The sequence below is a fragment of the Roseovarius arcticus genome, from assembly GCF_006125015.1.
Taxonomy (GTDB): domain Bacteria; phylum Pseudomonadota; class Alphaproteobacteria; order Rhodobacterales; family Rhodobacteraceae; genus Roseovarius; species Roseovarius arcticus.
In genome coordinates, this window is sequence record NZ_SZZN01000001.1 from 2,225,818 (window position 1) to 2,338,589 (window position 112,772).

Below are 112,772 nucleotides of genomic sequence, written 5' to 3' on the forward strand. Positions count from 1 at the left end.
AGCGTGGCCACGAGCAGCAGGCCAGTATGGAAAAATGCAGCGGGCGCGAAATTATAGCTTGCTGCCATCAGCAGCGTTTTGAACGTCTCAACCAATTTGGGCAGGTTTGCGATCATGCCTTTGATATCGGTAGCAGCCGTCGCTTGGCGCCAGTTGTCCAGCGGCACGCCGAACACGCCATGAACCTGCCAATTGAGCGTGTAAGTCAGCAGCACAGCGGCGGCAAAGCTGAACACAAAGAGCGTCATCAGGCCAAACAAATCCCGCAGCGAGCGATGCTCCGTGCGCATCAGACACACGGCAAGCAGTATCAAAGGATAGGTGGTATAGGCCCAGAAACTGACAACCACGAACGCAGGCAACAGCGCGCGGTGGGTGCGCTGAGACACCCGGCAGCCGAGCACCGCGTAAAGTGTAACAACAGCCAAGCCGGGGATCAGCGTGTTGAACCAAAGCGAAATCAGCGTTGCGGGCAATGAGACCAACATAAACAGCGCCAACACCGTGGTGAACCACGGACGCTCATAGCGGCGGCCCATCGCGGCCACGGCGAGAGCGACGGACAGGACGGCCCAAAGCGTCTGGTAGATTGCAAAGTTCAACCACGCGGGTGTTACGAACTCGCGCAGATGCCAGATATAACTGAGCCAGCGGCCTTCGTGCAAAGTCTTGGGCCAGAACCAATGCGCCTCGGCAAAAAGGGCCGGATAATCATCGTAGCGGATGAAGGGGTCGATGAGGTTGGGCAGGGAGATGGCGCAGACCGCCATTAGCGTGATCGCGACCACCTTCCAGAGCGGTTGCGCGGCATTACAAGCGGTCGCCTGAATCCCCCGCTCCGGGTTCTGATGTTCTGCAAACCCTGCGGCGAACGTCATGCGGCACCAATTTTTTTCCCTGCACGCGCAGCGATAATATGGGCGCGGGTTTGTGCGATACGGGTCACTGTGGCACGCGGCAGGTTTGACACCACAGAGCGGCGCAATTTCCACAGCGCATTACCGCCATTTTTGACACGTGAGCCAGTGGGAATTTCATGTGTGGTGATGGCGTGTGGCAGGCCCTTGCGGCCCGCCTCATTCACGTACAACACCGCGTTAAAGCGGTACCAAGGTTCGATCTCGCGGTTACTGGACAGATGCGGGCGGATGCAGTCGTAGGCGGTATAACCGCGCGCGGCGAACAGATCCTGCCAGAACGAAAGGGGCTGTTCGTTAATGTGAAATTCGCCCCCTTGGCCTGTGACAGCGGCGGAAAAAAGCACCCGGTCAGACGCACGCGTGAGGCTGGCGACAAGCGTATCAGACGCTGACGCAGGCAGGTGTTCACCGACCTCAAGGCTTTGTGCCAGATCAAAGCGGCGGTCCGTAAATACCGGTGCCGTCAGATCGGCGGCCATAAAATTCCCGCGTGGCACGGCAAGTTGATCGCGGTTCACATAATCGCCGTCGACGGCCAACACGTCACTCACACCAGTCATGCGCCATTCATCCAGCCACACACCGCGTCCGGAGCCCAGATCAAGCACAGAAGCAGGTTTCAGTAATGGCCCGAGCAGCCCCAGCAAATGCTGCGCAGAGCGGCGCGCACCTTGGTCGATGTAGTCAAAAAACGTATCGGAATAGATATGTGTCATGTGAAATATGCTTCTAGGTTGCGGGGTTTGAAAAGACCCACAGGGTCATGATAATGAAGTTCTGAACTGGCAGGATTAACGTCACCGCGATCGCAGCGATCCAGGGTTCCAGCAGATAGTGCGGCGCGACAACCCCGGTGATCAGTGCCGATGTGGCAAAGCCGCCTGCGATCATCATGCCAAAGCGCAGCATCTGGCGGGGATCATTCAACTGGCGGTGAAACGTGAACCGCGCCTGTGCAGCGTATTGCACTGCCACGGCAATTGCGAACGCCAGCGCATTTCCAGCCCCCTGCCCCAGACCTGCGCGAAGGAATATGAGATAGAGCGCCACATAAAGAGCCGCAATTCCCACGCCCACCAGCGCAAAGCGCGATATGCGGCTCATCCACAGCACGCCGCTTAGACTACCTTGCGCAGCGGTAGCATCTCAGCGCTGCGGGTATCTTCGGACACAAAGTAGAGCGGCCGGTTCTTGGCCTCGACATAAAGGCGTCCGATGTATTCGCCCAGAATGCCCAGCGTCAGCAATTGCACACCCGAGAATAGGCTGATCACCAGCACGACGGACGCCCAGCCTGGCGCAGTCTGATAGACGATCAGTGAATGGACCACGTAGATCATCATCAGCGCGGAAAAGCCCAGACTGGCAAATGACATGCGCGTTGCAAACTTCAGCGGCTTAGTGGAAAACGCGGTCATCGCGTCAACGGCAAATCGCATCATCTTGCGCAGGGGGTATTTGGTATCGCCCAACGTGCGCGGCGCGCGGGCATATTCGATCCCAATCTGTCGAAAGCCGGCCCAGGCGAACATGCCGCGCACAAATCGCGCGCGCTCGGGCATCGACAGGACGGCATCCAGCGTCTTACGGCTGACCAGACGAAAATCACCAGTATCGCGAGGAATGTCGATGTCAGACATCGCGTTAAGCGCGCGGTAGAATACCCAAGCGGTTGCGCGCTTGAACACTGTCTCGCCCTGCCGTTCGCTACGCCGTCCGTAGACTACGTCATAGCCCCGGTCCATCATTCCCATCATATCGCCCAACAATTCCGGCGGGTCCTGCAAATCGGCGTCGAGCATAAAGATACGCTCGCCCTGTGCAGCCTCGAGGCCGGCCGTCAGTGCGATTTGATGGCCACGGTTGGCCGACAATCTGATGCCGCGCAGATGCGAGCAGGTCGCGCGCGCCTTCTCGATTGCCGCCCACGTCGCGTCCGTTGAGCCATCATCGACCAATAAAATTTCTGCACGATCACCATAGGGTGCGACCACCTGCACCAGCCGATCCACCAGATGCGGAATCGAGGCTTCTTCGTTCATGCACGGCACAACCACGGAGATCAGCATAAAGGCCACCTTGCTATTCATTCACGTTCGCGTCGGTCTGAAGTTTTAACGATACAATGTGTCCGCATTGTGGGAACCATTAGGCGCTTTCGGGAAACACACGGTTTCCAAAGGGCAAACTGCGATTCAAGGAATAAGCTATAATATGGAATGCTCTGTCAAAGAGGGTCTGTTGCATTAATCCGCTAATGACGTACCGAAATGTGAGGGATCTGAGGGCGGAGCGTGGCGTCGAAGTGGATGCGTCCACGACGCTACCGCCCGCATCCGCGTCGCAGCCAATGTCTGTTTTCCAAATTGGGAGAACGATCTCTACTTCACATTCCAGATGGTCAAAAGAAGACTGGCAAATAAGAACAAAACATGAACAATAGTGAAGGTGCATGGAAAGCGATTCTTCATATGGGCGAGTTATACGCTTGCCAAAGCGAACGGTGCCTCCGGCGCCGCAGGTGAACTTGAGGCCTGCGCCACCGTCTTTGACGGACATGCTTATCACGCGGCCTGCCGACTCATCTGCTACAGGTTTTTTGCTGTCATCGCTCCCAGAGACTGGGGGGCCAATCCTTTGGTTGCAAGACCATGCTTCGCGCCGGGAAAACGGGTATCTTTATACGCCCAGCCTGACAGCCTTTGGGATCACCCATCCGATTTTGCAAGTCCATGTCAGCCAAGCGCGCGATGTGCTTTGGGCGATGGAAGAGGGCGCGGCCTGTGCAGGCCTATCTGCGGTCGTGGGCGAAATTTATGGCGCGCCTGCGGTTCTGGATTTTACGGCCACCAAACGCTTGGCTATGCGGGCCGAGGCGTCCGGCGTGCCGCTGTTTCTTCTACGCAGCGGCGATCCTGGCGTCCTAAGTGCAGCGCGGGCACGTTGGCGGGTCTCGTCGTTGCCGTCCAAGTTACACCCGCACGACAACAGGTCCCCTGGCGCGCCAAAATGGGACGTGGATTTATTCCGCACCCGTGGGCGCACACCGGGCAGATGGGTGGCGCAATATGACCCGGGCATTGCACGAGCCGCAGATCGTCTCAGTCTGGTTTCCCGCGTTGACGCTGGAACGTTGGACGCGGGTGATCAGCCAATACCGGAGCGTTCCGAACGATGATGTGCCCGTTGTTTTGTCGCGCGACGGAACCCATGGACCGGTAGTGCACTGCATCAACACGGCTGCCCAACGCCGCGGTATCACGGTTGGCGCGCGTGTCGTGGATGTGCAGGCGATCCATCCTGACCTGCATATAGAATCTGCGGATCTGAACGGCGACCACGCATTGCTGCAACGGCTTGTCCATTGGGCACGACGCTGGTGCCCATGGACAGCGCAGGACGGATCAGACGGGCTTTTTTTGGATATCACTGGGGCTGCGCATCTTTTTGGCGGTGAGGCCCGCATGTTGCGCGATATTGTCCAGCGGTTCGCGATGCAGGGTCTCACGGCGCAGGTCGCACTTGCCCCGACGCGCGGAGCGGCACAGGCATTGGCGCGATATGGCCCACAGCACACAATCTGTGACCATGCGGCCTTGGCGGCGCAATTGGCGGCTCTACCCGTTCAGGCATTGCGCGTTGACGCGGATACAAATCGCTTGCTGACACGGCTTGGCCTGAAAACCATTGGCGCCCTTGGCGATGTCCCGCGTGTTGCGTTGATGCGCCGTTTTGCAAATATGCCGCTGAATCGCAATCCGCTTATCTTACTGGATCGGGCCTTGGGCACTGTGCCTGATCCCTTGAATGCCCCACCTGATCATGTGCGTTTCATGGCCCGCGCGCGTCTGCCGGAACCTGTGATTGATCCGATTCCGCATCTAAAAAGCTTGGTAGATGATCTGTGCGTCAAACTTGCAAAGGCCGAACAGGGTTCGCGGCAACTGCATTTGACGATTTTTCGCATTGATAGCGAATATAGGTCGGTTTCATTGACGCTTGCCAAGGCCAGCCGTGACCCTGCCCATATTTTGCGCCTGTTTGACGGTAAACTGGACAGCATAGACCCCGGATTTGGTTTCGATCTCTTGACGCTTGAAGCAACACGCGTGGAGCCGGTTGTTTTGATCCAAGAGCGGCTTGATGGCACACGCGACGCACAGGCGGATGTTGCGGGCCTGTTGGACCGGCTGAGCGCACGATTAGGACAAGACAAGATAACGTGGTCCACCTGGACCGAAACACACAAGCCCGAGCGGGTTGAAGGGCGCGCGCCTGCCCTGAATGGCGCGCCGTGCGAAACTCTTGTTCTGACCCCCGACCGCCCCATCCGCATGTTGAAACCTGCCGAAGAAGTGCGCGTGATTTACGCGGTGCCCGAAGGCCCGCCTTCGCAGTTTCGCTGGCGGCGCGTGGTATATAAAACAGTGCGTCATGCAGGGCCGGAACGAATTGCGCCGGAATGGTGGCTTGACCGCCCCGGCACGCGGTTGCGCGATTATTACAAGATTGAGGTGGAAGATGGCCGCCGGTTCTGGCTGTACCGTGAAGGGCTGTTGAATGACGGGCGCGGCGATGATCCGCGTTGGTTTGTTCATGGGTTCTTTGCCTGATGCCGCAGCAAGAGGGACATAAGCGCCGCACACTGGAGAACGGCACTGGGTTTCAATGGCATTCTCCCAGTGCTTACGTGGAATTCGGGATGGCCAGCTGTTTCTCGTTTCTGAGGGCGGCGTCCGATGCTGTCGATTTGACCGCGACGGCCAATGACCTTGGCTATGACCGCATTGGCGTTGCTGATCGCAATACTCTGGCAGGGGTTGTGCGCATTCATACCGAAGCGAAAAAAGCCTGCGTGCATCCTTTGATTGGGGCGCGTCTGGTCCTGCTATGTGGCACGGAAATTCTGGCCTATCCACAAGATCGTGACGGATACGCACGCTTGTCGACCTTGTTGTCCAAAGGCAAAATGCAAACGATCAGTGGCGATTGGCAAGACAAAGGAGAGACCCATCTGACACTTGAAATGCTTTCGGCGTCTGCAAAAGGGCTGCATCTAATCGTGATGCCCCCCGAAAACCTTGATCTGTTCGCGGCCGGTATGCCGCGCCTGATCCAAGCCTTACCGGAGATGCGATATATCGGGGCGACGTTCCTGTATCGCGGTGATGATCGAGCGCGCATCAATCGGCTGGATGCCTTGGCACATAAACATAACCTGTCGATTTTCGCGACCAATGATGTGCTGTATCACACGCCCAGTCGCCGTCCGTTGCAGGATGTCATGGTCGCGATCCGTGAAGGTGTCATCGTTCCCAAAGCGGGTTTTCTGCTCGAGGCGAACGCCGAACGGCACCTGAAATCCCCCGCTGAAATGTGCCGCCTGTTTGCAGACTGGCCGCACGCCATCGTCGCCACGCGTGATCTGGCGGACCGGATTGTGTTCAAATTGACCGACCTGAAATACGAATACCCGCACGAGATCATACCCGACGGCACAACGGCCCAAGCCGAACTTGAACGCCTGACATGGGCGGGGGCCGCTACGCGATACCCGGGGGGCGTGCCGCGCCATGTCGTGAAAACGATCCAGAAGGAATTTAAGCTCATCACATCAAAGGATATCGCGCGTTACTTCCTGACGATCCATGACATCGTACGCTTTGCCCGAGAAGAAGCCGAACCACCGATCCTGTGTCAGGGTCGCGGGTCCGCAGCCAATTCCGCCGTCTGTTTCTGCCTTGGCATCACCTCTGTCGACCCTAATGAGACGAGTGTTTTGTTTGAGAGGTTCCTGAGCGAAGAACGTGAAGAGCCGCCCGATATCGACGTCGATTTTGAACACGAGCGGCGCGAAGAGGTTATCCAGTATATGTATCGCAAATACGGTCGCCACCGTGCGGGCCTCTGCGCGACCGTCATCCATTACCGTCCGAGATCGGCAATCCGCGAGGTGGGCAAGGCGATGGGGCTGTCCGAAGATGTGACCTCAAAACTTGCAGGCACCATCTGGGGCAGCTTTGAAGGGCAAATGGATGATAGCCGGGCCAAAGAAGCGGGGTTGGATTTATCTGATCCGTATCTCCGCCTGGTCCTGACACTTGCCAGGCAGATGATCGGGATGCCGCGCCATTTATCCCAACACGTGGGTGGTTTTATTCTGACCGAACGCCCCCTGACCCAAATTGTGCCAATTGGTAATGGCGCGATGCCAGAACGAAGTTTCATCGAATGGGACAAGGATGACATCGACGCCCTGCAAATCTTCAAGGTCGATATTCTGGCCTTGGGGATGTTGACCTGCATCGCCAAATGCTTTGACTTGATTGATGCGCATTACGACCGACGGCTGGAACTGGCGAATGTGCCTGTCGAGGATAGTATGCCCGACGATCAACGCCCGACCTATGATATGCTCTGTAAGGGCGACAGTCTGGGTGTGTTTCAGGTGGAAAGCCGCGCCCAAATGGCGATGCTGCCCAAACTGCGTCCGCGCAGATTCTATGACTTGGTGATAGAGGTCGCTATCGTGCGCCCCGGCCCGATTCAAGGCGATATGGTGCATCCATATTTGCGGCGGCGTCAGGGGCATGAACAGGTGGAATATCCCCGCCCTGGCCCCCAGCATCCCCAAGACGAGCTTGAAAGTATCCTGAGCCGTACCCTCGGTGTTCCGATTTTTCAGGAACAGGCCATGAAGATCGCAATGGATGCGGCCAAATTCACACCGGCGCAATCCAACGAATTGCGCAAAGCCATGGCCACGTTCCGATCGCGCGGCACCATCGAAAATCTGCAGGCTGAAATGGTCGGCAATATGATAGAGCGCGGTTATGATCCGGTGTTCGCACAGCGCTGTTTCGACCAGATTAAAGGCTTTGGCGAATACGGGTTCCCAGAAAGCCACGCCGCCAGTTTCGCCAAGCTGGTCTATGTTTCAAGCTGGATGAAATGCCATTATCCGGCGGCGTTTGCCTGTGCCCTGCTCAATTCCCAGCCGATGGGATTTTATGCGCCCGCCCAGATCGTGCGCGATGCCCGCGATCATGAGGTCGAGGTTCGCAGCGTTGATGTGAATTATTCCGATTGGAATTGCACGTTGGAACCCTGCGGCGGCGGATTTGCCCTGCGGTTGGGGCTGCGATTGGTGGATGGCTTGCAAGAAACCGCAGCACTGCGCGTGATGGAAAACCGCAGCGCGCCTTATGCAGATGTCGGCGCGCTCAAGTCCCGCGCGGCTTTGGACGTAAAGGCAATCCGCAATCTGGCAGCGGCGGATACCATGCGCAGTATGGGGATCGACCGGCGGCAGGCACTTTGGCAATCGCAAGCCCTGAAAGACGCGCCTGCTTTGCCAATTTTCGAACACGCACAGGCAGCGGCACACGGCGAAGAGCCAAAAGTGACTTTACCCAAAATGCCCAAAGCCGAACATGTCGTTGCCGATTATCAAACCTTGCGTCTATCCCTCAAAGCGCATCCGCTGTCGTTTTATCGCACAAGTTTGCGAGCGCAGGGGTATCGCGCAACATCGGAACTGCCACAGATGCGGCACGGGCAGATTGTGTCCCTCGCGGGACTGGTGTTGGTGCGTCAAAAACCGGGGAGCGCGAAAGGGGTCTGTTTCATCACGCTTGAGGATGAATCCGGCGTTGCGAACCTCGTGATCTGGCCCAAAATGTTCAAAGCGTATAGGGCCACAATCATGTCGGCACGCCTGATGGTTGTGCATGGGCAAGTGCAGACCGATGGGCGTGTGATCCATGTCGTTGCCAATGATCTTCAAGACCGCAGCGACAGGCTTTCGGGTCTGTCGGATGCTGCAATGCCAGCCATTACCACACGCGGTGATCATCCGACGCATCCGATTCCCGGTCAGGTCGGGATCAGAGGCCATCCGCGCAACGTCAGGGTCATTCCCAAATCACGGGATTTTCATTGAAATGTCTCTCTTATAATACTGATAGTGCTGGTTTTTAATGCAGCTGATCCAGTGACATCTGCCATTGGCAATTTGTACTTACTGTCAAATTTGTCTGCGCTACAATTCTTCGCTTTGTAGAAAAATAAAGAAACGAATACTCCGAAAGATCTGAAATAAAGGGCTAGAAATGTCGGTGTAAATCCGTAAGTCCGTTCCCTGCAGAGATGAGACCCCTACCTGTCCAATCCGGCACCACTATTCGATATTATTGGTTTCATACGGTCTCGCATGACGTCGTGATGGCGGGAGCGGTGGTCTTGATTGGCCCTGTGCGGACGGTCGCATTTATGCACCGAACGAGGGGGCCATCGGCTATAAAGGGCGGGGATAGTAGATCCGCTGCGATCCTTTTCGCCAATTGGTTTAAGTCTTACCTTAGACGGTGATGCCACCAATTTCTGATAGATGCGCAAGCACCTCTGCGATTCCGTTTCCAGATTTAAGTGAGCAAAACACGGTTGGCAGTGCAGGTCTCATTCTGGCGCTGTCGCGGACCATCACATCAAGCGATGCACCGACATGAGGCGCAAGATCGGTTTTGTTGATCACCAGAATATCGGACTTTGTGATCGCAGGACCGCCTTTGCGCGGTATCTCTTCGCCGGCTGCAACGTCAATTACATATAGGGTCACATCGGCCAGTTCGGGGCTGAAGGTCGCGGACAGATTGTCGCCGCCACTTTCGATAAACACGATCTCAACATCCGGATGGCGCGAAACGATTTCCGCCACCGCAGCCAGATTGATAGATGCGTCTTCGCGGATTGCGGTATGGGGGCACCCGCCAGTCTCTACGCCGATGATACGATCCTGAGGCAGCGCCTGCATGCGCATCAGGGCCTCTGCGTCTTCTTGCGTGTAGATGTCGTTGGTGATCACCGCCACAGAAAGCCTGTCGCGCAAGGCTTTGCACAGGGCGGCAGTCAGCGTCGTCTTGCCCGCACCGACCGGACCACCGATACCTACCCGAAGCGGGCCGTTTCTACCTGTCATGTGCGAAATATCCTGGAATACTGGGTTTCGTGTTTCATTGACGCTATGTCGCTCATGAAGGCAGTAGAGGAGAGGTCCTCTAAAGAGCCTTTCATGGCTGTATCAGCGATGTCGATGCATATCGCCGCAAGGTCTTTGATTACAATTTGCCCATCAGTTTGGCCCAATGGTATAAGCCGCATCCCAGCCGCCACCAGATTCGATGTGAAGGCGTGCAGAAAGACCTGCAGCGTTTGATCAAGGGGCAGGCTGTGCATCCGAGCAGCGCGTCCAACGGCGACCGGATAGGTCATCGCGGGCATGTCGACACCCCAAACATCACGCGTGGCGCGGCAGAAGGCCTCGCCTTGCAGGACCGTCTCCCTCAACCGTTCGGCGGAGGGCGCGAACGCACGGGCAAGCGCATCAACCTCGCTGGTATCCTCAGCCCCGTGCGCCGCGCAGAGGAACAAGGCGTCGGTCCTGCCTGCACCGTGCCGCAGAACGGTTTCGAGCCATGCCTTTAGCGTTTCCCGGTCCGTGACCTGCCGCGCATCAACAGCCCATTCCAATCCGTGACTATAGGCAAATGCCCCGACCGGATAAGACGGTGAGAACCATTGGACCAGTGTAAGCAACTGGTCAGTGTGCATGGTCGTGAACATGGCCATGGTCATGGGGCTGCGTGCGCCCATGACCATAGGCACCGCCCTCGGGTCGAAAGGGTTCCACGATCTCGCGCACCTCGGCACCGATCAGTTGTAGCATATTACGGATCACATGATCTCGCTGGATCAAAAGTCGTTCGGCCTCGATCTGGCAGGGGGTGTGGCGGTTGCCCACATGCCACGCGATCCGCGCCAGATCGACGCCCGTGACCTCCAGCAGGTTTTCGTTCGCTGCAACAACCTCGACAAGGCGACCGTCCTCCAGTTCAAAGGCATCTCCTTGATCCAGAGAGGTCGTATGCGCCAAATCAACTAGGAAGCGGGTTCCTCGCGTCGTCGTCAGCACTTTGCGCCGCAGGAAGCGGCCATCGTAGGTCAGATTGATCGTATCGAAGGCATCCGTCCACTCGGCGGCGCGGCGGATATATTGGCTTGGAATAGGGGGCATGGGATCTCTCAAAACAAGAAGTAACGTTGGGCCATGGGCAGGACCGATGCGGGCTCGCAGGTCAACAACTCGCCGTCGGCACGGACCTCATAGGTCTCTGGGTTCACGTCGATCTTCGGGGTGGCCGTGTTGAGCAACAGGTCCTTCTTGCCGATGTCGCGGGTGTTGCGCACGGCGATGGTTTGTTTGGCGAGCCCGAGGCTTTTACCAATCCCGTCGGCTTGGGCCGCTTGGCTGACAAAAACCACTGCCGAGTTCTCCACAGACCGCCCGAAAGCCCCGAACATCGGTCGGGAGTATACCGGCTGCGGTGTTGGGATCGACGCATTCGGGTCCCCCATCTGCGCCATGACGATGGTGCCGCCCAGCACGACCATCTCGGGTTTGACGCCAAAGAAGGCAGGGTTCCACAGCACCAGATCGGCGCGTTTGCCCTCTTCAATGCTGCCAATCTCGCGGGAGATCCCGTGCGCAATGGCAGGGTTGATCGTGTATTTCGCAATGTAACGCCGGACGCGGAAATTGTCGTTGTCGCCAGTTTCTTCGGCCAGTCGTCCGCGCTGTTTCTTCATTTTGTCGGCGGTTTGCCATGTCCGGATTAGCACCTCGCCCACGCGGCCCATGGCCTGACTGTCCGACGCGATAATGCTGAACGCGCCCATGTCGTGCAAAATATCCTCTGCGGCGATAGTTTCGCGCCGGATACGGCTTTCCGCAAAGGCAACATCTTCGGGAATGGATTTATCAAGGTGGTGGCAGACCATCAGCATATCGAGATGCTCTTCGAGGGTGTTGACGGTGAACGGGCGCGTCGGGTTGGTGGAAGAAGGCAGAACATGCTCTTCGCCGCAAATTTTGATGATGTCGGGCGCGTGCCCGCCGCCAGCGCCTTCGGTGTGAAACGCATGGATCGTGCGGCCTTTCAGCGCCGCGACCGTGTGTTCGACAAAGCCGGATTCATTGAGCGTATCGGTGTGGATCATCACCTGTACGTCCATCGCATCGGCCACTGACAGGCAACAGTCGATGGCTGCGGGGGTGGTGCCCCAGTCTTCGTGCAGCTTCAACGCGCAGGCCCCCGCCTTCACCTGTTCCTCAAGCGCCGCAGGCAACGAAGCGTTGCCTTTTCCTGCAAACGCGAGGTTCATCGGAAAGGCATCTGCGGCCTGAAGCATGCGCCCGATATGCCAGCCGCCGGGGGTGCAGGTCGTGGCCAATGTGCCATGGGCGGGGCCGGTCCCGCCGCCAAGCATGGTGGTCAGGCCGGAATGCAGAGCGTCCTCGATCTGCTGCGGACAAATGAAATGGATGTGGCTGTCAAATCCGCCTGCGGTGAGTATCCGTCCCTCTCCGGCGATGATCTCGGTTCCCGGACCGATGATGATGTCCACGCTCGGTTGGGTGTCGGGGTTGCCTGCCTTGCCGATCTTGGCAATCCGCCCGTCTTTCAGGCCGACATCGGCCTTGTAGATGCCCGAATGGTCCACAATCAGCGCATTGGTAATCACAGTATCGACCGCTCCGCCTGCGCGGGTCACCTGAGACTGCCCCATGCCATCGCGGATCACTTTGCCGCCGCCAAATTTAACCTCTTCGCCGTAGCTAAGCGTATTGCGGCCCGTCCGCTCTGCGGTCAGGTCCCGCTCGACCTCGATGATGAGCTCAGTATCAGCAAGGCGGACTCTGTCGCCTGTCGTGGGGCCGAACATGGCGGCATAGTCACTGCGTTTGATGGTTGCGGGCATCAAAGATCCCCCATCACGGTCTGATTGAAGCCGAAGATCCGGCGCGCACCTGCGATCGGGATCAGTTGAACTTCTCGACGCTGGCCGGGTTCGAACCGCACGGCAGTGCCGGCCGCAATGTCGAGACGGCAGCCACGGGCCGCGTCACGGTCAAACGCAAGTGCCGGATTGCTTTCGGCAAAATGGTAGTGGCTGCCAACTTGCACCGGACGGTCACCGGTGTTGGCCACCATCAGCGTGATCGCCTGTCGGTCAGGGTTCAGCGTCAGGGTGCCTTCGGCGGGAAACACCTCGCCCGGTATCATGGTCGGGACGCTGCTTTGCGGCGACGCAGGACGACAAGTAACAGCACGCCAGCAATAGCCAAAGACGCAACAAGCCAGTTGAAATCACCTGCATGGCTATGAGCCGTTTGCTCGACATGCGCCATTGCGGGCGCGGCCATGACGGCGGCAAAAATGGCGTAAACGAAAACCTGTGAACGGAGCATTGAGGGCAGTCCTTATCTGATAGGGTTGTGAACAGTTACGAGTTTGGTTCCGTCGGGGAATGTGGCTTCAACCTGCACTTCGGGGATCATCTCAGAGATGCCTTCCATACATTGCGCGCGCGTAATGACATGGGCACCTGCCTGCATCATGTCCGCAACGCTGCGGCCATCACGCGCACCTTCAACGACCGCATCGGTGATCAGCGCGATCGCTTCGGGGTGGTTCAGCTTCACCCCCCGCGCGAGGCGCTTGCGGGCCACTTCGGCCGCCATCGAAATCAGCAATTTGTCGCGTTCACGAGGGGTCAGTTGCATGTCAGGTCATCCATGATCGGGGAAGCGCGTCGGCGCTTAGTTGACGCAAGATCGGCATGAGCGACCGCCGCAATTCAAAGCTGTCTGGCGCAAGTATACGCGCCACTAAAAGGTCGGCGCCGAGCAGGCTCAACCCCGCCGAGGTGGGCAAGAGTGCGCGCAGTCTGGGCACATGCGCTTCGGCATCGGGTGATACATAGACGACCGTTGCCAATGCCCCGGCCCCCGCAGCTATGTTGACGGAGGCAAGATGCGCCGTCACATCGCCTTGCAAGGTGATAGCGTCGAGGTAGAGCGGCCGCCCCCTGCGCCGAACCTCGATGCGGTCGTTAAAGTTGATCTTGCGGAGTACCTCGCCCATTGCAGCACGGCCAAACACCAAAGGCTCGACCAGCAACAAGGACGCACCTTCGTCCAGATCGACCGACAATCGCCGCCGCAGCGCGCAGGCTTCATAGAGGATGGTCTCTTGCGGCAACCAATGGAGCGTAGCACCCCGTTTCACTATGACCCGGTTGCGAATATTGGCGACTTGGCCCGGTTGCGCGCGGTAGGCGCGTTCAGCGGCCTGCGTGGTGAGAGTAAGGAAGGCATCTTCTTCGGCGCAGGCTTTCAGGGCAAAATCATCGCCCCCTGTCACCCCGCCTGCCGTGTTGATCACGATAGCCTGCAACGCGGCGCTATCTGGCCTCGGGAACAATAGCTTCATCGCGCCGGACTGGCGCAGATCGGCGATCGCCGAGCGGTCAGCCAACCGCTTTGCCCGAACCATGACGGCACCGATGGCACGCGGTTGCGGTGCGGCGCAGGCAGCTGTGGATATGATCGCCTCGCGTGTAATCTGTCGCGTTCCACACATGGATTGGGTCTGCCCGTACCCACCACAGGCATGATGCCGTGTCATCGATAAGGAGCTTTTGCGCCGGTGTACCTCTTGCGATGCAAAATTTTTAAGCACGAATTTGGCAAGCAGGTCAAAATTTAGGCGCAGGGCGACTAAGTTCTCTGGAGGGGCGGGATGTGCCTTGCCAGCTTCGCTGCAACGCAGAAACGTTCACCCTGCCAATCCGGCCGCTCACTGTGCCGGAAAAGGTGTGTGGTAACCGGACGAAGTGAAGCCCGACCCGGCCACCACACGGATTGCAACAATTAAGTTGCGGGATTGACGTAGGACACTCAGCGCTGCTGCGCAAGATCGCCTACGCTCTTCCTGCGAGGAGAAACATCAATGAATACCCTTAAATCCGTACTGGCTGGTACGCTTGCCTTTTCCGGTTTGGCGGCGCCCGCATTCGCCACCGAATGCCCGATCAAAGTTGGCGTCTTGCACTCGCTGTCCGGCACAATGGCAATTTCGGAAACGACGCTGAAAGACACTATGTTAATGTTGATCGAACAGCAAAACGCCAAGGGTGGCCTGCTCGGTTGCGATCTTGAGGCAGTTGTGGTCGATCCGGCGTCGGACTGGCCGCTGTTTGCCGAGAAAGCACGCGAGCTGTTGTCAGTTCACGAAGTTGATGTGATTTTTGGCAACTGGACCTCTGTCAGCCGCAAATCCGTGCTGCCTGTGATCGAGGAGCTTAATGGCCTGCTGTTCTACCCCGTGCAATATGAGGGCGAAGAAAGCTCCAAAAACGTGTTCTACACGGGCGCGGCTCCGAACCAGCAGGCGATCCCCGCCACGGATTATTTTCTTGAAGAACTGGGGGTCGAGAAATTTGCCCTTCTGGGCACGGACTACGTGTATCCGCGGACGACAAACAACATCCTCGAGAGCTATCTGAAGTCCAAGGGCATCGCCGAAGACGACATCTTTCTGAATTACACGCCTTTCGGCCACTCAGATTGGTCCAAGATCGTGGCCGACGTCGTGGCTCTTGGCGCAGACGGCAAGAAGGTCGGCGTGATCTCGACCATCAACGGCGACGCGAATATCGGCTTTTACAAAGAACTGGCCGCAGCAGGCATTTCGGCTGACGACATCCCGGTCATCGCCTTTTCGGTGGGCGAGGAGGAACTCTCGGGCCTTGATACTACCAACCTCGTCGGCCACCTCGCCGCATGGAACTACTTCCAGTCTGCCGAAGCCGAAGCCAACACCAGCTTCATCAAAGCGTGGAAGGCCAAGATGGGTGAAGAGCGCGTGACCAACGATCCGATGGAGGCGCATTACATCGGCTTCAACATGTGGGTGAACGCGGCCACTGCGGCAGAATCTACAGAGGTCGATGCCGTTCGTGCCAAGATGTACGGGCAAGAGTTTCCCAACCTGACTGGCGGCACCGCCGTGATGTTGCCCAACCACCACCTCGCCAAGCCAGTGCTGATCGGGGAAATTCAGGCCGACGGGCAGTTCGATATTGTCAGCCAGACTTCCGAAGTACCTGGCGACGCATGGACCGATTTCCTGCCGGAAAGCGCGCTGCTTACCTCGGATTGGAAAGATCTGGACTGCGGGATGTACAACACAGAGACCAAGACCTGTGTCCAGACTTTGTCCAATTACTGATCACTGACACCAAGTAGCGGAAGGGGCGCGTCGTCCCTTCCGATCCTTGCGGGATTTTTACATGAAACACCTATTGATTGCGGCCCTCGCTCTGGCGATGACCTGCTCGCTTGCGCGCGCCCAAGACGCACCGATACAGGCGATCCTTCAGGCGCAATCTGCGTTGATCATCGAAAATTCGCGCAGGACCATTGCTCCGGCAATTGCCGCAGTGTCAGGCAGCGGCTTGCCTGAGGCGCAGGACGTATTGCAGGCATGGCAGGGCAAGAATCTTTGGCAGCGCACCACCGACGGGATGTTCTTTCGGGCCGAAAAGAGTGAGGGCAAGACCTATCAGCTCTATGATTTCGACACGGGCGAAATTGCCGGGTCAGCCCCTGCCTCTGATCTGGAACAGATCAAACCAAATAGCGGCATTCGCGCTTTGATCGGGTCAGCACTGGTGCAATTTCAGTTGCAAGATGCGGATCCCAAAAGGCGCCTTGCCGCACTTACGTCGGTGCAGCGCAACCCCAGTGCGGAGGTGCTGGAACCGCTCAGAGGGTCCATCGCAGCCGAGGACGATCCGACAATCCGTGCCATGAAGGTCAGGGCCGAGCGTTTGCTGACCATCGCCTATGATTCCGATGAGGCCGAGCGGATCAAGGCCATTTCCGAAATGTCCGGCGACCTTGGTGTTGATGTTCGGGCCACGCTCAACCCCTTGCTCGCGACCCGCAGAGCGATTTTTGCGGGCGCGCCGCCCGAGACACTCAACATTGCCGAGACGCTGGTGCCGGGAGCCTCGGTCGGGGTGATGTCGGCCTATGACATGCTGGTGGACGCCGACCTTGCCCCGCCACGGGTGACGGACGCGCAGGTGCGCAACGCACTGATAGAAAATGCCAAGGGCGGCAAGGTCGGGGGCATCCCGATCCACCAGTTGGATGATCCCGGCATACGGCGGCGCGCTTATGCCGCTCTGGCCGCTGCGGGCAGCGTGCCACCTGACCCTGATGCCGCGCAGATCGCACAGGCACTGGACGCGCACAGCATTGTCGAAGTCTATCTGGAACCCTCGCGGAAAGTGACAGATGCCGTTTCCGAGGCGCTGGAAACCATCGCGCTGACGGTTGGTGTAAACCAGACGGTCGACCTTATTCTTGACGGGCTGTCGCTCACGTCGATCTACTTTCTTGCGGCCATCGGGCTCGCCATCACCTTTGGCGTCATGGGTGTCATCAATATGGCGCATGGCGAATTCATCATGATGGGTGCCTATACCGGTTATGTGGTGCAGCAGATCATCCCGAACCATACCGCCAGTATTCTCGTGGCAATCCCGATGGCATTTGCAGTGACCTTCGCGGCGGGTGTGGTGATGGAGCGGCTGGTAATCCGGTGGCTCTACAATCGCCCATTAGAGACCCTGCTCGCGACTTTTGGCGTCTCCATCGCGCTTCAGCAATTAGCCAAAAACATCTTTGGGACGCAGGCACGCCCTCTGACCTCTCCGGCGTGGCTGGATGGCGCTTGGGTAATCAATGATGTGGTGGCAATCAGCTTTATCCGCATCGCAATCTTCGCGCTGGCTGCGTTTTTCCTCGGTGTTTACATATTTATCATGCGGTGCACGCGGCTGGGCTTGGAGACCCGCGCTGTGACGCAGAACCCCCGCATGGCGTCGTCGATGGGGATCAATCTCAATAAGGTCAACATGCTGACCTTTGGCCTTGGCTCCGGAATTGCGGGAGTCGCTGGGGTTGCCATCGGGCTCTTTGCCAAGGTCACCTCCGAGCTGGGCAGCGACTATATTGTGCAGAGCTTCATGACCGTGGTTGTCGGCGGCGTCGGAAACATCTGGGGCACGCTGGCGGGGGCCGCGATGATCGGTTTCATGCAAAAGGGCATCGAATGGTTCAACCCGTCAAACACGTTGGCGGCGCAGACCTTCATGATCGTGTTCATCATTATATTCATTCAATTCCGGCCAAGGGGCATCATCGCGCTCAAAGGCCGCGCGGCCGGGGATTAACGTCATGCAACACTCTGTTCACAGGCGCAGTGCCTCAACCATGATTTTCCTCGCGCTGCTGCTGGCCTTCACCATCATCGTGACGCTCTTGTCCGAAGGTATGGGGGTCGGGGTAATTTCCACCAGTTTCGTCAAGACGCTGGGGAAGACCCTCTGCCTCGCGCTGGTTGCGATCTCTATGGATCTGGTCTGGGGTTATGCGGGGATTCTGAGCCTTGGGCATTTCGCCTTTTTCGGGCTGGGCGGTTATATGATTGGCATGTGGCTGATGTACGAGCGCACCCGCGAGATCGTCGTCACCTCGCTGGCAGACGCGCCAATTCCACCAACGGCGCAAGAGGTATCAGACGCTATCGCCAATCAAATCTTTGGCGTGGTGGGAAGTGCCGAATTCCCGTTGATCTGGGCTTTTGCGGACAGTCTGTTGGCACAGCTTATGCTGGTGGTTCTGGTGCCGGGGGTACTGGCAGGGGTATTTGGCTGGCTGGCCTTTCGCAGCCGCGTGGCGGGGGTCTATCTGTCCATCCTAACGCAGGCGATGACACTGGCGCTGTCGCTTTACCTGTTCCAGAACGACAACGGGTTGCGCGGCAATAATGGTCTTTCCGGATTGCAGAACCTGCCGGGGCTGGCGGATGTGTCACAAGCCTTGGTGTCGGTCTGGTTTCTTTGGGGGGCAGCACTTGCGTTGGGGCTTGGCTATTTGCTGGCATTTTGGGTCGTGTCCGGCAAGTTCGGGTCGGTCTTGCGCGGCATCAGGGACGACGAGGCGCGAGTGCGCTTCCTCGGGTACCCGGTGGAGACCTACAAGCTGGTGCTTTTCACCGGTAGCGCCTGCATGGCCGGCATTGCAGGGGCGCTCTATTATCCCCAGGCTGGCATCATCAACCCAGCCGAGATGGCCCCCATCGCCTCGATTTATCTTGCAGTCTGGGTCGCCATTGGCGGACGGGGGCGTCTTTATGGCGCGGTGATCGGGGCAGCTTTCGTGAGCCTTGTGTCGTCGTGGTTCACGGGCGGGCAGGCACCTGACGTACCGCTGGGTTTCTACACGGTCAAATGGGTGGACTGGTGGTTGGTCGTGCTCGGATTGTCCTTCGTTCTGGTCACGCTTTATGCACCCAAGGGGATCGGCGGCCTGTTCGACCTGCTGGGACGGCGCGCCTCCCCTGATCGGCACGGCGCCGATCTAGGACCCGATCAGGGCGCGTTGCGCGAGAAGGAGGCGAGTGAATGACCGCATTGCTTGAGGTCTCCGATGTCTCGGTCAGCTTTGACGGGTTCCGTGCCATTAACAACCTGTCGTTCCACATTGGTCCAGCAGAAATGCGGGCGATCATCGGCCCGAACGGTGCTGGAAAAACCACGTTCATGGATATCGTGACCGGCAAGACCAAGCCGGACAAGGGACGGGTCATATGGGGGGCACGCCGTCTGTCATTGCTGGGGCTGTCCGAGGCCCGCATCGCCAGAGAGGGTATCGGGCGCAAGTTTCAAAAGCCGACCGTCTTTGAAGACCAGAGCGTCCAGGAAAATCTGCTCATGGCGCTGAAGAACCGGCGCGGGCCGCTGTCGGTGCTATTCTACCGCCCGCTGGATGCCCATCTGACACGGGTCGCGGCACTGGCCGAAGAAATCGGTCTGGCAGATCATCTTCAGCGCAAATCTGGCGAGTTGAGCCATGGCCAGAAGCAATGGCTGGAGATTGGTATGTTGCTTGCGCAAGAACCGAAGTTGCTCCTCGTGGATGAGCCCGCAGCTGGGATGACCCCAGCAGAGCGCGACCATACCACAACCATTTTGGTTGAAGCGGCCAAGACACGGGCCGTCGTCGTGGTCGAACACGATATGGAGTTTGTCCGCCGCCTTCGCTGCAAGGTCACCGTTCTGCACGAGGGCTCTGTGCTGGCAGAAGGCAGTCTCGATCACGTTACGGCCAATAAGGAGGTCATCGATGTCTATCTCGGACGCTAAATCATGTTGAGCGTGCAGGATCTGACCCTGCATTACGGTCATTCTCAGATCCTCAACGGTATCAGTCTTGAGGCGTCACGTGGCGAAGTCACCTGTGTGATGGGCACAAATGGCGTGGGCAAGACCAGCCTGATCAAGGCGATCTGCGGGACACATGCAAGATCCGGCGGCACGGTCTCGCTTGATGGTGAGGTGCTGCCTGTTTTGCCACCACACATACTTGCCCGGCGCGGTATTGCCTGCGTGCCGCAGGGCCGTGAGATCTTCCCTTTGCTGACTGTCAAAGAGAACCTTGAGACGGGCTTTGGGTGCCTGCCCTCTGCTGACCGACGGATACCTGAAGAGATATTTGATCTTTTCCCGGTGCTGAACGAGATGAAATCACGTCGGGGGGGCGACCTGTCCGGTGGCCAACAACAACAGTTGGCCATTGCCCGCGCCTTGATCACCCGCCCCAAGCTGTTGCTTCTGGATGAACCGACCGAGGGAATTCAACCGAACATTATTCAGCAGATTGGACGTGTAATCAGCCAGCTCCGCGAGGAAGGGCAGATGGCGATCGTGCTGGTCGAACAATACTTTGAGTTTGCGTACGAACTGGCCGATCGTTTCGTCGCTCTGCGGCGCGGAGAAGTGATCCTATCTGGCGGGAAAGGCGATTTTTCGAAAGACGATTTGCTATCGAAAGTCTCGATATAGCATCGGACGTATAGAAAGCGCTGTGACGCTATTTACCAAAAGTGCCGAAAGAACGATCAGCCATTTGCGGTAGTGGTGCCCCTTAGCGCGAGCCTTCACATCCACATCGAAGAAAAACAAAGAAAAATGTCGCCAAACCATGAGCTTGGCGACAATTCAAAGTTTTGATTAGCCCAGTTAAAACTGAACGCTCAAGATTGCTACTGACATTTAGAGTGACCGCAACTCGCGCAGGTCATGCAGCCCTCTACCATTCGCATAGAGTACTCGCCGCAGGCGGGGCACGCTGTGCCGCGGCCGCCGCCCAAGTTGACGACCTCGGCTGTTGGATCTGATTTCAGCCCCAACCCCTCGCCTGCCATGAACCCGGTGCGCACCATGTGTTGCTCTAGGATCCCGCCGATCGCGGCTAGGATTGACGGCACGTATCTGCCCTTCATCCATGCACCGCCGCGCGGGTCGAACACGGCCTTCAGCTCCTCCACGACGAACGACACGTCGCCGCCGCGCCGGAATACTGCGGAAATCATGCGTGTGAGGGCGACGGTCCAGGCGAAATGCTCCATGTTCTTGGAGTTGATGAACACCTCGAAGGGGCGCCGGCGCCCGCCCAGAATTACGTCGTTAACCGTGATGTAGATCGCGTGATTGCTATCGGGCCATTTCAGCTTGTAGGTCATCCCTTCCAGCTCGGTCCCGCGCTCTAGCGGCTCGGACATATAGACCACCTCGGCGCCATCGTTGCTTGCGGTCTGGGGTGCAGCGTTTGATGCCTCGCTGACGCTGAGAACGCTGCCAGTCACGTCATTGGGGCGGTACGTCGTGCAGCCTTTGCAGCCGCTGTTCCACGCTTGCATATAAACGTCTTTGAACGCGTCAAAGCTGATGTCCTCGGGGCAATTGATCGTCTTGGAGATGCTGCTGTCGACCCATTTCTGCGCCGCCGCCTGCATACGGACGTGATCGGCGGGGGCCAGCGTCTGAGCGTTGACGAAGTATTCGGGCAGTTCGGCATCGCCAAAACGGTCGCGCCACATTTGCACGGCGTAATCGACGACCTCTTCTTCGGTGCGGCTGCCGTCTTTTTGCAGGACCTTACGGGTATAGCTATAGGCGAATACCGGCTCGATCCCGCTGCTGACGTTTCCAGCATAAAGGCTGATCGTGCCCGTGGGTGCGATAGAGGTCAGCAGCGCGTTGCGAATGCCATACTTACCAACCGCCCGGCGCACCTCCTCGTCCATGCCTTGCATCGTGCCGCTGGCGAGGAAGGCCTCTGCATCAAACAGCGGAAACGCCCCCTTCTCCCGGGCCAGATCGACTGACGCAAGGTAGGCCGCGCGCGCGATTGCTTTCAGCCAAGCCGCTGTCTGCGCGGCGGCAGCGTCCGAGCCATAGCGCTCACCAACCATCAACAAGGCATCGGCTAGACCGGTGACGCCCAGACCGATCCGCCTCTTGGCCTTCGCCTCGGCCTCTTGCGCCTCCAGCGGGAATTGGCTGGTATCAACGACATTGTCCATCATACGCACGGCGACAGCGACCAGTTCTGCCAGTGCAGCCTCGTCCAGCGCAGCACCTTTGCCAAACGGATCACTCACCAGCCGGGCCAGGTTAATACTGCCCAAAAGGCACGCACCATAGGGCGGCAGAGGCTGCTCGCCGCAGGGGTTGGTCGCGGCAATCGTCTCGCAATAGGCAAGGTTATTGGCCTGATTGATCCGGTCGATAAAAATCACGCCCGGTTCGGCGTAATCATACGTGGCTTGCATGATCCTGTTCCAGAGATCGCGCGCCTGCATGGTGCGATACACCTTGCCCCCGAATTCCAGATCCCACGGGCCATCGGCCTCGACCGCGGCCATAAAGGGATCGCTGATCAGGACGCTGAGGTTGAAATTTCGCAGGCGGACGGCATCGCTCTTGGCGGCGATGAAATCCTCAATATCAGGGTGGTCGCAGCGCATGGTCGCCATCATCGCGCCGCGGCGCGCGCCCGCGCTCATAATAGTGCGGCACATCGCGTCCCACACATCCATGAAGCTGAGAGGGCCGCTCGCATCTGCGCCGACGCCTTTGACCACCGCGCCGCGCGGGCGGATGGTCGAGAAATCATAGCCGATGCCGCCGCCCTGCTGCATGGTCAGTGCGGCCTCGCGCAGCGCGTCGAATATGCCGCCCATGTCGTCGGGCACGGTGCCCATAACAAAGCAGTTGAACAGGGTGACCTTGCGGCCCGTCCCTGCCCCGGCCGCGATGCGCCCTGCAGGTAGGAATTTGAAATCCTCCAGCGCGCCGTAGAATCGCTCTTCCCATTCGGCCGGTTTTGCCTCGACCGAGGCCAGCGCGCGCGCGACGCGGCGCCAGCTGTCTTCGACGCTCTTGTCTCCCGCCCCGACGGCAGGGGTATACCGGTATTTCATGTTCCAAATCTGTTCGGAAATAGGGGCGGCGAAACGGCTCATGACGATGAACTCCGGCAGGTCTGAGGCATGGGGAATAACGCGAACACCAATGATAGGCCCGCGCCACCGCCCGGTCAACGCCGCGCGACCACCTTGGCCGCCCTGCCCCGGCGGCAGCCGCAAGAGCACACGCGCCATTGAACTCAGCGCTCAGCGGCATAAACTGTACATCATGTATCCTGCCCCCCTGAACCTTATCAAACTGAGCGTCGGTACCGATAGTGTCGAGGACCTGATCGCTTGGCAGGCAACGCGCCGTGCACAAGGCGCGGACAAGCAGCCGCGGCACGTTACCCGTATGTGGCCCAAGCGCGCGGCCGAGTTGCTAGATGGCGGCTCAATCTATTGGGTCATCCAAGGCGTGCTGCAATGCCGCCAACGCATCGTGCGGCTGGACGAAGTGATCGGGCAGGATGGCATCCGCCGCTGCGGAATCGTGCTTGAGTCGGAAATTGTCCGCACGGGAACTGTGCAGAAACGCCCATTTCAGGGGTGGCGATATCTGCCCGGCAGCGATGCACCCCCCGACCTCGCCCCCGCGCGCCGGGGTGAAGACGCCCTTCCACCAAGTCTAAGCGCCGCATTGTCTGACATTGGTGTGCTGTAAAAGTCACAGCAAGCGCGTTGCCGCCCGGCTGAATCGGAGCACAAAATCCAATTTTCGGCACGAATTCGCTTATATTAATGCTACCTCAAGTTGCTGAAAACCCTTTATCAATTGACCATTTCTCAAATGCCGCCGACCCGCAGAATTGCGTTGGGCCATTTGTTGCCGATTGAATTCACCATTTCGTGAAACCAAACGTTAAATCAAACCGTTGCAACAGGGAAGCCGATCCTAAATATGGGCTTATACGACGTTGCCTTAACTCAAGGGGCACGCCGAAACATCGAAAGGACACAAACATGAAATTCTTCCTCTCCGCCACAGCAGCAACCGCCCTGATGGCCGGTACAGCATTCGCAGGTAACATTGAGCCCGTCGCAATGGAGCCAGTGCTCGCGCCGGCACCTGCACCCGTCTACTCTTCACCTAACTGGACCGGCTTCTACGCTGGTGGCCAGCTGGGCTACGCAAACATCGACACCAACGTCTCCGGCGTTGACGGTGACGGCCTCATCGGTGGTCTCGTTGCTGGTTACGACTACGATCTGGGCAACTGGGTTGTCGGTGCTGGCTTTGACTACGACTGGACTGACGTAACGCTGAGCAACCCGCTGGGCGCGACTGCAGACGTTGACAGCATCTGGCGCGCCAAGCTGCGCGGCGGTTATAAGCTGGGCAATGGCCTGCTGTATGCAACTGCAGGCTATGCAAATGCTGACATCAGCGGTTCCGGTGATGACGACGGTTACTTCGTCGGCGGCGGTTACGAGCACATGGTTACACAGAACATCTCGCTCGGTGGCGAAGTTCTGTACCACGAGTTCGATAACTTCAACAGCTCGGGCACAGACGTCGAAGCAACGACTGCACAAGTTCGCGCAACATTCCGCTTCTAATTGGACAGTCGGGCCGCTTAGGCCCGGCAACCAAGCCAATGAAACGCGCGGCCTCAATGGGCCGCGCGTTTTTTTATGTCAGAGGCTTCATTTAAAAGTTTGCTAGACGCCAACCCTCTAGGTCAGCCGCCGATCCGTCTCAATCAACGCTCAGCTTGGCCATTAGGCCAGCCAGAGTGGTACGGTCAGCATCGCTCAGATCAATACGGCGCGCCCGAAACAGCGTTGCCTGACTGCGCAGGATCACACCGTCGTCCAGCAGCTTTAGATGATTGGCGCGCAAGGTATCGCCTGTAGATGTGATGTCGGCGATCGCCTCGGCGGTCTCGTTCTTGACCGTGCCTTCGGTTGCGCCTTGGCTATCGACGAGGCGATAATCAGCAACGCCGTGGACGCGCAGAAAATCGCGTACGAGTCTGTGATACTTGGTCGCGATCCGCAATCGGTGGCCATGCGCTGCACGAAATGCGGCTGCGACGGCATCCAGATCGTCCAGCGTTCCCACATCGACCCAAGCGTTCGGCACCGCCAGCACCAGATCGGCGTGGCCAAATCCCAGCTCAGCCAACGGCTCGACGCGGCCCTCCCATCCGGCCAGCGTTTCGCGCACCAGATCGGTGCCGGTTACGCCCAGATGGATGCGTCCGGCAGCCAATTCGCGGGGTATTTCCCCCGCCGACAGCAGAACCAGCTCGACGTCGCCCGCACCCTCGACGATGCCGGCATATTCGCGGTCCGATCCCGTCCGGCCCAGCGTAACACCGCGCGCGCCAAACCAATCAAACGTCTTTTCCATCAACCGCCCTTTGGACGGCACACCCAGACGTATGCTCATGCGGTATCCCCTAGCAAAGCCAGCAGACCGGGGCGGATCACGCCGCCCACGGCAGGTATCTCACGCCCCGCGCCCAGCTGCCGGGTCAGCGCGTCATAGCGCCCGCCCGATGCAACAGGCGGCAGATCGGGATGCGCATCGGAGGTAAAGCCAAAGACGAACCCATCATAATACTCCATCTGCGCGCGGCCATAGCTAGCCTCAAATGGCAAAGCCGCGACATCGACGCCGCGCGCATCCAGAGCGTCCAGCCGTGCGGCAAGCTGTGCGACCGCGCCCGCAATGGCAGGCATATCTACGGCGATATCGCGCAAATGCTCCAGCGCGTGGGGGCTGGTCTCGCGCACGGCGAGGATTGCGTCGATCAGCTCCACTTCGCCTTCACTGATGGGCGGGGTGGCGGCATCGTCGCGCAGCGCTGTGATACGCGCGGCTATCTCAGCCTGACTGCGCAGGCCTATCAGCGGGCCTGCGCCTGCGATCGGGTCCGGCGTTTGCAGCAACGCCGTACGGCTCGGCGGCACGTCTGCACGGCCCGCAAACCGTTCCATTAGTGTGCGAAATCGGCGGGGGCGCCAAATATGGCGGCGCAGCGCCGCCTTGCGCGCGTCCGTTGTGTCCAAGCCATCGACAGCCGCCATCAAAATACCGATATCGCCCGTCACTGCCTGAAGCCCCAGCGGCGCGACGATGCCCGCGATCAGCGCGAACACCTCCGCATCTGCCTCGGCGGGGGCGGCGCCGCCCATTACCTCGTAGCCAACTTGCATGTATTCGCTAGCCCGGCGCGGATCATCCTCCTGCCGGCGAAACACTTCGCCGGAATAGGTATACCGCGCGGGCTCGGCCCCGCTTTGCATATGCATTTGTACGACGGGTACGGTGAAATCGGGGCGCAGCATCTGCTCGCCCTTTAGCGGATCTGACGTGACGTAGGCGCGCGCGCGGATATCCTCGCCATATAGGTCTAGCAGCACCTCGGCAGGTTGCAGGATCGCCGTCTCGACAGGCTCCGCGCCCGCCGCCTCAAAGACGCCGCGCACACGCGCAGCCTCTGCGCGAATGGACGCGCGCGACGGCATAGGTCCCAGCTCGGCCATCAGCCCGCCCCGTTCAAAATGTCGCGCACTTTGGCAACCAACTGGCTGCGCGGCACTTCGAACTGGCTGGGGCGTTCCTTCCACTCCTCCAGCGTCGCGCCTTCGGCCATCTGCGCGCCCAGCACCAGATCCTTGATCTGGATGACCCCCTTCGCTTGCTCGTCCGCGCCTTCGATGATGGCGACGGGGCTGCCGCGTTTGTCCGCATATTTCAGCTGGTTACCGAAATTCTTGGGGTTGCCCAGATACACTTCGGCGCGGATGCCCGCCTGCCGCAGCTCGGCGACCATCGCCTGATAATCGGCCATGCGCGCACGGTCCATCACTGTCACCACGACCGGGCCGGGAGTTGGAGCGCCCCCCTGCCCCTTGGCGCGCAGCGCAGCAAGCAAGCGGTCCACACCAATGCTGACGCCGGTGGCAGGAACGGACTGCCCGGTGAACCGCTTGACCAGGTCATCATAGCGCCCGCCGCCCGCAACGCTGCCGAACTGCCGCTTGGCGCCCTTGTCGTCGAGGATGTCGAACGTCAGCTCGGCCTCGAACACAGGGCCGGTGTAATAACCAAGGCCGCGCACAACGCTGGGATCGATGACGATACGGTCTGGGCCGTAACCTTGTGCGCTAAGCAACGCTTCAATTTGGCGAAGTTCTTCGACACCTTCTGCGCCGACAGTTGAGCTGCCAATGATGACGCCGAGATGGTCCAACACTTCATGGTTCCAAGCCATACCGTATTTTTGTCGTGACGCTTCACGATAGTTATCCGCTACAATATTAATACCATCAAACTCTTTCGCTCTTCCTTCGAGCTTGGAAGCAACGACATCATTCGCGTTAACGAACATCATCACCACATCCGCCTGCGCATCATCCAGACCAGCACCTTTGGTGAAATCGCCGCTGTCGTCCTTGCGCCCTTCGCCCAAAAGCGCACGCACGCCTTCGGGGCCGAGCCTGTCCAGCTTGTCGATTGCGCGCAGAACGATGCCGCGCTCGGTTTTCTTGTCCTCACCCGACAAGCGCGCGACCTCAAGCACGCCGTTCAGCACCTTGCGATTGTTGACGCGCACCACATAGTCACCGCGCGCGATCCCGACCGTCTCAAGGCAGTCGGCCAGCATTGCACACATCTCGGCATCTGCCGCCACGCTGGGTGCGCCCACCGTATCCGCATCACACTGATAAAATTGGCGAAACCGCCCCGGTCCCGGCTTCTCATTGCGCCAGACGGGCCCCATCGCGTAGCGCCGGTAAGGCGTCGGGAGGTCGTCCTTGTGCTGGGCATAAACCCGCGCCAGCGGCGCGGTCAGATCGTAGCGCAGCGCCAGCCAGTCACCGGGTTTTTCGCCCTCGTCCTCCTGCCACGCAAAGACACCCGCATTGGGCCGCTCCACGTCCGGCAGAAACTTGCCCAGCGCCTCTACCGTCTCGACCGCCGCGCTGTCCAGCGCGTCAAAGCCGTAGTGGTGATAGACCCGCGCGATCGCCTCCAGCATCGCTGCACGCTCCACTACCTCGGCGCCAAAGTAGTCGCGAAAGCCCTTGGGCGTCTGCGCCTTGGGGCGCGGGGTTTTTTTCTGCTTGGCCATTATATCGCCTTTCAGACGCTGCCTCAGTTTCCCGGCGGTCTAGCCCAAGCACCGCCCCCCGGCAAGCAGGGCGCCGCCCTTGCGGATTATTCTTGGGGATAACATCCATTGCGAAGGCGGCGCACGCGCGCCCGCTTGACCCGATGCCCGGCCCGCGCCACAAGGGCGCTATGGAACGCCTCGAAGAACAGATCGCCCACCTCATCCGCACGCTTGACGACGTGTCCGACACCGTCGCGCGGCAGGACGCTGAAATTGCCGTGCTCACCCGCCGGGTCGAGATGCTGATGCGCCGCGAGGCGGAGCGTGATGAGGGCGCGGGCGGCTCTGTCGCTATGGGAAGCGAGCGGCCCCCTCACTACTAAAGCAATGGAGCGCCACTTTGATAAAGTACATATATCCTGATGGCAGCCACTGTTACCGCGCGCTGCACACCACTTATGCCGTTTTCCGTGATGACACTGGCAAATTGATCGCGCGCGCCCAGAAGGCGGACGGCGCGCTCTACGAATTCGAGATAGCCAGTTTCGAATTGCTAGAGGCCGGGCGCAATTACAGCTAGCCTAAATGTCCTGCACATCCATGACGCCGTCGAGGCTTTTGATCGCGCCCTTGATCTGCGGCGTCACCGGATAATCGCGCCCTGCTGACAGTTCGACCTCGCCGGGCAGGCCATCGCCGATGAGGCAAAACCGGATTGGGCCGGGCCGGGACGCGCGCGCGGCATCGGCCGCGCCTTCCAGAACACGTGCGACCGATGCCATCGCGGACGGCTCATCAACAAAAATCAACAGGCCAAGGCTGCCTGCATCCGCGACCACGCCGTCTATCGGCGCGACAGAGCGCGCCAGCAGCTTTAGCTGCTCGGACTCCATCGTCGCCTCGACGGTGATGACCACCTGAGCGCCGGTTTCCAGATGTTCGCGCGATTTCTCCAGCGTTTCCGAGAACATGACGACCTCGTAGCCACCCGTGGTATCGCTGAGTTGCACAAACGCAAAGCGATTGCCGCGCGCTGATTTCCGCTCCTGCCGGCCCGCGACGATGCCGGCCATTTTCACTACGCAAGGCGCGCGCGCGGCGTCCTGCATGACTTGGTCCAGCGTCTTGACACTCTTGCGCTTTAACGCGGCCATGTAGTCGTCCAGGGGATGGCCCGACAGATAGAACCCGACGGCTTTGAATTCCTCGTTGAGGCGCTCAGCCGGTTGCCAGTCATCGACGGGCGGCAGGCGCGGTTCGGGCAGATCCTCGCCGGCCTCGCCAAAGAGTGACACCTGCGCCGAATTCTTCTGATCGTGGATCGCGGCTGAGTAGCTCATCAGCGGCTCAAGGGCGTCGAATACGCGGCGGCGATTGCGATCAATCTCGTCAAACGCGCCGGAACGGGCCAGCATCTCCATCGGCCGCTTGCCGATGCGCTTGATATCGACGCGGCGGGCGAAGTCATAGAGCGTGGCAAACGGCTTGTCCTCACCGCTCGCGCCTTGCGCGCCGCCAGTGCGGCCCTCGACGATCAGCTTCATCGCCTCAACACCGACGTTTTTCAGCGCGCCCAAGGCGTAGTGTAGAACGCCATTACGCACCACGAACTGTGCGTCCGAGCGGTTGACGCAAGGCGGTGCCCAATTCAGCTTCAGCCCCTTTTTCACCTCTTCGAAATAGACCGAGAGTTTGTCGGTCAGGTGTATATCGCAGTTCATGACCCCTGCCATAAACTCGGTCGGATGGTTCGCCTTCAGCCATGCCGTTTGGTAGCTGACGACCGCATAGGCCGCCGCGTGGGATTTGTTAAATCCGTAATTCGCAAACTTATCCAGTAGGTTCCAAACCTCCAGCGCCTTGTCGTCATCAACGCCGTTTTCCTTGGCGCCCGCGATAAACTTGGGCCGTTCCGCATCCATCGCCGCTTGAATCTTCTTGCCCATGGCGCGGCGCAGCAGGTCCGCGCCGCCAAGGCTGTAGCCCGCCATTTCCTGCGCGATCTGCATCACTTGTTCTTGATAGACGATGATGCCCTGCGTCTCGTCCAGAAGATGGTCGATGGTGGGGTGCAGCAATTCGCGCTCGGATAGCTCGTTCTTCACCTCGCAGAATTTCGGAATATTCTCCATCGGGCCGGGACGATAGAGCGCGACCAGCGCGATGATATCCTCGATGCAGTCCGGCTTCATCCGCTTGAGCGCGTCCATCATGCCCGAGCTTTCAACCTGAAACACCGCGACAGTCTTGGCGCGCGCATAGAGCGCGTAGGTCTTGGCATCGTCCAGCGGGATCTGTCCGATATCGTTTTCGGCGCCCGCGTGCGGCTGGTAGATCGCGCTACCATCGGCGGCGGTGTGCAGATCGCGGCCCTCGCCGTGAATCTGCGCCATTGCGTTCTGGATCACGGTCAGGGTTTTCAGGCCCAGAAAGTCGAACTTGACCAGCCCCGCCTGCTCGACCCATTTCATGTTGAATTGGGTCGCGGGCATGTCACTGCGAGGGTCTTGATACAGGGGCACCAGCGCGTCCAGCGGGCGATCGCCGATTACGACACCAGCCGCGTGGGTCGACGCGTTGCGCAGCAGCCCCTCGACCTGCATGCCGTAATTCAGCAGGCGGTCGACGACCTCTTCATTGCGGGCCTCTTCGCGCAGGCGGTCCTCTTGGATCAATGCCTGCTGAATGCTGACGGGTTTGACGCCCTCGACGGGGATCATCTTGGACAGGCGATCCACCTGCCCGTATGGCATCTGGAGGACTCGGCCGATATCGCGCACGGCAGCCTTGGACAACAGCGCGCCAAAGGTGATGATTTGGCCCACGCGGTCGCGGCCATATTTTTCCTGCACGTATTGGATCACCTCTTCTCGGCGATCCATGCAAAAGTCGATGTCAAAGTCGGGCATCGACACACGTTCGGGGTTCAGGAACCGTTCGAACAGCAGCGAATAGCGCAGCGGATCAAGGTCCGTGATTGTCAGAGCATAAGCGACGAGCGACCCCGCGCCCGACCCGCGCCCCGGACCCACCGGAATATCGCGGTCCTTGGCCCATTTGATGAAATCGGCAACGATCAGGAAATAACCCGGGAAGCCCATGCCCTCGATGATGCCCAGCTCAAACTCCAGCCGCTTTTCGTACTCTTCCACGCTGACGGCGTGGGGGATGACGCTCAGACGCTCGACCAAACCCTCCTTGGCCTGGCGGCGCAGCTCGACCACCTCGTCATCAGCAAACTTTGGCAGGATCGGGTCGCGGCGATAGGCGCCAAAGGCGCAGCGCTTGGCGATTTCCACGGTATTTTCGATCGCTTCGGGCAAGTCGGCAAAGAGTGTCGCCATTTCCTTGGCCGTCTTGAAGTTATGTTGCGGTGTGAGGCGGCGGCGCGGTGCAGACTGATCAACGTACGTGCCCTCGGCCACGCACAACATGGCGTCATGCGCCTCGTACATCTTGGACTTGGGGAAATAGACATCGTTTGTCGCAACCAGCGGCAGATCCATCGCATAGGCCATTTCGATATGGCCGCGCTCACTGCTGCGCTCTGCCTCGGGCAGGCCGTCCTCGCCGGGGTGGCGCTGCAACTCGACGTAGAGGCGATCGCCATAAATCTCGGCCAGTTGCCGCATCAGCGCCTCCGCCGCGTCGCGCTGCCCAGCGCGCAAGAGCCGCCCAACCGGGCCGTCCGGCCCGCCAGTGAGGCAGATCAGGCCGCCCGAGTGTTCGGCCAGATCCATCCGCGTCACATGCGGCAGCGCGCCGTCGCCGCGCAAATAGAGGCAAGAGTTGAGCTTCATCAGATGCTCGTACCCCTGCTCATTCTGGGCCAGCAGGACAATGGGTGCGGGCGTGGCAGGACGCTCGCCCGGCGCGACATCGACATAGGCCAGATCAATCTGGCAGCCCATGATCGGCTGGACGCCCGCCTCTGCCGCCGAGACGGCAAACTCGAGGGCAGCGAACATATTGTTCGTATCGGTAACGGCGACGGCGGGCATCCCCGCATCGACGCACATAGCCGGAAGCTTTTTCAGCCGCACGGCCCCTTCCAGCAAAGAGTATTCGCTATGGACGCGCAGGTGGATGAATCGGCTATGGTTTTTCATAACCTCACTTTAGGCCAGCGGCAGGGATGCCGCCAGTGCCACCCCGCGTCACGCGGCATAGGTGATGCACCCGCCGCAGATCGTGATCATTGGGCGCGCCGCATGGATGGCATTGGGCGCGCAGGCCTCCAGATCGCGGTCCATGATTACCACATCGCCCATCTGGCCCGTTGCCAACTGTCCCTTGCGGCCCTCGTTAAATTCCACCCACGCATTGCCCGACGTGTAGGAGACAAGCGTATCCATCAACGTCTGGGGCCGCACGTCCCATGGTGCACCGGGCTGCAATGGCGCGATAGCGCATTGGATATTGCGCATTGCGTCAACCGGTATGACCGGCCAATCGGTGGAAAAGATCACCGGTGCACCCGTCTCGCGGATGCGCTGCCATGCGTAGGCGTATGGGTACTGGTCGTCGTGCAGAAGCGTGCCCTGCGGGAGAATTGGGAAGTAATCGCCCAGCGGCGAATGGCGCGGTTGAAGGGACGCGACCGCGCCCAGCTGCCGGATACGTGGCAGGTCATCGGGGTGGATCACCTCAATATGCTCGATCCGGTGGCGGGAATCGCGGCGACCGTTGGCCAGTTGCGCAGCAGCATACCCATCCAATGTTCGCCGCGTCGCCAGGTCACCGATGGAATGAACGCTGAGTTGCAGCTCCATCGCGTCCGCGCGCACGCAGGCCTCGTTAAAATGATCGGGCTCGAACACAGGCTCGCCAATCGTGCGGGTGCCGGGATAGGGGCGCGTCATCAGCGCAGTATGCGTATCGAGCACACCGTCCATGAACATTTTAACCCGGCCCGACCAGACCCGATCGCCAGTATAGAGGCGACGCATCTCCACGGCCTCCTCCAGCCGGTCGAGCGGGTCGTAATTCTTGAGGTGGAACGGCACCTGCATGCGGCATTTCAAATCGCCCGCAGCATCCAGATCGCTGAGCAACTCCAGTTGGTAGAAATTCCCGTCCATGTTGTGCATCGTTGTGATGCCATGCGACGCGGCGTGGGCCAGACCCTTCGCCAGCAGGCGGCGGTCGGCGGCGCGCTCGGCCTCGGTGGCGGGCGGCTCGGGCTCCGCTCCAGTGACGTAGCCCAGCATGTCGCGCCCGCCCGTCCGGCTAAGCGTCAGGACAGGGCCAAATGCGCCGGTTTCCTGCAACTCGCCGGTGGCAGTCTCGCCCTCCATCACGATGACGCTGCCCTCTGGCACCGGGGCGCCGTGCAGCAGGTTTGCGGCCTCAAGCGCCATCGTATTCGCCCATAGTGTGTGAATATCAGGCGATAGCAGCGCCATGGGGCGATCCGGCAGGATCGCATCCAGATCGTGGCGCGTAGGGTTGCGCCCGTCCATCAGGCCATACGCGGTGCCAGTGCCTAAAATCATCGGCTCATCGGGATTGGCATCGGCATAAGTGCGGATGGTGCGGGCGGCGTCCGCCACCGTCTCAACCCCCTCCATCGCCATGAATTCAAGCGCGGCGGACCCTTGGAACAAATGCACGTGGCTGTCGATCAAGCCCGGCATCACCGTGCCACCCGCCGCGTCGATCACGCGCGCATCCGGCGCGGCCAGATCGCGCATTTGCGCCGTGCTGCCAACCGCCAAAATCACACCGCCCGCCAGCGCCACAGCTTCTGCGCGAGGGTGGCTTGCATCCATCGTCAGAACTTTGCCGTTCACGATTACCAGATCCGCCATGCCTGCCATTACAGGTCCCTTTTCCTGTGCGGACGCGCGCCCGCGAATGATACTCTGTCCCGGTTCAATCTGGGCCATAGGCCCTGCGGGGTAAATACCCCTCGCAAAGGATCAGGCACAGGGCATCGCACCGGGCGGGGCTGCGCGCGAATAAGACGATGGGGTCTTTACCTTTGCGGCTGCTGCGCCCTAATCTGCCCGAACACCCCCGGCAAGGAATCGCACGTGGGGCCATAAAACACAGGGGGTAACGCCGCATGGTACAGCAGGCACAGACAGCCGCGACGGCATACAGCGGGGCAGATAACGTGATGGTGCACGCTGAACGCGTAACCAAGACGTTTGGTCAGGGCGCGAGCAAAATCACCGCGCTTGATGCCGTGTCAGTCGACATTCGCAAGAACGAATTTTTTACACTGCTGGGCCCGTCGGGCTGCGGTAAAACGACTCTTTTGCGCCTGATCGCGGGCTTTGATCTGCCCGATGGTGGCCAGATCCTGTTGGACGGGCAGGAAATCGGCCACCTGCCGCCCTACAAGCGGCCCGTAAACACGGTATTTCAGTCCTATGCGCTATTTCCGCATATGAGCGTGGCGCGCAACATCGGCTTTGGACTAGAGATGCAGGGCCGCCCAAAGGCCGAGATCAAGGAGGCCGTGGCCCGCATGCTGGCGCTGGTCCAGATGGAGCATTTGGCAGACCGGCGCACCGATCAGTTGTCGGGCGGGCAACAACAGCGCGTGGCACTGGCCCGCGCTCTTGCGCCGCGGCCCAAAGTGCTGCTGCTGGACGAGCCGTTGTCAGCGCTGGACCTCAAGCTACGCAAGGAAATGCAGATCGAACTGAAACGGCTTCAGGAAGAGACGGGCATCACGTTCGTCTTTGTTACGCACGACCAAGAGGAAGCGCTCACCATGTCAGACCGGATCGCGGTCATGCAGGCCGGTGCGATCCTGCAAGTGGGCGCGCCCAAGGAGATCTACAACAATCCCGCGCGCCGCTTTGTTGCGGACTTCATCGGTGATATCAATATCTTGGAGGGCGACCTTAGCGATAATGGTGCCCACGTAATTCTGCCCGGCGGGACCAAAATCGGCGCGTTGTTATCAGCGGGCGCCGCCCGCGAGGGACGCGCCTCGGTCGCGATCCGCCCCGAAAATATGGAGCTTACCGCGCCCGATGCCCCAGATGCGGCGCTCAAGGGGCGCGTGACCAACATCGTCTATTTCGGTGCCGGCCATAACGTGCACATCGCGCTGGATGGCGGCGGCGAAGTACTGGTGCGCCGCGCTCAGACGGATGCGCAGATCGGCGCGCAGGTAGGCATATCCGTGCCGGATGCCGTTCAGGTTCTGGTGGACTGATGGCAGATCTCACCGACACCCTGCCGGAAAGCGCAACCACCGCAGACCGCCTTGCCGAGGCGCGCCGCCAGACCGAGGCGTCCGCGCGGCGTCGTCGCTGGCAGCTCTTGTCGCCCGCGCTGATTATCATTGGCATCTTTGGGCTCTTTCCGCTGACGATCACGCTGATCTATTCGTTCCTCACCCCCGGCACGTATGGCGGCGTCACGTGGAAATTTTCAACCGACGCATACGTGCAGTTTCTGTTCGACCGCGACATCTTTGACGACACGCTGCAATTTTCGGGTACCTACCTTAGTATCTATGGCCGCTCTATCGGGCTGGCATTCGGCGCGACCGTCGGTGCGCTGATTGTCGGATTTCCAACCGCCTATTTCATCGCGTCCAAGCCGCTGGAGCAACGCAATCTGTGGCTGTTTCTGATCACCCTGCCCTTTTGGGTGAACCTCTTGGTGCGCACCTATGCGATCCTGCTGATCATCCGCGACGAGGGCATCATCAACCTCAGCTTGATGGGTATGGGCGTGACCGACAGCCCCATCGGCATGCTCTATACCGACTACGCGATTTTCGCCGGCCTGATCTATAGCTACCTGCCGTTCATGGTGCTGCCCCTTTATGCCTCGCTGGAAAAGCTGGATTTCCGGCTGGTTGAGGCGGCATATGACCTCTACGCCAGCCGGTTTCAGGTGCTGCGCCATGTCATTATCCCGATGGCCAAGCCTGGCATCGTGGCAGGCTGCATCCTCGTTTTCATCCCCGGCCTCGGCGCCTACATCACGCCCGAATTGCTGGGCGGCGGCAAAGAGCTGATGATCGGCAACCTTATCGCGCTGCAATTCAGCGGCTCGCGCAATTGGCCCTTCGGCTCGGCCGCCGCGCTGATCCTGATGGTCGTGGTGATGGCATCGCTCATCATCTACGTTCGCTATTCCGGCAAGGAGGGCAACGGTCATGGCTGATCACAAAAGCACCCAGACACCCGCGACCGTCGCCAGCCCCGATCCTGTTGCGCCGCCGCGCCGCCGCCGGATGAAGGATCTGCGCAAGCAGCCCGGCTTTGACACGATGGCGTGGATCTGCCTCTTTTTCCTATACGCGCCCATCGTGATGCTGGTGGTGTATTCGTTCAACGACAACCGCTCTGTCGTGATCTGGACGGAGTTTAGCCTGCGCTGGTACGCCGCCGCGTTCGACAATGACGGCATTCGCAAGGCGACCGTCGTGTCACTACAGGTGGCCGCAGTCGCAACAGTCTTTGCCACCTCATTCGCCACGATGGCCGCACTGGCCACAACGCGGGTGCGCCCATTCAAGGGCCAAACGCTCGCCTATGCGATCATCAATCAGCCGCTGATGGTGCCCGAAATTGTCACGGCGGTCGCCACGCTCGCGTTCTTTGGCATTATCAAGCAGATATTCAACATCAACGGCATCGGCTTTCTCATGCTGGCGCATACGGTGTTCTGCATCCCGTTTGCCTATATGCCCATCCGCGCGCGGCTGGAGGATATGAACCTGTCGCTGGAGCAAGCCGCCGCAGACCTCTACGCCACCCCCATTCAGGTGTTTCGCAAGGTTACATTCCCCCTGATGGCACCGGGGATCGTTGCGGGTGGTATGCTGGCGTTTGTGGTATCATTGGATGACGTGATCATCACGCTACTGGTCGCTGGCCCCGGCGAGACGACGCTGCCGGTCTACATTCTTGGCCAGATCCGGCGCGGGATCACCCCTGAAATCAACGCCGTCTCGACAGTGCTCTTGGGGCTGTCGGTGGTGCTGGTCTCGATCTTCTTCCTGATCGGGAACAAAAAGCGGACGTAAGGTCCGCAAACAAAACTAACCAACCGGAGGACTATCTAACATGAAAAGAACAACACAAAGTATGGCCGCGACCCTCGCCGCCGCCGTGGCCCTTGTCGGCCCCGCATGGGCCGAAGGCCAACTGAACCTGTACAACTGGGGCAACTACACCTCGCCCGAGCTGATCGATAAGTTCGAAAAGGAATTCGACGTCGAAGTGAACATCGACGGCTATGACAGCAACGAGATCATGCTGGCGAAGGTCCGTGAAGGTAACACCGGCTACGACATCGTCGTGCCCAGCGACTCGACCGCCGCGATCATGGTCGAGCAGGATCTGCTGGCCGAGGTCAAGCCGAACGAGATGGAAAACTTCTCGAATATGAACCCCACATGGGTCGACGTCTATTGGGATCCGGGCCGCAACTATACCGTGCCGTGGCAGTGGGGTACCACGTCGTTCACCGTCGACAGCGAGGTCTATGACGGCGACATTGATACACTGGCGTTGATGTTTGACGCACCTGACGAGCTGAAGGGCCGCATCAACATGCTGTCCGACATGCCCGAAGTTATCAACGCCGCGCTGCGGTATCGGGGCTATGACCGCTGCAACAGCAACACCGAAGAGCTTCGGGACATTACCGAGCTGCTGATCAAGGCAAAGGCCGACTGGCGCACGATGGATTATGCAACCATCGAAAAGCTGACATCGGGCGACGTGGACCTAAGCCAGACTTGGAACGGCGCCGCCATGCGCGCGCGCGATCAGCGCCCAACGCTGGTCTATGCCTACCCCAAGGAAGGCTTTACCGGCTGGATGGACAACGCTGCCGTCCTGAAGGACGCGCCGAACATGGAGAACGCCAAACTCTTTATGAACTTCATCATGCTGCCAGAGAACGCGGCGCTGATCTCAAACTTTGCCCGCTATGCCAACGGCATCACCGGGAGCGAGGAATTCATGGACGAGGACATGAAGACCGCGCACGAGATCGTCATGCCTGACACCGCACCGGCGCCTGACTTCGTCAAGCCGTGCGAGCAGGAAGTCACCGATATGTACAACCGCATCTGGACGAAGCTGAAGCAATAAGGCACTGACTATTCGGGCGGGGCGCGCAAACTTGTGCCCCGCCTTTTTTGTGCCTGCCCCATGACCACCAAGGAATGACCTCATGACGCCCCCCAAAGCCCACATCCCGAAGGCCCCGGCCGCCGCACCTGTGCGCACCGCCCGCGAGATGGGCATCATGCAGGGGCACCCGCCGGCCGCCGAGGCGATTCCCGGCCCGTCGAACTGGGACCTGCCCCCGTTCAATCGCTGGTCATTTCAAAACATGCGCAGCCTCTTCCCAACCGCCGACGTACCGCGCGGCGCAGGTCCGGTGCGTGCGCTGCCCAGTACGCATCAGGATATTCTGCCGATCGACTACAAAACGCTCGAAGGCCCTCGGCAAACTGTTCGCGATTGGCTGAACACCAGCTACACCGACGGCTTTTTGGTGATGAGCCGTGGACAAGTCGTGCATGAAAGCTATCACAACGACATGGGCGCGCTTACGCCGCATCTGTCGCAGTCCATGGCCAAATCGGTGGTCGGAACATTGGCCGGCGTGCTGCATGGCGAGGGTAGTCTGGATCTGGACGCGCTTATGTCCGACATCGTGCCTGAAATGGCCCATTCAGGCTATGCTGGTGCGACGCTTCGCAACGTGCTCGACATGCGCTCGGGTGTACGCTTTACCGAAGATTACGGCATCCCCGGCTCTGACATGACGCATATCGACATTGCCAGCGGCTGGCGCCCTCCGCTACCGGGCGCGCCCGTGCCGACCATCCGCGACGTCATCCTCGGCCTGCCGCAAGAGCGCCCGCACGGCGAGGCGTTCAAGTACCGTTCGATCGAGACGGACGTGATTGCATGGGCGCTGGAGCGTAGCGCAAGCCAGTCGCTGGCCAGCCTGCTATCTGATCGCATCTGGTCGCGCATCGGCGCCGAGCGGGACGCCTATTTCACGGTCGACCGTGCCGGGACCGCGCTGGCAGATGGTGGCTTTAACGCGACTTTGCGCGACTACACCCGCTTTGGCCTGATGATGCTGGAGGGCGGCGCGTGGGACGGCGTCCAGATCGTCCCCGAAGCGTGGGTGCGCGCCAGCGCCGCCGGTGATCGTTCGGCCTACGGCGAACCCTATACCGCCACATCGCCCAAAGGCGCTTATAGCCGCCAGTGGTGGATCCACGACGCGGAGCGCGGCGATTTCATGGCGCGCGGCGTCTTTGGCCAGCTGATCTATATCGACCCAAAAACCGATTTTCTGGCTGTCAAACTGTCGACATGGCCTGATTTCCTGATCCACAGCTATACCGTCGATATGCTGGCCGCAGTCACCGCAATCCGCGACGCGCTATCGCCCGCATAAGCGCGACGCGCGGCTCAACCCTCGTGCATGTTTTGACCTAAAATAGCGCGTTTGCGTCAGGCAAATACTGATGATGCTGCGCACGGCAAAACTTTACGCGTCACGCATGATGCGTCATGGTGGCCGTGCGCCACCCCCCGTGTCCCCTGTTTCGGTTGGTTTTTTGGGTTTGGGGTCAACTTGGGCGGCAACCAGACTTGGGGACACATCAGTGACACAGCAGGGCCTTTCCGCAATCAACCAGTCCTACCTCGGCGATGTTGCATACGAAAAAATCGCCAATGCAATCGTCAGCGGCGGGTTTCAGCCCGGTGAAAAGCTGACCATTCGCAGCCTCGCCGATACGCTGGAGATCAGCTCGACCCCGGTGCGCGACGCGGTCAAGCGGCTGCTGCTGGAGAACGCGTTAGAGCAACGAGGTCCACGCGACATACGAGTGCCGATAATCACTCAAAGCAAATATCGCGAGATCGCGGACATCCGGCTGGAGTTGGAGGGGCTGGCCGCCGCCCGCGCCGCCGAGCGGCGCAGCGACAGTGATCTGGAGGCGCTGCACCAGAACATCGTCGATAACGAGGCCGCCATCGCGGCGGGCGACTGGCAACGCGCGATCCGTCTTAACAAACAGTTCCACTTCAGCCTTGCCGATATCGGACAAATGCCTGTGCTGCGCGGTCTGCTGGGGGGGCTGTGGCTTCAGATCGGACCGCCGATTTCATCGTTCTACAGCCTTGGCGGGCGCGATATGATCGACCACCATCATCCCGTATATGAGGCGATCCGCCTGCAAGACGCAGTCGCGGCCCGCCTGAACATCTCGCACGACATCGCCTGCTCGGTCGAAGGGATCATCGCGCATATCGACAAGGTAGCGGATAGCGGTTTCGCGACTTGACCAGCGCTTGCAAACCGCTCGCTAGGTCATATCCGGATAGAGCGCGATTAACTCTTGAACGATGTTCACGAACGCGGCCTCGGGCGGCGTCAAGGCGCTAGCTTCGGCATGCGCCAGATAGACGTTCGCGCCGATTGGCTCGTCCGTGATCTTGAGCGGCCAGAGCGCGCCAGCTTGAATATCGCCCTCTGCGGACATCAGCGGCAGGATGCCAATGCCCAGCCCGGCGGCGATCATACGGCGCACCTCCTCCATGTTAGTGCTAAGCCCGGCGATGTGGCTGCCCAGCCGCATACCGGACCTCAGGATTGACATTGGCTCCAGCCCCGCGCCCTCGGTCGCGCAGGCAAATGAGATGAATGGCTCGCGCTCCACATCCTCCACACTAACGGATGCACGGCCAAATAACGGATGCTCGGCGCCGCAAAACAGGTGAAATTCCTCGCGGAACAATCGGATAGCGCACAGACCGCTTGGCGGCTGTGCTAGCAGACAGATGCCGATGTTTACCCGCCCCTGCCGAACGCTCCGCACGATATTCTGGCTATTCTGGACCTCGCTCTGAAAGGTCACGGACGGATGGCGTTGATGATAGAGTCGCAGGATTTCGTCCAGCATGGGGGACGCGAGATTGCTAATGATCTGGTACCGCACCTCGCCGCTCTCTCCGACGGGCGCGCCGCGCACGGCCTGCGCAATTCGCTCGGCGCCGCGAAACATCGCGCGGCACTCGTGATAGATTTGCCCGCCCTGCTGCGTCAATGCAAAATGCCGACTATCGCGATAAACGAGCTGGCACTTCAGCTGCGCCTCCAACCGTTGTAGCGAAGCGCTGACCGATGGCTGGCTAACGCCAAGGCGGCGCGCTGCCTTGGTGATGCTTTGCTCTGCCGCGATGGCGTAAAACGTGCGCAGCAGGTTCCAGTTGGGGCCCGATTGTAGAGTGGCGTCCATGTCATTTTGTCCTCTCAACGCCCGACTATATCAGCGGCGCGCGGCATGACTATAGTTATCATAATCTAAGGCTATTTGACCGATGCAACGATGCAGGGTCTGCTTTAATCGCGAACACACGCCGGAGCCTGTCATGACCGTATCACTCGACCTTTCGGATATCGAAACCGCGACGCTGGGCCACTTTCTTAGTGAGGGGTTCATGGCGCCGTCCATTCAGGGGCTAGTCCCTGAACGACGCATATTTGGCCCCGCGTTTACCGTGCGCATGCCAAGCGACGATGGCGCGGCGCTGGTCCAAGCGCTGGCACAGGTGCAGCCGGGTCAGGTAATCGTAATTGATCGTTGCGGCGACCTGCGCCATGCGTGCTGGGGCGCCGTCACTACCGCAGCGGCGCAGGCACGCGGCGCAGCGGGAGTTGTAATCGACGGCTTCGTCACCGACCGCTCAGCCATTCTGGCCGCTGGATTTGCCGTCTGGTGCCGCGGACGCTCGCCCATCACAACCAAGCCGCGCGGCCTGTCGGGCGACGTGAACGTGCCGATCAATTGCGGCGGCACCGCGGTCCGGCCCGGCGATATTATCCTCGCCGATGAAAGCGGCGTGGCCGTCATGGACCCGGCCCAGGCCTCCGAGTTCTGCGCGCGTGCGCGGCAGATACAGCATGACGAGATCGCGATACTGGAACGGCTAAACGCTGGCGAAACACTAGCGCAAATAACCGGGCGCGCGAACTAACGCGTCCAGAGGCGGCTAACCGCCCGATGAGAAACCACCACAAATCAACAGAGGACATCATGACACATCACACCCCCAAGTATTTCCTGTCCGGCGCTGTGGCTCTTGCCGCCTCGCTGAGCTTTGCCGCCGGTACGCCCGCTATGGCGGGCAAAGAGGATAACACCCTCAACGTTGCCTTCGCCTCCGAACCTGAGCCGCTGGACACCTACAAGATCGCTGGCCGCGAGGGTCTGATTCTGGCGCGCCATATCTTTGATGGACTGCTTTACAAAAACCTCGACACCGGTGAAATCGTCCCCGCGCTGGCCGAAAGCTGGGAGTTTACCGGCCCATTGACCATGGAATTCACCCTGCGCAAGGGCGTGAAATTCCACAACGGCGCGGAGTTTACCGCAGATGACGTGGTGGAGACGCTGAATACCGTCATCACCCCCGAATACGGCACGCGCTATTCGATCTCGGTCGACTGGATCGAGAGCGTTGAGAAGTTGGCTGATGACAAGGTCCGCATCAACATGTCCAAGCCCTTTGCCGGCGCGGTTGAAATGCTGGCAGATGCCTTGCCGATCTATCCGCACGAGTTCTTTGCTGAGAACGGCTCCGAAGGGATGGCTGCGACCCCCATCGGAACGGGCCCCTACAAGCTGGTCTCGCAAGAGCCGGGCATCCGGTATGAGATGGAGCGCTTCGCAGATCACTACGAAGGTAGCCCCAAGAGCGGCGCAACCATCGACAAGATCATCGTGCGCACCATGCCCGAGATGAACACGCAATATGCCGAGTTGATGTCAGGCGATTTGGACTGGATCTGGCGCATCCCGCCCGATCAGGCCACGCAGCTAGAGAGCCGCGTACAAATCATCAGCGCGCCCATTATGCGCATCGGTTATGTCGGGTTCGCCCCTGAATCGCTGGGCGGCGACAGCCCGATCGCAGACAAACGCGTGCGCCAAGCGCTGATCCACGCGACAAACCGCGCGGCTATCACCGACGCCTTTGCCGGAGGCGCATCAAAGGTATTGAACACGCCCTGCAACCCGGCCCAATTTGGTTGCGAGCAGGACGTGACGGTTTACGAATATGATCCTGAAAAGGCCCGCGCCCTGCTGGCTGAGGCGGGTTATGAGGACGGGTTCGAGATGGAGATGGTGTTCGCCGCAATGCCGCGCCCCACTGCGGAGGCCATAGCCGCCGATCTGGCAAAGGTCGGCGTCACGCTGATCCTGAACGAGCAGCAATATGCGGCCGGCATCGGCCAATGGCGCGCCAAGGAGTTGCCTGCTTTCTTTTCTAACTGGGGCAGCTACGGTATCGGCGACACCGCGTTCATCCTGTCGAACTTCTTTGGCGGCGGCGACGATGATCTGGTGCAGAACCCCGAGCTGGCCGAGTGGTTGACCGTCGCCGATAGCGCATCCGACCGAGACGTGCGCGCCGAGAATTATAGCATGGCCGTCAAGAAGATCGTCGACGAGGCATATTGGATGCCGATGTATAACTTCAACGTCAACTATGGGCTGGCAGACGATCTGAACTTTACGCCCCATCCCGACGAGTTCGCGCGCTGGTGGAACTCCAGCTGGAAGTAATCCGCCACGTTTGAGCAAACGGTCCGGGCGGCACCCCTCGCTGCCCGGTCCCTAACGGACGAGGACGCATCATGCTGGGTTACATATCGAAACGGCTGCTGGTCGCGTTCTGCGTCTGCGCCACCGTGTCGGCCATCAGCTTTGCGCTGATGTTCCTATCCGGCGATCCAGCCATCGCCATCGCGGGCGCTGGCGGGCGGGCGCAGGATGCCGAAGCGGTGCGTATCGCCTACGGCTTTGACAGGCCCATCGTGACGCAATATCTGGACTGGATTGGCAGCGCCCTAACAGGCGATCTGGGGCGCAGCATCTATTTTAACGTGCCTGTTACCGAAATTATCGGCAACCGGGTTGGCGTCACGCTGCGCCTTGGGGTGCTGTCCTTTCTGCTGGCGCTGGTCGTCGCGGTTCCATTGGGCATCGCGGCTGCGCTGCGCCCAAATGGCTGGATCGACCGGCTGGCACTGGTGCTGGCAGTCACCGGGCAGGCAATTCCAAGTTTCTGGCTGGGCCTGATGGCCATCGTCGTGTTCGGCGTATGGTATGGCTGGGTGCCGATTTCTGGGGCCGAGACGTGGCAGGGCTATATCTTGCCCGTCATCGTGCTGAGCTATTACGCGATGCCCGCAATGATGCGCATCACTCGGTCGGGCATGATTGACGTGCTCGCGACCGACTACATTCGTGCGGCCCGCGCCAAGGGGCTGCCAATGGGCACCGTCATCTTCCGCCACGCGCTCCGCAACGCGGTGCTGCCACTGGTATCGCTTGCCGCCGTGCAGCTAGGCCTGCTGCTATCCGGCTCTATCGTAATTGAGAGCGTGTTCGCCCTAAACGGACTGGGCAGGCTTGCATGGGAGTCGCTGCTCCGCAGCGATCTGCCGGTGGTGCAGGCAATCATCCTGATCCTGTCGCTGCTCTACGTTTTACTGACTACGCTGGCCGACATACTGAACGCGGTGCTTGATCCGCGCCTGAGAGGAGTGTCCTGACATGACAGACGTCTCAGCTGAAACCCGGCCCGCCACTACCCTGCGCAAGTCGCTGCGCAATTCGGGCGTGATGCTCGGCGGCACGATCCTCGCCATCATCATTCTGATAGCCATTTTCGCCCCGCTTATCGCGCCGCACGATCCGGTCGCGCAGGATTTGTCGCGCCGCCTGCTGCCCCCCTTCTGGCATGATCGCGCTGTGCCTGAACATCTGCTTGGCACCGACCAGCTTGGCCGCGATTACCTGTCGCGTATGATCTATGGCGCACGGGTGTCCCTAGGGGTCGGCCTTGGCGTCATCCTCGTGTCGGGGACGATCGGCATCACGCTGGGCCTGCTGGCGGGATATTTCGGCGGCTGGGTCGATATGGTCATCAGCTTTGCCATCACCACGCGGCTATCGCTGCCCATTGTGCTGGTCGCTCTGGCCGCCGTGGCACTGGGCGGCGCGTCACTGACCACGCTGATCACTGTGCTGGGTCTTTTGTTGTGGGATCGCTTTGCCGTGGTATCGCGCGCGGCGGCTCAAAGCCTGCGGCATCAAGAATTCATCATGGGCCTGCGCGCCATAGGCGCCAGCCGGTTTCGCATCCTCTTTCTCGAAATTCTACCAAACATGCAGAGCACAATACTTGTCGTTGTCACGCTAGAGGTTGCCAATGTTATTCTGTTGGAGGCCGCGCTGTCGTTCCTCGGCCTTGGCGTGCGGCCGCCCACGCCGTCGTGGGGCCTGATGATTTCGGAGGGGCGCGACAACATTCTGTTCGATCCATGGCTGATTGCGATGCCCGGCTCGGCGCTGTGCGTGCTGGTGCTAGCGGTGAACCTCTTCGGCGATGGGATGCGCGACGTGACGGGACCGGTGCGCAAATGACCGAAGTGCTACTTGATATCCAGAACCTGCAAGTGTCCCTGCCGACCGAGCGCGGCCTGCTGAACGCCGTGCGCGGCATCGACCTGCGAATTGAGCGCGGCCAGACACTGTGCCTTGTCGGCGAGTCGGGTTGCGGCAAATCCCTGACCGCCATGGCGATCATGGGCCTGCTACCACGCTATGCAAAGGTGAGGGCCGACACCTTTCAAATGGCGGGCCAGTATCTGACTGGCAAAGGCCATGCTAAGCTGGCGCAAATGCGCGGGCGCGAGGTTGCCATGATCTTTCAAGATCCGACCAGCTCGCTTAACCCTACGCTGACCGTGGGCAGGCAACTGACCGAAGGCGTCATGCGATCTGAGCGGCTAAGCCGGACAGAGGCGAACAATCGCGCCACCGAAATGCTGGACCGCGTCGGCATCTCCAATCCGGCCGCGCGGCTGACGCAGTATCCGCACGCCTTTTCTGGTGGGCAGCGCCAGCGGATCATGATCGCATCGGCCCTAATGGGCCGCCCGCGCCTTCTGATCGCGGATGAGCCTACGACGGCGCTGGACGTTACCATTCAGGCGCAGATACTGGGCGTCTTGGGGCAGTTGCAGGCGGATCTGGGCCTCTCACTGATGCTGATCACACATGATCTGGGCGTAGTCGCCGCCATCGCGACGGACGTGGCCGTGATGTATGCCGGCCGCATAGCGGAACTGGCCCCGGCGCACGATCTGTTCGCTGCGCCGCTGCACCCCTACACCCAAGGGTTGCTGCGCGCGATCCCGGTCCCCGGCGTCACGCCGCGCGGTAGCGAGCTGCCCGCGATTCCGGGCCGCGTGCCCGGCCTGATCGGGCCTATGTACGGCTGCGCATTTCGCGACCGTTGCGCGTTGGCGGGGCCGGAATGTGCCAACGATCCGGTGCCGCGCCTGATCCGCCAGCCCGGCCAGTTTGTCGAATGCTACAAGGCTTTTGAGACGGAGGCCGCGATATGACCGCGCCGATGATCCGCCTGTCTGGTATCCGCAAAACATTCAACCTGCGTCGCCGCCTCTTGGCACCGCCGGAGGAGTTGGTGGCAGTAAACGATCTGTCACTGGAGGTCGCAGAGGGCGAAACGCTGGGGCTTGTGGGCGAGTCCGGCTGCGGCAAAAGCACGGCAGTTAGCATCATGCTGGGCCTAGTGCAGCCTGATGCTGGCGCTATCGAAATCGCCGGGCAGCCCATTAGCGACATGCCCGTGCGTGACCGCGTAAGGCTGATCCAGCCGATTTTTCAGGACCCCAACGCGTCGTTGAATCCGGTAAAACGCATCAGCGCGTTGATTGGTCAGCCCCTGCGCCTACATGGCGGCGGCGACGTGCAGGCCGAAGTGGCTCGCATGCTCGACCTGGTTGGGCTGCCCGGCCGCATTGCCGATGCGTATCCAGCCGAGCTGTCAGGCGGCCAACGCCAACGCGTCGCCATCGCCCGCGCCCTGATCCTAAGGCCCCGTGTGCTGATCTGCGATGAACCGACATCAGCGCTGGACGTGTCGGTGCAGGCCCAGATTATCAACCTGCTGCTGCGGCTAAAGGTCGAGCTAGGGCTGACCATGGTGTTCGTCAGTCACAACCTGGCGGTGGTCGAACATTTGGCCGACAGGGTGGCTGTGATGTATTTGGGTCAAAAGGTAGAAGAGGCAGAAACTGGCGCCCTGTTTGATCTGCCCCAACACCCCTACACCCGCGCACTGCTGGCAGCCACGCTAGCGCCCAAACCGGGCGCGGGCCTGCCAAAGCTGGCCCTTGGCGCTGCTGCCGCAGACCCGTTCGCTATTTCGGCAGGATGCCTGTTCGCGCCGCGTTGCCCGGATGTGCAGGAAAGGTGCCGCGAGAATACCCAAGTGCTGCGCACGCTGAACGGTGCCCTCGTGCGGTGCGAACGCGCGTAATCCGGGCCAGGTCCAGTTTGCTGTATCCGTGTGCAGGTGGTTGTACGGCGGTATATGGCTGATGAGGGTATTGCGGCAAATCAGATGTTCGCATCCCCTGTCACGACTAAATCGCGAAGGCAGCAAAGACCCATGGACGAAGCCGCATAAAAGGCGGACACTCGTACCCAAGCCCGTCGATCAACGGTACCTTTCGCCCGAGATCGAAAAACGGCGAACGACCGCAGCCAAGCCCTGCCATTCCGGCACCGGATAGCTGCATGTTGGAAGGACATCCCATGGCCAAAGGCAAAAACACCAACAAAGAGAAGAAGAAGCCAAAGCAGGAAAAGCCAAAGGTCCTTGCGACGGCGAATTCGCTAGCGGGCAAACCTGCACTGTCAATTGGCGGCAAAAAGCCGAAATAGCGTTTGACGCCTCGTCCCCGGCCCTTGGATCGGTCCAATTAGCGCCTCAAAATGCTGATTGGGCAGAGGCGTATTCTGGCTAAGGAATACGGGCGAACCCTTACCCCCCTATCGCCCCAAAATACAGCCCAGGAGGCCGCCATGACCCAAGAAGAAAATGCCTCGAAGGTGCATTACATCTGCCAGACCTACATAGAAAAGAAGGCCGGGCAGCCCGGCTTGCAGATTGGCAAGCAGTTTCAATATTCCACAGCGGCAGAGGCTGAGGGGCGCGCGGAACGTGAATCCCTTCGGGAAGATTGCGCCGGGGCAGATGCGTATATGGTGATTGAGGACCCCAACTCGGGCGAAGTCGGCGAGCCGACATTTATAGTGAGGATTGGAAGGGTACCCGATTTAGATGACATTTGAAGTCTCTAAACTGGTCCGGCGCAATCGCGATTTCGGTACCGGACAATTGCGTATCTTAGCCCACTACCTTTGCTTATCAGCGCATTACCGACGTCAGGCGTGGGAATGTCTTCTTGGTTTCTCAATATGCCAAGGTCTGGCGCTCAAGCCAGTTCGGTCTTGGGGAAGATCACACAAACCCGCAGACCCGGCGCGTTATCCGACAGACTGATCCGCGCGTGATGAAGGCGGCCGATTGCTTTGACAAGCGGCAGGCCCAGCCCGTGACCATCGGAGGTGCGGCTTTTATCGATCCGGTAGAAGCGGCGAAACACCTTTTCGGCCTCATCCTTCGGTATTCCCGGGCCATTGTCCGAAACGCTCAGTCTCGGGCCATCCGCGCCGTTCTCAAGCGCGACATGAAACGTCGACCCCGGTGGGCAATGGCGGATCGCGTTTTCGATCAGATTCGCTAGCAATTGGCCTAGCAGGGCCGGATCGCCGCGGACCTGAACCACAGCCTCAGGCACCGAAGTGGTCAGGGTCTGCCCCTCATCCTCGGCCACCGGCTGGTAAATCTCGGACACGTCCCGGGCGATATTTCCCAAATCGACAGGAACAAAATGCTCGTGCTGGACGCCCGATTCAATCTGGGCAATCCGCAGCAATGCGTTGAACGTTTCTATCAGGTTTTCCGTCTCTCCTAGCGCTGCCTGCAAATCTTCGTCGTCGGCACGCTCCTCGCTCATCCGCTCCAGCCTTTGGCGCAGACGCTGCAAGGGGGTGCGCAAGTCATGCGCGATGTCCGTTGCGATCTGTTTCTGGCTTTCCAGCAAGGTCTGCAACTGGTCCAGCGCAGCATTAACGGCAGCCGAGACGCGCGAGAGGTCGTCCATGTCACCGCCCGGTTCCGGAATACGCTTGGCCAGCGCGCCACCTGACACATCCTCCAGCGTCTCCATGATGCGGCTGATACGCCGCTCGGTCCGTATACCGACGGACTGGCCAATAATCAGCCCCGCGGAAATAACCAAGATGTAACCCGCAACAAGCGCGATGCTGAGCGCCTCCATCACCTCTGCGATCACATGATCGCCCGTGCCCTGGATCAGCGTGTAGGGTCCAATGCGGTCCACCCGGATCCAGTATCCGGAAACCTCCCGGCTGGGCAATGCACCCGCATCGACGGCGGTGACGGGCAGATAGATGCGATCGCCCGCCTGCTCAATCTCGACGTCGATCATGTCCCCAGCAAGGTGCGCGCCATCCGAGCCACGCAATTGATAGATGCGCTCATTTTCAGCGCTGAAGTCGCTTAGGAACGCGATACGGTCGATCAAAACGCCCGATCCTTGGCCCTCATGGATATTTTGCAGCATAGCCGCATCAACCCGCATTTGATCCGCGATCCAATCGCGCACCTCATAGTCCGTCATCCAGTAGGCCCCAAAAAACATCACGGCGGACAGGATGGCATAAAGAAATGCAAACTGAAGCGATAGCCGGACAGACGTCCGGTTCAGGCCCAAGCGGTGACGGCCGCTATCAGGCATGCAGGCTATATCCCGCACCGCGGACGGTGTGGATCAGGCTGGACGCGAATGGTTTATCAATCTTGTTACGCAGGCGGCTGATGTGGGTCTCGACGACGTTGGTGCGCGGATCAAAATGGAAATCCCATACCGCCTCCAGCAGCATGGTGCGGGTCAGTACCTTGCCGGTATTGCGCAGCAGATAGACCAACAGACGGTATTCGCGCGGTTGAAGCGTGATCGGCTGCCCTGCCCGTTCGATACTATGGCGCACCAGATCCAATTCCAGGTCAGCGACCTTCATCACTGTCTCCTCAGTCTGCATCGGCGGGCGGCGCATCAGCGCAGTAATTCGCGCATGCAACTCGGAAAAGGCAAAAGGTTTAACGAGATAGTCGTCGGCGCCCGCCTCCAGCCCCTCAACGCGGTCGTTCAGGCCGCCCATTGCGCTGAGGATGATGATTGGCGTGGGCACATCTGCGATGCGGATGGATTTAACGAGCGATAGACCGTCCAACTTGGGCAACATGCGGTCGATGACCATAACATCGAAATCATTGTCGAGCGCTTGCAGATAACCCTCTTTGCCGTCCGCCGCATGCAGTGGCACATGCCCCTGCGCGCTCAGACTAGAACAGATATAATCTGCCGTCTCGCTATCGTCCTCAACCACCAAGATCCGCATGATATTTCATTCCCGGCAAATGCCTGCCGCCTGTTCCTACTAGAATGTCCGCCTGTTTACGCCAGAATAATCTGATTGTTGCCAAATCGTATAGTGCCGATCAGGCGCGCGCCGGAGATGGGCGTGTATCAAGGGCGCCACACCGTCCCACCGGAGCAGGTAGATGATCCATCCCATCCAGCAATTCGCCGTGCTGCGTCCGCAAAGGCCGGCTGCCCGGCCATGATCGCGCGGATCTTTCGGCTCTCCTTTGTTGGCGCAGCCGCGACACTGGTCCATCTATTGATCGGCATCACCTTGATCCAGGCAGGCTGGGTGCCGGCAATCGCCAACGCGGCCGCATTTGCGCTTGCCTTCTTTGTCAGCTTTGCGGGGCATTTCGGGTACACGTTTGCGGATGGCGAGAAATCGATCCCGGCGGCGTTGCTGCGCTTTATCGCCGTCGCCCTTGCCGGTTTTGCCGCTAATGAGGCTATTCTGACAGGGCTTTTGATACGCCACGCCCTATCCCCCTCTGCGACGCTGGCTGTCTCTACCGCGCTGGTCGCGCTCGGCAAATTTGCACTGTGCCGCCGGCGGACATCGGCACCGTCCTGATCGGCCGCCTAGATAACCGATTGGTATAGTGCCGAACACGTCCACGGGACTTTCGCCTCAGTAGAGTTGGCGAAAAATAACCGGCGGAGGCATCGATTACATGGCACAAATCAAAGCTGGCGCCCAAGCCAATGCCGATCCAATCAAATTTACCGGTTCAAAACAGGGCTCAGCAGGCCCTTGGAGGTTGGCGAAAACCGCAATGAGGTTGTGGTCGGCTCGCCCCTCAATCTCGGGATTGTTGCTAGTCATAATCACAAATATCTGGCTGCTTGCCGCGTTTAGCACCTCGTTTTGGCAGCAAGCCTATATTCTCTTTGGCGCGCAGCCCAAATTGCTCATACTCTTTGGTATCGGCATCTGGGCGTTTACGATGATCTATGTGCTGGTCTTTACAAACCGCTGGTTTCTAAAGCCATTTTTGATTGCCAACATTCTGATCGCAGCTGGCGCATCGTATTATCACGAGACGATGGGGATCATCATTGATCGCGAAATGATCCAGAACATCCTGACCACTACGGCCAACGAATCCAGAGGTCTGATCACCGTCGCATATGTTAAATACATGCTGGTGTTCGCGCTTTTGCCATCCATCGTAATCCTCGCGGTACGGGTGTCGCACCCTCCATTTTTCAAATCGGCAGGGCGCCACCTCGCTCTGTTGGCTATGTGCATTTTAACGTTTGCCGGGATAACGCTGGGCAATTACCAAGTCTTCTCATTTGGGGTCAAGCAATCGGCGGGGATGCGGGAAATATTGCACCCAGAATCCACAGTTCAAAGTATCCTGAAATACGCCCAGATGACGTGGAGAGCGCGGACCATGGAGTTTCAGAAAATTGCGCTGGATGCCCACAAGGGCGGGGTGGCGAAGCGCGCCGCTCATCCGGTTCTGACTGTCCTAGTTGTCGGCGAAACTCTGCGAGACCAGAATTGGGGGCTAAGCGGGTATGGCAGGGATACCTCACCAGAACTGGCTAAGCGTGACATTTTGCCGATTGGAGGTGTTCAAAGCTGCGGCACGTCAACAAATGTGTCCATTCCCTGCATGTTTTCAAAGCTTGGGCGCGGGGAATTTACCCATGAAAAGGCCGGCGCTGAGGAAAATCTTTTGGACGTCCTTGCCCGTGCGGGGTACGATATCGAATGGTGGGATGCGAACACCGGCGACATGGGCGTAGCCAAGCGGGTGACATATGCAAATTTCAACCAAGCGGCCGATCCCGAATTTTGCACTAACGGCGAATGTAACGATGGTATTTTGTTAAAGCAGCTCAAGAAGAGGGCCAGCGAGATCAAGAGGGACACGGTTATCGTAATGCACCAGATCGGTAACCATGGGCCCGCCTATTTTGAGCGCTACCCAGAGGAGTTCGCCAAATTCCTACCTGATTGCCGGGACGCGGATCTGGCGGAGTGCGCCCCCGAGGAGGTCGTCAATGCCTATGATAACGCAGCCGCCTACACTGACTTGCAAATTGCCAAGACCATTGACTTTTTGAACGATTTGCCCGACCTCAGCACTTCACTTGTCTATATCTCAGATCACGGCGAGTCCCTTGGTGAGAAAGGATTGTATTTGCACGCTGCTCCCTACTGGATCGCCCCCGAAGAGCAAAAACGCGTGCCGATGGTGGTGTGGATGTCCGAGCGATTCAAGCAAGATCTGAAACTGGACTATGACTGTGCGCGCGCACCCGACGACGGGCCCGTGACGCAGGATAACTTTTTTCATTCGATCCTTGGAATGCTCGATATTGAAACCACCGAACGCAAAGAGGATCTGGATATTTTCGCATCGTGCAGAACAGCGGAGCAGGTCGCCCTTCGATGAAAGACGGTGACACACAGATCCGGCCCAAGCCGGGCCGGATTACGGGTATTCGCCATGTCTTTGCCGCGGCGGGGTACTCCATTGCCGGAGTTCAGCGACTGTGGAAAGAGGCGGCATTTCGACATATTGTTCTGGCGTTTTTGTTATGTCTGGGCCTCCTTGTCGCCATCGGCGCTAGTTGGGCCCAGCTTTGCATTTTCCTGATTTTGTTCCTTGCACTTATCGCGGTCGAGGCGCTGAATACGGCGATCGAATGTATCGTCGATCACCTTGCGCCTCACTGGCAGGAATATGCGCGCGACGCCAAGGATCTGGGATCTTTGGCGACTATGTGCGTGCTGATGGCCAATGGTCTATTCCTCGGCACCGTAGTCCTTCAACACTTTGAAATTTTCTGAAAGCTCGTTTATGGATATGATCAAGATCGTCGCCGTGCCAATGCACAAGGAAGGCCGGAAGTTCGTGGCGATCTTTGCCGCGATCACTGTCGCGTTGGCCTTTCTTTGGCAGCCACTCTTTTGGCTGGGCTTCGGCGCTACGGTCTGGTGCTACTATTTCTTTCGCGATCCGGTGCGCGTGATCCCCCAGCAGGAGGGTTTGGTGCTGTCGCCTGCCGACGGTATCATTTCGCTGATTGAGGATGTCGTGCCGGCCGAGGATCTAGGTCTCGGGGATACGCCTGTTACACGCGTTTCAGTGTTCATGAATGTCTTTAACTGCCACGTAAACCGCGCGCCGATTGCAGGCACGGTTCGCAAGATCGCCTATCACAAGGGCCAGTTTTTGAACGCCTCTGTCGACAAGGCAAGCGAGCTGAACGAGCGTAATTCGGTCATGATCGAAACAAGCGACGGTGCGCGCATTGGCGTTGTGCAGATCGCTGGCCTCGTTGCCAGACGTATCGTCTGTTTTGTCAAAGAGGGTGATAGCGTCCAGATTGGCCACCGTTTCGGCTTGATCCGGTTCGGGAGCCGTCTTGATGTTTATCTGCCCCAAGGCGTCTCGCCATTGGTCGCAGTCGGACAAACAGCTGTCGGCGGCGAAACCATTCTTGCAGATCTCGCAGCACCCGGCACCGTGCGTCCAGGAATTGCAGAATGACCGAAACGCAGCGAGTCAAATTGCGCCACCTCGTTCCCAGCATTGTCACGGTGTTTGCGATTTGCGCAGGCCTGACGTCCGTCCGGATGAGCCTCGAAGGACATTTGGAAGCGAGCCTTTATTTCATTCTGGCGGCCGTTTTCCTCGACGCGGCAGACGGCAAACTGGCGCGCTTTCTGGACACCGCCAGCCCCTTTGGCGCTGAGCTGGACAGCCTTGCCGATTTCTTTAACTTCGGCATAGCGCCGGGAATACTGCTATATAACACGCTCTACATCGGCACCCAGCACGCCAGCATCGGTTGGCTTGCGACACTGGTTCTGGCTGTGTGCTGTGCGCTAAGGCTGGCCCGTTTCAATCTATCGATTCATCGTGCAGACGTGACGTTGAAAAAGGACGGATTCTTTGTAGGTGTGCCGGCGCCCGCACTTGCATGCCTCGCGCTTATGCCGGTATTTTTGTATCTTAGTGGATGGCAAAATAGCGACTTTCCCGTCGCGCGGGCCATCTACGTCATTTGCGTCGGCTTGCTGGCCGTCAGTACAATCCCCAGCTATTCGATAAAACACGCATCCATCAAGCAGGCCCACCTGCCCTTTTTCGTTGTTGGTGCGGTGGTTCTGGTCGTCTGCCTTGTGGTCTATCCGTGGCTGACGCTGATCCTGGCCAACTTGATCTATCTTGGCTCTTTGCCGTTTTCGTATCTATCGTTCAAGAAAATGGATCATAGTAGCGATGGCCCTGAGGGAGTGGAGCCGCCCCATTCCGTCGAGTAGTGATGCCGGAAATATCATAAGGCCCGGTCAGCCAACGACCGCGACGTGAAAGAGCTTGCCCACGATTGCCGTCGCCCCCATGGCCGCACCGCCCCAAAACATCACCCTGAATGCGCCCCGGACGAGGCTTGCTCCTCCGGCTTGGGCGCCAAGGGCGCCGAGGATTGCCAACAGAAATATCGTCGCGACCGAAACATAGATGCCGATCTGATCGAAAGGTGAAAAGAGGACTATGAGCAAAGGCGGGAACGCCCCGATTGAGAAGGATACGGCAGACGCGAACGCGGCCAGCAGCGGCTTTGCGGTTGCCAGATCAGTGATCCCCAATTCCTCGCGCGCATGCGCACCGAGCGCGTCATGAGCGGTCAGTTGTTTTGCAACCTCCGTCGCCACATCCGCGCTAACGCCCCGCTCGGTAAAGGTCGCGGCCAACTCGATCAGTTCTTCACGCGGATACTCGGCCAGTTCGCGGCGCTCGACCGCAAGATCGGCCTGTTCTGTATCCGCCTGAGAGCTGACCGATACATATTCCCCAGCAGCCATCGACATCGCGCCAGCGACCAGACCGGCCGTTCCGGCCAGCAAAACTTCGGTCGCGCTGCCAGCGGCTGCAGCCACGCCGACGATCAGACTGGCCGTAGACACGATACCATCATTTGCCCCAAGAACAGCCGCCCGCAGCCAGCCGATACGAGAGACGTTGTGATGTTCTGAATGCTGTTTGCTCATGAAGTTTCCTCATTCTGCGCCGGGGTCGATTGTCCGCCGCCTGTCATTCCTTGCTAAATGCTGGCCCATGCCTCAGGCGGCTCGTGTAACGATAGCGCCCGCGAAACATCGCTTGCCGCAGCGGTACGTATCAAATCAGGCGACCGCAAGATGCGGTGCACTCAGGAAACGGCCAACCGTAGACCCGCTCAAGCACCTCATCAAACCAACCGGCTCTTAGGAGGCAAACAGTGCCTGTGATGATGTGAATGATCCGGATTTCAATTCATCCATCCTCTAAATGCAGGATCAACCCAAAAGCCAGAAGCAACCCTGCAGCCGGCGGTGCCCATGCTGCGATCAGAACGGGAAGTTGGCCATTCTCACCCAAAATCAGTGCAAAATTGCGCACGAAATAAAGCAAAAAGCCCGACAATATCGCGAAGAGCACCATCAGGCCGGTATGACCCGATCGTGCATGGCGCATAGTGAATGCCGCGCCGATCAGCACCATCGTGGCCAGAAACAATGGCCGGGCAAGTTCAGTTTGCAGCCAGATCAGAGGGCGGCGCGTTGAAAATCCCGCGCGCTTGAGTTGGGCAATATGGGCGGGCATATCCCAGAATGAGATCGACGTAGGGGTGCCGAGATACGCGGCGATACGCTCCTGCGTCAATGACGTCGGAATACGCATCACGTCGTACCTTTGGGACGCCGCCTCTGGATTTTCTGTGTCGGTAATCGACCAATCCTTGGCCTCGGACAACTGCCAAAATCCGGCGACCAGCTTTGCTACGCGCGCCTCGATCCGCTCTGACGGCGTTCCGGTGGCGTCGAACATGATGAACGTCACGTCATAAAATTCCGACCCGTCCGCATTGGCGGACGCGGCTTGGATCACCGCCTGACCGCCGCTTGTGCCCTGCCGCAGCCAGAGCCCATTCGCACTGATCGAAAACGCGGCCTCGTCGCCGCTGCGGTACCTTGAACTGAGGATTTCATACAGATTTGAACTGCCTGTGACGATGGGGTTCAAAACCGTTACAGCAGTAACGCCGATCAATAACGCCACCGATATAGGTGCGACGAGCACCCGCATCGCAGACCAGCCCAAAGCGCGCGTAACCACCAATTCCGACGATCGCGCGAGTCCAACAAAGAGCGCGAGGGAGGACAAGATCATCACCAGTGGCAGAAATTCGTAAAGCTCTCTGGGAGCGCTCAACAAGATAAGTTGCAGTATCTTGCGAAATCCGACGCCGCTGCCGCCGTAACGCCCCACCTCCTCCATCAAGTCGATCATCGCTAGAATGACGGCAAAGATCACAAAAACCATGAGAAACGTCATTACGAACTTACGGGCAAAGTAGCGATACAGTCTCATGTTTCTAGCGCGCGACGAACGGCGCGCGACGTGCGCGCCCAGCGTTTGGAATGCCTTGCATCGGCACGATATGTCGGATTTATCCGCGCCATACTTACCTCGTTAACTGCTAGATATGTACATGACGCGATATGACTGACCGCGCCATGGTCAGATTTATACCGTTTGGCAATGCAGCGCGCAGGGCTGACGTTCTTGAATCTATCCGCCGGGCCTAGCTCGGCTAAGCTCACATTTGTGGTCTGCGCCTCCGCTTGAAAATCGGCAGGTGATCTGTTCGGCTGGAGTTTCTGGCGGCGGGAACCACTTAATCTAGGGCTTCGCGCCCGCTCGGCTTTTTCAGCTTTGTGTCCCGCAGGAACCTGGCGTGCGCGCTAGCACCTTCCCCGCCTACTTCAGCTGAGAAAAAACCAACTGCGCGAGTTTCAGCGAGTACTTTTCCGTCACGTGGTTGCGGTCGAAAATTACTAGATTGCCGCCGCTATCAACCGAGGGGCACGTGGACTTGTTGCAATACAAATCTGTCGTTTCGATGTAATCGTCAAAGGCGCCGGCTAGCACGCGTGTTGGGGCGACGCTTGCGACATGGCTAGAGCGTGAGATGGCTTGTGGTTTTTCGTAACCGCTGCGCAGGCGTTGCATCTCGTGCTCGGCTACATGCGCATCGAAGGTGGGGCCCTGTTCGACAAAAAGGGAAGTTATACCCGCCATTTCAAACGTCTTCATGGCCATCTCCATCTTGTGCCCGACGATGACAGCAGATGTTGGATTGCCATCTATCAGGACATTTCTTGCGGTCATGGCTCCAACAAGATTTCCGGTTAGCAAAGCTACTTTAATTCCGGACAGCGTGGCGATTTCCTCCATGACCCTGGCTTGGGTTCCGGGGGTGCACGTCGATAACTCGGTGTTGCGCAAGCCCAAGATCGGCGGACATCCGTTGGTGATGAATGCCAACCCCGCCACGCCATTTTCGCGAGCAACCTGATCAATGCCGTACAGCAATGCGCCTGCCAGACTATCCCCCCACATCACCATGGTCGGCTCTTGGTCCGTCGCACCGAAACGGCAGATTTTCAGGCCAATCGCTTGTATATCATTCGCACATTCACGCCCGACATCTCTGTTCTCGATATAGGAAATCAACTCAGGCGAGGCATGTTCAAGCGCCCATCTGTAGGACGGTACGGCTTTATAATTTTCGTCGATTACCGTTAGAAACGTCGTCGTTGCGCCGATGACCATTAGGAAACAGACGGCCATCGAAACGCCAAGCTGTTTGAGCGTCGCGGCACGCCGAAAGGGCCGCTCAACCAGCCAATAGCTAATAGTAGCGAGCAGCAGCGAAAGCGCGATCAGCAGATATACCGCATCCTCAAAATACGCGCTGCCAAAACGATGCTTGAAAAAGGCAAAGACGGGCTGATGCCAGAGATAAGCGCTGTAGGAAACAAGGCCAATCGCCACCATCGGCTTGGCAGCCAGCAGCCGCTCTGCAAATGTCCCGGTGCGGGCAAAAAGTATGATCAGCGCCGTACCTATCGTTGCGGGTAGAGCGTAGGCGCCGGGAAAAGGCGTCGATTTGTCATATACGAATATTGGAAGAATAATCATCGCCAGACCGATGAGCGAAAGCAACTCAGTGTGAATGGTGCGGGTAAAAGTTGAATGTCCGCGCAGATAGATCGACGCAAAAACGCCGACTAACAACTCCCAGCCTCTGGCGGGTAGCAGAAAAAATGTCGCCGACGGATGGTTGTAGATACCCCATTGCGAGAGCGCAAAGCTGAAAACAAAAATCGCGATTAGGCCGATTAGAATGGCTCGTCTGCCAAACGGATTGAGCATCATCAGCAGGACTGGAAAGAAAATGTAATACTGCTCCTCCACCGCAAGGCTCCAAGTATGAAGAAGCGGTTTAAGCTCAGCTGTTGCCTCGAAATACCCTGCCTCAAGCCAAAAGAGAAAGTTGGAGACGAAGAGGGTGACGGCAGCCAAGCTTTCGGCAAAATCCTTGAGGTCGCGGGGCATCAACCAGAACCATGCAAACAGGATGCACACCAACATGACAAAGAATAGCGCGGGCAGGATACGCCGGGCGCGGCGTTCGTAGAATCTCATGATTGAGAAACGTCCTGCATCCATCTCATTGAGAATTATCGTGGAGATCAGATAGCCGCTGATAACAAAGAAGACATCAACGCCGATAAAGCCGCCCGTGAACGGAGCAATGCCAGCATGAAAAAGAATGACAGGGACGACGGCCAATGTTCGAAGTCCGTCAATTTCACCCCGATATTTCATATGGTCCACAGTCTCGAGGCTGGTTCACATTTGAGCGGGATGTACACAAATCGCGGCATAGGTGCGAGACAAAACCGCGGTCGAGGCCAAGTGTCTGACGTTAGCGACATTGCCCTACGGCGTGCATTTTGAACGACGCGAGGATGCGTGAGAGGCCCATCGGCCAAAGAACGACGCCCGCTATGACCCTCGGGGTCGATAAATCGTTCCAATCCTGATCCGCCTCAACCGCAGTACGGGCTGAGGTGATCTGACGGGATGGAAGCAATGCCCCCATCAATGGCAGGACGCCGTTCGGCTCGAACACGGCCGCAGCCAGATCACCTTCAAGAAGCGACTGAACCTATGCCTGTGTTCCAAACGAGGTCATCTGGGGGCAGGCTGTTGCAGCCCTGACGCGGCGTTGGAAAATCACTACATCCGCTCGACAATCATGGCGATGCCCTGCCCGCCGCCGATGCACATGGTCGCAAGGCCGTAGCGCCCGCCAGTGCGCTTCAGCTCATACAGCAGCTTAATCAGGATAATCGCGCCCGATGCGCCGATGGGATGGCCCATTGCGATGGCTCCGCCGTTTGGGTTAACGCGAGCCGGATCAAAGCCTAGCTCCTGCGCCACGGCGCACGCCTGCGCGGCGAACGCCTCGTTGCTTTCAATCACGTCTATATCGCTGACACTTAGCCCAGCGCGCTCCAGCGCCTGCTTTGTGGCGGGAACCGGGCCCATGCCCATTATCTCGGGCGCGACACCGCCTAGCCCGTAGGCCACCAATCGTCCTAGCGGTGCGGCGCCTTTACTGCGAGCCGTCTCCTCGTCCATCAGTATCAGCGCGGCGGCGCCATCGTTGATGCCGCTGGCATTTCCTGCTGTGACGCTGCCATCCTTTGCAAAGGCAGGGCGCAGCGCCTCCAGCTTCTCTGCGGTGATGTCGGCGCGCACATGCTCGTCCGTGTCGAATGTCGTCTCGCTGCGGCCGTGTTTAACTGTCAGCGGCAAAATCTGATCCTTGAACCGTCCATCCGCGATGGCCTGTGCAGCGCGCTTGTGGGATTCCAATGCAAAGGCGTCCTGCGCTGAGCGGTCGATGCCATGACGCTGCGCGATGTTTTCCGCCGTCACGCCCATATGACCGTTGCCGAAGGGGTCAGTCAGCCCGCCGATCATCATATCAATAGCGCGCGTATCGCCCATCTTCTGGCCATGGCGCGCTGAGGTCAGCAGATGGCCTGCGCGGCTCATGTTTTCGACGCCGCCAGCCAGCGTGATGTTCGCGTAGCCAAGCATGATCTGCTCGGCCGCGGTCACGACAGCTTGGAGGCCCGACCCACACAGCCGGTTCAGCGTCAGAGCGGGGGCTGTTTCAGGCACCCCAGCGCGAATGGCGACCACGCGGCTAATATACATATCCTCGGGGAGCGTGTGGACGACATTGCCCAGCACCGTCTGCTGCACTTCGCCGGGAGCTATTCCAGCGCGGGCAATAGCCTCGGAGGCGACGGCGGCGCCAAGATCGCAAGGGGAAAGTCCTGACAGAGATCCCGAAAAACTGCCAATGGCGGTGCGCACGCCTGAGGTGATGACTACAGATTTGGTCATTGTTTATTCCTTTGCGATAGGGCCGAATTTTGCCTGATGGGCTTTCCGGCTTCTATAGTTGAACGATAGCGGAATACCTTGTCCAGCCTCGCCACGGGTGTATCGGCACCATACCGCGTAGTTCGCGCGTCTATGACTAGGGTGGCGCCATAATAACCTGCGCGATAACCCCTGAAACCGCCGGGTCGGATTGCGCGGAGCTGGTCAGTGTTTTGCACGCCGCAAGACCGCTATCTTGGCTACAGGCGACATCGCTAAATGCGCTGGGTGAGTATTGCCGGTCTTACTGACTTCATATCGACTCTGATGCTTTGCCATTGAGAATTTGGTTTAAGGCTCATCGCCATAGTTTTCAGGGACTGTGATCCCGCTACGGAAAGCTCATTAAAGGGCGCCGCCGACAATCGTCACATCAACTAGGTACGCTTGATCAACAACTGGATAAAGAACATGCTATCCAAGAATGATGGCACTACCTTTAGGTCGTATCGGCACATCAAATTCTCGCACTCTACAAAACAGCACAGGTTCGCATGAAAAAGCTCACCACTTCCGCCGCTGACATGGTCAGCAACGCCCGCGCACGTATCGAAGAAATCGAAACGGCCGATCTGATCAAAATGGTCGCTGATCCGAATGTTGTGATCGTCGACATCCGCGACATTCGTGAACGCCAACGCACGGGTGCGATCCCGGGATCTATTCACGCCCCGCGCGGAATGATCGAATTCTGGGTCGATCCAGACAGCCCCTATTTCAAAGACGTTTTTGGACAAGAAGGCAAAAAATACGTCTTTCACTGCGCATCGGGATGGCGGTCCTCACTGACAGTGGCGACGCTTCAGGACATGGGCTTTGAAGCCGCGCATCTCAAGGAAGGGTTTTCGACCTGGGCTGAAAAAGGTGGCCCCGTCGAAGCAATCGAAAAGAAGGCTTAGGTCCTGCTCGATTATGGCTGGTGCTGTTTAGCCAAAAATGCGTTGGATTTTGGTCAAGCCGACCTCATTTGACAGCCCCGCCCCACCTTCGCCGCCAAATTCAACCGGCGACAGCATGCCGTTGTTCGTCTCCTTGCGGCTCCAGTTGCAAAACATCTCGGTATAGTCGAGCACATCCTGCCAGGGCTGCGCCGAGTGACGCGCGCTTTGCCCTTAATCGCCGAGTCGGCCAAAACTTAGACCGGAGATAAGCTGGCGCAGGCCAAGCGCGGCCCCGGCAAAGATTGAGCAGAAGACGATAGGCGCATTGAGTGTGAGCAGCGAAAAGGCAGAGAGGCCTTGCCCGATAGTGCACCCCATCGCCAGCGCTGCGCCCAAGCCCATAAGGGCCGCGCCCAGAACCTGCCGTTTCAATTCGCGCGGATCTTCGCAAGCCTCCCAGCGAAATTGCCCTTTGATCAGGCTGCCCAAAAATGCCCCCATGAGCACGCCCGCGACAGAGCCCACGCCGAATGTCAGCCCGCCGCCGCTGGACGTCATCAGGAACAAGAGCGCCTCGCCCAGAGGTGACGCGAAATTGTGGCTATTGATTGGTGAGACGCCAAAGCCCGTATCGGCGACCCACTGGGTCCCGGCCCATCCGCTGACGATGGCGGCCCCCACCAGTGCGGCCCAGATCACGGCCCCTGGCTGACCGATAAAATCGCGCGACCAGAGCGCCCATGCGGTTATCGCTGCGCTGATCATCAGTCCCCATGCCAACACAGGAATTCCGGTAAGGGCACTTAGCGCACCGGGGTAGCTGCGGATTTCTGTCGGCATGTCCGTCAACGCCAATCCGGCTATGCGCAACTGCGCCAGCGGACCGGAGAGGGCAACATAGGTGCTGATCCCCAACACCATCACGATCACAAACGACCGCAGGTCACCTCCACCAAACCGGGCCAGCGCACCGAATCCGCAATTGCCCGCCAGCGCCATACCGTAGCCAAAGAGCAGCCCGCCAAGGACCCCGAACGCGGGCGACCATGGCGCAAGGTGATAGATGGTCTGCGACGCGTCTAGCACCCCGACCCCGATTAAGCCGAAGCTGCCCAATCCGGCCACGCCAATGGCCAGCCCCCACATACGCAGGCGTACACTGTTGTTTTGATAAACATAATCCTCGATCGCGCCGAGCGTGCAGAACCGCCCCAGCCGCGCGGCCAACCCTAAAATAACACCACCGAAAAGGCCAAAGAGGGCCAATATAATCGTATCCGAAATTGCGCCCGTCATGATGGGTTCCCTGCTGGGCCTCGCGCGCTGAGGGCGCGGCTATCAATCTTTGCAGAACAGATCATAGACCAGATCGAGTATCTGAACGGCGCGCGGGTCTGTCAGACTATAGTAGATCGCCTTGCCTTCGCGGCGCGGGGCGACCAAACCTTCGGTGCGCAGCCGCGACAATTGCTGCGATACCGCCGCCTGCCGCGACGATAGCAGCGTTTCCAGTTCGGTCACTGATTTCTCGCCGGTGGCCAGATGGCACAGGATCATCAGGCGGCCCTCATGGCTAATTGCCTTGAGAAATTGCGACGCATCGCACGCGTTCTGCATCATCCGATCAATCTCGGCGCTGGACATGTCGTTCGTGATGACGGGCAATGACATTTTTGCTGAAAATCCGTTTTCTTCCGGCTTGAGTAACGCCTAATTATGCGTATGGCAATTCTGCCGGGCAAGCGCAGGTACGCAAGGCCTCAGCGCTTATTCAGCGGCAGGGACACCGTTTTCGTCCAGCAGCTTTCGCAGTACAAACCAAAAGAATTCATCGCCGGCATATCCCTCAATCCGGGCCAGCTCCTTGTCGCCCTCAACCAGCACAAAGGTGGGCGTAAAGACGGGAGGCGAGGTGAATTCAATATCGTCAGGCAGATCGCGCAAATCAACGCGGTGCAGCGGCGCGCGCGTACCCTCGTCTGTTTTAGGATAAATATCTGCAATTTCTGCATTCCACTGCGCGCACCAGTGGCAACCTTCCTGCTCGACCATGACAAGTTCGGCCGCGATTATGGGCAGGGGAACGCATCCCAATAAGAGGGCCAGTGCCAAGCGTTTCATCGGAGTTCCGATTGACGTATCAATGAGGTATAGAATATCGTGAATATGTGGTCAGCACAAGAGCCGGAGCAGTTGCCATGTTCGATGTTTCCCTGATGGGCGCGTTTCTAGGCGGTCTGATCGTTTTCTTCTCGCCCTGCATCCTGCCTATTGTGCCATTCTACCTCAGCTATATGGCCGGCGCATCTATGTCCGAAATCAGCGCAGAGGGCGCACTTGCGCCGGGCGTGCGCAGGCGCGCGTTTCTGGCATCAATCATGTTCTCGCTGGGCATTGTCACAGTGTTTGTCCTGCTGGGCGCCGCTGCCTACGGGCTAAGCCAGACGTTCCGCGGAATGCAAACCGAATTTCGGCTGTTCGCTGCGCTGGTCGTGCTGGTGATGGGCCTGCATTTTCTGGGTGTGTTTCGCATTGGCTTCCTTAACCGGGCGTTTCAGATGGACGCCGGAAATACGCAGAACATGTCAATCCTTGGCGCCTATGTCGTCGGCTTTGCCTTTGCCGCCGGGTGGACGCCTTGCGTCGGCGGCGTGCTGACCGCGGTTGTATTCACCGCCAGCACCGAGGCGACAGCCCTGCGAGGGCTCGTCCTGCTGCTGGTCTTTGGCGTGGCAATGACGGCGCCGTTTGTCATTGCGTCCCTGTTCATTGGGCCGTTCCTGAAATTCGCGTCCAAGTTCCGCCGCCACCTGCCCAAGGTTGAAAAGGCCATGGGCCTGCTGATGATCCTCTTTGCCGCGCTTATCGCGACCGACAGCGTTAACTATATCGCGCAGTGGATGCTGGAAACCTTTCCCGCGTTCCAAAACATTTAGGGAGATTGCCCAATGAAACGCTTGCTTGCCGTATTGATCCTGACCCTCCTGCCCGCCTTTGCCGTCGCCGCCACGCTGGGTGACGACGGGCTGCACAAAGAGGACTGGATGCGCGACACGTTCAAAGACCTAAGCGAGGATCTGGCCGAGGCCAACGCAGAGGGCAAGCGGCTGGTGATCATGGTCGAACAACGCGGCTGCATCTATTGCGACAAGATGCACAAGGAGGTCTTCTCACGCGACGACGTGGCCAGCTACATTCGCGATAACTTCTTTGTCGTGCAGGTTAATCTACATGGCGACACCGAAATGACCGACTTTGACGGCGAAACGCTGACCGAAAAGCAGGCGACCCGCAAATGGGGGCTGCTTTTCACCCCATCGATTCTATTCCTGCCAGAAGAGGTCGAGGACGGTGCGACCGCGCAATCAGCTTCGGTCGCGCTGATGCCGGGTGCGTTCGGCGCCGGGACGACGCTGGATATGTTCACTTGGGTGAATGAGAAGCGCTACGAGATTGATTCTGCAGAGGATTTTCAAAGGTATCACGCGCGCCGCATTCAAGAGCGGGCAAATGGTTCGACAGATTAAAGACGATTCAGCTGTTTATTGGTGAACTTACCCTTGCTTGATTGCGGGTCGGTATCCTAGAGTATGCTAGATTTTGAATGTGTTTGGGAGGACGCATGGAACGCACACTTCTCGTGATATTGGCTTTTGCTGCATCGACTGGTGCCGCAACCGCAGCAGAGATAGCGCCGTCGGATGTGTCCTACGTCGACGGCAGCGTCGAGACATCGCTGACCGGCGTGGCGGGCGACGCGGAAAGCGGGCGCACGATCGTCGGCAACAAGGGACTGGGCAACTGTGTTGCCTGCCATCAGGTTACCGATCTGTCAGATGTGCCCTTTCAAGGCGAGATAGGGCCGATGCTGGACGGCGCCGGCGACCGCTGGAGCGAGGCGGAACTGCGCGGCATCGTCGCCAACGCCAAGATGATGTTCGACGAAAGCCTGATGCCGTCCTTCTACAAGACCGAAGGCTTCATCCGGCCCGGCAAGGCCTACACAGGCAAAGCGGCCGACGATACGCTCGGCCCGCTATTGGAGGCGCAGCAGGTCGAAGATGTGGTGGCCTATCTCACCACCCTGAAAGAATAATGATCTGCCACAGGTTAAGAACGGCCCAGACGGGCCAAACGGAGGTTCATACATGCAACTGACACGACGTAATGCAATTCTGATGGGGGCTGGCGCGATCCTGATGACCGGCCTGCCCCTGCGCGCCTCGGCTGCGGGCGAAGATGCAATCGCAGCCTTCACTGGCGGCGCTGAGGTCGGCGAAGGTGATATTAAGCTGACCGCACCTGAAATCGCCGAGAACGGTAACACCGTCCCGATTGAGGTATCCTCGGATAGCGCGGCTGAGATCTTGGTGCTTGCCCTTGGCAACCCGACGCCGGCAGTGGCGACGTTCAAGTTTGGTCCGCTGGCTGCATCACGCTCGGCGTCGACGCGTATCCGCCTTGCCGGTACGCAGGACGTCGTGGCCATCGCCAAGCTGGAGGACGGCTCCTTCGTCAAAGCATCCACTACGGTTAAAGTCACAATCGGCGGCTGCGGCGGCTAATAGGAGTTAGAGACATGGCAGAAGGTGTAAAACCTCGCGTAAAGGTCCCCAAGACGGCATCGGCCGGCGAAGTGATCGTGATCAAGACATTGATCAGCCACAAGATGGAGTCCGGTCAGCGCAAGGATGGTGACGGCAACGTCATTCCGCGCTCGATCATCAACCGCTTTACCTGCGATTTCAACGGCGAGAATGTCGTGGATGTCACGCTGGAACCGGCGATTTCGACCAATCCGTATCTGGAGTTCGAGGCTACCGTGCCCGCGTCGGGCGAATTCAAGTTCACATGGTACGATGACGACGGGTCGGTCTACGAAGAAATCAAGAAGATCGCCGTAGAGTGAGCCAACTGTCTTGGGAGGGACAAGGATGAAACGACTGACCGCTACCTTTACTGTCGGCCTCATGGCCGCGACACTGGCCTCGGCAGACCCGGTGGATGACACCCTTATCGTGAACGGGGAAACCGAGATCGTCACGCGCACGGCTCCGTCACCCGTCGTAGCGGACGTGCTGGATGAGGTGATCTCTGGCTGGCATTACCGGGGGACCGAAACGCGTGCCATGCAGGCCGACGATTTCGACAATCCCGGCATGATCTTCGTCGAGCAGGCCGAAGACGTCTGGAACACCGCCGAAGGGTCGGAAGGCAAGTCTTGCGCCGACTGTCATGGCGCATCCGAGGAGATGGCCGGCGTGCGCCCCGTCTATCCCAAGTGGAACGAGGAGGCAGGCGAGGTCCGCACATTGGAGATGCAGATCAACGATTGCCGCGAGACCCGCATGGGCGCGGAACCGTGGAAGTATACCAGCGGCGACATGGTCAATATGACCGCGCTGATTTCTTCGGTATCGCGCGGCATGCCTGTCGACGTGGCCATAGATGGCCCTGCTCAATCCACGTGGGAGCAAGGCAAGGAGCTGTATTATACACGCTTCGGTCAGCTTGAGCTGGCCTGCGCATCCTGCCACGAGGCCAACAATGGCAAGATGATCCGCGCAGACCATCTGAGCCAAGGGCAGATCAACGGCTTTCCAGTTTACCGCCTTAAAAACACCAAGCTGAATGCGGCTCATTCGCGCTTCAAGGGCTGCATACGCGATACCCGCGCTGAGACCTTTGAGCCCGGCAGCCCCGAGTTCATCGCGCTTGAGCTGTATGTCGCCTCGCGCGGCAACGGACTGGGCATTGAGGGCCCGTCAGTCCGCAACTAAAATCTGAAGGCCCCGCACGGCAACCGTGCGGGGCTTTTTCGTCTTATTATATTCAGGAATACGCATATGATATCCCGGCGTGACTTTCTTCAGACCAGCATGGCGGCCAGCGCGATCCTCGGTGCATCGGGGTTTGGGCAATGGGGACGCATCGCCGCGCAGCAGACACTGACGCAGGACCAGCTTCTGGAATTCGAAAACTTCGGAAATGTCTCGTTGATCCATATCACCGACATTCACGCCCAGCTAAAGCCGATCTATTTCCGCGAGCCGTCCGTGAACCTCGGTGTCGGCCCTAACAAGGGCAAGGTGCCCCATGTGACAGGCGCTGATTTTCGCAGGATGTACGGCATCGACGACGGCTCTTATGCCCATTATGCGCTGTCATCAGGCGATTTCACCGCCCTAGCTGAGGGATATGGCCGCGTTGGCGGGCTGGACCGCGTCGCGACCGTTATCAATCAGATCCGCTCGGAGAGGCCCGATGCGCTGCTGCTGGACGGCGGCGACACTTGGCACGGCAGCTATACCTGCTACCAGACGCAAGGTCAGGATATGGTCGACGTGATGAACGCGCTGAGGCCGGATGCGATGACATTTCACTGGGAATTCACGCTGGGGTCCGAGCGTGTGCAGGAGATCGTCGAGGGGCTGCCGTTTGCCGCCCTTGGCCAGAACATATTCGACGCCGAATGGGACGAGCCGTCCGAGCTGTTTCCGCCCTACAAGATGTTCGAGCGCGGCGGCGTTAAGATCGCTGTCATCGGCCAAGCCTTTCCCTATATGCCGATCGCCAATCCGGGCTGGATGTTCCCTGAATACTCCTTTGGTATCCGCGACGAGAACATGCAAAAAATGGTTGATGAGGCCCGTGCCGAGGGGGCCGAACTGGTAGTCTGCCTTAGCCACAATGGCTTTGACGTCGATAAGAAGATGGCGGGCATCGTCAAGGGCATCGACGTGATCCTGTCCGGTCACACCCATGACGCCCTGCCTGAGCCTGTGCTGGTTGGCGAGACGATCATCGTCGCGTCGGGGTCTAATGGCAAATTTGTCAGCCGCGTCGATCTGGACGTTCGCGATGGACGCATGATGGGCTTTCGTCACAAGCTGATTCCGATCCTGTCGGACGTGATTGAGCCGGACAAGGAGGTCGCCGCCGTCATCGACGAGGTCCGCGCGCCATACGAGGAGGCAATGGCCGAGGTGATCGGTAAGAGCGACAGCCTGCTCTACCGTCGTGGCAATTTCAACGGCACATGGGATGATGTGATTTGCGATGCCCTACTGTCCGAGCGCGAGGCCGACATCGCCCTGAGCCCCGGTGTGCGCTGGGGCCCGTCGATCCTGCCCGGCCAGGACATCACCCGCGAAGATATCTGGAACGTCACCTCAATGACCTACGGCGAGGCCTACCGCACTGAAATGACAGGTGAGTATCTTCATGTCGTGCTGGAGGATGTGGCCGATAACCTGTTCAACCCCGACCCTTACTACCAGCAGGGCGGCGATATGGTGCGCACAGGCGGCCTTGGATACCGCATCGACATCTCAAAACCGCAGGGCCAACGCATCAGCGAGATGACCCTGCTGAAAACCGGCGAGCGGATCGACCCGTCCAAGAGTTACCAGATCGCTGGATGGGCCTCTGTCAACGAGGGCACCGAAGGCCCGCCAATCTGGGACGTGGTCGAGGCCCACATCCGCAAGAAGGGCACGGTCAGCGCGCCCGATAACGACAGCGTAGAGGTGGTCGGGCTATGAGCGATAAAAACCCCAAGACGGAGGACGTCATGTCCAAAGGACCCTCACGCCGGAATTTCCTGCGCGGCGCCGCCGCCGGAACGGCCCTGATCGCTGGCGGTGCCGCCCGCGCCGCCACAACGCCCGATCCTTTGATTACCGAAGTTCAACCTTGGGCCAGCGGCTTTGGCGATCCGGTTGACGCCACCCCCTATGGCCTGCCGATCCGGTTTGAGGATGACGTAATCCGCCGCAACGTCGAGTGGCTGACGGCAGACACAATCAGCTCGGTCAACTTCACGCCGATCCACGCGCTGGACGGAACGATCACCCCCCAAGGCTGCGCGTTTGAGCGGCATCATTCAGGCGCGATTGAGCTGAGCAAGCCAGATTACCGGCTGATGATCAACGGCCTCGTCGACCGCCCGCTGGTGTTCACCTATGCGGATTTGGAGCGTTTCCCACGCGAAAACCATGTTTACTTCTGTGAATGTGCCGCCAATACCGGCATGGAGTGGGCAGGCGCGCAGCTGAACGGCGCGCAGTTCACGCATGGCATGATCCACAACATGGAATATACCGGCGTGCCCCTGCGCACGATCTTGGAGGAGGCCGGCTTGGATGCTGCTGGCGACCTGAAGGACAAATGGGTCTTTGTCGAAGGCGCGGATGCGTCGTCAAACGGCCGCTCGATCCCGATGGAAAAGGCGCTGGACGACGTGCTGGTCGCGTTCAAAGCCAATGGTGAGGCCTTGCGCAAAGAGCATGGCTATCCGGTCCGCCTTGTCGTGCCGGGGTGGGAAGGCAACATGTGGATCAAGTGGATCCGCCGAATCGAAGTTACGGATAGCCCGGTCGAAAGCCGGGAGGAGACGTCGAAATATACCGACACTATGGCCGACGGCACGTCGCGCAAATGGACGTGGGCGATGGACGCTAAATCTGTCGTCACCTCGCCCAGCCCGCAGGCACCGATCACCCATGACAAAGGGCCACTGGTCATCACTGGGCTCGCATGGTCGGGGCGCGGCGCGATCACCCGCGTCGATGTGTCCAAGGACGGCGGCAAAACGTGGGAGACTGCGCGCCTTGCCAAGCCCGGCGAGAAAATGGCGCTGTCGCGCTTCTACCTCGACACAGATTGGGATGGGAGCGAGATGCTGCTTCAAAGCCGCGCTATGGACGACACTGGCTACGTACAGCCGACCAAAACACAGCTGCGCGGCGTGCGCGGCCTGAATTCAGTCTATCATAACAACGGTATCCAAACATGGTGGGTGCGCCCGACCGGGGAGGTGGAGAATGTCGAAGTTTCTTAAACTAGCCGCATCGCTGGCGTTGCTCAGCGGCCCTGCTTACGCCGAGGGGTTGGGCCTTGGCCGCAACGCCCTGCCCGAGGAAGTTGCTGCGTGGAACCTGGACGTACATCCGAGCGGCGCTGGACTGCCCGCTGGATCAGGTGATGCGCTCACCGGCGAAGAGATTTTTGCCGACAAATGTGCCTCGTGCCATGGTGATTTCGCCGAAGGGCTGGGCAACTGGCCCAAGCTGGCAGGCGGTATGGACACGCTGGACCGCGCCGACCCGGTGAAAACAGTCGGCAGCTATTGGCCTTATTTGTCGACCACCTGGGACTACATCAACAGGTCGATGCCCTACGGCAACGCCCAGTCGCTGGAGCCTGACGAAGTATACGCCATCGTCGCCTACATCCTTTATTCAAACTACCTCGTCGACGATGATTTCGTGCTGTCGGATGAGACGTTCGCCGATGTTGAGATGCCCAATGCCGATGGTTTTTTTGTCGATGATCGGGCCGAGACCGAATATGCCGCATGGTCTGGCGAGCCTTGCATGGAGAACTGCAAGGACAGCGTCGAGGTCACCATGCGCGCGATGGTTCTGGATGTGACGCCCAAGGGCGAGGGCGCGGCGTCTGTCGAAGAAGCCGCATCCGCCGGAGAGGCTGCCGCCTCGAAAGAGCCACCTGCGGATCAGGTCATCGAAGATCAGACAGCCGCTCTCGACCCCGAGCTGGTGTCCGCGGGCGAGAAGGTCTTTCGCAAGTGCAAGGCATGCCACCAGATCGGTGACGGCGCAAAGAACCGCGTTGGCCCCATCCTGACCGGCATCGTCGGCCAACCTGCGGGCCACGTCGAAGATTTCAAGTATTCCAAAGCGCTCAGCGGCATGGCCGATGACGGCCTTGTCTGGGACGAGGCGAACTTGAAGGCGTTTCTTGCCGATCCCAAAGGCTTCATGAAGGGCACCAAGATGAGCTTTGCCGGGCTGCGAAAGGACGACGATCTGGACGCGATCACCGCCTATCTGGCGAGCTTTCCCAAGTGATCGTCCGCGCGGCGGCGCCCTTTTGCGGCGCCCGCCGCTGTCATCCATCCCTACAAAACCACGCTGCGCCCGCATCCCGTAATGCAGATGACCGATAACAATGAAACTGGGGACAGCAGGCATGAACAGAAAGGCTGATCCCGGCATCTATGTGTCGGGCGATGCCGCCGTTCAGGAGGATAAGCTCAAATACACCTTCGCCGCCAACAGTCAGGCCAGGGTTTGTGCCAACGCGGTACGGGGCGCTCAAACCGGATCACGCGTATTCCGGGCCACGTTCACCAACACCTACTGGTCACAGATCGACACGAATGATGGCGTCAAGGTAGGCGCGACCTGCGAGGCAACGGACGCGGAAGACACCAAATCTCGCGGCTTCATTTCGTCCCCCGGCGATATTTCGGATCTGCGCAAAGCCACCTATGAATAATCCAAAGGCTGGTATGTGGGCATCGTCGACGATATGTTTAGCTCAGAGAACGGCGCGCACCCGTGGCACCTACTGGTCCGCGCCACCCCACCATGTTTCAACGCGACTGACATCTGGAGGACATCATATGAAACGCTTTGTTATCGCTGGGATACTGGCACTTGCCGCAGGGTCCGCTATGGCGGCCGATCAGGCCGTCACTTATCCGTTTGAGGGCAGCTTCGGCGACGCGGCCTTCGCGGTCGAAAACGCCATCATCGGTCGCGGGTTGGTGATCGACTACGTCAGCCACACCGGCGAAATGCTGAACCGGACCGGCGCAGACGTAGGCAGCACGACTGAGTTGTTCAATGAGGCCGACATCTTCCTTTTCTGCTCGGCGCAAGTGTCACGCAGCGTGATGGAGGCGGACCCAATGAACATCGCCCATTGCCCCTATGGCATATTCGTTGCTGATCAGGGCGGCGAGGTGATGATCGGTTATCGCACGTATCCGGACGGTGAGATGCAGGAAGTACAGGCACTGCTCGATGACATCGTCAAAGAAGCGCTGAAATAGTGCAGCGCCAATAAAGCGCCCGCAGTACGGTAGTTTCGTCACCCGGTTTGCGCTGGAACAACCGCAGGCGCCTTGCGGCATGCGATTGATACTCGCATAGGCGTTTTGGCGTGCCGTTATCAGTCGGCAGTCTGGCTTGCGGCACTTCGCTCGTCGCCGTCGAAAGGATCGATGGATGCTGGAGGTATTACTTGACCGTTGGGGCGACGGCGCGGTGCTGGCGATAGCGGGCGCTGTGGTCGGCGTGATTTTCGGCGCGGCGGCACAGCATTCGCGGTTTTGCCTGCGCGCCGCCTCTGTTGAGGTGTCCGAAGGTGTCCTTGGTCCCCGCCTCTACATCTGGCTCATCGCCTTCAGTGCCGCCGTCGCGTCGGTGCAGGGGCTCGTGGCGACGGGATGGCTGGACGTGTCCACCTCGCGCCAATTGGCAACGACGGGCAGTATGTCGGGCGCGATCATCGGCGGCCTGATGTTTGGCTGCGGCATGATCCTTGCGCGGGGTTGTGCCAGCCGTCTGTTGGTGCTGTCGGCCACCGGAAATCTGCGCGCTTTGGTTACGGGGCTGGTCCTGACGCTGGCCGCACAGGCCGCGCTGCGCGGCGTTCTTGCCCCTGCACGCGAAGGGCTTGCCTCGCTATGGATGGTGCCGGGCGGCGCTGCACGGGATCTGCTGGCATGGCTGGGTTTGTCACACACAGTTGCGGCGGGTCTGGCGGCGGCTGCGCTGGTGCTGTCGCTCGCGCTGGCCCGGCGGCAGTTAGTTCCGCTCAGCCGCTCGCTGGCGGCGGTTTGTGTGGGTTTGGCTATCGCGCTTGGATGGGCCGCGACTTTTGCGATTGCTCAGGCATCGTTCGAGGTGGTTCCGATCTCGTCGATCACCTTTACCGGCCCCGCGACCGATACACTGATGGGCCTCGTTGATAACATCAGCCTGCCCTTAGGCTTTGGCATCGGTCTGGTGCCGGGCGTGTTTGTGGGCGCGGGCTTGACGGCCCTCGCCGCACGCGAGGCCAAGATTGAACGCTTTGGCCCGGACACCCCAATGGAGCGTTACCTAATTGGCGCTGTTTTAATGGGGTTCGGCAGTATGCTGGCAGGCGGTTGCGCTGTAGGGGCGGGCATGTCGGGCGGATCGGTCTTTGCCGTCACCGGCTGGCTGGCAGTATTTTGCATGTGGATCGGCGCAATGGCGACGCACCGCCTGCTGGGTAGCGCGAAGGGCGGCGCTAAACGCGCCGCGCCAATCACTCCGCCGGTTGCATAACCGGTGCACGGCCCAGCACGCGGTCCGCGATCAGCGCGCCGGCAGCGATGGACGCGAGCGCAATGATAGCCGCGATGCTTAGCATCGACACACCCGAGAGGCCCGCACCTACCGTGCAGCCCCCGGCCAAGACGCCGCCGAACCCCATCAGCGCACCGCCCGTCACATAGCGCAGCGTTTCGGGCGCGCCTGTAAAGCTGGCAAACGCCAACTCGCCGCGCACAAGCGCCGACAGGAACGCCCCGCCAAAGACGCCGCCAATCACGCCGACACCAAAGCCTGCTGGGATGGAACTGGACGCAACGGTCCAAAACAGCGTGTCGGCCCAAGTCGAGGTAAAGGCCATCGACTCCACCGGTAGCGGATCGAATTCGTCAAGCAGCAGCCAGCCGGTTCCAATCCAGCCCAAGGTGATCACAAGGCCGATCACAGCTGCCATAGCCACGTGAAGCGGACGCGGTTTCAGCGCGGCGACGACCGCAATGAGGCCCGCCACCAGCAGCGCCGCCCAAGTCAGCAGCCCGCCGGGCAACTCTGCCAGTGATCCGATGCCAATATCCGTTGTGACCGATCCCAGCGCCACGCGTACCGGCGCAAAGACACCCTTGAGCGTCGCGTGCGCAACCAGCGCAAAGACCAGCAAGACCGTCAGCGCGCGCAGGTTGCCTGTGCCGCCCAGAACTGTCAGGCGACTAACGCAGCCGCGCGTCAGGACCATGCCGACACCAAAGGCAAGCCCGCCAGTGATGATGGCAAGCAGCGGCAGATCGCTGACCATCAGGCGATGATCCGACAGATCCACCCAGCCCGCCCAAATGACAGCACTGGTTGCAGCGATAGCCGTGGCCAATGCCGCAGCCCATGTTCCCAGCGCAGGCGCGCGGTCCGGCCCAGCGACGAGGCCACGGCGCAAGCAGAACCGGCTGATCTGTGCGGCCACGCCAAACATAAGGCCCAGCGCCAAGCCTAGCAGCAATTGCGCGCCCTGCGCATCGAAAGGCAGCTCATAAAGTTCAAAAAGCATGGCAGAATCACCCCATCGGACCCGTGGCAAAGATCAGCTTTAAAAGGGCTTTTCCACGGAAACGTCAAGGCGCGCGGGCGATTGCGGTGTTCCAACTATGGCGCGCTATACGGAACGCTTTTCCAAATTTCCCCGCTACAGCAAACAATTTTTACAACGCTGTTCCGCTGGGACGAAAACAGGCCCTAAATGCCTGCGTTATTCAAATTCCATCTGCTCGAACACCCGCCCGGCATTCTTGGTTGCCAATTCCTCAAACGTATCGAGATTGGCATAGGGCGACTGATCGACGTAGTAGGCCTCTGCCAGCCCGCCGCCCTCATCCAAGAGCTCGCCGATCTTGCCGCGCAGATACACAAGGTAATCTTTGGTATAGCGACGGACCTGATCCATATTGGTCGGATGCCCATGGCCGGGGATGACGTAGGTCGCGCCCAGAGGCTCAAACTCGTCATCCCACGTCTCTAGCCAATCGGCGGTATAGGTGTCGGCGAAAATAGGCAGCATCCGCTCGTGAAAGGCCATGTCACCTGAAATCACGAGGCTTTGTTCGGGCAGCCAGAGGACGATGTCGCCGGGCGAATGCGCCGGGCCCAGATACCGCGCCTCTATACGAAAGTCGCCCATCTCAACGATGTATTCATCCTCAAACGTCTCGGTCGGGGCTTGCACTTCGGTCCCCTCGGCACGGTCCTTGTTATAGCGCTTCATATCCTCGAGGATCGCGAAACCGTCGTCTGCGACCACTTGGGCAGCGTCGACATGTGCGACGATTGGCACGCCCTGCTCGGCCCAGTAGCTGTTTCCTAGAATTGCATGGCCTTGCCCGTTCTCGTTAAAAACCAGCTTGACCTCTTGGTCGGTGATCGCCTTGATCTCGGTGTGAAGCGCCTTGGCCAGCCCATAGGATGCGCCGCCATTCATCACGACAACGCCGTCCCCGGTGACGATAAAACTGAGGTTATTGTTGTGGCCCGCATTCTCGTATGTGGGTGGCGCTGTGGCACCAATGGCGGAAAAGACGCCCGGGGTCACCTCATAGGGTTTGTCATACAGCAGCGAGGCCGGATACTTATCCGCGATATCCTCGCTTGCATAGGCAGATGTGGCGGCGGTGGCGGCAAATACAAAAGGCAGGATCCAGCGCATCAAATGTCCTCCGGGGCAAAACGATAGGCATCGCCGGATCGCTCGACCCGGCCCAGCCCGCCATTTGGTAGGTGAAATCCCAGCAACGCTATGTCATCCGCAGCAAGCTGGTCCAGAAGGCGCATCCGCGTCTTGGCCCCCAAACTTGTGTCCTGATCCGCACCGTGGGCCCAGTCTGGACGCTCGAATGCTACGTGTGCATTGCCGATCGCGTCGCCGCCGACCATCACTGCGCTGGACCCATCGCGGATCTCAAACGACATGTGTCCGGGCGTATGGCCAGGCGTGGCATGCGCCATAACCCCCGGTAAGATCTCTGTGCCATCGGTGAAAAAGCTGATCTGTTCCTCGATCACCGCCAGTCTGCGCGCTGCGCCAACCGCAAATGACGCGCGCGCGTCGCCAATGGTGTCCACGGTATTGGGGTCTGTCCAGTAGTCCCATTCGCCCTGCCCCATCATCAGCTTGGCCCCCGGAAACACCGGATCGTCAAAATCGTCCAATACGCCCCACAGATGGTCAGGATGGGCGTGGGTGAACACGACATGCGTGATGTCCTCGGGCGCCAGGCCTTCGGCGTCGAGGCTGCTCAGCAACTTGCCCGCACTTGGCATAAAGGCGGGGCCAGAGCCTGCGTCAAAGAGAATGATCCTATCTTCTTGGCGCAGCAAAGTCAGGTTGCACGGCGGCTCCAACTGGTCGCGAGGCACATTATGCCTAGACAGGATCAGATCAAGCTCGCCCTCGGGCAGACCTTCAAAAAAGAATTCGGTCGGCAGAACGAGATTGCCATCGCTGAGACCAATCACCTCGCTGGCGCCAAGCTGCAACGCAGTCCGCGCAAGCAGGGCTGTTGGACCGCCGCAAAGTGCCAGACCGCCAAAACCTGCAAGAACCTGCCTTCTGTCGATTTGCATACGATTTCCCCCCGGAAACAAATTCCATTTAGTGAATATCGCATCATAGTTCAAAAAAATGCAATACTGCGCTATTCTGCGCGGCCAAGATCTGCGCATATCCGCAGAGATGCCGCGCAACCATGTCGTTGCCAATACCGGCAACATATGCTTACTTTTCGACATATTCGGGGTGAATAGGGCAAATTCACCGGGGTTTTGCACCGCGACAGGCATCATTTTAGCGTGCCAGCGCAGGAAATAGGGATGATATTCAAACGTGAAAATCGGTGTTCCAGAGGAAGTCTTCGAAGGTGAAGCGCGTGTCGCTATGACACCCGATAGCGCGATACAATTGCAAAAACTGGGGTATGACTGCGCCATCCAAAGCGGCGCGGGTCGTCTCGCCGGTTTTGCCGACGCCGATTACAAAGCCGCCGGCGTCGAGGTGATAAAATCCGCCGCCGCGCTGTGGAAAGCCAGCGACATCATCGCCAAAGTTCGCCCGCCCAACAGCGCCGAGTTGAAGCGCATGCGCAAAGGCCTGACGCTTATCTCGTTCTTTGATCCCGGCGGCAATGATACCGGGATGCAGGCCGCGCGCGCGTCTGGTGCCAGCGTTATCGCGATGGAAATGGTCCCGCGCATCAGCCGCGCCCAAAAAATGGACGCGCTGTCGTCTATGGCCAATATCGCCGGCTACCGCGCCGTGATTGAGGCCGGCAGCAATTTCGGACGCTTCTTTACCGGACAGATCACTGCGGCGGGCAAGGTACCACCGGCACGCGTGCTGGTGATTGGCGCAGGCGTTGCCGGTCTTGCCGCAGTCGGCACGTCCACATCGCTGGGTGCGGTCACGCTGGCCTTTGACGTGCGCCCCGAAGTGGCCGAGCAGGTCGAAAGCATGGGCGCCGAATTCGTCTATCTGGACTTTGACGAAGGACAGCAGGACGGCGCGGCGACGGGCGGGTATGCGTCAGTCTCTAGCCCCGAATTCCGCGAGGCGCAGCTGGCCAAGTTCCGCGAATTGGCACCCAATATCGACATTGTCATTACCACCGCCCTCATCCCGAACCGCGAGGCGCCCGAGCTGTGGACCGAGGACATGGTCAAAGCGATGAAGCCGGGATCGGTGATCGTCGATCTGGCCGCCGAAAAGGGCGGCAACTGCAAGCTGACCGTAAAGGACGAAAAAATCGTCACCAAAGGCGGCGTTACCATCATCGGCTACACCGATTTTCCCAGCCGTATGGCTGCGCAGGCCTCCAGCCTCTATGCCACAAACATCCGGCATATGATGACGGATCTGACCCCCGAAAAGAACGGACGAGTCGTTCACAACATGGAGGACGATGTCATTCGCGGCGCGACCGTTATTCATGCGGGCGAAATTACATATCCGCCCCCACCGCCCAAGATCAAGGCCATCGCGGCCAAGCCGAAACAGACCGCCCCCGCCCTCACCGCGCAAGAGCGCAAGGCGCAAGAGCTGGCCCTTTTCCGCAAGCAGTCGAAAACGCAGGTGGGCATGCTCGCCCTCGGCGCGGCGGTGATCGTGCTGATCGGTATCTTCGCACCCGCAAGTTTCATGAGCCATTTCATTGTCTTCGTGCTGGCCTGCTTCATCGGCTTTTCAGTCATCTGGAACGTGTCGCATTCGCTGCATACGCCGCTGATGGCGGTAACGAACGCTATCTCTGGCATCGTCATTCTAGGTGCGTTGCTGCAGATCGGATCGGGCTCGTGGCTTGTCGTTTTGCTCGCTGCCGTGTCGGTATTCATCGCTAGTATCAACATCGTGGGGGGCTTTCTCGTGACGCGCCGCATGTTGGCGATGTTCCAGAAATCCTGAGAGGACAGCAAAAATGACAATCGGAATCGTAGCCGCAGCCTATATCGCGGCAGCCGTCCTCTTCATCCTGTCACTCGGCGGGCTATCGGGCCAGGAAAGCGCCAAGCGCGCCGTCTGGTATGGCATTGTGGGCATGGGCGCGGCCGTTGTGGCCACCGTTTTCGGCCCCGGTATGGGCAACTGGTTTATCATCCTTGTGATGATCGCCGGCGGCTCGGTACTTGGCTGGTATGTGGCCAAGCGGGTCGAGATGACCGAGATGCCCCAACTGGTCGCAGCGCTGCACTCCTTTGTGGGTCTTGCTGCCGTCTTTATCGGGTTCAACGCCTATCTGGAGCTGCAATCGGTACTGGCGCTCAAGGCGACGATGCCTGCCGGTGCGGGCACCGATTGGATAGACCAGCAGGGCCTGACCGGCTTTGCCAAATCCCTCGCGAGCAAAAGCGGCGCGGAACGCGCCATACTGCGGGCCGAGGTGTTTCTGGGCGTCTTTATTGGTGCCGTGACGTTCACCGGATCGGTTGTCGCCTTCGGCAAGCTGGCGGGCAAGATTACGTCCAAAGCCGAGAAATTGCCCGGCGGACACGCGCTGAATGCGGTCGCCGCGGGCCTGTCGGTGATCCTGCTCATCCTCTTTATGAGCGGCGCAGGCATCTGGACGTTGCTGCTGATGACGCTGCTCGCGTTCTTTATCGGCTACCACCTGATCATGGGGATTGGCGGCGCGGACATGCCTGTCGTCGTGTCGATGCTGAACTCCTATTCCGGCTGGGCGGCGGCGGCGATCGGCTTCTCACTGGGCAATGACCTCTTGATTGTGACGGGCGCGCTAGTCGGCTCATCCGGCGCAATCCTTAGCTACATTATGTGCAAGGCGATGAACCGCTCTTTCGTTTCGGTCATCCTCGGGGGGTTTGGCAATACGTCCGGCCCCGCGATGGAGGTCGAGGGCGAACAGGTGGCCATTGATGCAGATGGCGTGGCGGCCGCGCTTAACGATGCCTCCAGTGTCGTGATCGTGCCGGGCTACGGCATGGCCGTTGCACAGGCACAGGGCGCGGTATCGGATCTGGCGTCCAAGCTGCGCGCCAAGAGCAAGACCGTGCGCTTTGCCATCCATCCGGTCGCGGGCCGCCTGCCCGGCCACATGAACGTACTCTTGGCCGAGGCAAAGGTGCCATATGACATCGTGCTGGAAATGGACGAGATCAACGATGATCTGGCATCGACTGACGTGGTCATTGTGATCGGATCAAACGATATCGTGAATCCTGCCGCGCAAGACGATCCGAATTCGCCCATTGCCGGAATGCCGGTGCTGCGGGTGTGGGAGGCGCGTCAGGTCTTTGTGTCGAAACGCGGGCAAGGGACGGGCTATTCCGGCATCGAAAATCCGTTGTTCTACAAGGATAACACCCGGATGTTCTATGGCGATGCCAAGGTATCGATGAATGCCCTCTTGCCGCTGATCGACTGACGTTGGCGGCGGCATGGGCCGGTACTCTGAAACGGCGAAAGGGACAAAAATGGACGCCGCTCCCGGAAAATGGATTGATCAGTTCGAGGGGCTAAAGCGCCTGCCTGATGATCTGCGCGATGCGCTGGTCGCAGGAAGCAAGGTGGTGGACGTTCCAGAAGGCACGGCAATTTTTCAGCCGGGGCAGTCGGCAGATAATCTGCTGTTGCTGCTGGACGGCACGGTGCGTGTTCAGCAAAAATCCGATACCGGGCGCGAGGTGTTTCTCTACCGCGTTCATGCCGGAGAGAGCTGTGTTTTAACCACAGCGTGCATGCTCGCGTTTGAGGACTACGCCGCAGACGGAGTGGCCGAAACCGATGTGCGCGCGGTCGCGATACCTCGCGCCACCTTTGACGATCTGGCTGGCCGCTCGCCGGTGTTTCGCGAGTTTATTTTCAAGGCCTATTCGCGGCGAATCACTGATCTTTTCACACTTATCGATGACATCGTATTTCAACGCATGGACGTGCGCCTCGCCACGCGCCTGCTGGAGCTGGCCGAGGACGATGTAATCCACGCAACGCATCAAGTCCTTGGTACTGAACTTGGCACCGCGCGCGAAGTCGTCTCGCGTATCCTATCTGAATTTCAGAGACGCGGCTGGATTGAACAGCGCCGGGGCGAAATTCGGGTGATTGGACGCGAGGCGCTCGATCGTTTGGTCCGCTCTGGCAAGGAACGGTGACCAAGTCACCGACAGATCCAGCCCGGATAAGGCAAAGTTCCCCGTACACTGATTCCTGAAGGGGATTGAACATGACTAAAAATATGGGAACAATGGATCGCGGGCTACGGGCCGTGGTTGGGATCGTGTTGCTGATCGCTGCATTTGCCGCCGATTTCGGCGCTAGCGGATGGCTGCAGTGGGCGATGATCGTGGTCGGCGCTATTTTTGTGATAACAGCGCTGGTCAGCACCTGCCCGCTTTATTCAATCTTCGGCATCCGCACCTGCCAGAGGTAAGCGCATTGGAAACTGTATTCACTCCGTGGCAGTCCTTGGCAGGCGGCGCCCTGATAGGGGTTGCCGCCACCTTGCTGATGCTCAGCCTTGGCCGGATTTTCGGTGCAACCGGAATACTGAGCGGGCTGATCTCGCCCGGACCATCGCAGGATCGGCTGTGGCGGTTGGCGCTTTTGTTGGGAATGGTCAGCGGGCCGCTCGCGGTGCTGTTGCTGACCGGACAGATGCCAGTTGTGCAGGTTCCGGTATCCGCGCCCATGCTGGTGATCGGCGGATTGGCCGTGGGCGTTGGCGTCACATACGGGTCTGGCTGCACGTCCGGTCATGGGGTTTGCGGGCTAGCGCGACTGTCCCCACGGTCGCTGATGGCTGTGCTGACCTTCATGATTGCAACAGCCGCCACCGTCTACGTCCTGCGCCATGTGATCGGAGTATAATTCATGAGGCTGCTTTCAACCTATCTCATCGGGCTCATCTTTGGCGTCGGCATTTCGATCTCGGGCATGGCGAACCCTGCCAAAGTACTGAACTTCTTTGACTTTGCAGGGACTTGGGATCCATCCTTGGCATTCGTCATGGGCGGTGCAGTCATCGTGACATTTATCGGCTACCGCCTTGTTCTGGCGCGGAGCCGTCCAATTTTTGGCGAAGGTTTCGGACTGCCAGCCAACAGCACAATCGACCTGCGGTTGGTCGGCGGCTCGGCTCTCTTTGGGGTTGGTTGGGGCATTGCAGGGTTCTGCCCCGGTGGTGCGCTGCCTGCGCTTGGCACTGGGCGCTGGGAGGTACTGCTCTTTGTCGCGGCCTTGATGGCTGGAATTTGGCTTGCGAAATACTTTCAGTCACTGGGCCGCGCCTCTACCGCAAATTCGTAGCCTCGCCGCCGGAATGATCCTCATTCCCGTCGTCGCCGGTATCGATTGAAACCCTCCCTGCCTCGTCTGACCTATCCCCGCTTGAGAGAATTACATGACGCCGAACCTGTCCCGATACCTGCCCATCATGGAATGGGGATCGCGCTACAACCGCGCCGACCTAAGCGGAGATCTGGTCGCAGCCGTCATCGTGACAATCATGCTGATCCCGCAGTCCTTGGCATACGCACTACTGGCCGGATTGCCGCCAGAAACCGGGATTTATGCGTCAATCGCGCCGATCGTGCTTTATACGGTGTTTGGAACCAGCCGCGCCTTGGCGGTCGGTCCGGTCGCCGTCGTCTCGCTGATGACAGCTGCGGCAGTGGGGGAGGTCGCCCAAGCGGGCACCGCAGGCTATGCCGTTGCCGCACTGACGCTGGCAGGATTGTCGGGCGCAATGCTGCTTTTCCTAGGTATCTTTCGGCTCGGCTTTCTTGCGAATTTTCTGTCGCATCCGGTGATCGCCGGTTTCATCACTGCGTCGGGTATTCTGATCGCGGTCAGCCAGCTGCGCTATATTTTCGGCATCGACGGTGGGGGGCACACCCTGCCGGAAATGCTAATGTCGCTGGGGCGCAACATCGACGGGCTGAACATCCCGACCTTGATCCTCGGCGCCGGCGCGACGGCATTTCTCTTCTGGGTTCGCAAAGGGCTGAAGCCGCTTCTCCAGAAGACCGGTCTCCCGGAGGGCGCGGTCAACATCCTGTCAAAGGCAGGACCTGTCCTAGCCATTGCAGTTACGACGGCGGCAACCGCCATGTTTGGCCTGGGCGAGCGCGGCGTGGCGATTGTTGGCACTGTCCCGCAAGGACTGCCGCCTTTGACGCTGCCCAGCTTTGCGCCTGATCTGGTCGGCGCTTTGCTGCTGCCAGCGCTGCTAATCTCGATCATTGGGTTCGTCGAATCCATTTCGGTGGCGCAGACGCTGGCGGCCAAGAAACGTCAGCGCATAGACCCCGACCAAGAGTTGATCGGCCTTGGTGCGGCCAATGTCGGCGCTGCACTTACGGGGGGGTTTCCGGTCACCGGCGGGTTTTCCCGCTCTGTCGTGAATTACGATGCCGGCGCGCAAACACAGGCAGCCGGCGCCTACACCGCCGCCGGCCTGCTCGTTGCATCGCTATTCCTGACGCCCCTGATCTACTTCCTGCCAAAGGCGACCCTTGCTGCGACAATCATCGTCGCCGTGCTATCCTTGGTCGACCTTTCGATCCTCAAGCGCACATGGATCTACTCCAAGGCCGATTTTGCAGCCGTGTTCATCACCATCGCCCTGACACTTGGGCTGGGTGTCGAGGCTGGCGTGTCAGCCGGGGTTGCAGTTTCGATCCTGATCCACCTCTACCGCTCCTCGCGCCCGCATATGGCCGTCGTTGGCCGTGTTCCCGGGACCGAGCATTTTCGCAATATCGACCGTCACAAGGTAGAGACGCAGGACGACATCATTTCCTTGCGTGTCGACGAAAGCCTCTACTTTGCCAATGCTCGATTTCTGGAGGATCGCATCTATGATATGGTCGCCAATCAACCCGCTGTGCGGCACGTCATCCTGATGTGCCCGGCCGTGAACGAGGTCGATATGAGCGCGCTGGAAAGCCTTGAGGCAATCAATGCGCGACTGCGCGATCTGAACGTCAGCTTTCACCTTAGCGAGGTCAAAGGCCCGGTGATGGATCGGCTAGAGCGATCACATTTCCTGTCTCAGCTAACCGGACAGGTTTTCCTGTCGCAGCATCTGGCGGTCAGCACCTTGTCCACCTCGCCTCACCCTCATACGTCCAAGGGCAAAGGAGCCTCACATGTCTGATTACCAACACCTCACCCGCCACAGCCCATCGACCGGGCCAGGCTCGCCTGACGTTTGGGGCATTTACGAGTCCGCCACAGGCTCGATTCAATATGTTATGGCCTGCCCCGAAACAAAGAAGGCTGCATTGATCGACGTTGTGCTGAACTTTGATCCGCGGTCGGCGCGTACGTCCACCGAAAGCGCGCAAAAGGTGCTGGATCTGGCCAAACAGCAAGGCCTGGATTTGGTCCGCATCCTGGACACGCATCCCCATGCGGATCACATGATGGCAGCAGCCTGGCTGAAAGATCAGACAGGCCTGCCAAACGCAATCGGTGTGCGTACCAAGAAGATCGCCGAACTTTGGCGCGCCTACTACAACATGCCAGACCTTGATCCCGCGCCCTATTTTGACGCGTTCTTTGAAGATGGCGACAGTTTCAAAATCGGCAATCTGGATGTGACGGTCGAGCTGTCAACCGGGCATACACTCGGCTCGATCAGTTATTTTGCGGGGGATGCCGGGTTTGTGCATGACACGCTGATGTACCCAGATAGCGGTTCGTCGCGGGCCGATTTTCCGGGTGGCAACGCCGCAGAGCTTTGGGACAGCATCCAGTCGATCCTGTCGCGCCCCGGGGACATGCGCCTGTTTGTCGGTCACGATTACGGCAAGGGTGATCGCAAGAAGCCTGCGTGGGAGGCGAGCGTTGCCGAGCACAAGGAAAGCAACATTCACGTCAAGACCGGAACAGACAAACAGACATTCATCAAGACCCGCGAAGACCGGGACGCGACCCTCGCCCTGCCCGACCGGATGCTGCACGCATTGCAAGTCAACCTGCGTGGCGGTGCCCTGCCCCCGGCAGAGAACGACGGAAACAGCTACTTCAAGGTTCCGGCAAATAAGTTCTGAGAGAGGCGCTGAAACTGTATAGAAATAGCTGTTACTGCGCCATTTATCGCGCCACTCACGCCCCATAACTCCAGCGGCAGCACTGCGGGCAAGAGCGCCGCTTCGAATGGCTGCTGTATCTGCGCGACGGTGCCCGCCTTTGGCCTGCTAAGACCTGCGGGCAGCGCACCCTTGCGCAGGGCGCAGGCAGGGCGATACACATCCTCAATGCAGAGAGGAGCGATCAGATGATGACGGCAATCAAAATTCTGGCGGCGCTGGTCTGCATTGCGGTGCTGCTAATTTTGGCCGCGAGGCTAATTTTCGCACTGCCCACAGTAGCGGGGCGCGTCAACAGCACGTCGCTGCCCCCGCCCGATACCGGGCCACTGAACGATGCGATCATGCCGCAGTGGCAGGACCATCCCGGCAAGACGGGCGTTATGCCACTAGGCAACGGCGCGGACGCATTTGCCGCGCGGATGCTGCTGGCGGATGCGGCGGTGTCATCTATCGACGCGCAGTATTACATCTGGCACGGCGATCTGACCGGATCGCTGCTGCTGAACACGCTCAAGCGGGCGGCGGATCGCGGCGTACGTGTGCGATTATTGCTCGACGACCACGGCACATCAGGCCTCGATAGGCAGCTTGCCGCGCTGAATGCGCATGAAAACGCTGAGGTGCGGCTTTACAATCCATTCGCTTTACGCCGGTTCAAACTGCTGTCCTACGGATTTGACTTTTTCAGGCTAAACAGACGGATGCACAATAAATCGTTCACCGTCGACGGCGCCGCCACCATTCTGGGCGGCCGCAACATCGGGGACGAATACTTCGACACCGGACCCACCGCGATATACATTGATCTGGACGTGCTGGCAGTGGGCAAAATCGTGCCCGAGGTCGCCGCCGATTTCGACCGCTACTGGGCCGCGCCAGCGGTGCGTCGTGCTGGTCCCATTCTGGGAAATGTGCCAGACGGTGACCCGATAGGCGAGCGCGTCGGCGGGTTCGAGGGCAATCCGCAGATGGCTGAGTACCGAGCCATTCTGGAAGGGTCGAGCCTGATTGAAACGCTGCGCGCCGGTAGCGCGGAGATAGAATGGACCGACGTGATACTGGTCAGCGACGACCCGGCCAAAGGCATGGGATCGGTCCCTCGCGGGGATCTTCTTGCCTCTCGGCTGGCCCGGTCCGTGGGCCATGTCGAGGCGCGTTTCGATGGGATTTCGCCTTACTTCGTACCTGGCAGGACCGGCACCCGCGCCTTTGCCGCGCTAGAGCATGGCGGCGTCCAGACCCGGATGCTGACCAACTCGCTGGAGGCGACGGATGTTCTGCCTGTTCATGCTGGATACTCAAAACACCGCCGCAACCTGCTGAAGGGCGGGACCCGGCTGTTCGAACTGAAGCGGAAGGCTGCGACCACCACGCCCAAAGACAAGATCGGGCCGTTCGGCTCTTCCGGGGCTAGCCTTCACGCCAAAACGTTTGCGGTGGACGGCGCGCGCATCTTTATCGGCTCATTCAATTTCGATCCACGTTCTACCACACTCAACACCGAAATGGGCCTGCTGATAGACAGCAAGGCGATGGCAAACCAAATGCACGACGCTTTTGACAGAAAGTTGGATGGGATGGCATGGGAGGTGGTGCTGAATGATGGCGATTTGCGTTGGCACGGCTCTGTCAGCGGCACCGTAACGCGGCGAGAGCCGGGATCGAATATCCTGAAAAGCGCCGCAATCACCGTCATCGGCTGGCTGCCAGTCGAATGGCTGCTGTAGGGCGCCCCTGATGCGTATCGCCAGCTATAACATTCGCAAGGCTGTTGGCCTCGACTGGCGCCGCGACGGCGACCGCATCGCGCGCGTGCTAAAGGAGATCGACGCCGATATCATTCTGCTGCAAGAGGCAGACAAGCGGATGGGTGCACGCGCAGGCGTCCTGCCGGAGGATGAACTCTATGACCAGCTTGGCTACCGGATGGTCGATTTATCGGTGCGTCCCGCCAGTCATGGCTGGCACGGCAACCTGATCCTTTACCGCGATCAATCGCTGATATTAAAGGAGGCGCTGCGCATCGCCCTGCCATCGCTAGAGCCGCGCGGCGCCGTATCGGCCATATTCAACGCGCCCAAAATTGAGGTGATCGGCGTGCATCTGGCCCTTGCCCGGCGTATTCGCGCAGGGCAACTGGCCGCACTGGGCCAGCATATGAAGGGAGCGGATCATCCGGTGCTCATTGCTGGGGATTTCAATGCTTGGCGGCGTGATCCGGGTATCGCTCAGGCGCTGGGTAGCGGGTGCCGCATGATCCTGCCGGGCAACAGCTTTCACGCGTCGCGACCCAGCGCGCCCTTGGACCGTTTTGTGTTGCAAGGCGCAGTGCGCGAAGTCTCGGCGCATGTCCATGCCTCGGACCTGGCCGCGCGGGCATCCGATCATCTGCCAATCGTTTTGGATGTTGAGTTGAACGCCGATCTGGACCCCAATCTGCTGGGGTCGAAAAAATGAGCTTTCTGCTGATCTGCCACACTATCGTTGTGGTGGCGCTGACCTTGCGCATCCTCTTGCGCGATGACCTGTCGCCGCCTGCCCGGCTGGCATGGTTTGTCGTGTTGATCTTGCTACCCTTTGTCGGAAGCGTCATCTACTTCCTGTTTGGCGAGGTTAGCTTGGGCCGCAAGGCACACGCCATCCAGTTGACAGTTCATGATGAGATATACCGCAGCGGGGCCTCTCTGATGGGCGATCCCGTCACAATAGAGGCGCAGATCGCGCCGCAGTTTCAGCCCGTGGCAGCCTATGCCGCGTCGATCAATGGCTTTCAGCCCGTCATGGGCAACGCAGCGCAGTTGATGGCGGATGCCGCGGATACCCGCGCGCGCATGGTGGCCGATATCGACGCCGCGACGGATCATGTTAACGCGATCTATTACATTTGGCTGGCCGATCACACCGGTATTGAGCTGGCCGAGGCACTGATCCGCGCCGCTGAGCGCGGCGTCACCTGCCGCGCGATGGCCGATGGGCTAGGCTCTCGCGCGCTGATCGGATCAGGTCTTTGGCAGAGGATGAAGGATGCAGGCGTGCATCTGGCCGTCGCGCTTCCGCTAAACAGACCCATCCTAACACTCCTGACCAGCCGGATCGATCTGCGCAACCACCGCAAGATCACGGTGATCGACGGGGCCATCACCTATTGCGGCAGCCGCAATTCGGCCGATGCCGAATATCTGCCCAAGGCGAAATATGCCCCTTGGGTCGACATCATGCTGCGCCTGACTGGCCCTGTCGTGTTGCAAAATCAGCTACTTTTTGCCAGCGACTGGATGCGCGCCACCGGCGAGCCGCCCGAGACTATTTTGCGCCCCGCCCCGCCTATGCCCGGCGGGTTTGCCGCGCAGGCCATGGGCCACGGTCCGACCGAGCGTCGCGGCTCCACCCCTCAGCTGTTTGCTACCGCAATGGGATGCGCGCGCCAGTCGCTAACCATCTCGACACCCTACTTTGTGCCGGACGCCACCGTGCTGGAGGCGCTGTGCGCCACCGCGCACCGGGGCGTCGAAGTTACCCTGATCCTGCCCGCGCGAAACGATAGCTGGATCGTCGCTGCCGCCAGTCGCAGCTATTACCGCCGCTTGCTAGAGGCGGGCTGTGTAATCCACGAATATCAAGGTGGGCTGCTTCATGCCAAGACGCTGACGATGGATGACGCCGTTAGCCTCATCGGTTCGTCCAATCTGGACCTGCGCAGTTTTGATCTGAACTACGAGAATAATATTTTGCTGCAGGACGCAGATATCACGCAGGCCGTTCGGGCTCGCCAGAAAGACTATATTACGCAATCAACGCCCATCACTACAGCAGACGTTGCCGCGTGGCCCTATTATATTCGCATTTGGCACAATGTGATTGCTACTATCGGGCCTATCCTCTGACCCGCGTTAGCTTGCATAAGGCGAATTGAACGTCTGGCGGAAATAGGCGTGGATCAAATCCATTTGGGGCGTGAACACCGCGCCGCGCCGCCATGCCAGACCGATATCCATCGTCGGCACCGGGGCGCCCGGCATGACCGTTGCGATGCGCTTGCCCTCTAGCGACCAGGGCCGGTACACCATATCAGATAGGATCGTAATCCCCTGCCCGTTCGCCACGATTGAGCGAACAGCCTCAATCGACGTCGTACGCAGCCGCACGCGTGGCTCAGATGTCTGCGCGCTCCAGTACTTCATCGCCGTGTTGGCGGCCTCATCCACGGTCAGCAGGATATAATCCTCGCCTGCGATCTCTTCAAAGCTGATGTTGCGCCGCTGCGCAAACGGGTGCCCACTGGCGCACCACACGCGGCGCGCCGAGCGCAGCAAAGTCTCGCTCTCCAATCCGGGGTTTGTGATGTTCGACGTCAGCAATACGGCCACATCAAAGCGGCCTGACAGAAGCCCCTCTTCGATGCTGTCGCGGTTCAGTTCGTGCAGCTCAATGTCCAGATTTGGATGCAGGCGGCGCAGCCGATCCAGATGATAGGGCAGGAAATACCCCATTACCGTATAGCTGGCCGCAATGCGGATCGTGCCCGACGCGTCCGTGTCGCGGTGGCGTAGGTTCTGCGCCTCCTCAATCTTGCTAAGGATCGCATAGGCCGACGCCAGGAGTTCGCGCCCCGCATCGGTCAGGTCCATACCGCTGCGCGTTCGCAGGAAAAGAGTGGCCCCCAAAGACGATTCCAAATCACGGATCGCGGTCGTCACAGACGACTGCGAAATCGACAGCGCGGCTGCGGCCCGGCTAACCTGCGCTGTTTCGGCGGTGGCCACGAAGTACTTGAGCTGCCGTAAATTCATACCGTGCCTCGCAGAATCTGTATTATCGGATAATCCGATAACAGTGACGCAGAAATTTGTGATTTACAAACACCCAATAGCGGCGCACCTTTTGACCTAAGAAAAGATCAGGGGAGCGGCATCATGCGCAAGATTGTGGATTTGAACTGCGATATGGGCGAAGGCTTTGGCCACTGGAGCTATGGCGATGCCCCCGACGAGGCTTTGATGGCTGTCATCAGCTCGGCAAATGTCGCCACCGGATTTCATGCGGGCGACCCCAACTCGATGAACCGGGTCGCCGCATTGGCAAAGGCACATGGTGTCGGGCTGGGCGCGCATCCCGCGTACAACGATTTGCAAGGGTTTGGTCGGCGCAAGATTGATGCCGCCGATGATGAGCTGGTCAACGACATTCTCTACCAGATCGGGGCGCTGCGCGAGTTCGGCCGCCGCCACGAGGTACCGCTACAGCACGTCAAGCCGCACGGCGCACTCTATATGGAGGCCGCGCGCAATGAGGATCTGTCGCGCCATCTGATCGAGACGTTGCAGGCCACATCGCCCGAGCTGATCCTCTTTTGCATGGGTGCCGCAGTAACCTACGAGGTGGCCAAGCGCCATTCGCACCCGGTCGTGCGGGAATTCTACTCTGACCGCGATTATGGCGACGACGGTATGATCATCTTCACCCGCAAGGGCGCGGCTGTGGACCCCGGCGCCATTGCGCAGAAGTGTCTGCGCGCCTGCCAAGAAGGCAAGGTTCAAACCGAGAGCGGCAAGGATATCGACGTCGCCTTTGAATCGATCTGCGTTCATTCGGACACGCCCGGCGCGGTCGATATCCTGAAAGCGATCCGCAAGGCCCTGACAGAAAATGGCATCGTCATCGCCCCCGCACGCGACGTGCTGGCGCACGACGCTGCCGCCTGAAACCCGACTAGGAGACAAAAACATGGCTGACATTCAATCCCCCGTTCCGGGCACTTTCTATCAAAAACCCTCCCCCGAGGATGCGCCTTTCAAGACCGATGGTGACGCGGTCAAGACCGGTGACACCATCGGCCTGGTAGAGGTGATGAAATCGTTTATCGAAGTGCTGGCCGAGGCAGACGGCACGTTCGGTGGCTACAGCGCCGACAATGAGGCTGCAGTTTCGGCCGGCGACGTTCTGGCGACGCTGAAATAGCATGAGCATCCAGCGCCTTTTCATAGCGAACCGGGGCGAGATAGCCGTGCGTATCGTGCGCGCGGCCAAGTCGCTCGGCATCCACACTATTCAAGCGCATTCCGAAGCGGACGCCGACATGCTGGCCGTCCGCATGGCAGACGAGGCCGTGTGCATCGGCCCCGCGCAGGCCGCCAAATCTTATCTGGACGTAGATGCCGTGGTCCAAGCCGCCAAAGAGGCTGGCGCAGATGCGGTACATCCCGGCTATGGCTTCCTCGCCGAAAGTCCTAAATTCGCCCGCGCCATTGAGGATGCGGGCATGATCTTTGTCGGGCCGTCGGCGGACACGATCCAGAGCATGGGCGACAAGGTATCGGCGCGCCAGGTGGCCGATACGGCAGGCGTGCCGGTGGTCCCTGGATCAGACGGGCGCGTAGATGACATGGACGAGGCCGCGCGCATCGCGGAGCGCATCGGTTATCCGGTCATGATCAAGGCCAGCGCGGGCGGCGGCGGGCGCGGCATCCGTATTGCCGAAACAGCAGATGAATTGGCCAAGTTTGCGCCTCAGGCGCGGCAGGAGGCGCAGGCCGCCTTTGGCGATGGTGGCATCTACATTGAAAAGGTCATCCGCGAGCCGCGCCATATCGAGGTGCAGATTATGGGCGACGGCAAGCGTGCCGTTCATTGCTTTGAGCGGGAATGCTCGCTTCAGCGCCGCCGCCAGAAGGTATGGGAGGAGGCCCCGGCCTTTAAGCTGCCCGAGGCAACGCGGCAAGCGATGTGCAATGCCGCCGTTGATCTGGCCGAGGCGGTCGAGTATCGCGGCGCCGGCACGGTCGAGTATCTCTATGATGCCAAGGCGGACAAGTTCTATTTCATCGAGATGAACACGCGCATTCAGGTCGAGCATCCAGTGACCGAGATGATTACTGGCCTTGATCTGGTTGCCTTGATGATCCGTGTCGCAGGCGGCGAGGCGCTGCCTGTTACCCAAGACGACATCAAGCTGAACGGCCACGCCATCGAAGTGCGCCTGAACGCTGAGGATCCGCTCAAGAAGTTCATGCCCTTCCCCGGTGTCGTCGGCAAACTGGATCTGCCGGAATCGGATGGCATCCGCGTCGATCACTTTCTCTACGAGGGCTACCAGATCCCGCCTTTCTACGACTCGCTGATTGGCAAACTGATCGTGCATGCGGATACCCGCGAGGCGGCAATCGAAAAGATGGCAGGTGCGCTGGATACCATCGAAATCGGCGGGCTCAAGACGACCATCCCACTGCACAAAGCGCTGGCGCAGTCAGCAGACGTGCGCGCAGGCCGCATTCACACTCAATGGCTAGAGCCATGGCTGGACGCGGGCAACCTTGAAGGTCAGACAGGAGGAGCATCGTGAAGACACGGTATTCATACGGCGGCGACGAACATATCTTTGTCGAGATGGACGAGGAGATGTCGCTGGACGCCTTTTTCAAATCCCTCGCAATGAGCAATGCAGCCCGCGAGGCCAATATCGACGGTGTGCGCGAGATTTGCCCGGCCAATGCGTCGTTCCAAGTGCGCTACGATCCCGAAGTAATCGCGCCCGAAGACATGATGGCCAAGCTCAAAGAGTTGGAGAAGATCGCCATCAACGCCGAAAAACGGCTGGAGACGCGCATCATCGAAGTGCCGGTGTTCTATCAGGACCCCTGGACGCACGAATGTGTCATGCGTTTTCGCGAACGGCATCAGGACCCATCGGGCACCGATCTGGATTATGCCGCACGGATCAACGGCTATGATAGCGTCGACGCGTTCATCGAGGCGCATCATTCTGCGCCGTGGTTCGTGTCGATGGTCGGGTTCGTATCTGGCCTGCCGTTCCTCTACCAACTGGTCGAGCGGGAAAAGCAGATCGAGGTGCCAAAGTACCTCAAGCCGCGCACTGACACGCCGAAACAGACAGTCGGTTACGGTGGATGCTTCTCTTGCGTCTATTCCGTGCGCGGCGCTGGCGGCTACCAGATGTTCGGCATCACGCCGATGACGATCTTTGATGCGGATCAAAAGGTCAGCTATCTCAAGGACTTCATGGTGTTCTTCAAACCCGGCGATATCGTCAAGTGGAAGCCGATTGACCGCGAGGAATATGACCGCATCCTAAAGGCGGTCGAGGACGGCACCTACAAGCCCCGCATCGCCGAAGTGACCTTCGATCTGGAGGATTTCAACGGCGACATGGAAGGCACCAACGCCAAGCTGATGGAGGCTCTCAATGACGTTTGAAGTTATCAAACCCGGCCTTTTGACCACCATTCAGGATCTGGGGCGGCCCGGCTACTTCCACCTCGGCATCCCCGAGGGCGGCGCGATGGACCGCGAGGCCATGCGCATAGCCAACATGCTGGTCGGCAATCCCGAGGATGCTGCCGGTCTGGAGGCCGTCTTTATGGGGCCCGAGTTGAAGTTCAACGACGATGCGCTGGTCGCTATCGGCGGGGCTGAAATGCCCGTCTTCGTCGACGGCGAAGAGCGCAAATGCTGGACTTCGTTTCCTGTCAAAGCGGGCCAGACGCTGAAGTTCGGCTTCCTTAAGACCGGCGCGCGCATTTATATCGCCATCAACGGCGGCATCGACACGCCCCCGGCGCTGGGTAGCCGCTCAACCTACCCCATTGGCGCACTTGGCGGGTTTGAAGGCCGCGCATTGGCGGCGGGCGATACAGTGCCGGTCGGCAAGGCAACCGCAGGCGCTAAGGAGCGCACGCTGGATCAGGCCCTCTTGGCCAAATTGCCTAAACCTGTGGAATTGCGCGTGCTGCCCGGCCTATATTGGCACCGCCTGACGGAAGGCTCGCAAAAGCAGTTCTTTGCCGACGAGTGGAAGGTCGCGCCCGAAGCGGACCGCATGGGATACCGCTTTCGCGGCGGCAATCCGATGGAGTTTGTGGAGCGCGATCAGCCATTTGGCGCCGGGTCGGACCCGTCGAACATCGTGGACGGGTGCTATTCCTACGGCTCGATCCAGATACCTGGCGGAACCGAGCCAATCGTGTTGCACCGCGATGCGGTGTCGGGCGGCGGATATTTCACCATCGGCGCGATCATTTCCGCCGATATGGACCTGATTGGTCAATTGCAGCCCAACACGCCGGTCAAGTTTAAACAGGTGGACATGGCAGCCGCGCTGGATGCGCGCCACGTGCGCAGCGCGCGGCTGGACAAAATCCGAAGCGCGCTAAACTGAGGCGCGCCGGACAACAACGAGGCGGGCATCATGCCCGTCCATAAAAAACAAGGGAGTAACGACAAATGACCAAGACACTCACGAAACTTACCCTCAGCACCGCGTTGGCGGCGGCATTGCTGCCCGGTGCGGCGCTGGCCGCAGACGCTTGGTATCCCTACGACGCCGAGGAAACGACACCCGCCTTTGCCGCGGACGGCGAGCGGAGCGCCGTGACCTACGAAGCGCTCGACAAGGCCGAAAAAGCGTGGAGCATCTGCGCCGCTCTGCCCCACATGAAGGACGCTTACTGGCTGGGCGTCGACTATGGTCTCGTCGAAGAGGCGCGCCGCCTGGGCGTCAAGCTGAACGTCACCGAGGCGGGCGGCTATACCGAACTGGCCAATCAAATCAGCCAGATTGAGGACTGCGTTGCCGGCGGCGCCGATGCGATCATCGTCGGTGCGATTTCATATGACGGCCTGAATGCGGTCATCTCGGAAGTTGCGGGCAAAGGCATCCCCGTCATCGACGTCGTCAATGGTGTGTCATCGCAGGATATCGCCGCCAAGGCGCTGGTGTCGTTCAACACAATGGGCAGCGAGATCGGCAAATATCTGGCCGAGAAGCATCCTGAGGGCAGCGAAGAAGTGGTCGTCGGCTGGTTCCCCGGCCCCGCAGGTGCAGGCTGGGTCGAGGCAGCGAACACCGGTTTTATGGATGCAGTCGCCGGATCAGCCGTCAAGGTGCTGGAGCCGCGCTATGGCGACACCGGCAAGGAGGCTCAGTTGAAGCTGGTCGAGGATGTGCTTCAGGCCAACCCTGAGGTCAATTACATCGCTGGCACCGCAGTAACGGCGGAGGCGGCACAAGGCGTCGTACGTGCGCGCGGCCTGATGGACCAGATCGGCATCTTGTCGTTCTACCTGACGCCCGGCGTATGGACCGGGATCGAGCGTGGCTTTATCACCGCCGCGCCCGCCGACTCGATGGTTATTCAGGCACGCATGGCAGTCGATCAGGCCGTCCGCATCCTTGAGAAAAAGGACGTCATCAAGCATGTTGGCCCCAAGATTTTTGTGATCAATCAAGACAATTTGGCTGACACCGACCGTAGCACCGTCCTGCCGCCCGAAGACTTCTCGCCCGTCTTTTCGGTCGAGTAACTCACGTTGCCGGGCGGCATGATCCGCCCGGCGCACCTCACCCTTTCATAAGGGCCGCACCCCCACATGACAGATACCCCCCTCATCCAGACGCGTGGACTGACGCGCGCGTATCCAGGCGTGATCGCATTGGATCATGTCGATTTCGACCTGAAGCCAGGCGAGGTCCATGTCCTCTTTGGCGAGAACGGCGCTGGCAAATCGACGCTCATTTCGCTGTTGGCCGGAGCGAATACACCCAGCGACGGTGAGATTTTGGTTGAAGGTGCGCCCGTGCGCTTCACTTCGGTCGCGGATGCGCAAGCTGCTGGTATCTATACCGTTTTTCAGGAATTCTCGCTGATCCCCACAATGACGGTCGCACAGAATATGTTCTTGGGGCGCGAGCCGGGGTTCGGCCCCTTCACCGATCATCGCGCCATGCGGCGTGGCGCGCAAGCGCTGCTGGATGACCTGGGCTTTGACGTCCCGGTGGGCGAAACTGTCGCTCACCTGAGCCGCGCGCAGCAGCAGATGGTCGAGATCGCCAAGGCATTCCACGGCGACCCCAAAGTGCTGATCTTAGACGAGCCGACAGCATCGCTAACCGATCGCGAGGTCGATCACCTCTTCAAGACGATTTTGAAACTACGGACGAAGGGCGTTGCGATCATCTATATCTCGCACCGCATTCATGAGTTTGAACGGATAGCTGACCGCGTGACCGTGCTACGCGACGGGTCCTATATTGGCACCACTGCCATGGCCGATACCGACGAGGCTACGTTGGTTGAAATGATGGCAGGCCGCGCGATCCGCGACATATACCCCGACATTCCGCACGATCCTGCCGAGGTGCTGCTTGAGGTTGATGCCTTGCGCGCTTGGGGCGTGCAGTCTGCGTCCCTGACCGCGCGGCGCGGCGAGGTGCTGGGTATGGCCGGGCTAGTGGGGTCAGGCAAATCCCGCCTTTTTCGCAGCATCATGGGCATTCAGGGTATCCGAGGCGGCACCGTCCGCTGGAAGGGCGCAGACATCACCGGGATGGCCACGCGTCATGTGATCGGCGCCGGGATCTATTACCTGTCGTCCGACCGCAAGAGCGAGGGCCTGGATCTGGCCAAGAGCAGTTGGCAGAACCTGAGCATTGATCTGATGATGGGCCGCGAGGCGCGCGGTGCGATGATCCGCCCCCGCGCGCTAAGGTCTACCGCTGCCGAAATATTCGAGACTGTTGAGTTGAAGGACAGTTACCGATCCAAAGCCGTCGCGCAGTTGTCGGGTGGCAACCAGCAAAAGGTTCTGTTCGCCAAAAGCTTTGGCCATGAGGCCGATCTCTACATCTTTGACGAGCCGACAGTTGGCGTCGACATGGGAACGCGCGCGGCGCTCTACCGGCTGATCGGTGATATCGCGGCCTCCGGCAAAGCGGTGATTGTGATTTCGTCCGACCTGCCCGAAGTGCTGAACCTTGCGCACCGCGTATTGGTCATGGCCGAAGGCCGCATCACCGCCGAGCTAACAGGCGAGCAGCGCACAGAAGACAACGTGCTGCGCCACTTCTTTGACGAAACAGGAGAGACTGCATGACCACCAGCGCACGCGATGAGGCACAAACGGATCATCTGCTGAGGCGGATATTCATCCGTGTGGGTGTGCTGCCCTTCTTCCTCGGGATCGCGCTGATCGTGTTTACTATAATGTCGGACAAGTTTCTGACGGTGCAAAACCTCGTCAATGTGGGGCGGCAATCGGTCTATTTGATCCTCGTCTCTCTGGGCCAGATGCTGGTGCTGATCTCGGGCGGGTTTGATCTGTCGGTGGGCACCGTCATCGCGCTGAGCTCGGTCGTATCGGCAACAGTCATGGTCGCCATGGCGCCGGTGTTTCCCGATGCGGTCTGGCTGGCGATTGCCCTCGGCGCGCTCGCAGGCTTTGGCGCGGCCATTGTCGTTGGTGGGATCAACGGCATCGGCGTTGCCGTGTTCGAGGTGTCGCCGTTCATCATGACGCTGGGCGTTTCGTCCGTGGGTGCGGGCCTTGCCCTATTTCTGACGGGCGGCATTCCGGTGTCGGGCTTGCCCTATGAATTTGGCAATATGTTTGGCTTTGGCCGCCTGTGGGGTGTTCCTGTGCCGGTCATTGTCGCCGCCGTTTGCATCGCGGCCATGTGGCTGTTTATGTCCCGCACGCGGCTGGGCGCACAGGTCTATGCAGTCGGCGGCAATATCAAGGCGGCGCATCTTTCGGCAATCAACACCAAACGCACGCTAATGATGGCCTACATCCTCTGCTCGCTGATCGCGGCACTCACTGGCCTTTTACTGACTGCGCGGGTCGAGTCGGGGGAGGCAAACCTTGGCGGTACCATCGCGCTGGAATCCATCGCTGCCTGCGTCATTGCTGGCGTCTCGCTAAGGGGCGGCTTGGGGCGCGTGGAAAACGTCGTGCTGGGCGGTTTCTTTATCATCTTGGTGCAGAACGGTATGAACCTGGCGCAGGTCAGTTCCTACATGCAGATGGTGCTGCTGGGCGCGCTGTTAATCTTGGCCGTAATCTTTGATCAGTTGCGGTTCCGCATGATCATGAGCGGGCGTTAGGTCGCATCGCTCAGACCGTCTGGAACCCAAAGCGCCCCCGCTGCGTAGTACATTTATAAACTGCACGGCGGCAATTTAGGTCGGCCGTGCTGTTGCTATAGACAGAAAGGCACTCACATGACCGAGAAATTTACAGACTACCTTAGCGATAACGCGCGTGAAGCGTCGATCAACCACCTCAACACGTCGCTGGCGACTGGTATCCAACTTCAACTTGCGATCAAGCAAGCGCACTGGAATATCAAGGGCCCTAGCTTCATCGGTATTCACGAGCTGCTGGATGATGTCCGGGCTCGCATGGACGAGCATGTCGATGTCATCGCCGAGCGCATCGTAATTCTGGGCGGCACAGCCGATGGCACGCTGGACGGCGTAGAGAAGAACGGCAAGCTGGACGCGTATCCCCGCGACGCCGTGCATCAGGACGTCCATATTGACGAGCTAAAGAAGCGGATGGTTCAATTCGTCTCGCTGGTACATGAGGGTCTCAAAGAGGTTGGCGACGCGGGCGACGAGGAAACCGCAGACCTCTATACTGCCGTCAGCCGCGGCGTTAGCAAGGATGCATGGTTCATCGGCGCGCATCACACGGCCGCAAAGAAGTAATCAACAATTCCAAGTGTACGAGTTACAGGGACGGCCATCGGGCCGTCCTTTTTTGTCTGCCTACAGCAGCCGACTGGCGGCGAAGGCCAGCACAAAGCCGGTGCCCGCGATCGGACCAGACCACGAGTGGATTTCATCAAACGCTTCGGGGATCATCGTGTCGATCAGCATAACGAATATGGCCCCCGCAGCGCAGGCCGTCGCCGCGCCGATAACTACTGGGCCCATCTGGCCGATGACCATGTAGCCCAGCCATGCCGACAATGAGCAGACCAGTGCTATCGTGATCCAAATACTAAACACGTAGGCGGCTGATTTGCCCGCCTTCTTCATCCCGATAGAGCTGGATAGCCCTTCGGGAATGTTCGACACTACGATGGCCATGACGGTGACCAACGCTACCCCTTGGCCATCCAATAGCGATATCCCGATTGCTCCGCTCTCCGGGATACCATCCAGCAGCGAACCCACAGCGATTGCCAGCGATGCAGCGGCACTTCGGCTGGCTGCGGGTGCGCCACCCGATAGCTTGCGGCCCCGCGCGCCGCCCCGCGCCAGCGCCGCGCCTGCCAGCGCATAAAGAGTGCCACCAAGGGCAAAGCCCGTGACCGCCGCCCAGATACCGCCCAACGCAAACGCCTCGTCCATCAGATCGAACGCTAACGCCGAGATCAGGACGCCTATCCCGAACGCCATCACCGACGAGGAGGCAATGGCAGGAAGGCGTATAAAATAGCCGATAGATGCGCCGATCAGCAGCGCCCCGCCAGCAACGAGGCCCCATAGCGCCGCCTGAATGGGTAGCGAGATCAGCACCGACATGTGCCGCCCGCCTTGGCGGGATCAAACACGCGGCGTGTGCTGCTCGGGGGCGAATTCCTGCGCCTTGAAACAGACCTGCATGATGTACCAGCCACCCTCTTCGTCGCTGCTGGTCATACGGCAATCCAGTTGCGCGCAGAAAGCCTGAATCAGCTTGAAGCCCAAACCCTGCTCCGTATCTGCACGGACCTTGTCATTGACGGTATTTCCCACCTCAAACAGCACCATGTCAGGCCCTGATGGATCGGGCCGCAGGCGTACGCGGATATGTCTGCGGCCGTCCTTGCCTGCGGTCGCGTATTTCAGCGCATTGGTGAACGCCTCAGAGGCCATCATTGCCAGTGGTCCGGCCTGATCGGGAACCAGCGTCACAGGCTCAAACTGCAAGTCCACATCCAGCGGGATTGCCCCGCCGTCGCCCAACGTGGCAAGCTGCCCCAGCAAATCATCGAGAAGCGTATCGACCCGAACTTGGCTAACCTGCGGCGTCTCGTAAAGGCCGCGATGGACAGCGGCGAGGCTGGTCAAGCGGTCCTGAACCTTACGCAGCGCACTGCGCGTGTCGGTGCTAGGTGCGTTGCGCGCCTGCATGTTCAGGATCGACGACATTAGCTGAAGGTTATTTTTGACACGGTGGTGCACTTCCTTGATCAGGACGTCCCTCTCATGCACCGTATTTTCCAGATCGGCCTCGTCGCGAATTACCTTCTGCGCCATCGTCGAGAATGTCTCGCCGATCTCGCGCAGCTCACTAGGGGCGTTATCCAGCGCATCACTTCGAAATACCCTGCGACCTTCGGCAAAGTCGCGCATCTGGCGGCCCAGAATACGGATCGGGCGGATAACCTGTAGCCGTATAGCGACGAGGGCGACGACAAGGCTGATCAGCCACATCAGCAGCGGAAAGAGCAGCGTAAACGCCGAAAACGCGCGGTCACGGATCAGCGGGCGCATGGGCTGCCAACTTCCCAATGCGTAAGCCTTGCCTTCAAGGATAGGCACCACAGCAAAATCACGGGGCTTCCCGCCACGCGACTCCTCAGAGAAAAGCTGGCTACCTTTCCCAACTAAATCTTGTAATTGCGTTTCCGCAGGGAGGAATTCCTCGTAGCCGTCCGGTGCGCCGTTGCTCGTCATCACATCGCCGTCGTCATTAAATGTGACCGTAACCGCCCCGTGTGCCAGATTGTCGCTAGATTGGTCCTGCACGATGTCACTTGCCAGCATGGATAGGTTGATAAAGCCTTTGAACACGCCTTGCGCACTGAAAACTGGCTGCTGAACGATGACAACCGGCTGGTGGCTGGCGCCGCCCGACGGATTATAGGTCACCGACAGAGCGGCCCGCTCCATCGCGCGGGTCAGCGTCGGAACACCGGTAAAATCATAGGATTTACCAAAGTTGTTGCAATCAGACTTCATCGCGGTGTCGATATAGCCCAAAAATACCACACGTTCATTTCGCTGGGATGAATACTGCATCAAGTCCGAGCAAACCGCATCGCTGGGCCCTAAAACGGCAAGCGAGTCCGCTAATCCCTGCGTGATACCTTGTGCACCTTGGATGGCCTCCCTCTCGGACGAGACGAGGCGCGCAGTTTGCGCGCTAAGGCTGGCACGGTAGGTATCAAGCGCAGTGTTATAGGCGTTCTGGGTCTGGACAACGGCGATAATACCCAGCGGCAAAAGGGCAAGCGTCAACATCAGAGCAAGACGCGGCAGCAAGGCATTGCGCTTGTGCGGCATTTGCCAGCCGTCATCGGGGGTTACCCCCCTTTCAGGTCTGATCTCCTCCACCTGCGTTACATTCCTGGATTGCGGCTGATTACGGCAATCGTCGCCTGATCGGTCAGCTCCATCGCTTCGTCCTCGTGCATGTGCAGCATTTCAGCCAACTTCTTGCGCCCACGGTTGGCGCGGCTTTTCACAGTTCCGACGGCGCAATTGCACATGCGCGCCGCCTCCTCGTAGGCAAAGCCCTGCGCGCCGACCAGTATCAACGCTTCGCGTTGCTCAGCAGGTAGCTTCTCAAACGCGCGGCGAAAATCGGTGAGTGCGAGGCGGCCATCATGTGCGGGCTTTTCAGCCATACGCTCTGTCATGGCGCCATCGACGTCGGCAACCTCGCGCTTGGCCTTGCGCCTCTCGGAATAAAAGGTGTTGCGCAAAATAGTGAACAGCCAAGCGCGCATGTTGGTACCGACGGTAAACTTGTCGATGTTCGTCCACGCTTTGACAACGGTATCCTGCACCAGATCATCCGCACGCGCCATATCGCGTGTAAGGGACAACGCAAAGGCGCGCATAGGCTTGAGATGCATGACTATCTCATCGCGCGGATTTACCTGCACGTCTGGCACTGCTGATTTTTTTGTGGTCATTTTTCGTCCTGCTCGCGCAACTGTCGCAGCAAATCCTCGAACCGATCGGGTACAGCATCGTCAAGCATATCGTCATAGACACGTTTGAGGTTGTCGTCGATCTGGTCCCGCTTGGCGCTCACCTGCGGCGCATTCTTGCTACCACTTTCGTCCTTGTCCTTGCGTCCCATCATCACGTCTGCCAATCCATACGTACAACCTTCGATTCGTCTTTTTTACACATGTGTCGGAACTGAACCCGCAGGTCGCGTGTTTGTTCCACGAAATAACTAAATAAATCCTTGGGAATATACGGAGTGACGATGAGCAATTCTGAAGCGAGTGTCAATTTCTCACAGCAAATCGCACATCACCTGCCGTTTCTTAGACGCTATGCGCGGGCATTGACGGGTAGTCAATCCAGCGGCGATGCATTTGCCACAGCCACGCTTGAGGCAATACTTGAGGATCGCGCGAGTTACGCAAGTTGCGCTTCTCCGCGCGTTGCGCTGTTCCGCGCATTTCGCCTCGTTTGGCAAAGTGCGGGCGCGCCCGATGCGGACGCTGGCGACGCGCCTATAAGCCGCAGCTTAGAGACGGCCGCGCAGGATCATATGCGGCTGCTGACCCCCGACACACGCCAAGCCCTTTTGCTGAATTCAATCGAGGGGTTCACCCCCGAAGAGATCGGCCAGATCATGGATATTAGCGCAGCAGGCGCTAAAGATTTGATTGACGGCGCACGCCGCGAGATTGAGCAAAGCATGGCAGGCGACGTGCTGGTCATCGAGGACGAGGCGATCATCGCCATGGATCTGCACAGCATTGTCACGTCGATCGGACACAACGTCACTGGCATTGGCCGAACGCGTGATGCGGCGATTGAACTGGGTCTGAAAAAGATACCCGATCTGATCCTTGCCGACATTCAGTTAGCGGACAATTCATCGGGTATCGACGCGGTGAACGCCCTGTTGGAGCAGATCGGCCAAATCCCTGTGATTTTCATCACAGCCTTTCCCGAGCGCCTTTTAACAGGTGACAAGCCGGAGCCCGCGTTCGTCATCGCCAAACCCTATACCGAGGATCAGGTTCGATCGGCTGTTGGTCAGGCGATGTTCTTCTCTTCGACAGAAACGCTCAAAACAGCCTGAACCGCTCGCACTCTTTAGGAAACGCCACTTGCTACTCTCTGCAGGCGGCGTTTTCGATTTCAGTTTCTGGTCAGCCTACTTGCGCATGACGCGTGCGATAAGAGCGATGACGAAAAGCACTGCAAATATCACGAACAGGATTTGCGCGATTCCCGCTGACGCCGATGCGATGCCTCCAAAGCCAAAGATAGCGGCAACAGCTGCAATGATGAAAAATACAATTGCCCAATACAGCATGGTGAGTTCCTTTTCTTTCGATGTAGTATGGTAGGTACTGCTCGTTTCATCCAACGCAGCATCGCATTGACCGGTTCCAGCGGCAGACAATGATGATGCAAATGGAACCGAAGGTCGCCCAGCCGCGTTGTCTGAGCGAAGCACAGAAATTCTAGGAGGCCACGATGGCACAAAGCAAACCCGATGCCGACGATCTGCACGCCCAGATCACTATCCTGCGCAATGACATCGCCAGCATTACCGAAACGCTTGGCGCAATCGCGAAAGCTCAGAAAGATGGCATGGCAGAAGCCGCACAAAAGCGCTTCAATGATGCGCGTGCTCGCGGCGCGGACGCGCTTTCGACAGCTCAGGCTCAGGCATCTGCCCTGAATGATCAAGCGCACGAGTTCGTCCATGAGAAGCCTGCGCTGTCCTTGGGCATGGCTGCTGCACTTGGTTTTGTTGTGGGCATTTTGTCCACGTCACGCCGCTGATCCCAGTGATAGGGCTAGTTTCAGCTGTAAAGCATCGCTCAGCGCGCGCCATCAGGCGCGCGCTTTTGCGCGTTATAGGCGGCATTTTGGTATTGGTCGGCGTGGGCTTTCTGACCTCCGCCGGATGGATTGCTTTGGAAGATGCGTACTCATCGCTTGCCGCGGCACTTGTCATTGCATGCGTCTATCTGGGGCTGGGCTTGATCCTGTTTGGGATAACCGCATCCTCTGCCGACAGTGCGAGCCATGCGGCCGCCGAAGCCCCTCTGCGTGACCCTGCCACACCGCCGCGCACTGGCAGCATGTCGCCCTTGGCGGAGGCGTTTGTTATTGGCCTGAACGCAGCCTATGCAGCGCGTGGTCGCGGCCCATCCGGTCGTTAAATCAACCCCGCGCGAGACGCCGGTAAACCTAACTGCGCTCGCGACTCCGATCCATATTATCTGCGACGAATGCGCCGCGCTTGCCCATTGGTCTGGCAGGGCCGCGGGTGGTGTCCTTGCTCTGAAGTAGCTCAAGCTCGGCATTAAGGGCGGCGCCCAAAAGACAGACAAATGCGCTGATATAGAGCCACAGTAATAAAACGATAACGGCACCCAATGAGCCGTATATTTTGTTATAGTTGCCAAAATTCTGCAAATAGACCGTAAAGCCCCATGTCGCGAGCGCCCACAGAAGCGTGGCCGCGACCGCCCCAGGCGTGATCCAACCCGCGCGCGCAACGCGGCGACGATTGGGTGCATAGCGATAGAGAAGCCCCAGCGCCAACATCACGGTCGAGATTGCGACGCTCCACCGCAGAACCTCGGCGATGAAGGTTGCGAAGGGGCCAATCGGCAGAAACGCCAGAACGACAGGCGCGACGACCAGCGCGGCGAAACAAGCAAGCGCAAGTATCACGAGACCGCCCGTGAGGCCGAATGCCACCATTATGTGACGCACGCCGCCCCTGTTCCGCTCGCCGTAGACAGCGTTCAAACCAATGATCAGCGCACCAATCCCCGCCCGCGCAGACCACAGCGCTAACCCGACCGAGATCATCCCCGCCCAGCCTAGTGTCGTGGTATCCGCCGCGACCAATTCCGCCACACGCGAGGTTAAAAGGTCAGCCACCTCGTCTGGCAAGAGTGTCGTGAAGTCAGATACCTGCGCCGCGACCAAACTCGGATCAGCGACAAAGCCCCAGAGCGCAATCAGCGCCGCGATGGCCGGAAAGGTGGCAAGGATGCCGAAAAAGCCAATACCAGAGGCGATGAGGTTCAGGTTCTTTTCGCCGATCAACCTTCCGACGCCTTTAAGCGCGGGCCAGAGATCTTTGGGCCAGTGCGACCGGCCATAGGCGGCCGCACCGCGCACGCTCATGCGCTGCCCTTGGCACTACGTGGACCAAAGATGAGCCAGAGAACAAATCCAAGGATCGGCAGCAAGATGACCGTCACGATCCACAAAACCTTGCGCCCAGAGGAGGCAGCAGAGCCAAAGATCAAAACGATTGCCCAGACGTCGCATACCAAGACGATGAAGCCGCCCACACTTGTCACGTCGACCATATCGTTGACCATCCTTTGCTTTCATGCGCAGCGTAGTACCTAAAGCGGGCCGCTGCGTTCGCAAGTTTCATTTTGCATGCTTTGCGCGCCGTCCCTGGGTCTGAACCCAATGCAAGCAGCATTAACCATTGTCGGCCACGGGTCGGCGTCAGCTATCGCAATGTCACTCACACGGTCGCGCCGCGTATACAAGCGCGCACATGGCGACGAGACGTGCCTATGACGCAGGTCCATATGGCCGATCGGCCTGACTACCAAGTGCGCATTATTGATCGCTGACGATCTCACCCGACACGCCGGTCCCGCCCAAATGATACCAAGGCTTGCGGTCGCTGGGATGCGCGCCGGGGCCGCCGGGGCGGAACCAGATCAGGATGCCACCCGACTCGCCAAAGCCACCATCGAGGTCGTTAAAGACCACTTGGCGTGGGAAGTGCACCTTGAGCGGGCGCGCCTCATCGCCTGCGCGCCAAGGTCGGTCCGTGGTGATGCAATTCGCCTCCATCCCGGCATAGCTCTCTGCCGGATCGACCTGCCGCAGGAAGCCGAGGCCCTGCGCCACACCCTGCCCCGCCATGGTGACCCCGCCGCTGTCCAGTACTTTGGGCGCAGAGCGGCGCGTCATCACAGACTGATTGATGCTTTCGGCCCAGACGCCGCAGATGCCGGTGCGTCCGCCGATGTTACGAGCATCCACCGCCACCGAGATACCGCCGGGCGATGTAAACGTACCACCGCCCATCGCGGGCGACGGGCCAAGCGTCGCCTGCCCGGCCGGCACGTTCGGAGTACAAGCGATAAGGCCCGTAAGGCCAATCGCGGCCAGAGAAAGTTTTACTGCATTGATCATCACGGTCACCTTTGGGTCCGGTTCTTATTATAACATAGACGCGTACGGTGTGCTGCCAATACCTTAGCCACCGCGCGCAAATTCTTCGGTCTCGCGCAGCATCTCGGGATAGTGCTGCTCCAACGCAGGCAAGAATGCCTCGCGGATGCGGCCCACCTGAGCGGGGGTCAAATCGTCCTTCCAGACGCCCGCCTGTCCCTTGGCAAAGAAGTTGGCCATACCCTCTGGCTTTTCGGTAAAGCCATGTTCGCGCTCTTGTTTCTGCATCTTGTCAAAGGCCGTCGCCTTGATCGCGCGGGCCAGTTTAGCGCCGTCCACCTTCTGGCCCAGGAATACCTCCAAGAGGCCGCGCATCTCGCGCGCAGGCTTCACTAGCAGATCCTCATACCGAATGACGCGGCGCTTCAATCCCGGCGCGCTCGTCCATGAGTGAACGTGATCGTCCCACCGTCCCAGCACATCAAAAATACCCGTAGGCGTGCCCATCACCGTGTCGGGGTTACACATCCGCTTGATCGCTGTGTCGATATCCGCCGACTGATGCCGGGCAAAACTGGGCGCCAGGTCGAACGGATTGCGTATCAGATATATCCCACCAGACGTAACCTCGGGCGGTATAACATCCTGCCCCTCAAGGCGGATCGTCTGGCAATGGGTTTTGACAAAATGATGGTTGGGGCGCGATCCGGCGATCAGGCGCAGGGCCCCGGGGCGTACGCGCATCCACGCCTTCAGGTCCGTCCCATTATAGGCGCCGCCATTCGCGGCATCATAGAAATCCTGCCGCACGTCGGCCGTGGTGAAATTGCGCAGGTTATTGATGTCGGGTGCCTGCCCTGCTGGCATGAAATAATGCGCAAGCAAGCTCCGCATCCATGTATTGCCCGATTTGGGGTAGGATGCGATCCAGATGATCCTTTTCAGGCTGCTCATCTCACAAGTATCCAAAGCGTTTCATGGTTGCGCGGTGATCGGTCCGCATCTTCTCGATCAAGTCATCGCTCAGCGCCTCTTTCCAGGCGCCTGCCTTGCCGGAAGTAAAGAACGTCTCGCTCTTGCCGGGGTTCTCCTTGAAACCGCTGGCTTTTTCCTGGCTCGACACCTCGTCGAAACTGGCAAAGCGAATGGCTTTTTTCAGCCTTTCCTCCTCCACTGGAACGCCAAGGTGACGGACGAGCGCACCGAACGCTTCCTCAGGTTTTTCCAGCATATCCTCGTACCGCAGGACAAGGCTGGGATAGGGCGAATTGCTAGTCCAGCTGCACACATGTTCGGACCAAGAGCCGAGGAATTGCCATACGGCAGCGCCGTCGCTGGCATTTGCGTTGTCGCTGCGCCCGATTGCGTCAACCGCGTCCGCAGGTGTGATCCCATAATGGCGAGCGTATGACAGGACCATATCCATCGGGTTGCGCACGATGTAAACGGCCGAGCGTGTGTATTCAGCCGGGATCAGTTGCGTGCCATAGGCGGCGCTGCGAATGTTGTGCGTCTTGACCAGATTGACGTCAGCATTATTGCCAATAATACCGCGCAGCACCTTGTCGCGCAGGCGAAGCGTCGTTTCAACGTCGCTTAGATCGGGCGTATTGGGGGCGGCGACCATATTGTAGGTCTTGGTGATGGAATCGCCCATGCCAAATCGGTGGACCTGATTGATCGATACAGGCTGATCGAGGTTCATCAGATAATTGGCGAGAAATATCCGCGTCCACGTGTTGCCCGATTTCGGGTAGGACGCCAGCCAGACGATACTGGCTTTTGGTGGGCTGGCCTTTGGCGCGTTGGCCTTTGGCTTGTTACCCTTGGATGCGGCCTTGTGCGGCACGCTTTTCTTTGTCGGTCTTTTGCTCATCTGTCCCGCCTGTATGCAGGTTGCATTTCAGACCTGCAAATAAACGAACGGGAGGGGCGTTGCCACCCCTCCCGCTTATTTCAGCTAACGAACCTAGTCTTAGAAGGACAGGTTGATGCCGGTGCCGATGACAGTACCACCGACGTCGCGGTAGGCAGCGCCAGCCAAGCCATTGTCTGCGTCCACCTGGACGACATAGATGTCCCAGTCAACGCCCGGGCCCAGATCGCGGCTTGCGCCGATACGGTAGGCTTCGTAGTCAGCGTTTCCGCCGCCAGCGACTGTCTGCTCACCCTGGTAGGTCAGAGCTTCGAGCGCCCACGGACCTGCGATGTCGTAGGTAACACCAAAGCTCCAGCCTTCGTTGTCGCCAACGCCGCCGACGCCGCCATTGTCGTTCTCGGCATAGCTACCACCGACGGTGAAGTCAGCAAAGCCAACCTGTGCGCCAACGCCCCAAGTTTCGGGATCCGAGTTACCCAATGTGGGCGTGTCGCCAACACCGTAGCGAGCGGCCAGCGTGACGCTGGTCGTGCCGAATGTCTGGCTGTAGTTCACACCAATGTCGAAGATGTCCGACAGCACTGTGTTTTTATCGACGCCGAAGGAGTTGCCGACGTTAATGGCACCGGTGGGTGCGTAGGAAACGCCCACTGTCAGACCGTTGAACGAAGGTGTGAAGTACGTCAGACGCGAAACGTCGTTGTTACCTGCAACTTCGGTGTAGCTCGACAAGCCAGCCTGGCGGAAGCCGCCCGGGAATGCTGCCGAGAACGGGATGAATGTAGAGATCGATGGCGAGTTGATGTACATGGAAGTAACGCCAGGCGCGCCAACCATGGACTTGTAACCAGCCGAGTTCTCGGAACCGATGATGATCTGGCCCAGTGTGTCGGAGCTGATCGTCATGTACGACTCGTCGATTTCCGAACCGCCGTTCTCGCCTTCCAGCTGAACGTTCACACCGAATGTCAGGCCGTTGTCCAGCGTGATCGAAGGTGTGAAGATGATCTCGGAGTTCGAGTGGATGTCGACGCCGTCATAGTCGCCGCCGGCCGTCAGAGCGGAGCCGTACAGATCCGCGTATGCGACGTGCTGGCTCATGAAACCGCCGAATGAAACGTCCCATTCTTGTGCGGCGGCAGGTGCTGCCAGTGCGATTGTGCCCAGGGCGATTGCGCTGGTGCTAAGCAGATGCTTTTTCAAGGTGTGTCCCTCCTCAGAGTAGCAGGAAATGATGTGTGTCATGATCCGCCGCCTCCTAAGGATGGACGCGACTTGAAAACCAAATGCTGTATTTAGCCGCCTCCTGTCAACGAACCCCGCCGGGCGGGGGCGGATGTTGCCCAGAATGTGACGTTTTAGGCACACAGAATCGGCGAAAACGGCGCGAAATATGAAAAATACACTTATTTTTAAGGGTTTCCGCCAATGGGGCTGTTGAGCACGACCTATTCGGCCAAACCCGCCCGCTGTGCCCCAGCATCTGTGCAAAAGGCCGCCAGCGATGCCTTGCGGGCGCTTATCGGCGACTCGCGCCGGAATAATCTGAGCGGCATTTTGCCTGCGACGGCGCCCTCTCAGTATACCGCACCGCACGCTAACCCCCAGCGCGCCTTGCACGGGGGGCGCCGAATCGCGCAGGGTGTTCAAACCGTCTCACCTGCCTGACCGAGGACCGTATATGACCCCCCAAATGACAAAGCCCGCCGAACAACCCAACATCCAGCATTGGGAGGCCCGCACCCACATGGCCGCCGCCTTTCGATGGACCGCGCGGTTAAACATGCATGAGGCGGTGGCGAACCACTTCAGCCTTGCGGTGAATGAGGACGGCACTGAATTCCTTATGAACCCCGATCAGGCGCATTTTGCACGCATCCGCGCGTCGGATCTGCTGCTGCTGGACGCGAACGATCCCACCACGTTGGATCGCCCCGGCGCGCCTGACCCCACAGCTTGGGGGCTACACGGCTCCGTTCACCGCCGCTGCCCTCACGCGCGCTGTGTCATGCATATCCATTCGATCCACGCTACCGTGCTGGCCAGCCTCGCCGACAGCCGCCTGCCCCCAATCGATCAGAACTGCGCGACGTTCTTTGGCCGCTATGTCATCGACGAGGGGTATGGCGGTCTCGCCCTAGAGGCCGAGGGTGAGCGATGCGCGGCGCAACTGCAGGTCCCGTCGAAAAAGGTCATGATCATGGGCAATCATGGCGTGTTAGTGCTGGGCGATAGCGTAGCCGATGCCTTTAACCGCATGTATTATTTCGAGCGCGCGGCCGAGACATACATTCGCGCGCTGCAAACCGGCCAGCCCTTGCGCGTGTTGCCGGACGCCATCGCCGAGAAGACTGCCGCCGAGTTGGAAGGCTATCCCGGACAGTCGGACAGGCATTTGAGCGAACTGATGGCGATACTGGATGATGAGGGGTCAAACTACGCGACCTGAGCGCGCGGCGCCTGATACCATGCAATTCATGCTGCTTCGTAAGAAGTGCTCGTTTAGGTAGGCCCGTTTGGCCGGTAAGCCCAATAACGACGGCGTGGCTACATTAGCCGCGGGCGCGTTCAACCCGCGCGCCCTTACTTACTTGTTGCTGGTCGGCAACTGGGTCGGATTCCTCAGGACGTGAGCATAGACGGCTTCGGACCCAGCCGGACGCTATTGGTCTGTCACTCTCAGCGCTACATTGCGGGGATCATTCCAGATTGGGCGGTTCGATCCGCCGGAACACATTACTCAGGTATCGCCCCAAGCTCACTAGATTGCGCAATCAGGCGCGTGATGAATTTATCCGCCAAGATTTGCATCAGCCGACGTTCTGCGTCCCGCCTCTGCACATCCCGAAAACCACCATCGGCCGTGTAGCTGGTGAATCCCTCCACACTACTCACAAGCTCGACCTTCTGCGTCGTCTGGTCAACAAACTCAGATGTAACCGTCCCAACCACTTGGACGCGGGAAACACCAACGACGTCCAGCCCTTGGTAGCTTAACGCGACATTGTACCTCACTTTGTATTGCGTATTTTGCGACGGGGGAATCCGCTGTTCAACCGCCTTGAGGTAATCATACTCGATCTGGTTATCTGGATCCTCTAGGACCACATTCCTCAGCACCTCGCTGCTCGCTGAGTTTTCGCCATAAACGGGCGTAAAGCCGCAAGACGGCAAGCCCAAAAGCAGCGCCATCGCTATCGCTGACGTCATTGCTACTCTTGAGATCTGCATATTCATCCTGTTGCCTTTAGTCACGCACCGTCACTTTGAAAGAAAACCTGTTCGTCGCGGCGGAGCGTCCTGTCCGATCGTCATTAGCGCAATGCCTTGCCCGGCGTTTGTGATTATCATGAAATGAATTAGCTCAACTCGCGGCTATCAGCAACCTGAACTGGCCGCGCGATATGGCTGAGCGGCGGCAGCCAAGTCCATGCTCACCCTTCACTGCCAGTTCCAAGCCTCATCCATTGTAGTCCCCTCCCCGCCGGAGCGAGCGTATCATTCCGGACAGTCGCGCCGCATATTTGGTCCGGCGCCGAGTGGATAGAATGGTAACCGGCGAGAGCGCCCTAAGGCCCGTTTTCAGGAACGCCCTTAGACAGCCCATCCTCAGGCCATGCTTGCGCATCGTATAAATCTGCGAAAATCCCCAGTGCCAATTTTTCAGTCGCTCGCCCTTGGGGGACCACTCGGATGATGCGCCGCCGACGTGACGCACCCTCGCGTCATGCACATACATCAGGTTGCCCCTGGTTTCGGACAATCGGACGCTGAGGTCGTCATCCTCGAAAAAGAGGAAAATCCTTGGATCGAAACCACCAACGGCGTCAAAATCATCGCGGCGCACAAAAAGCGCTGCACCGGACAAAATTGGCACCACAGTATCATGCGTCAATGCACTGCGCGGCAGCCACGCCCGGCGCGGCACCAGATCGCTGCGCCGCTTCAGGATGGCTGTGCCATCATCGTCAAGGATTCGGGGGTTGAATGCCGTCGCAGCCGGATGCTGGTCCGCCGCAAAGATGAGCCTTTCTAATGTGTCTGGGAACAGCGCTGTATCTGGGTTCAGGAACAGCAAAAACTCCGTTTCCGCCCTAGCGGCGCCACCATTGCAGCCTGCGCCAAAGCCTAGATTTTCATCGCTCTCCACAAGGTGGGTATTGCCACCTCTGATGGCGATGACGTCGCGCAATTGGGGCCGGTCCTGCGAGGCATTATCGAATATGACGACAGGTGTTTCCACCGGCACCGACGCAAGCATGGTGTCAAGGACCGCAGCACTATTGTACGCGACAGAGACGATTGTTACCCGCTCGGATGGTTTACTCTGACGCATCTAAGTTCCGCCTAGCGAGAGTGCGTATCTTGCGGCGATAAATCGGCCGCAGAATCTCCCGCCTCACTTTATCAAAGATGCCGCTTTTGCGACTAATCAGGCTACCGCCCAACTCGCTTGAAATCTCGCGCACGCCTGATGGCCACACCGTCAACACCCGCACGTTATGTACCCACTTCATCTGCAAGAAGTCGTCGACCGGGCGGTCAAACTGCTCCGTCACGGCAAGGAGTGCCTCCGCAGCGCCGCGTGTCACCAACTGCGCAACCATACCCAGCGCAATGCGGTCATAAGCCTGCAAACGGATGGGACCGCGCGACGCTATCTCGCGGATCGCCTCCTCGCGCAGTTTGATCGGAAAGCGCACGAAATCCCCCGGCTCAATGTTGGCTATTGCAAGCTCTAGCGCCGGCAGGAAAACTTCTGGATCAAGCTCCAAATCATCCTCAAGAATCAGCGCAGCGTCGAGATCTTCGTCGACAATCCTCCTCCAGCAAGCGCGATGACTGTGAAATGTCGCCACTTCAGAGGGTCGCAACTGAAAGGGATAGTAGGGCCGGAGCAGCTTGCGATTGTAGGATCGCGAAAGCGTATCACTCATCTG

General features: G+C 59.2%; 114 protein-coding genes (2 of these 114 only partly in view). 68 read left to right on the plus strand and 46 right to left on the minus strand.

The features are described 5' to 3' along the window. The 4 genes in view from MK6180000_RS10575 to MK6180000_RS10590 are tightly spaced (at most 14 nt apart) and all read right to left on the minus strand, a layout consistent with a single transcriptional unit that may run on beyond the window. Window positions 1-878, minus strand: partial view of a hypothetical protein gene (locus tag MK6180000_RS10575; RefSeq protein ID WP_138934705.1) — the 5' portion only. The gene continues 589 nt to the left of window position 1, outside the view; only the first 878 of its 1,467 coding nucleotides appear in the window; its start codon is at window positions 876-878; the stop codon falls past the left edge of the window. Continuing rightward, complete coding sequence (locus tag MK6180000_RS10580; protein WP_138934706.1) at window positions 875-1,636, minus strand: class I SAM-dependent methyltransferase; 762 nt, start codon at window positions 1,634-1,636, stop codon at window positions 875-877. The genes MK6180000_RS10575 and MK6180000_RS10580 overlap by 4 nt, the downstream gene beginning before the upstream one ends. A gap of 13 nt (window positions 1,637-1,649) precedes the next feature. Next, window positions 1,650-2,024 carry a GtrA family protein gene (locus MK6180000_RS10585; RefSeq protein WP_138934707.1) on the minus strand — a complete coding sequence of 125 codons (375 nt, stop codon included), beginning with the start codon at window positions 2,022-2,024 and terminating at the stop codon, window positions 1,650-1,652. 14 nt (window positions 2,025-2,038) lie between these two features. Then, a complete protein-coding gene (locus MK6180000_RS10590; RefSeq protein WP_138934708.1) occupies window positions 2,039-2,989 on the minus strand; it encodes a glycosyltransferase family 2 protein in 951 nt (316 codons plus the stop codon). 572 nt (window positions 2,990-3,561) lie between these two features. On the opposite strand from MK6180000_RS10590, the gene MK6180000_RS10595 reads away from it, so the two are divergent. From MK6180000_RS10595 to MK6180000_RS10605, 3 genes are read left to right on the plus strand one after another with little or no spacing between them, the layout of a single operon-like run. Next, the gene (locus MK6180000_RS10595) at window positions 3,562-4,098 is read left to right on the plus strand and encodes an ImuA family protein (protein ID WP_246040488.1); all 537 of its coding nucleotides are present in this window, start codon (window positions 3,562-3,564) and stop codon (window positions 4,096-4,098) included. After that, the gene (locus MK6180000_RS10600) at window positions 3,989-5,533 is read left to right on the plus strand and encodes a Y-family DNA polymerase (RefSeq protein ID WP_171054596.1); all 1,545 of its coding nucleotides are present in this window, start codon (window positions 3,989-3,991) and stop codon (window positions 5,531-5,533) included. The genes MK6180000_RS10595 and MK6180000_RS10600 overlap by 110 nt, the downstream gene beginning before the upstream one ends. Further along, window positions 5,533-8,862, plus strand: a complete 3,330-nt coding sequence (locus tag MK6180000_RS10605; RefSeq protein WP_138934710.1) for an error-prone DNA polymerase — start codon at window positions 5,533-5,535, stop codon at window positions 8,860-8,862. The genes MK6180000_RS10600 and MK6180000_RS10605 overlap by 1 nt, the downstream gene beginning before the upstream one ends. A gap of 417 nt (window positions 8,863-9,279) precedes the next feature. Here MK6180000_RS10605 and ureG read toward each other — a convergent pair whose 3' ends face one another. From ureG to MK6180000_RS10645, 8 genes are read right to left on the minus strand one after another with little or no spacing between them, the layout of a single operon-like run. Beyond that, window positions 9,280-9,897, minus strand: a complete 618-nt coding sequence (gene ureG / locus MK6180000_RS10610; RefSeq protein WP_138934711.1) for an urease accessory protein UreG — start codon at window positions 9,895-9,897, stop codon at window positions 9,280-9,282. After that, window positions 9,894-10,541 carry an urease accessory protein UreF gene (locus MK6180000_RS10615; protein WP_425466838.1) on the minus strand — a complete coding sequence of 216 codons (648 nt, stop codon included), beginning with the start codon at window positions 10,539-10,541 and terminating at the stop codon, window positions 9,894-9,896. Before MK6180000_RS10615 ends, ureG begins: the two co-directional genes overlap by 4 nt. Further along, complete coding sequence (gene ureE, locus MK6180000_RS10620; protein WP_138934712.1) at window positions 10,519-10,992, minus strand: urease accessory protein UreE; 474 nt, start codon at window positions 10,990-10,992, stop codon at window positions 10,519-10,521. The genes MK6180000_RS10615 and ureE overlap by 23 nt, the downstream gene beginning before the upstream one ends. A gap of 8 nt (window positions 10,993-11,000) precedes the next feature. After that, the gene (ureC, locus tag MK6180000_RS10625) at window positions 11,001-12,737 is read right to left on the minus strand and encodes an urease subunit alpha (RefSeq protein ID WP_138934713.1); all 1,737 of its coding nucleotides are present in this window, start codon (window positions 12,735-12,737) and stop codon (window positions 11,001-11,003) included. Then, a complete protein-coding gene (locus tag MK6180000_RS10630) occupies window positions 12,737-13,042 on the minus strand; it encodes an urease subunit beta (protein ID WP_138934714.1) in 306 nt (101 codons plus the stop codon). Before MK6180000_RS10630 ends, ureC begins: the two co-directional genes overlap by 1 nt. Continuing rightward, the gene (locus MK6180000_RS10635) at window positions 13,039-13,227 is read right to left on the minus strand and encodes a hypothetical protein (RefSeq protein ID WP_138934715.1); all 189 of its coding nucleotides are present in this window, start codon (window positions 13,225-13,227) and stop codon (window positions 13,039-13,041) included. The genes MK6180000_RS10630 and MK6180000_RS10635 overlap by 4 nt, the downstream gene beginning before the upstream one ends. Before the next feature lie 12 nt (window positions 13,228-13,239). After that, the gene (locus MK6180000_RS10640; RefSeq protein ID WP_138934716.1) at window positions 13,240-13,542 is read right to left on the minus strand and encodes an urease subunit gamma; all 303 of its coding nucleotides are present in this window, start codon (window positions 13,540-13,542) and stop codon (window positions 13,240-13,242) included. Between the two features lies 1 nt (window position 13,543). Beyond that, entirely contained in the window at window positions 13,544-14,401 is an 858-nt protein-coding gene (locus tag MK6180000_RS10645; RefSeq protein ID WP_342777716.1) for an urease accessory protein UreD, read from the minus strand. A 369-nt stretch (window positions 14,402-14,770) separates the two neighbouring features. On the opposite strand from MK6180000_RS10645, the gene urtA reads away from it, so the two are divergent. The 5 genes from urtA (at window position 14,771) to urtE (ending at window position 20,738) form a co-directional block, all read left to right on the plus strand. Further along, window positions 14,771-16,051 carry an urea ABC transporter substrate-binding protein gene (gene urtA, locus MK6180000_RS10650; protein ID WP_138934717.1) on the plus strand — a complete coding sequence of 427 codons (1,281 nt, stop codon included), beginning with the start codon at window positions 14,771-14,773 and terminating at the stop codon, window positions 16,049-16,051. A 61-nt stretch (window positions 16,052-16,112) separates the two neighbouring features. Then, entirely contained in the window at window positions 16,113-18,065 is a 1,953-nt protein-coding gene (urtB, locus tag MK6180000_RS10655; protein WP_138934718.1) for an urea ABC transporter permease subunit UrtB, read from the plus strand. A gap of 4 nt (window positions 18,066-18,069) precedes the next feature. Further along, a complete protein-coding gene (urtC, locus tag MK6180000_RS10660; RefSeq protein ID WP_138934719.1) occupies window positions 18,070-19,302 on the plus strand; it encodes an urea ABC transporter permease subunit UrtC in 1,233 nt (410 codons plus the stop codon). Next, window positions 19,299-20,039 carry an urea ABC transporter ATP-binding protein UrtD gene (urtD, locus tag MK6180000_RS10665; protein ID WP_138934720.1) on the plus strand — a complete coding sequence of 247 codons (741 nt, stop codon included), beginning with the start codon at window positions 19,299-19,301 and terminating at the stop codon, window positions 20,037-20,039. The genes urtC and urtD overlap by 4 nt, the downstream gene beginning before the upstream one ends. Before the next feature lie 3 nt (window positions 20,040-20,042). Continuing rightward, a complete protein-coding gene (gene urtE, locus MK6180000_RS10670; protein ID WP_138934721.1) occupies window positions 20,043-20,738 on the plus strand; it encodes an urea ABC transporter ATP-binding subunit UrtE in 696 nt (231 codons plus the stop codon). A gap of 200 nt (window positions 20,739-20,938) precedes the next feature. On the opposite strand, the gene MK6180000_RS10675 is transcribed toward urtE, so the two are convergent. Then, complete coding sequence (locus tag MK6180000_RS10675) at window positions 20,939-23,203, minus strand: adenosylcobalamin-dependent ribonucleoside-diphosphate reductase (protein WP_138934722.1); 2,265 nt, start codon at window positions 23,201-23,203, stop codon at window positions 20,939-20,941. Window positions 23,204-23,375: 172 nt separating this feature from the next. On the opposite strand from MK6180000_RS10675, the gene MK6180000_RS10680 reads away from it, so the two are divergent. After that, window positions 23,376-23,810, plus strand: coding sequence for a DUF1489 family protein (locus tag MK6180000_RS10680; RefSeq protein WP_138936454.1), 435 nt, complete (start codon window positions 23,376-23,378; stop codon window positions 23,808-23,810). Between the two features lie 299 nt (window positions 23,811-24,109). Beyond that, window positions 24,110-24,706 carry an outer membrane protein gene (locus tag MK6180000_RS10685; RefSeq protein ID WP_138934723.1) on the plus strand — a complete coding sequence of 199 codons (597 nt, stop codon included), beginning with the start codon at window positions 24,110-24,112 and terminating at the stop codon, window positions 24,704-24,706. Window positions 24,707-24,845: 139 nt separating this feature from the next. On the opposite strand, the gene hisG is transcribed toward MK6180000_RS10685, so the two are convergent. From hisG to hisS, 3 genes are read right to left on the minus strand one after another with little or no spacing between them, the layout of a single operon-like run. Then, complete coding sequence (gene hisG / locus MK6180000_RS10690; protein WP_138934724.1) at window positions 24,846-25,541, minus strand: ATP phosphoribosyltransferase; 696 nt, start codon at window positions 25,539-25,541, stop codon at window positions 24,846-24,848. Continuing rightward, a complete protein-coding gene (locus MK6180000_RS10695) occupies window positions 25,538-26,623 on the minus strand; it encodes an ATP phosphoribosyltransferase regulatory subunit (RefSeq protein WP_138936455.1) in 1,086 nt (361 codons plus the stop codon). The genes hisG and MK6180000_RS10695 overlap by 4 nt, the downstream gene beginning before the upstream one ends. Before the next feature lie 17 nt (window positions 26,624-26,640). Then, a complete protein-coding gene (gene hisS / locus MK6180000_RS10700) occupies window positions 26,641-28,233 on the minus strand; it encodes a histidine--tRNA ligase (protein WP_138934725.1) in 1,593 nt (530 codons plus the stop codon). A gap of 170 nt (window positions 28,234-28,403) precedes the next feature. Between hisS and MK6180000_RS10705 the strand changes: the two genes are divergently transcribed. Together MK6180000_RS10705 and MK6180000_RS10710 are read left to right on the plus strand one after the other, a co-directional pair. After that, window positions 28,404-28,598: a SlyX family protein gene (locus MK6180000_RS10705; protein WP_138936456.1), complete on the plus strand. Its 195-nt coding sequence runs from the start codon at window positions 28,404-28,406 to the stop codon at window positions 28,596-28,598. Window positions 28,599-28,615: 17 nt separating this feature from the next. Further along, window positions 28,616-28,795, plus strand: a complete 180-nt coding sequence (locus tag MK6180000_RS10710; protein ID WP_138934726.1) for a hypothetical protein — start codon at window positions 28,616-28,618, stop codon at window positions 28,793-28,795. 1 nt (window position 28,796) lies between these two features. Here MK6180000_RS10710 and dnaE read toward each other — a convergent pair whose 3' ends face one another. Both dnaE and MK6180000_RS10720 read right to left on the minus strand, forming a co-directional pair. Then, a complete protein-coding gene (gene dnaE, locus MK6180000_RS10715; RefSeq protein ID WP_138934727.1) occupies window positions 28,797-32,324 on the minus strand; it encodes a DNA polymerase III subunit alpha in 3,528 nt (1,175 codons plus the stop codon). 48 nt (window positions 32,325-32,372) lie between these two features. Continuing rightward, window positions 32,373-34,103, minus strand: coding sequence for an amidohydrolase (locus MK6180000_RS10720; RefSeq protein ID WP_246040489.1), 1,731 nt, complete (start codon window positions 34,101-34,103; stop codon window positions 32,373-32,375). Window positions 34,104-34,336: 233 nt separating this feature from the next. Here MK6180000_RS10720 and MK6180000_RS10725 point away from each other — a divergent pair, with 233 nt between their 5' ends. From MK6180000_RS10725 to MK6180000_RS10750, 6 genes are all read left to right on the plus strand, one after another. After that, window positions 34,337-35,389, plus strand: a complete 1,053-nt coding sequence (locus MK6180000_RS10725; protein WP_138936458.1) for an ABC transporter ATP-binding protein — start codon at window positions 34,337-34,339, stop codon at window positions 35,387-35,389. Continuing rightward, a complete protein-coding gene (locus MK6180000_RS10730; protein WP_138934728.1) occupies window positions 35,389-36,351 on the plus strand; it encodes an ABC transporter permease in 963 nt (320 codons plus the stop codon). Before MK6180000_RS10725 ends, MK6180000_RS10730 begins: the two co-directional genes overlap by 1 nt. 70 nt (window positions 36,352-36,421) lie before the next feature. Continuing rightward, the gene (locus tag MK6180000_RS10735; protein WP_138936459.1) at window positions 36,422-37,216 is read left to right on the plus strand and encodes an ABC transporter permease; all 795 of its coding nucleotides are present in this window, start codon (window positions 36,422-36,424) and stop codon (window positions 37,214-37,216) included. Window positions 37,217-37,256: 40 nt separating this feature from the next. Continuing rightward, complete coding sequence (locus MK6180000_RS10740; protein ID WP_246040490.1) at window positions 37,257-38,291, plus strand: extracellular solute-binding protein; 1,035 nt, start codon at window positions 37,257-37,259, stop codon at window positions 38,289-38,291. Between the two features lie 82 nt (window positions 38,292-38,373). Continuing rightward, window positions 38,374-39,621, plus strand: a complete 1,248-nt coding sequence (locus tag MK6180000_RS10745) for a serine hydrolase domain-containing protein (protein WP_212751895.1) — start codon at window positions 38,374-38,376, stop codon at window positions 39,619-39,621. 211 nt (window positions 39,622-39,832) lie between these two features. Further along, the gene (locus tag MK6180000_RS10750; RefSeq protein WP_171054597.1) at window positions 39,833-40,516 is read left to right on the plus strand and encodes a GntR family transcriptional regulator; all 684 of its coding nucleotides are present in this window, start codon (window positions 39,833-39,835) and stop codon (window positions 40,514-40,516) included. Window positions 40,517-40,537: 21 nt separating this feature from the next. Here MK6180000_RS10750 and MK6180000_RS10755 read toward each other — a convergent pair whose 3' ends face one another. Next, entirely contained in the window at window positions 40,538-41,470 is a 933-nt protein-coding gene (locus MK6180000_RS10755; RefSeq protein ID WP_138934730.1) for a LysR family transcriptional regulator, read from the minus strand. Between the two features lie 133 nt (window positions 41,471-41,603). Here MK6180000_RS10755 and MK6180000_RS10760 point away from each other — a divergent pair, with 133 nt between their 5' ends. The 8 genes from MK6180000_RS10760 (at window position 41,604) to MK6180000_RS10790 (ending at window position 48,409) form a co-directional block, all read left to right on the plus strand. After that, window positions 41,604-42,209, plus strand: a complete 606-nt coding sequence (locus MK6180000_RS10760; RefSeq protein WP_138934731.1) for an RraA family protein — start codon at window positions 41,604-41,606, stop codon at window positions 42,207-42,209. A gap of 59 nt (window positions 42,210-42,268) precedes the next feature. Further along, complete coding sequence (locus tag MK6180000_RS10765) at window positions 42,269-43,801, plus strand: ABC transporter substrate-binding protein (protein WP_138934732.1); 1,533 nt, start codon at window positions 42,269-42,271, stop codon at window positions 43,799-43,801. Window positions 43,802-43,872: 71 nt separating this feature from the next. Further along, window positions 43,873-44,793, plus strand: coding sequence for an ABC transporter permease (locus MK6180000_RS10770; protein ID WP_138934733.1), 921 nt, complete (start codon window positions 43,873-43,875; stop codon window positions 44,791-44,793). A gap of 1 nt (window position 44,794) precedes the next feature. Beyond that, a complete protein-coding gene (locus tag MK6180000_RS10775; RefSeq protein WP_138934734.1) occupies window positions 44,795-45,667 on the plus strand; it encodes an ABC transporter permease in 873 nt (290 codons plus the stop codon). Then, complete coding sequence (locus tag MK6180000_RS10780) at window positions 45,664-46,653, plus strand: ABC transporter ATP-binding protein (protein ID WP_246040491.1); 990 nt, start codon at window positions 45,664-45,666, stop codon at window positions 46,651-46,653. The genes MK6180000_RS10775 and MK6180000_RS10780 overlap by 4 nt, the downstream gene beginning before the upstream one ends. After that, the gene (locus MK6180000_RS10785; protein WP_138934735.1) at window positions 46,650-47,591 is read left to right on the plus strand and encodes an oligopeptide/dipeptide ABC transporter ATP-binding protein; all 942 of its coding nucleotides are present in this window, start codon (window positions 46,650-46,652) and stop codon (window positions 47,589-47,591) included. Before MK6180000_RS10780 ends, MK6180000_RS10785 begins: the two co-directional genes overlap by 4 nt. 278 nt (window positions 47,592-47,869) lie before the next feature. Then, window positions 47,870-47,998: a hypothetical protein gene (locus MK6180000_RS20875; RefSeq protein WP_281284643.1), complete on the plus strand. Its 129-nt coding sequence runs from the start codon at window positions 47,870-47,872 to the stop codon at window positions 47,996-47,998. A gap of 141 nt (window positions 47,999-48,139) precedes the next feature. Continuing rightward, on the plus strand, window positions 48,140-48,409 hold the full coding sequence (locus MK6180000_RS10790) for a hypothetical protein (protein WP_138934736.1): 270 nt from the start codon (window positions 48,140-48,142) through the stop codon (window positions 48,407-48,409). 143 nt (window positions 48,410-48,552) lie between these two features. Here MK6180000_RS10790 and MK6180000_RS10795 read toward each other — a convergent pair whose 3' ends face one another. Both MK6180000_RS10795 and MK6180000_RS10800 read right to left on the minus strand, forming a co-directional pair. Beyond that, window positions 48,553-49,941: a sensor histidine kinase gene (locus MK6180000_RS10795; protein ID WP_138934737.1), complete on the minus strand. Its 1,389-nt coding sequence runs from the start codon at window positions 49,939-49,941 to the stop codon at window positions 48,553-48,555. Further along, the gene (locus tag MK6180000_RS10800; RefSeq protein WP_138934738.1) at window positions 49,934-50,605 is read right to left on the minus strand and encodes a winged helix-turn-helix domain-containing protein; all 672 of its coding nucleotides are present in this window, start codon (window positions 50,603-50,605) and stop codon (window positions 49,934-49,936) included. Before MK6180000_RS10800 ends, MK6180000_RS10795 begins: the two co-directional genes overlap by 8 nt. A gap of 123 nt (window positions 50,606-50,728) precedes the next feature. Between MK6180000_RS10800 and MK6180000_RS10805 the strand changes: the two genes are divergently transcribed. From MK6180000_RS10805 to MK6180000_RS10825, 5 genes are all read left to right on the plus strand, one after another. Next, window positions 50,729-51,202 (plus strand): GtrA family protein, encoded by a 474-nt coding sequence (locus MK6180000_RS10805; protein ID WP_212751896.1) that lies wholly within the window; start codon window positions 50,729-50,731, stop codon window positions 51,200-51,202. A 100-nt stretch (window positions 51,203-51,302) separates the two neighbouring features. Then, window positions 51,303-53,039: a phosphoethanolamine transferase gene (locus MK6180000_RS10810; protein WP_138934740.1), complete on the plus strand. Its 1,737-nt coding sequence runs from the start codon at window positions 51,303-51,305 to the stop codon at window positions 53,037-53,039. After that, window positions 53,036-53,437: a diacylglycerol kinase gene (locus MK6180000_RS10815; protein WP_171054599.1), complete on the plus strand. Its 402-nt coding sequence runs from the start codon at window positions 53,036-53,038 to the stop codon at window positions 53,435-53,437. Before MK6180000_RS10810 ends, MK6180000_RS10815 begins: the two co-directional genes overlap by 4 nt. A 10-nt stretch (window positions 53,438-53,447) precedes the next feature. Further along, window positions 53,448-54,140 carry a phosphatidylserine decarboxylase gene (locus MK6180000_RS10820; protein WP_138934741.1) on the plus strand — a complete coding sequence of 231 codons (693 nt, stop codon included), beginning with the start codon at window positions 53,448-53,450 and terminating at the stop codon, window positions 54,138-54,140. Beyond that, on the plus strand, window positions 54,137-54,916 hold the full coding sequence (locus MK6180000_RS10825; protein ID WP_138934742.1) for a CDP-alcohol phosphatidyltransferase family protein: 780 nt from the start codon (window positions 54,137-54,139) through the stop codon (window positions 54,914-54,916). Before MK6180000_RS10820 ends, MK6180000_RS10825 begins: the two co-directional genes overlap by 4 nt. A 27-nt stretch (window positions 54,917-54,943) precedes the next feature. Here the strand turns inward: MK6180000_RS10825 and MK6180000_RS10830 are convergent, their stop codons facing one another. The 4 genes from MK6180000_RS10830 to bktB all read right to left on the minus strand — a co-directional run bounded on the left by MK6180000_RS10830 (window position 54,944) and on the right by bktB (window position 60,908). Next, window positions 54,944-55,645, minus strand: coding sequence for a VIT1/CCC1 transporter family protein (locus MK6180000_RS10830; protein ID WP_138934743.1), 702 nt, complete (start codon window positions 55,643-55,645; stop codon window positions 54,944-54,946). A gap of 265 nt (window positions 55,646-55,910) precedes the next feature. Next, complete coding sequence (lptG, locus tag MK6180000_RS10835) at window positions 55,911-57,008, minus strand: LPS export ABC transporter permease LptG (protein WP_138934744.1); 1,098 nt, start codon at window positions 57,006-57,008, stop codon at window positions 55,911-55,913. Between the two features lie 390 nt (window positions 57,009-57,398). Beyond that, complete coding sequence (locus MK6180000_RS10840) at window positions 57,399-59,312, minus strand: acyltransferase family protein (protein ID WP_138934745.1); 1,914 nt, start codon at window positions 59,310-59,312, stop codon at window positions 57,399-57,401. Between the two features lie 414 nt (window positions 59,313-59,726). Further along, window positions 59,727-60,908, minus strand: coding sequence for a beta-ketothiolase BktB (bktB, locus tag MK6180000_RS10845; protein WP_138934746.1), 1,182 nt, complete (start codon window positions 60,906-60,908; stop codon window positions 59,727-59,729). A gap of 533 nt (window positions 60,909-61,441) precedes the next feature. On the opposite strand from bktB, the gene MK6180000_RS10850 reads away from it, so the two are divergent. After that, window positions 61,442-61,846: a rhodanese-like domain-containing protein gene (locus tag MK6180000_RS10850; RefSeq protein WP_138934747.1), complete on the plus strand. Its 405-nt coding sequence runs from the start codon at window positions 61,442-61,444 to the stop codon at window positions 61,844-61,846. 213 nt (window positions 61,847-62,059) lie between these two features. Here the strand turns inward: MK6180000_RS10850 and MK6180000_RS10855 are convergent, their stop codons facing one another. The 3 genes from MK6180000_RS10855 to MK6180000_RS10865 all read right to left on the minus strand — a co-directional run bounded on the left by MK6180000_RS10855 (window position 62,060) and on the right by MK6180000_RS10865 (window position 63,949). Continuing rightward, a complete protein-coding gene (locus MK6180000_RS10855; protein ID WP_138934748.1) occupies window positions 62,060-63,124 on the minus strand; it encodes a YeeE/YedE family protein in 1,065 nt (354 codons plus the stop codon). Between the two features lie 42 nt (window positions 63,125-63,166). Beyond that, entirely contained in the window at window positions 63,167-63,499 is a 333-nt protein-coding gene (locus MK6180000_RS10860) for an ArsR/SmtB family transcription factor (RefSeq protein WP_138934749.1), read from the minus strand. Between the two features lie 96 nt (window positions 63,500-63,595). Next, window positions 63,596-63,949, minus strand: coding sequence for a thioredoxin domain-containing protein (locus MK6180000_RS10865; RefSeq protein WP_138934750.1), 354 nt, complete (start codon window positions 63,947-63,949; stop codon window positions 63,596-63,598). A gap of 77 nt (window positions 63,950-64,026) precedes the next feature. On the opposite strand from MK6180000_RS10865, the gene MK6180000_RS10870 reads away from it, so the two are divergent. The 12 genes from MK6180000_RS10870 (at window position 64,027) to MK6180000_RS10925 (ending at window position 73,953) form a co-directional block, all read left to right on the plus strand. Further along, a complete protein-coding gene (locus MK6180000_RS10870) occupies window positions 64,027-64,764 on the plus strand; it encodes a cytochrome c biogenesis CcdA family protein (RefSeq protein WP_138934751.1) in 738 nt (245 codons plus the stop codon). Window positions 64,765-64,776: 12 nt separating this feature from the next. Next, window positions 64,777-65,355, plus strand: coding sequence for a thioredoxin family protein (locus MK6180000_RS10875; protein ID WP_138934752.1), 579 nt, complete (start codon window positions 64,777-64,779; stop codon window positions 65,353-65,355). Between the two features lie 95 nt (window positions 65,356-65,450). Then, entirely contained in the window at window positions 65,451-65,924 is a 474-nt protein-coding gene (gene soxX, locus MK6180000_RS10880; protein ID WP_138934753.1) for a sulfur oxidation c-type cytochrome SoxX, read from the plus strand. Between the two features lie 52 nt (window positions 65,925-65,976). Continuing rightward, window positions 65,977-66,393 (plus strand): thiosulfate oxidation carrier protein SoxY, encoded by a 417-nt coding sequence (soxY, locus tag MK6180000_RS10885; protein ID WP_138934754.1) that lies wholly within the window; start codon window positions 65,977-65,979, stop codon window positions 66,391-66,393. A gap of 14 nt (window positions 66,394-66,407) precedes the next feature. After that, a complete protein-coding gene (gene soxZ / locus MK6180000_RS10890; RefSeq protein ID WP_138934755.1) occupies window positions 66,408-66,737 on the plus strand; it encodes a thiosulfate oxidation carrier complex protein SoxZ in 330 nt (109 codons plus the stop codon). A gap of 25 nt (window positions 66,738-66,762) precedes the next feature. Continuing rightward, complete coding sequence (soxA, locus tag MK6180000_RS10895) at window positions 66,763-67,608, plus strand: sulfur oxidation c-type cytochrome SoxA (RefSeq protein WP_138934756.1); 846 nt, start codon at window positions 66,763-66,765, stop codon at window positions 67,606-67,608. A gap of 66 nt (window positions 67,609-67,674) precedes the next feature. Next, window positions 67,675-69,372, plus strand: a complete 1,698-nt coding sequence (soxB, locus tag MK6180000_RS10900) for a thiosulfohydrolase SoxB (protein ID WP_138934757.1) — start codon at window positions 67,675-67,677, stop codon at window positions 69,370-69,372. Between the two features lie 29 nt (window positions 69,373-69,401). After that, window positions 69,402-70,670, plus strand: coding sequence for a sulfite dehydrogenase (soxC, locus tag MK6180000_RS10905; RefSeq protein WP_425466858.1), 1,269 nt, complete (start codon window positions 69,402-69,404; stop codon window positions 70,668-70,670). Continuing rightward, entirely contained in the window at window positions 70,654-71,700 is a 1,047-nt protein-coding gene (locus MK6180000_RS10910) for a c-type cytochrome (RefSeq protein WP_138934759.1), read from the plus strand. Before soxC ends, MK6180000_RS10910 begins: the two co-directional genes overlap by 17 nt. A 100-nt stretch (window positions 71,701-71,800) precedes the next feature. Next, window positions 71,801-72,130 carry a hypothetical protein gene (locus MK6180000_RS10915; RefSeq protein ID WP_138934760.1) on the plus strand — a complete coding sequence of 110 codons (330 nt, stop codon included), beginning with the start codon at window positions 71,801-71,803 and terminating at the stop codon, window positions 72,128-72,130. A gap of 127 nt (window positions 72,131-72,257) precedes the next feature. Further along, window positions 72,258-72,689 carry a DUF302 domain-containing protein gene (locus tag MK6180000_RS10920; RefSeq protein ID WP_138934761.1) on the plus strand — a complete coding sequence of 144 codons (432 nt, stop codon included), beginning with the start codon at window positions 72,258-72,260 and terminating at the stop codon, window positions 72,687-72,689. A 175-nt stretch (window positions 72,690-72,864) separates the two neighbouring features. Beyond that, a complete protein-coding gene (locus MK6180000_RS10925) occupies window positions 72,865-73,953 on the plus strand; it encodes a YeeE/YedE family protein (RefSeq protein WP_138934762.1) in 1,089 nt (362 codons plus the stop codon). Here the strand turns inward: MK6180000_RS10925 and MK6180000_RS10930 are convergent. The 3 genes from MK6180000_RS10930 to MK6180000_RS10940 all read right to left on the minus strand — a co-directional run bounded on the left by MK6180000_RS10930 (window position 73,934) and on the right by MK6180000_RS10940 (window position 77,043). Further along, window positions 73,934-74,977, minus strand: a complete 1,044-nt coding sequence (locus MK6180000_RS10930) for a YeeE/YedE family protein (protein WP_138934763.1) — start codon at window positions 74,975-74,977, stop codon at window positions 73,934-73,936. The two genes, MK6180000_RS10925 and MK6180000_RS10930, sit on opposite strands and share 20 nt — an antisense overlap. 198 nt (window positions 74,978-75,175) lie before the next feature. Beyond that, the gene (locus MK6180000_RS10935) at window positions 75,176-76,126 is read right to left on the minus strand and encodes an MBL fold metallo-hydrolase (protein ID WP_138934764.1); all 951 of its coding nucleotides are present in this window, start codon (window positions 76,124-76,126) and stop codon (window positions 75,176-75,178) included. Then, on the minus strand, window positions 76,126-77,043 hold the full coding sequence (locus MK6180000_RS10940; RefSeq protein ID WP_138934765.1) for an MBL fold metallo-hydrolase: 918 nt from the start codon (window positions 77,041-77,043) through the stop codon (window positions 76,126-76,128). The genes MK6180000_RS10935 and MK6180000_RS10940 overlap by 1 nt, the downstream gene beginning before the upstream one ends. 259 nt (window positions 77,044-77,302) lie before the next feature. Here MK6180000_RS10940 and MK6180000_RS10945 point away from each other — a divergent pair, with 259 nt between their 5' ends. The 11 genes from MK6180000_RS10945 to cls all read left to right on the plus strand — a co-directional run bounded on the left by MK6180000_RS10945 (window position 77,303) and on the right by cls (window position 88,907). Then, the gene (locus tag MK6180000_RS10945; RefSeq protein ID WP_138934766.1) at window positions 77,303-78,874 is read left to right on the plus strand and encodes a Re/Si-specific NAD(P)(+) transhydrogenase subunit alpha; all 1,572 of its coding nucleotides are present in this window, start codon (window positions 77,303-77,305) and stop codon (window positions 78,872-78,874) included. A gap of 13 nt (window positions 78,875-78,887) precedes the next feature. Continuing rightward, window positions 78,888-80,351 (plus strand): NAD(P)(+) transhydrogenase (Re/Si-specific) subunit beta, encoded by a 1,464-nt coding sequence (locus MK6180000_RS10950; RefSeq protein WP_138934767.1) that lies wholly within the window; start codon window positions 78,888-78,890, stop codon window positions 80,349-80,351. Window positions 80,352-80,400: 49 nt separating this feature from the next. Beyond that, window positions 80,401-81,078 (plus strand): Crp/Fnr family transcriptional regulator, encoded by a 678-nt coding sequence (locus tag MK6180000_RS10955; RefSeq protein ID WP_138934768.1) that lies wholly within the window; start codon window positions 80,401-80,403, stop codon window positions 81,076-81,078. Between the two features lie 71 nt (window positions 81,079-81,149). After that, on the plus strand, window positions 81,150-81,356 hold the full coding sequence (locus MK6180000_RS20655) for a YgaP family membrane protein (protein ID WP_138934769.1): 207 nt from the start codon (window positions 81,150-81,152) through the stop codon (window positions 81,354-81,356). 5 nt (window positions 81,357-81,361) lie between these two features. Then, on the plus strand, window positions 81,362-81,793 hold the full coding sequence (locus tag MK6180000_RS10965) for a YeeE/YedE family protein (RefSeq protein WP_246040492.1): 432 nt from the start codon (window positions 81,362-81,364) through the stop codon (window positions 81,791-81,793). Window positions 81,794-81,796: 3 nt separating this feature from the next. Further along, the gene (locus tag MK6180000_RS10970) at window positions 81,797-82,231 is read left to right on the plus strand and encodes a DUF6691 family protein (RefSeq protein WP_138934771.1); all 435 of its coding nucleotides are present in this window, start codon (window positions 81,797-81,799) and stop codon (window positions 82,229-82,231) included. A gap of 94 nt (window positions 82,232-82,325) precedes the next feature. Further along, on the plus strand, window positions 82,326-84,083 hold the full coding sequence (locus MK6180000_RS10975) for a SulP family inorganic anion transporter (protein ID WP_138934772.1): 1,758 nt from the start codon (window positions 82,326-82,328) through the stop codon (window positions 84,081-84,083). Then, complete coding sequence (locus MK6180000_RS10980; protein WP_138934773.1) at window positions 84,076-84,981, plus strand: MBL fold metallo-hydrolase; 906 nt, start codon at window positions 84,076-84,078, stop codon at window positions 84,979-84,981. Before MK6180000_RS10975 ends, MK6180000_RS10980 begins: the two co-directional genes overlap by 8 nt. Window positions 84,982-85,208: 227 nt before the next feature. Beyond that, window positions 85,209-86,750 carry a phospholipase D family protein gene (locus tag MK6180000_RS10985; protein WP_138934774.1) on the plus strand — a complete coding sequence of 514 codons (1,542 nt, stop codon included), beginning with the start codon at window positions 85,209-85,211 and terminating at the stop codon, window positions 86,748-86,750. Between the two features lie 10 nt (window positions 86,751-86,760). Continuing rightward, window positions 86,761-87,480, plus strand: a complete 720-nt coding sequence (locus MK6180000_RS10990; protein WP_138934775.1) for an endonuclease/exonuclease/phosphatase family protein — start codon at window positions 86,761-86,763, stop codon at window positions 87,478-87,480. After that, window positions 87,477-88,907 (plus strand): cardiolipin synthase, encoded by a 1,431-nt coding sequence (gene cls / locus MK6180000_RS10995; RefSeq protein ID WP_138934776.1) that lies wholly within the window; start codon window positions 87,477-87,479, stop codon window positions 88,905-88,907. Before MK6180000_RS10990 ends, cls begins: the two co-directional genes overlap by 4 nt. Before the next feature lie 6 nt (window positions 88,908-88,913). On the opposite strand, the gene MK6180000_RS11000 is transcribed toward cls, so the two are convergent. Continuing rightward, complete coding sequence (locus MK6180000_RS11000) at window positions 88,914-89,813, minus strand: LysR family transcriptional regulator (protein ID WP_138934777.1); 900 nt, start codon at window positions 89,811-89,813, stop codon at window positions 88,914-88,916. A gap of 123 nt (window positions 89,814-89,936) precedes the next feature. Between MK6180000_RS11000 and MK6180000_RS11005 the strand changes: the two genes are divergently transcribed. The 9 genes from MK6180000_RS11005 (at window position 89,937) to dps (ending at window position 98,525) form a co-directional block, all read left to right on the plus strand. Beyond that, window positions 89,937-90,725, plus strand: a complete 789-nt coding sequence (locus MK6180000_RS11005; protein ID WP_171054601.1) for a 5-oxoprolinase subunit PxpA — start codon at window positions 89,937-89,939, stop codon at window positions 90,723-90,725. A 22-nt stretch (window positions 90,726-90,747) separates the two neighbouring features. Further along, window positions 90,748-90,981, plus strand: coding sequence for an acetyl-CoA carboxylase (locus MK6180000_RS11010; RefSeq protein WP_138934779.1), 234 nt, complete (start codon window positions 90,748-90,750; stop codon window positions 90,979-90,981). Window position 90,982: 1 nt separating this feature from the next. Continuing rightward, window positions 90,983-92,362, plus strand: coding sequence for an acetyl-CoA carboxylase biotin carboxylase subunit (locus MK6180000_RS11015; RefSeq protein WP_138934780.1), 1,380 nt, complete (start codon window positions 90,983-90,985; stop codon window positions 92,360-92,362). Further along, complete coding sequence (locus MK6180000_RS11020; RefSeq protein WP_138934781.1) at window positions 92,359-93,234, plus strand: 5-oxoprolinase subunit B family protein; 876 nt, start codon at window positions 92,359-92,361, stop codon at window positions 93,232-93,234. Before MK6180000_RS11015 ends, MK6180000_RS11020 begins: the two co-directional genes overlap by 4 nt. Further along, window positions 93,224-94,195: a 5-oxoprolinase subunit C family protein gene (locus MK6180000_RS11025; RefSeq protein WP_138934782.1), complete on the plus strand. Its 972-nt coding sequence runs from the start codon at window positions 93,224-93,226 to the stop codon at window positions 94,193-94,195. The genes MK6180000_RS11020 and MK6180000_RS11025 overlap by 11 nt, the downstream gene beginning before the upstream one ends. A gap of 65 nt (window positions 94,196-94,260) precedes the next feature. After that, entirely contained in the window at window positions 94,261-95,340 is a 1,080-nt protein-coding gene (gene torT / locus MK6180000_RS11030; RefSeq protein WP_138934783.1) for a TMAO reductase system periplasmic protein TorT, read from the plus strand. A 66-nt stretch (window positions 95,341-95,406) separates the two neighbouring features. Beyond that, complete coding sequence (locus MK6180000_RS11035) at window positions 95,407-96,909, plus strand: sugar ABC transporter ATP-binding protein (protein WP_138934784.1); 1,503 nt, start codon at window positions 95,407-95,409, stop codon at window positions 96,907-96,909. Beyond that, a complete protein-coding gene (locus MK6180000_RS11040) occupies window positions 96,906-97,919 on the plus strand; it encodes an ABC transporter permease (RefSeq protein WP_138934785.1) in 1,014 nt (337 codons plus the stop codon). The genes MK6180000_RS11035 and MK6180000_RS11040 overlap by 4 nt, the downstream gene beginning before the upstream one ends. 117 nt (window positions 97,920-98,036) lie before the next feature. Beyond that, complete coding sequence (gene dps, locus MK6180000_RS11045) at window positions 98,037-98,525, plus strand: DNA starvation/stationary phase protection protein Dps (protein WP_138934786.1); 489 nt, start codon at window positions 98,037-98,039, stop codon at window positions 98,523-98,525. Between the two features lie 60 nt (window positions 98,526-98,585). Here dps and MK6180000_RS11050 read toward each other — a convergent pair whose 3' ends face one another. From MK6180000_RS11050 to MK6180000_RS20960, 4 genes are read right to left on the minus strand one after another with little or no spacing between them, the layout of a single operon-like run. After that, entirely contained in the window at window positions 98,586-99,347 is a 762-nt protein-coding gene (locus MK6180000_RS11050) for a ZIP family metal transporter (RefSeq protein ID WP_171054602.1), read from the minus strand. Between the two features lie 21 nt (window positions 99,348-99,368). Beyond that, entirely contained in the window at window positions 99,369-101,093 is a 1,725-nt protein-coding gene (locus tag MK6180000_RS11055; protein ID WP_138934787.1) for a sensor histidine kinase, read from the minus strand. Between the two features lie 56 nt (window positions 101,094-101,149). Next, on the minus strand, window positions 101,150-101,728 hold the full coding sequence (locus tag MK6180000_RS11060; RefSeq protein ID WP_138934788.1) for an RNA polymerase sigma factor: 579 nt from the start codon (window positions 101,726-101,728) through the stop codon (window positions 101,150-101,152). Then, the gene (locus MK6180000_RS20960; RefSeq protein ID WP_342777736.1) at window positions 101,725-101,901 is read right to left on the minus strand and encodes a NepR family anti-sigma factor; all 177 of its coding nucleotides are present in this window, start codon (window positions 101,899-101,901) and stop codon (window positions 101,725-101,727) included. The genes MK6180000_RS11060 and MK6180000_RS20960 overlap by 4 nt, the downstream gene beginning before the upstream one ends. Window positions 101,902-102,030: 129 nt before the next feature. Here MK6180000_RS20960 and MK6180000_RS11070 point away from each other — a divergent pair, with 129 nt between their 5' ends. Next, the gene (locus MK6180000_RS11070; RefSeq protein ID WP_138934789.1) at window positions 102,031-102,861 is read left to right on the plus strand and encodes a response regulator; all 831 of its coding nucleotides are present in this window, start codon (window positions 102,031-102,033) and stop codon (window positions 102,859-102,861) included. A 75-nt stretch (window positions 102,862-102,936) separates the two neighbouring features. Here MK6180000_RS11070 and MK6180000_RS11075 read toward each other — a convergent pair whose 3' ends face one another. Continuing rightward, the gene (locus tag MK6180000_RS11075; RefSeq protein ID WP_138936466.1) at window positions 102,937-103,098 is read right to left on the minus strand and encodes a DUF1328 domain-containing protein; all 162 of its coding nucleotides are present in this window, start codon (window positions 103,096-103,098) and stop codon (window positions 102,937-102,939) included. Window positions 103,099-103,262: 164 nt separating this feature from the next. On the opposite strand from MK6180000_RS11075, the gene MK6180000_RS11080 reads away from it, so the two are divergent. Both MK6180000_RS11080 and MK6180000_RS11085 read left to right on the plus strand, forming a co-directional pair. Continuing rightward, window positions 103,263-103,574 carry an ElaB/YgaM/YqjD family protein gene (locus MK6180000_RS11080; protein ID WP_138934790.1) on the plus strand — a complete coding sequence of 104 codons (312 nt, stop codon included), beginning with the start codon at window positions 103,263-103,265 and terminating at the stop codon, window positions 103,572-103,574. Between the two features lie 5 nt (window positions 103,575-103,579). Continuing rightward, a complete protein-coding gene (locus MK6180000_RS11085) occupies window positions 103,580-103,957 on the plus strand; it encodes a phage holin family protein (protein WP_342777717.1) in 378 nt (125 codons plus the stop codon). A 28-nt stretch (window positions 103,958-103,985) separates the two neighbouring features. Here the strand turns inward: MK6180000_RS11085 and MK6180000_RS11090 are convergent, their stop codons facing one another. The 6 genes from MK6180000_RS11090 to MK6180000_RS11115 form a co-directional block, all read right to left on the minus strand. Next, on the minus strand, window positions 103,986-104,936 hold the full coding sequence (locus MK6180000_RS11090) for a YihY/virulence factor BrkB family protein (RefSeq protein ID WP_138934792.1): 951 nt from the start codon (window positions 104,934-104,936) through the stop codon (window positions 103,986-103,988). After that, a complete protein-coding gene (locus MK6180000_RS11095) occupies window positions 104,933-105,124 on the minus strand; it encodes a PLD nuclease N-terminal domain-containing protein (RefSeq protein WP_138934793.1) in 192 nt (63 codons plus the stop codon). Before MK6180000_RS11095 ends, MK6180000_RS11090 begins: the two co-directional genes overlap by 4 nt. 265 nt (window positions 105,125-105,389) lie before the next feature. Then, complete coding sequence (locus tag MK6180000_RS11100; RefSeq protein WP_138934794.1) at window positions 105,390-105,974, minus strand: hypothetical protein; 585 nt, start codon at window positions 105,972-105,974, stop codon at window positions 105,390-105,392. A 63-nt stretch (window positions 105,975-106,037) separates the two neighbouring features. Further along, window positions 106,038-106,907 (minus strand): sulfotransferase domain-containing protein, encoded by an 870-nt coding sequence (locus tag MK6180000_RS11105; protein WP_138934795.1) that lies wholly within the window; start codon window positions 106,905-106,907, stop codon window positions 106,038-106,040. A gap of 1 nt (window position 106,908) precedes the next feature. Beyond that, window positions 106,909-107,829 (minus strand): sulfotransferase domain-containing protein, encoded by a 921-nt coding sequence (locus tag MK6180000_RS11110; RefSeq protein ID WP_138934796.1) that lies wholly within the window; start codon window positions 107,827-107,829, stop codon window positions 106,909-106,911. Window positions 107,830-107,928: 99 nt separating this feature from the next. Beyond that, window positions 107,929-109,077: a porin gene (locus MK6180000_RS11115; RefSeq protein WP_138934797.1), complete on the minus strand. Its 1,149-nt coding sequence runs from the start codon at window positions 109,075-109,077 to the stop codon at window positions 107,929-107,931. A 436-nt stretch (window positions 109,078-109,513) separates the two neighbouring features. Here MK6180000_RS11115 and MK6180000_RS11120 point away from each other — a divergent pair, with 436 nt between their 5' ends. Beyond that, a complete protein-coding gene (locus MK6180000_RS11120) occupies window positions 109,514-110,281 on the plus strand; it encodes a class II aldolase and adducin N-terminal domain-containing protein (RefSeq protein WP_425466839.1) in 768 nt (255 codons plus the stop codon). Between the two features lie 287 nt (window positions 110,282-110,568). Here the strand turns inward: MK6180000_RS11120 and MK6180000_RS11125 are convergent, their stop codons facing one another. The 3 genes from MK6180000_RS11125 to MK6180000_RS11135 all read right to left on the minus strand — a co-directional run. Beyond that, on the minus strand, window positions 110,569-111,042 hold the full coding sequence (locus MK6180000_RS11125; protein WP_171054604.1) for a hypothetical protein: 474 nt from the start codon (window positions 111,040-111,042) through the stop codon (window positions 110,569-110,571). A gap of 250 nt (window positions 111,043-111,292) precedes the next feature. Then, window positions 111,293-112,168 carry a glycosyltransferase family 2 protein gene (locus tag MK6180000_RS11130; RefSeq protein ID WP_138934799.1) on the minus strand — a complete coding sequence of 292 codons (876 nt, stop codon included), beginning with the start codon at window positions 112,166-112,168 and terminating at the stop codon, window positions 111,293-111,295. Then, window positions 112,155-112,772: the 3' portion of a glycosyltransferase family 25 protein gene (locus MK6180000_RS11135; protein ID WP_212751897.1), read on the minus strand. 153 nt of this gene lie beyond the right edge of the window; only the last 618 of its 771 coding nucleotides appear in the window; the start codon falls outside the window, past its right edge — the gene reads right to left on this strand; it ends in the stop codon at window positions 112,155-112,157. The genes MK6180000_RS11130 and MK6180000_RS11135 overlap by 14 nt, the downstream gene beginning before the upstream one ends.

Coding starts and splice junctions, on each gene's coding strand:
- MK6180000_RS10580 (WP_138934706.1), bottom strand. CDS start 1,636: ATGACACATATCTATTCCGATACGTTTTTTGACTACATCGACCAAGGT.
- MK6180000_RS10585 (WP_138934707.1), bottom strand. CDS start 2,024: ATGAGCCGCATATCGCGCTTTGCGCTGGTGGGCGTGGGAATTGCGGCT.
- MK6180000_RS10590 (WP_138934708.1), bottom strand. CDS start 2,989: ATGCTGATCTCCGTGGTTGTGCCGTGCATGAACGAAGAAGCCTCGATT.
- MK6180000_RS10600 (WP_171054596.1), top strand. CDS start 3,989: ATGACCCGGGCATTGCACGAGCCGCAGATCGTCTCAGTCTGGTTTCCC.
- MK6180000_RS10605 (WP_138934710.1), top strand. CDS start 5,533: ATGCCGCAGCAAGAGGGACATAAGCGCCGCACACTGGAGAACGGCACT.
- ureG (WP_138934711.1), bottom strand. CDS start 9,897: ATGACAGGTAGAAACGGCCCGCTTCGGGTAGGTATCGGTGGTCCGGTC.
- MK6180000_RS10615 (WP_425466838.1), bottom strand. CDS start 10,541: ATGTTCACGACCATGCACACTGACCAGTTGCTTACACTGGTCCAATGG.
- ureE (WP_138934712.1), bottom strand. CDS start 10,992: ATGCCCCCTATTCCAAGCCAATATATCCGCCGCGCCGCCGAGTGGACG.
- ureC (WP_138934713.1), bottom strand. CDS start 12,737: ATGCCCGCAACCATCAAACGCAGTGACTATGCCGCCATGTTCGGCCCC.
- MK6180000_RS10630 (WP_138934714.1), bottom strand. CDS start 13,042: ATGATACCGGGCGAGGTGTTTCCCGCCGAAGGCACCCTGACGCTGAAC.
- MK6180000_RS10635 (WP_138934715.1), bottom strand. CDS start 13,227: ATGCTCCGTTCACAGGTTTTCGTTTACGCCATTTTTGCCGCCGTCATG.
- MK6180000_RS10640 (WP_138934716.1), bottom strand. CDS start 13,542: ATGCAACTGACCCCTCGTGAACGCGACAAATTGCTGATTTCGATGGCG.
- MK6180000_RS10645 (WP_342777716.1), bottom strand. CDS start 14,401: ATGTGTGGAACGCGACAGATTACACGCGAGGCGATCATATCCACAGCT.
- urtA (WP_138934717.1), top strand. CDS start 14,771: ATGAATACCCTTAAATCCGTACTGGCTGGTACGCTTGCCTTTTCCGGT.
- urtB (WP_138934718.1), top strand. CDS start 16,113: ATGAAACACCTATTGATTGCGGCCCTCGCTCTGGCGATGACCTGCTCG.
- urtC (WP_138934719.1), top strand. CDS start 18,070: ATGCAACACTCTGTTCACAGGCGCAGTGCCTCAACCATGATTTTCCTC.
- urtD (WP_138934720.1), top strand. CDS start 19,299: ATGACCGCATTGCTTGAGGTCTCCGATGTCTCGGTCAGCTTTGACGGG.
- urtE (WP_138934721.1), top strand. CDS start 20,043: ATGTTGAGCGTGCAGGATCTGACCCTGCATTACGGTCATTCTCAGATC.
- MK6180000_RS10675 (WP_138934722.1), bottom strand. CDS start 23,203: ATGAGCCGTTTCGCCGCCCCTATTTCCGAACAGATTTGGAACATGAAA.
- MK6180000_RS10680 (WP_138936454.1), top strand. CDS start 23,376: ATGTATCCTGCCCCCCTGAACCTTATCAAACTGAGCGTCGGTACCGAT.
- MK6180000_RS10685 (WP_138934723.1), top strand. CDS start 24,110: ATGAAATTCTTCCTCTCCGCCACAGCAGCAACCGCCCTGATGGCCGGT.
- hisG (WP_138934724.1), bottom strand. CDS start 25,541: ATGAGCATACGTCTGGGTGTGCCGTCCAAAGGGCGGTTGATGGAAAAG.
- MK6180000_RS10695 (WP_138936455.1), bottom strand. CDS start 26,623: ATGCCGTCGCGCGCGTCCATTCGCGCAGAGGCTGCGCGTGTGCGCGGC.
- hisS (WP_138934725.1), bottom strand. CDS start 28,233: ATGGCCAAGCAGAAAAAAACCCCGCGCCCCAAGGCGCAGACGCCCAAG.
- MK6180000_RS10705 (WP_138936456.1), top strand. CDS start 28,404: ATGGAACGCCTCGAAGAACAGATCGCCCACCTCATCCGCACGCTTGAC.
- dnaE (WP_138934727.1), bottom strand. CDS start 32,324: ATGAAAAACCATAGCCGATTCATCCACCTGCGCGTCCATAGCGAATAC.
- MK6180000_RS10720 (WP_246040489.1), bottom strand. CDS start 34,103: ATGGCCCAGATTGAACCGGGACAGAGTATCATTCGCGGGCGCGCGTCC.
- MK6180000_RS10725 (WP_138936458.1), top strand. CDS start 34,337: ATGGTGCACGCTGAACGCGTAACCAAGACGTTTGGTCAGGGCGCGAGC.
- MK6180000_RS10730 (WP_138934728.1), top strand. CDS start 35,389: ATGGCAGATCTCACCGACACCCTGCCGGAAAGCGCAACCACCGCAGAC.
- MK6180000_RS10735 (WP_138936459.1), top strand. CDS start 36,422: ATGAAGGATCTGCGCAAGCAGCCCGGCTTTGACACGATGGCGTGGATC.
- MK6180000_RS10740 (WP_246040490.1), top strand. CDS start 37,257: ATGAAAAGAACAACACAAAGTATGGCCGCGACCCTCGCCGCCGCCGTG.
- MK6180000_RS10745 (WP_212751895.1), top strand. CDS start 38,374: ATGACGCCCCCCAAAGCCCACATCCCGAAGGCCCCGGCCGCCGCACCT.
- MK6180000_RS10755 (WP_138934730.1), bottom strand. CDS start 41,470: ATGGACGCCACTCTACAATCGGGCCCCAACTGGAACCTGCTGCGCACG.
- MK6180000_RS10760 (WP_138934731.1), top strand. CDS start 41,604: ATGACCGTATCACTCGACCTTTCGGATATCGAAACCGCGACGCTGGGC.
- MK6180000_RS10765 (WP_138934732.1), top strand. CDS start 42,269: ATGACACATCACACCCCCAAGTATTTCCTGTCCGGCGCTGTGGCTCTT.
- MK6180000_RS10770 (WP_138934733.1), top strand. CDS start 43,873: ATGCTGGGTTACATATCGAAACGGCTGCTGGTCGCGTTCTGCGTCTGC.
- MK6180000_RS10775 (WP_138934734.1), top strand. CDS start 44,795: ATGACAGACGTCTCAGCTGAAACCCGGCCCGCCACTACCCTGCGCAAG.
- MK6180000_RS10780 (WP_246040491.1), top strand. CDS start 45,664: ATGACCGAAGTGCTACTTGATATCCAGAACCTGCAAGTGTCCCTGCCG.
- MK6180000_RS10785 (WP_138934735.1), top strand. CDS start 46,650: ATGACCGCGCCGATGATCCGCCTGTCTGGTATCCGCAAAACATTCAAC.
- MK6180000_RS20875 (WP_281284643.1), top strand. CDS start 47,870: ATGGCCAAAGGCAAAAACACCAACAAAGAGAAGAAGAAGCCAAAGCAG.
- MK6180000_RS10790 (WP_138934736.1), top strand. CDS start 48,140: ATGACCCAAGAAGAAAATGCCTCGAAGGTGCATTACATCTGCCAGACC.
- MK6180000_RS10795 (WP_138934737.1), bottom strand. CDS start 49,941: ATGCCTGATAGCGGCCGTCACCGCTTGGGCCTGAACCGGACGTCTGTC.
- MK6180000_RS10800 (WP_138934738.1), bottom strand. CDS start 50,605: ATGCGGATCTTGGTGGTTGAGGACGATAGCGAGACGGCAGATTATATC.
- MK6180000_RS10810 (WP_138934740.1), top strand. CDS start 51,303: ATGGCACAAATCAAAGCTGGCGCCCAAGCCAATGCCGATCCAATCAAA.
- MK6180000_RS10815 (WP_171054599.1), top strand. CDS start 53,036: ATGAAAGACGGTGACACACAGATCCGGCCCAAGCCGGGCCGGATTACG.
- MK6180000_RS10820 (WP_138934741.1), top strand. CDS start 53,448: ATGGATATGATCAAGATCGTCGCCGTGCCAATGCACAAGGAAGGCCGG.
- MK6180000_RS10825 (WP_138934742.1), top strand. CDS start 54,137: ATGACCGAAACGCAGCGAGTCAAATTGCGCCACCTCGTTCCCAGCATT.
- MK6180000_RS10830 (WP_138934743.1), bottom strand. CDS start 55,645: ATGAGCAAACAGCATTCAGAACATCACAACGTCTCTCGTATCGGCTGG.
- lptG (WP_138934744.1), bottom strand. CDS start 57,008: ATGAGACTGTATCGCTACTTTGCCCGTAAGTTCGTAATGACGTTTCTC.
- MK6180000_RS10840 (WP_138934745.1), bottom strand. CDS start 59,312: ATGAAATATCGGGGTGAAATTGACGGACTTCGAACATTGGCCGTCGTC.
- bktB (WP_138934746.1), bottom strand. CDS start 60,908: ATGACCAAATCTGTAGTCATCACCTCAGGCGTGCGCACCGCCATTGGC.
- MK6180000_RS10850 (WP_138934747.1), top strand. CDS start 61,442: ATGAAAAAGCTCACCACTTCCGCCGCTGACATGGTCAGCAACGCCCGC.
- MK6180000_RS10855 (WP_138934748.1), bottom strand. CDS start 63,124: ATGACGGGCGCAATTTCGGATACGATTATATTGGCCCTCTTTGGCCTT.
- MK6180000_RS10860 (WP_138934749.1), bottom strand. CDS start 63,499: ATGTCATTGCCCGTCATCACGAACGACATGTCCAGCGCCGAGATTGAT.
- MK6180000_RS10865 (WP_138934750.1), bottom strand. CDS start 63,949: ATGAAACGCTTGGCACTGGCCCTCTTATTGGGATGCGTTCCCCTGCCC.
- MK6180000_RS10870 (WP_138934751.1), top strand. CDS start 64,027: ATGTTCGATGTTTCCCTGATGGGCGCGTTTCTAGGCGGTCTGATCGTT.
- MK6180000_RS10875 (WP_138934752.1), top strand. CDS start 64,777: ATGAAACGCTTGCTTGCCGTATTGATCCTGACCCTCCTGCCCGCCTTT.
- soxX (WP_138934753.1), top strand. CDS start 65,451: ATGGAACGCACACTTCTCGTGATATTGGCTTTTGCTGCATCGACTGGT.
- soxY (WP_138934754.1), top strand. CDS start 65,977: ATGCAACTGACACGACGTAATGCAATTCTGATGGGGGCTGGCGCGATC.
- soxZ (WP_138934755.1), top strand. CDS start 66,408: ATGGCAGAAGGTGTAAAACCTCGCGTAAAGGTCCCCAAGACGGCATCG.
- soxA (WP_138934756.1), top strand. CDS start 66,763: ATGAAACGACTGACCGCTACCTTTACTGTCGGCCTCATGGCCGCGACA.
- soxB (WP_138934757.1), top strand. CDS start 67,675: ATGATATCCCGGCGTGACTTTCTTCAGACCAGCATGGCGGCCAGCGCG.
- soxC (WP_425466858.1), top strand. CDS start 69,402: ATGTCCAAAGGACCCTCACGCCGGAATTTCCTGCGCGGCGCCGCCGCC.
- MK6180000_RS10910 (WP_138934759.1), top strand. CDS start 70,654: ATGTCGAAGTTTCTTAAACTAGCCGCATCGCTGGCGTTGCTCAGCGGC.
- MK6180000_RS10915 (WP_138934760.1), top strand. CDS start 71,801: ATGAAACTGGGGACAGCAGGCATGAACAGAAAGGCTGATCCCGGCATC.
- MK6180000_RS10920 (WP_138934761.1), top strand. CDS start 72,258: ATGAAACGCTTTGTTATCGCTGGGATACTGGCACTTGCCGCAGGGTCC.
- MK6180000_RS10925 (WP_138934762.1), top strand. CDS start 72,865: ATGCTGGAGGTATTACTTGACCGTTGGGGCGACGGCGCGGTGCTGGCG.
- MK6180000_RS10930 (WP_138934763.1), bottom strand. CDS start 74,977: ATGCTTTTTGAACTTTATGAGCTGCCTTTCGATGCGCAGGGCGCGCAA.
- MK6180000_RS10935 (WP_138934764.1), bottom strand. CDS start 76,126: ATGCGCTGGATCCTGCCTTTTGTATTTGCCGCCACCGCCGCCACATCT.
- MK6180000_RS10940 (WP_138934765.1), bottom strand. CDS start 77,043: ATGCAAATCGACAGAAGGCAGGTTCTTGCAGGTTTTGGCGGTCTGGCA.
- MK6180000_RS10950 (WP_138934767.1), top strand. CDS start 78,888: ATGACAATCGGAATCGTAGCCGCAGCCTATATCGCGGCAGCCGTCCTC.
- MK6180000_RS10955 (WP_138934768.1), top strand. CDS start 80,401: ATGGACGCCGCTCCCGGAAAATGGATTGATCAGTTCGAGGGGCTAAAG.
- MK6180000_RS20655 (WP_138934769.1), top strand. CDS start 81,150: ATGACTAAAAATATGGGAACAATGGATCGCGGGCTACGGGCCGTGGTT.
- MK6180000_RS10970 (WP_138934771.1), top strand. CDS start 81,797: ATGAGGCTGCTTTCAACCTATCTCATCGGGCTCATCTTTGGCGTCGGC.
- MK6180000_RS10975 (WP_138934772.1), top strand. CDS start 82,326: ATGACGCCGAACCTGTCCCGATACCTGCCCATCATGGAATGGGGATCG.
- MK6180000_RS10980 (WP_138934773.1), top strand. CDS start 84,076: ATGTCTGATTACCAACACCTCACCCGCCACAGCCCATCGACCGGGCCA.
- MK6180000_RS10985 (WP_138934774.1), top strand. CDS start 85,209: ATGATGACGGCAATCAAAATTCTGGCGGCGCTGGTCTGCATTGCGGTG.
- MK6180000_RS10990 (WP_138934775.1), top strand. CDS start 86,761: ATGCGTATCGCCAGCTATAACATTCGCAAGGCTGTTGGCCTCGACTGG.
- cls (WP_138934776.1), top strand. CDS start 87,477: ATGAGCTTTCTGCTGATCTGCCACACTATCGTTGTGGTGGCGCTGACC.
- MK6180000_RS11000 (WP_138934777.1), bottom strand. CDS start 89,813: ATGAATTTACGGCAGCTCAAGTACTTCGTGGCCACCGCCGAAACAGCG.
- MK6180000_RS11005 (WP_171054601.1), top strand. CDS start 89,937: ATGCGCAAGATTGTGGATTTGAACTGCGATATGGGCGAAGGCTTTGGC.
- MK6180000_RS11010 (WP_138934779.1), top strand. CDS start 90,748: ATGGCTGACATTCAATCCCCCGTTCCGGGCACTTTCTATCAAAAACCC.
- MK6180000_RS11015 (WP_138934780.1), top strand. CDS start 90,983: ATGAGCATCCAGCGCCTTTTCATAGCGAACCGGGGCGAGATAGCCGTG.
- MK6180000_RS11025 (WP_138934782.1), top strand. CDS start 93,224: ATGACGTTTGAAGTTATCAAACCCGGCCTTTTGACCACCATTCAGGAT.
- torT (WP_138934783.1), top strand. CDS start 94,261: ATGACCAAGACACTCACGAAACTTACCCTCAGCACCGCGTTGGCGGCG.
- MK6180000_RS11035 (WP_138934784.1), top strand. CDS start 95,407: ATGACAGATACCCCCCTCATCCAGACGCGTGGACTGACGCGCGCGTAT.
- MK6180000_RS11040 (WP_138934785.1), top strand. CDS start 96,906: ATGACCACCAGCGCACGCGATGAGGCACAAACGGATCATCTGCTGAGG.
- dps (WP_138934786.1), top strand. CDS start 98,037: ATGACCGAGAAATTTACAGACTACCTTAGCGATAACGCGCGTGAAGCG.
- MK6180000_RS11050 (WP_171054602.1), bottom strand. CDS start 99,347: ATGTCGGTGCTGATCTCGCTACCCATTCAGGCGGCGCTATGGGGCCTC.
- MK6180000_RS11055 (WP_138934787.1), bottom strand. CDS start 101,093: ATGCCGCACAAGCGCAATGCCTTGCTGCCGCGTCTTGCTCTGATGTTG.
- MK6180000_RS11060 (WP_138934788.1), bottom strand. CDS start 101,728: ATGACCACAAAAAAATCAGCAGTGCCAGACGTGCAGGTAAATCCGCGC.
- MK6180000_RS20960 (WP_342777736.1), bottom strand. CDS start 101,901: ATGATGGGACGCAAGGACAAGGACGAAAGTGGTAGCAAGAATGCGCCG.
- MK6180000_RS11070 (WP_138934789.1), top strand. CDS start 102,031: ATGAGCAATTCTGAAGCGAGTGTCAATTTCTCACAGCAAATCGCACAT.
- MK6180000_RS11075 (WP_138936466.1), bottom strand. CDS start 103,098: ATGCTGTATTGGGCAATTGTATTTTTCATCATTGCAGCTGTTGCCGCT.
- MK6180000_RS11080 (WP_138934790.1), top strand. CDS start 103,263: ATGGCACAAAGCAAACCCGATGCCGACGATCTGCACGCCCAGATCACT.
- MK6180000_RS11090 (WP_138934792.1), bottom strand. CDS start 104,936: ATGAGCGTGCGCGGTGCGGCCGCCTATGGCCGGTCGCACTGGCCCAAA.
- MK6180000_RS11095 (WP_138934793.1), bottom strand. CDS start 105,124: ATGGTCGACGTGACAAGTGTGGGCGGCTTCATCGTCTTGGTATGCGAC.
- MK6180000_RS11100 (WP_138934794.1), bottom strand. CDS start 105,974: ATGATCAATGCAGTAAAACTTTCTCTGGCCGCGATTGGCCTTACGGGC.
- MK6180000_RS11105 (WP_138934795.1), bottom strand. CDS start 106,907: ATGAGCAGCCTGAAAAGGATCATCTGGATCGCATCCTACCCCAAATCG.
- MK6180000_RS11110 (WP_138934796.1), bottom strand. CDS start 107,829: ATGAGCAAAAGACCGACAAAGAAAAGCGTGCCGCACAAGGCCGCATCC.
- MK6180000_RS11115 (WP_138934797.1), bottom strand. CDS start 109,077: ATGACACACATCATTTCCTGCTACTCTGAGGAGGGACACACCTTGAAA.
- MK6180000_RS11120 (WP_425466839.1), top strand. CDS start 109,514: ATGACCCCCCAAATGACAAAGCCCGCCGAACAACCCAACATCCAGCAT.
- MK6180000_RS11125 (WP_171054604.1), bottom strand. CDS start 111,042: ATGACGTCAGCGATAGCGATGGCGCTGCTTTTGGGCTTGCCGTCTTGC.
- MK6180000_RS11130 (WP_138934799.1), bottom strand. CDS start 112,168: ATGCGTCAGAGTAAACCATCCGAGCGGGTAACAATCGTCTCTGTCGCG.